This window comes from Neptunitalea lumnitzerae, assembly GCF_027924185.1.
In the GTDB taxonomy this organism is placed as follows: Bacteria; Bacteroidota; Bacteroidia; order Flavobacteriales; family Flavobacteriaceae; genus Neptunitalea; species Neptunitalea lumnitzerae.
In genome coordinates this window covers 57672-173014 of the sequence record NZ_BRVO01000002.1, presented here as the reverse complement: position 1 = coordinate 173014, position 115343 = coordinate 57672, and the positions used below count along the sequence as shown (strand labels likewise).

101 protein-coding genes, 3 tRNA genes, 1 other RNA gene and 1 pseudogene (1 of these 106 only partly in view) are annotated in these 115343 nt (G+C 33.4%); 71 read left to right on the top strand and 35 right to left on the bottom strand.

The window, feature by feature from the left end; all coding sequences use genetic code 11:
* Nucleotides 1-85: 85 nt before the first annotated feature.
* Entirely contained in the window at nucleotides 86-931 is an 846-nt protein-coding gene (locus Y10_RS08330) for an aminotransferase class IV (protein ID WP_281764924.1), read from the bottom strand.
* Nucleotides 932-992: 61 nt separating this feature from the next.
* Nucleotides 993-1376: an START-like domain-containing protein gene (locus tag Y10_RS08325; RefSeq protein WP_281764923.1), complete on the bottom strand. Its 384-nt coding sequence runs from the start codon at nucleotides 1374-1376 to the stop codon at nucleotides 993-995.
* Nucleotides 1377-1534: 158 nt separating this feature from the next.
* Between Y10_RS08325 and Y10_RS08320 the strand changes: the two genes are divergently transcribed.
* From Y10_RS08320 to Y10_RS16965, 12 genes and pseudogenes are all read left to right on the top strand, one after another.
* A tRNA-Met gene (locus Y10_RS08320) sits at nucleotides 1535-1611 on the top strand.
* 824 nt (nucleotides 1612-2435) lie between these two features.
* Nucleotides 2436-2837, top strand: coding sequence for a DoxX family membrane protein (locus Y10_RS08315; protein ID WP_281764922.1), 402 nt, complete (start codon nucleotides 2436-2438; stop codon nucleotides 2835-2837).
* Nucleotides 2838-2907: 70 nt separating this feature from the next.
* Entirely contained in the window at nucleotides 2908-3735 is an 828-nt protein-coding gene (locus Y10_RS08310) for an MBL fold metallo-hydrolase (RefSeq protein WP_281764921.1), read from the top strand.
* A 31-nt stretch (nucleotides 3736-3766) separates the two neighbouring features.
* A complete protein-coding gene (locus Y10_RS08305; protein WP_281764920.1) occupies nucleotides 3767-4834 on the top strand; it encodes a Gfo/Idh/MocA family oxidoreductase in 1068 nt (355 codons plus the stop codon).
* A gap of 85 nt (nucleotides 4835-4919) precedes the next feature.
* Entirely contained in the window at nucleotides 4920-5738 is an 819-nt protein-coding gene (locus tag Y10_RS08300) for an MBL fold metallo-hydrolase (protein ID WP_281764919.1), read from the top strand.
* A 6-nt stretch (nucleotides 5739-5744) separates the two neighbouring features.
* Nucleotides 5745-6692 carry an aldo/keto reductase gene (locus Y10_RS08295; RefSeq protein WP_281764918.1) on the top strand — a complete coding sequence of 316 codons (948 nt, stop codon included), beginning with the start codon at nucleotides 5745-5747 and terminating at the stop codon, nucleotides 6690-6692.
* 67 nt (nucleotides 6693-6759) lie between these two features.
* Nucleotides 6760-8151, top strand: a complete 1392-nt coding sequence (locus tag Y10_RS08290; RefSeq protein WP_281764917.1) for a DHA2 family efflux MFS transporter permease subunit — start codon at nucleotides 6760-6762, stop codon at nucleotides 8149-8151.
* Nucleotide 8152: 1 nt separating this feature from the next.
* Nucleotides 8153-9223 (top strand): SDR family oxidoreductase, encoded by a 1071-nt coding sequence (locus Y10_RS08285; RefSeq protein ID WP_281764916.1) that lies wholly within the window; start codon nucleotides 8153-8155, stop codon nucleotides 9221-9223.
* Entirely contained in the window at nucleotides 9224-9991 is a 768-nt protein-coding gene (locus Y10_RS08280; protein ID WP_281764915.1) for an alpha/beta hydrolase, read from the top strand.
* A 13-nt stretch (nucleotides 9992-10004) separates the two neighbouring features.
* On the top strand, nucleotides 10005-10961 hold the full coding sequence (locus Y10_RS08275; RefSeq protein ID WP_281764914.1) for a sugar phosphate isomerase/epimerase family protein: 957 nt from the start codon (nucleotides 10005-10007) through the stop codon (nucleotides 10959-10961).
* Nucleotides 10962-11183: 222 nt separating this feature from the next.
* Nucleotides 11184-11333 (top strand): annotated as a pseudogene (locus tag Y10_RS08270) (NAD(P)/FAD-dependent oxidoreductase); the annotation flags it as partial.
* A 144-nt stretch (nucleotides 11334-11477) separates the two neighbouring features.
* On the top strand, nucleotides 11478-11615 hold the full coding sequence (locus tag Y10_RS16965; RefSeq protein ID WP_408733613.1) for a helix-turn-helix domain-containing protein: 138 nt from the start codon (nucleotides 11478-11480) through the stop codon (nucleotides 11613-11615).
* A 628-nt stretch (nucleotides 11616-12243) separates the two neighbouring features.
* Here the strand turns inward: Y10_RS16965 and Y10_RS08265 are convergent.
* From Y10_RS08265 to Y10_RS08240, 6 genes are all read right to left on the bottom strand, one after another.
* Entirely contained in the window at nucleotides 12244-12486 is a 243-nt protein-coding gene (locus Y10_RS08265) for a hypothetical protein (RefSeq protein WP_281764913.1), read from the bottom strand.
* Between the two features lie 25 nt (nucleotides 12487-12511).
* Nucleotides 12512-13432, bottom strand: a complete 921-nt coding sequence (locus tag Y10_RS08260) for an RHS repeat-associated core domain-containing protein (RefSeq protein ID WP_281765692.1) — start codon at nucleotides 13430-13432, stop codon at nucleotides 12512-12514.
* A 623-nt stretch (nucleotides 13433-14055) separates the two neighbouring features.
* Nucleotides 14056-14838: an RHS repeat-associated core domain-containing protein gene (locus Y10_RS08255; protein ID WP_281764912.1), complete on the bottom strand. Its 783-nt coding sequence runs from the start codon at nucleotides 14836-14838 to the stop codon at nucleotides 14056-14058.
* 259 nt (nucleotides 14839-15097) lie between these two features.
* Nucleotides 15098-15523: a hypothetical protein gene (locus Y10_RS08250; RefSeq protein ID WP_281764911.1), complete on the bottom strand. Its 426-nt coding sequence runs from the start codon at nucleotides 15521-15523 to the stop codon at nucleotides 15098-15100.
* A gap of 230 nt (nucleotides 15524-15753) precedes the next feature.
* Nucleotides 15754-16506, bottom strand: coding sequence for a hypothetical protein (locus tag Y10_RS08245; RefSeq protein ID WP_281764910.1), 753 nt, complete (start codon nucleotides 16504-16506; stop codon nucleotides 15754-15756).
* Nucleotides 16507-16745: 239 nt separating this feature from the next.
* On the bottom strand, nucleotides 16746-17990 hold the full coding sequence (locus Y10_RS08240) for a DUF2264 domain-containing protein (protein ID WP_281764909.1): 1245 nt from the start codon (nucleotides 17988-17990) through the stop codon (nucleotides 16746-16748).
* Nucleotides 17991-18242: 252 nt separating this feature from the next.
* Between Y10_RS08240 and Y10_RS08235 the strand changes: the two genes are divergently transcribed.
* Nucleotides 18243-18527: a hypothetical protein gene (locus Y10_RS08235; protein WP_281764908.1), complete on the top strand. Its 285-nt coding sequence runs from the start codon at nucleotides 18243-18245 to the stop codon at nucleotides 18525-18527.
* A 115-nt stretch (nucleotides 18528-18642) separates the two neighbouring features.
* Here Y10_RS08235 and Y10_RS08230 read toward each other — a convergent pair whose 3' ends face one another.
* Nucleotides 18643-18804 carry a hypothetical protein gene (locus tag Y10_RS08230; RefSeq protein ID WP_281764907.1) on the bottom strand — a complete coding sequence of 54 codons (162 nt, stop codon included), beginning with the start codon at nucleotides 18802-18804 and terminating at the stop codon, nucleotides 18643-18645.
* A gap of 270 nt (nucleotides 18805-19074) precedes the next feature.
* On the opposite strand from Y10_RS08230, the gene Y10_RS08225 reads away from it, so the two are divergent.
* From Y10_RS08225 to Y10_RS08210, 4 genes are all read left to right on the top strand, one after another.
* Entirely contained in the window at nucleotides 19075-20454 is a 1380-nt protein-coding gene (locus tag Y10_RS08225; RefSeq protein WP_281764906.1) for an MBL fold metallo-hydrolase, read from the top strand.
* Nucleotides 20455-20673: 219 nt separating this feature from the next.
* On the top strand, nucleotides 20674-21564 hold the full coding sequence (locus Y10_RS08220; RefSeq protein WP_281764905.1) for an esterase-like activity of phytase family protein: 891 nt from the start codon (nucleotides 20674-20676) through the stop codon (nucleotides 21562-21564).
* 152 nt (nucleotides 21565-21716) lie between these two features.
* Nucleotides 21717-21802 (top strand) — tRNA-Tyr (locus Y10_RS08215).
* Between the two features lie 11 nt (nucleotides 21803-21813).
* A tRNA-Gly gene (locus Y10_RS08210) sits at nucleotides 21814-21886 on the top strand.
* A 60-nt stretch (nucleotides 21887-21946) separates the two neighbouring features.
* On the opposite strand, the gene bcp is transcribed toward Y10_RS08210, so the two are convergent.
* The gene (bcp, locus tag Y10_RS08205; RefSeq protein ID WP_281764904.1) at nucleotides 21947-22402 is read right to left on the bottom strand and encodes a thioredoxin-dependent thiol peroxidase; all 456 of its coding nucleotides are present in this window, start codon (nucleotides 22400-22402) and stop codon (nucleotides 21947-21949) included.
* Nucleotides 22403-22585: 183 nt separating this feature from the next.
* On the opposite strand from bcp, the gene Y10_RS08200 reads away from it, so the two are divergent.
* The 8 genes from Y10_RS08200 (at nucleotide 22586) to Y10_RS08165 (ending at nucleotide 35497) form a co-directional block, all read left to right on the top strand.
* Nucleotides 22586-23944 carry a hydroxymethylglutaryl-CoA synthase family protein gene (locus Y10_RS08200; protein WP_281764903.1) on the top strand — a complete coding sequence of 453 codons (1359 nt, stop codon included), beginning with the start codon at nucleotides 22586-22588 and terminating at the stop codon, nucleotides 23942-23944.
* 17 nt (nucleotides 23945-23961) lie between these two features.
* Nucleotides 23962-24621, top strand: a complete 660-nt coding sequence (nth, locus tag Y10_RS08195) for an endonuclease III (RefSeq protein WP_281764902.1) — start codon at nucleotides 23962-23964, stop codon at nucleotides 24619-24621.
* An 87-nt stretch (nucleotides 24622-24708) separates the two neighbouring features.
* Entirely contained in the window at nucleotides 24709-25500 is a 792-nt protein-coding gene (locus Y10_RS08190; RefSeq protein WP_281764901.1) for an N-formylglutamate amidohydrolase, read from the top strand.
* On the top strand, nucleotides 25500-26882 hold the full coding sequence (gene hutF / locus Y10_RS08185) for a formimidoylglutamate deiminase (protein WP_281764900.1): 1383 nt from the start codon (nucleotides 25500-25502) through the stop codon (nucleotides 26880-26882). Before Y10_RS08190 ends, hutF begins: the two co-directional genes overlap by 1 nt.
* Before the next feature lie 109 nt (nucleotides 26883-26991).
* Entirely contained in the window at nucleotides 26992-32031 is a 5040-nt protein-coding gene (locus Y10_RS08180) for a translocation/assembly module TamB domain-containing protein (protein WP_281764899.1), read from the top strand.
* Nucleotides 32009-34312: a translocation and assembly module lipoprotein TamL gene (tamL, locus tag Y10_RS08175; RefSeq protein WP_281764898.1), complete on the top strand. Its 2304-nt coding sequence runs from the start codon at nucleotides 32009-32011 to the stop codon at nucleotides 34310-34312. The genes Y10_RS08180 and tamL overlap by 23 nt, the downstream gene beginning before the upstream one ends.
* Nucleotides 34313-34331: 19 nt before the next feature.
* On the top strand, nucleotides 34332-35183 hold the full coding sequence (locus Y10_RS08170; RefSeq protein WP_281764897.1) for a substrate-binding domain-containing protein: 852 nt from the start codon (nucleotides 34332-34334) through the stop codon (nucleotides 35181-35183).
* Between the two features lie 131 nt (nucleotides 35184-35314).
* Nucleotides 35315-35497: a hypothetical protein gene (locus Y10_RS08165; protein WP_281764896.1), complete on the top strand. Its 183-nt coding sequence runs from the start codon at nucleotides 35315-35317 to the stop codon at nucleotides 35495-35497.
* 4 nt (nucleotides 35498-35501) lie between these two features.
* Here Y10_RS08165 and Y10_RS08160 read toward each other — a convergent pair whose 3' ends face one another.
* Complete coding sequence (locus Y10_RS08160; protein WP_281764895.1) at nucleotides 35502-36167, bottom strand: uracil-DNA glycosylase; 666 nt, start codon at nucleotides 36165-36167, stop codon at nucleotides 35502-35504.
* Nucleotides 36168-36217: 50 nt separating this feature from the next.
* Between Y10_RS08160 and Y10_RS08155 the strand changes: the two genes are divergently transcribed.
* Together Y10_RS08155 and Y10_RS08150 are read left to right on the top strand one after the other, a co-directional pair.
* The gene (locus tag Y10_RS08155) at nucleotides 36218-38389 is read left to right on the top strand and encodes an endonuclease MutS2 (protein WP_281764894.1); all 2172 of its coding nucleotides are present in this window, start codon (nucleotides 36218-36220) and stop codon (nucleotides 38387-38389) included.
* On the top strand, nucleotides 38389-38808 hold the full coding sequence (locus tag Y10_RS08150; RefSeq protein WP_281764893.1) for a thiol-disulfide oxidoreductase DCC family protein: 420 nt from the start codon (nucleotides 38389-38391) through the stop codon (nucleotides 38806-38808). The genes Y10_RS08155 and Y10_RS08150 overlap by 1 nt, the downstream gene beginning before the upstream one ends.
* On the opposite strand, the gene Y10_RS08145 is transcribed toward Y10_RS08150, so the two are convergent.
* Nucleotides 38805-39938, bottom strand: a complete 1134-nt coding sequence (locus Y10_RS08145; protein WP_281764892.1) for a Pycsar system effector family protein — start codon at nucleotides 39936-39938, stop codon at nucleotides 38805-38807. The two genes, Y10_RS08150 and Y10_RS08145, sit on opposite strands and share 4 nt — an antisense overlap.
* A gap of 255 nt (nucleotides 39939-40193) precedes the next feature.
* Here Y10_RS08145 and uvrA point away from each other — a divergent pair, with 255 nt between their 5' ends.
* The 7 genes from uvrA to Y10_RS08110 all read left to right on the top strand — a co-directional run bounded on the left by uvrA (nucleotide 40194) and on the right by Y10_RS08110 (nucleotide 51360).
* On the top strand, nucleotides 40194-43028 hold the full coding sequence (gene uvrA, locus Y10_RS08140; protein WP_281764891.1) for an excinuclease ABC subunit UvrA: 2835 nt from the start codon (nucleotides 40194-40196) through the stop codon (nucleotides 43026-43028).
* 1 nt (nucleotide 43029) lies between these two features.
* Nucleotides 43030-43722: an LOG family protein gene (locus Y10_RS08135; protein ID WP_281764890.1), complete on the top strand. Its 693-nt coding sequence runs from the start codon at nucleotides 43030-43032 to the stop codon at nucleotides 43720-43722.
* 113 nt (nucleotides 43723-43835) lie between these two features.
* Nucleotides 43836-44390: a ClpP family protease gene (locus Y10_RS08130; RefSeq protein WP_281764889.1), complete on the top strand. Its 555-nt coding sequence runs from the start codon at nucleotides 43836-43838 to the stop codon at nucleotides 44388-44390.
* A 31-nt stretch (nucleotides 44391-44421) separates the two neighbouring features.
* Complete coding sequence (locus tag Y10_RS08125; protein ID WP_281764888.1) at nucleotides 44422-47247, top strand: gluzincin family metallopeptidase; 2826 nt, start codon at nucleotides 44422-44424, stop codon at nucleotides 47245-47247.
* A gap of 172 nt (nucleotides 47248-47419) precedes the next feature.
* The gene (locus Y10_RS08120; protein WP_281764887.1) at nucleotides 47420-49828 is read left to right on the top strand and encodes an alpha-ketoacid dehydrogenase subunit alpha/beta; all 2409 of its coding nucleotides are present in this window, start codon (nucleotides 47420-47422) and stop codon (nucleotides 49826-49828) included.
* A gap of 78 nt (nucleotides 49829-49906) precedes the next feature.
* Nucleotides 49907-50944, top strand: a complete 1038-nt coding sequence (locus tag Y10_RS08115; RefSeq protein WP_281764886.1) for a GMP reductase — start codon at nucleotides 49907-49909, stop codon at nucleotides 50942-50944.
* Between the two features lie 44 nt (nucleotides 50945-50988).
* Complete coding sequence (locus Y10_RS08110) at nucleotides 50989-51360, top strand: DoxX family protein (protein WP_281764885.1); 372 nt, start codon at nucleotides 50989-50991, stop codon at nucleotides 51358-51360.
* A 2-nt stretch (nucleotides 51361-51362) separates the two neighbouring features.
* On the opposite strand, the gene Y10_RS08105 is transcribed toward Y10_RS08110, so the two are convergent.
* A complete protein-coding gene (locus tag Y10_RS08105; RefSeq protein ID WP_281764884.1) occupies nucleotides 51363-51557 on the bottom strand; it encodes a hypothetical protein in 195 nt (64 codons plus the stop codon).
* Between the two features lie 75 nt (nucleotides 51558-51632).
* Nucleotides 51633-52634 (bottom strand): DNA polymerase III subunit delta, encoded by a 1002-nt coding sequence (gene holA, locus Y10_RS08100; RefSeq protein ID WP_281764883.1) that lies wholly within the window; start codon nucleotides 52632-52634, stop codon nucleotides 51633-51635.
* A gap of 59 nt (nucleotides 52635-52693) precedes the next feature.
* Between holA and Y10_RS08095 the strand changes: the two genes are divergently transcribed.
* The 3 genes from Y10_RS08095 (at nucleotide 52694) to Y10_RS08085 (ending at nucleotide 55088) form a co-directional block, all read left to right on the top strand.
* Nucleotides 52694-53143 (top strand): type I restriction enzyme HsdR N-terminal domain-containing protein, encoded by a 450-nt coding sequence (locus Y10_RS08095; protein WP_281765691.1) that lies wholly within the window; start codon nucleotides 52694-52696, stop codon nucleotides 53141-53143.
* Nucleotides 53143-54144, top strand: a complete 1002-nt coding sequence (locus tag Y10_RS08090; protein WP_281764882.1) for a glycosyltransferase family 2 protein — start codon at nucleotides 53143-53145, stop codon at nucleotides 54142-54144. The genes Y10_RS08095 and Y10_RS08090 overlap by 1 nt, the downstream gene beginning before the upstream one ends.
* Nucleotides 54145-54221: 77 nt before the next feature.
* A complete protein-coding gene (locus tag Y10_RS08085) occupies nucleotides 54222-55088 on the top strand; it encodes an OmpA/MotB family protein (protein WP_281764881.1) in 867 nt (288 codons plus the stop codon).
* Nucleotides 55089-55171: 83 nt separating this feature from the next.
* Here Y10_RS08085 and Y10_RS08080 read toward each other — a convergent pair whose 3' ends face one another.
* Together Y10_RS08080 and Y10_RS08075 are read right to left on the bottom strand one after the other, a co-directional pair.
* Nucleotides 55172-55789: an L-threonylcarbamoyladenylate synthase gene (locus Y10_RS08080; RefSeq protein ID WP_281764880.1), complete on the bottom strand. Its 618-nt coding sequence runs from the start codon at nucleotides 55787-55789 to the stop codon at nucleotides 55172-55174.
* 14 nt (nucleotides 55790-55803) lie between these two features.
* Nucleotides 55804-58137: an ATP-dependent helicase gene (locus tag Y10_RS08075; RefSeq protein WP_281764879.1), complete on the bottom strand. Its 2334-nt coding sequence runs from the start codon at nucleotides 58135-58137 to the stop codon at nucleotides 55804-55806.
* 128 nt (nucleotides 58138-58265) lie between these two features.
* Here Y10_RS08075 and Y10_RS08070 point away from each other — a divergent pair, with 128 nt between their 5' ends.
* Together Y10_RS08070 and Y10_RS08065 are read left to right on the top strand one after the other, a co-directional pair.
* Complete coding sequence (locus tag Y10_RS08070) at nucleotides 58266-59813, top strand: FMN-binding glutamate synthase family protein (RefSeq protein ID WP_281764878.1); 1548 nt, start codon at nucleotides 58266-58268, stop codon at nucleotides 59811-59813.
* Nucleotides 59814-59863: 50 nt separating this feature from the next.
* Nucleotides 59864-60385, top strand: a complete 522-nt coding sequence (locus tag Y10_RS08065) for a DUF7935 family protein (RefSeq protein ID WP_281764877.1) — start codon at nucleotides 59864-59866, stop codon at nucleotides 60383-60385.
* Here Y10_RS08065 and Y10_RS08060 read toward each other — a convergent pair.
* Together Y10_RS08060 and Y10_RS08055 are read right to left on the bottom strand one after the other, a co-directional pair.
* Complete coding sequence (locus tag Y10_RS08060; protein WP_281764876.1) at nucleotides 60382-61293, bottom strand: patatin-like phospholipase family protein; 912 nt, start codon at nucleotides 61291-61293, stop codon at nucleotides 60382-60384. The genes Y10_RS08065 and Y10_RS08060 overlap by 4 nt on opposite strands.
* On the bottom strand, nucleotides 61290-63371 hold the full coding sequence (locus tag Y10_RS08055; RefSeq protein ID WP_281764875.1) for a M1 family metallopeptidase: 2082 nt from the start codon (nucleotides 63369-63371) through the stop codon (nucleotides 61290-61292). The genes Y10_RS08060 and Y10_RS08055 overlap by 4 nt, the downstream gene beginning before the upstream one ends.
* A 99-nt stretch (nucleotides 63372-63470) precedes the next feature.
* On the opposite strand from Y10_RS08055, the gene recG reads away from it, so the two are divergent.
* The 6 genes from recG to Y10_RS08025 all read left to right on the top strand — a co-directional run bounded on the left by recG (nucleotide 63471) and on the right by Y10_RS08025 (nucleotide 70508).
* Entirely contained in the window at nucleotides 63471-65576 is a 2106-nt protein-coding gene (gene recG, locus Y10_RS08050; protein WP_281764874.1) for an ATP-dependent DNA helicase RecG, read from the top strand.
* Between the two features lie 4 nt (nucleotides 65577-65580).
* Complete coding sequence (locus Y10_RS08045; RefSeq protein WP_281764873.1) at nucleotides 65581-66471, top strand: AEC family transporter; 891 nt, start codon at nucleotides 65581-65583, stop codon at nucleotides 66469-66471.
* 78 nt (nucleotides 66472-66549) lie between these two features.
* Complete coding sequence (gene pheT / locus Y10_RS08040) at nucleotides 66550-68976, top strand: phenylalanine--tRNA ligase subunit beta (protein ID WP_281764872.1); 2427 nt, start codon at nucleotides 66550-66552, stop codon at nucleotides 68974-68976.
* Nucleotides 68977-69234: 258 nt separating this feature from the next.
* On the top strand, nucleotides 69235-69942 hold the full coding sequence (locus Y10_RS08035) for a hypothetical protein (RefSeq protein ID WP_281764871.1): 708 nt from the start codon (nucleotides 69235-69237) through the stop codon (nucleotides 69940-69942).
* Nucleotides 69943-69944: 2 nt separating this feature from the next.
* Nucleotides 69945-70172 carry a putative signal transducing protein gene (locus Y10_RS08030; RefSeq protein WP_281764870.1) on the top strand — a complete coding sequence of 76 codons (228 nt, stop codon included), beginning with the start codon at nucleotides 69945-69947 and terminating at the stop codon, nucleotides 70170-70172.
* A gap of 96 nt (nucleotides 70173-70268) precedes the next feature.
* A complete protein-coding gene (locus Y10_RS08025; RefSeq protein ID WP_281764869.1) occupies nucleotides 70269-70508 on the top strand; it encodes a hypothetical protein in 240 nt (79 codons plus the stop codon).
* A 77-nt stretch (nucleotides 70509-70585) separates the two neighbouring features.
* Here the strand turns inward: Y10_RS08025 and Y10_RS08020 are convergent, their stop codons facing one another.
* Nucleotides 70586-72211, bottom strand: a complete 1626-nt coding sequence (locus Y10_RS08020) for an ABC-F family ATP-binding cassette domain-containing protein (RefSeq protein ID WP_281764868.1) — start codon at nucleotides 72209-72211, stop codon at nucleotides 70586-70588.
* Nucleotides 72212-72391: 180 nt separating this feature from the next.
* On the opposite strand from Y10_RS08020, the gene Y10_RS08015 reads away from it, so the two are divergent.
* Nucleotides 72392-73846: a thioredoxin family protein gene (locus Y10_RS08015; RefSeq protein ID WP_281764867.1), complete on the top strand. Its 1455-nt coding sequence runs from the start codon at nucleotides 72392-72394 to the stop codon at nucleotides 73844-73846.
* Between the two features lie 148 nt (nucleotides 73847-73994).
* Here the strand turns inward: Y10_RS08015 and fsa are convergent, their stop codons facing one another.
* The 3 genes from fsa to ffs form a co-directional block, all read right to left on the bottom strand.
* Nucleotides 73995-74648 (bottom strand): fructose-6-phosphate aldolase, encoded by a 654-nt coding sequence (gene fsa, locus Y10_RS08010; RefSeq protein ID WP_281764866.1) that lies wholly within the window; start codon nucleotides 74646-74648, stop codon nucleotides 73995-73997.
* Between the two features lie 106 nt (nucleotides 74649-74754).
* Complete coding sequence (locus Y10_RS08005) at nucleotides 74755-75561, bottom strand: SDR family oxidoreductase (protein ID WP_281764865.1); 807 nt, start codon at nucleotides 75559-75561, stop codon at nucleotides 74755-74757.
* A 78-nt stretch (nucleotides 75562-75639) separates the two neighbouring features.
* An RNA gene (ffs, locus tag Y10_RS08000) (signal recognition particle sRNA small type) lies at nucleotides 75640-75738 on the bottom strand.
* Nucleotides 75739-75827: 89 nt separating this feature from the next.
* Here ffs and Y10_RS07995 point away from each other — a divergent pair.
* The 5 genes from Y10_RS07995 to Y10_RS07975 all read left to right on the top strand — a co-directional run bounded on the left by Y10_RS07995 (nucleotide 75828) and on the right by Y10_RS07975 (nucleotide 80784).
* Nucleotides 75828-76871 carry a glutaminyl-peptide cyclotransferase gene (locus Y10_RS07995; protein ID WP_281764864.1) on the top strand — a complete coding sequence of 348 codons (1044 nt, stop codon included), beginning with the start codon at nucleotides 75828-75830 and terminating at the stop codon, nucleotides 76869-76871.
* A gap of 1 nt (nucleotide 76872) precedes the next feature.
* Entirely contained in the window at nucleotides 76873-77259 is a 387-nt protein-coding gene (locus Y10_RS07990) for an acyl-CoA thioesterase (protein WP_281764863.1), read from the top strand.
* Between the two features lie 89 nt (nucleotides 77260-77348).
* Nucleotides 77349-78890 (top strand): hypothetical protein, encoded by a 1542-nt coding sequence (locus tag Y10_RS07985; protein ID WP_281764862.1) that lies wholly within the window; start codon nucleotides 77349-77351, stop codon nucleotides 78888-78890.
* 117 nt (nucleotides 78891-79007) lie between these two features.
* Nucleotides 79008-79760 carry an SDR family NAD(P)-dependent oxidoreductase gene (locus Y10_RS07980; RefSeq protein WP_281764861.1) on the top strand — a complete coding sequence of 251 codons (753 nt, stop codon included), beginning with the start codon at nucleotides 79008-79010 and terminating at the stop codon, nucleotides 79758-79760.
* A 121-nt stretch (nucleotides 79761-79881) separates the two neighbouring features.
* The gene (locus Y10_RS07975; protein WP_281764860.1) at nucleotides 79882-80784 is read left to right on the top strand and encodes an alpha/beta hydrolase family protein; all 903 of its coding nucleotides are present in this window, start codon (nucleotides 79882-79884) and stop codon (nucleotides 80782-80784) included.
* Between the two features lie 153 nt (nucleotides 80785-80937).
* On the opposite strand, the gene glyA is transcribed toward Y10_RS07975, so the two are convergent.
* The gene (glyA, locus tag Y10_RS07970; protein ID WP_281764859.1) at nucleotides 80938-82212 is read right to left on the bottom strand and encodes a serine hydroxymethyltransferase; all 1275 of its coding nucleotides are present in this window, start codon (nucleotides 82210-82212) and stop codon (nucleotides 80938-80940) included.
* A 112-nt stretch (nucleotides 82213-82324) separates the two neighbouring features.
* Here glyA and fahA point away from each other — a divergent pair, with 112 nt between their 5' ends.
* Nucleotides 82325-83608, top strand: coding sequence for a fumarylacetoacetase (gene fahA, locus Y10_RS07965; protein ID WP_281764858.1), 1284 nt, complete (start codon nucleotides 82325-82327; stop codon nucleotides 83606-83608).
* Nucleotides 83609-83718: 110 nt separating this feature from the next.
* A complete protein-coding gene (locus Y10_RS07960; RefSeq protein WP_281764857.1) occupies nucleotides 83719-84900 on the top strand; it encodes a hypothetical protein in 1182 nt (393 codons plus the stop codon).
* A 72-nt stretch (nucleotides 84901-84972) separates the two neighbouring features.
* Here Y10_RS07960 and ytxJ read toward each other — a convergent pair whose 3' ends face one another.
* A complete protein-coding gene (gene ytxJ, locus Y10_RS07955) occupies nucleotides 84973-85353 on the bottom strand; it encodes a bacillithiol system redox-active protein YtxJ (protein ID WP_281764856.1) in 381 nt (126 codons plus the stop codon).
* A gap of 157 nt (nucleotides 85354-85510) precedes the next feature.
* On the opposite strand from ytxJ, the gene clpB reads away from it, so the two are divergent.
* Nucleotides 85511-88108: an ATP-dependent chaperone ClpB gene (gene clpB, locus Y10_RS07950; RefSeq protein WP_281764855.1), complete on the top strand. Its 2598-nt coding sequence runs from the start codon at nucleotides 85511-85513 to the stop codon at nucleotides 88106-88108.
* Nucleotides 88109-88202: 94 nt separating this feature from the next.
* On the opposite strand, the gene Y10_RS07945 is transcribed toward clpB, so the two are convergent.
* Nucleotides 88203-89156 (bottom strand): DUF4062 domain-containing protein, encoded by a 954-nt coding sequence (locus Y10_RS07945; RefSeq protein WP_281764854.1) that lies wholly within the window; start codon nucleotides 89154-89156, stop codon nucleotides 88203-88205.
* A gap of 295 nt (nucleotides 89157-89451) precedes the next feature.
* On the opposite strand from Y10_RS07945, the gene Y10_RS07940 reads away from it, so the two are divergent.
* Complete coding sequence (locus tag Y10_RS07940; RefSeq protein ID WP_281764853.1) at nucleotides 89452-89982, top strand: hypothetical protein; 531 nt, start codon at nucleotides 89452-89454, stop codon at nucleotides 89980-89982.
* A gap of 262 nt (nucleotides 89983-90244) precedes the next feature.
* Here Y10_RS07940 and Y10_RS07935 read toward each other — a convergent pair whose 3' ends face one another.
* On the bottom strand, nucleotides 90245-91003 hold the full coding sequence (locus Y10_RS07935) for a GDSL-type esterase/lipase family protein (protein ID WP_281764852.1): 759 nt from the start codon (nucleotides 91001-91003) through the stop codon (nucleotides 90245-90247).
* A gap of 178 nt (nucleotides 91004-91181) precedes the next feature.
* On the opposite strand from Y10_RS07935, the gene Y10_RS07930 reads away from it, so the two are divergent.
* Entirely contained in the window at nucleotides 91182-91796 is a 615-nt protein-coding gene (locus tag Y10_RS07930) for a toxin-antitoxin system YwqK family antitoxin (RefSeq protein WP_281764851.1), read from the top strand.
* A gap of 50 nt (nucleotides 91797-91846) precedes the next feature.
* Here Y10_RS07930 and Y10_RS07925 read toward each other — a convergent pair whose 3' ends face one another.
* Both Y10_RS07925 and Y10_RS07920 read right to left on the bottom strand, forming a co-directional pair.
* Entirely contained in the window at nucleotides 91847-92794 is a 948-nt protein-coding gene (locus Y10_RS07925) for a phosphoribosylaminoimidazolesuccinocarboxamide synthase (RefSeq protein WP_281764850.1), read from the bottom strand.
* Between the two features lie 47 nt (nucleotides 92795-92841).
* Nucleotides 92842-93798 carry a PhoH family protein gene (locus Y10_RS07920; protein ID WP_281764849.1) on the bottom strand — a complete coding sequence of 319 codons (957 nt, stop codon included), beginning with the start codon at nucleotides 93796-93798 and terminating at the stop codon, nucleotides 92842-92844.
* 175 nt (nucleotides 93799-93973) lie between these two features.
* Between Y10_RS07920 and Y10_RS07915 the strand changes: the two genes are divergently transcribed.
* From Y10_RS07915 to dnaN, 5 genes are all read left to right on the top strand, one after another.
* Nucleotides 93974-94795, top strand: a complete 822-nt coding sequence (locus Y10_RS07915; RefSeq protein ID WP_281764848.1) for an SAM hydrolase/SAM-dependent halogenase family protein — start codon at nucleotides 93974-93976, stop codon at nucleotides 94793-94795.
* A gap of 5 nt (nucleotides 94796-94800) precedes the next feature.
* A complete protein-coding gene (locus Y10_RS07910) occupies nucleotides 94801-95097 on the top strand; it encodes a putative quinol monooxygenase (protein WP_281764847.1) in 297 nt (98 codons plus the stop codon).
* 10 nt (nucleotides 95098-95107) lie between these two features.
* Nucleotides 95108-95836, top strand: coding sequence for a gliding motility-associated ABC transporter permease subunit GldF (gene gldF, locus Y10_RS07905; RefSeq protein ID WP_281764846.1), 729 nt, complete (start codon nucleotides 95108-95110; stop codon nucleotides 95834-95836).
* Nucleotides 95836-97491 (top strand): gliding motility-associated ABC transporter substrate-binding protein GldG, encoded by a 1656-nt coding sequence (gene gldG, locus Y10_RS07900; RefSeq protein ID WP_281764845.1) that lies wholly within the window; start codon nucleotides 95836-95838, stop codon nucleotides 97489-97491. The genes gldF and gldG overlap by 1 nt, the downstream gene beginning before the upstream one ends.
* Before the next feature lie 74 nt (nucleotides 97492-97565).
* Entirely contained in the window at nucleotides 97566-98684 is a 1119-nt protein-coding gene (dnaN, locus tag Y10_RS07895; RefSeq protein ID WP_281764844.1) for a DNA polymerase III subunit beta, read from the top strand.
* Nucleotides 98685-98765: 81 nt separating this feature from the next.
* Here dnaN and Y10_RS07890 read toward each other — a convergent pair whose 3' ends face one another.
* Complete coding sequence (locus Y10_RS07890; RefSeq protein WP_281764843.1) at nucleotides 98766-99599, bottom strand: universal stress protein; 834 nt, start codon at nucleotides 99597-99599, stop codon at nucleotides 98766-98768.
* A gap of 177 nt (nucleotides 99600-99776) precedes the next feature.
* Nucleotides 99777-100691, bottom strand: coding sequence for a sialate O-acetylesterase (locus tag Y10_RS07885; protein ID WP_281764842.1), 915 nt, complete (start codon nucleotides 100689-100691; stop codon nucleotides 99777-99779).
* 79 nt (nucleotides 100692-100770) lie between these two features.
* Here Y10_RS07885 and Y10_RS07880 point away from each other — a divergent pair, with 79 nt between their 5' ends.
* The 9 genes from Y10_RS07880 to Y10_RS07840 all read left to right on the top strand — a co-directional run bounded on the left by Y10_RS07880 (nucleotide 100771) and on the right by Y10_RS07840 (nucleotide 109022).
* Entirely contained in the window at nucleotides 100771-101850 is a 1080-nt protein-coding gene (locus tag Y10_RS07880) for a DUF748 domain-containing protein (RefSeq protein ID WP_281764841.1), read from the top strand.
* Between the two features lie 85 nt (nucleotides 101851-101935).
* Nucleotides 101936-102457 carry a hypothetical protein gene (locus Y10_RS07875; protein WP_281764840.1) on the top strand — a complete coding sequence of 174 codons (522 nt, stop codon included), beginning with the start codon at nucleotides 101936-101938 and terminating at the stop codon, nucleotides 102455-102457.
* Nucleotides 102458-102459: 2 nt separating this feature from the next.
* Nucleotides 102460-103203, top strand: coding sequence for an LVIVD repeat-containing protein (locus Y10_RS07870; protein ID WP_281764839.1), 744 nt, complete (start codon nucleotides 102460-102462; stop codon nucleotides 103201-103203).
* Between the two features lie 54 nt (nucleotides 103204-103257).
* Nucleotides 103258-103935, top strand: a complete 678-nt coding sequence (gene trmD, locus Y10_RS07865) for a tRNA (guanosine(37)-N1)-methyltransferase TrmD (RefSeq protein ID WP_281765690.1) — start codon at nucleotides 103258-103260, stop codon at nucleotides 103933-103935.
* Nucleotides 103936-104107: 172 nt separating this feature from the next.
* Nucleotides 104108-104458 (top strand): 50S ribosomal protein L19, encoded by a 351-nt coding sequence (rplS, locus tag Y10_RS07860; RefSeq protein ID WP_281764838.1) that lies wholly within the window; start codon nucleotides 104108-104110, stop codon nucleotides 104456-104458.
* A gap of 306 nt (nucleotides 104459-104764) precedes the next feature.
* Complete coding sequence (locus Y10_RS07855) at nucleotides 104765-105409, top strand: hypothetical protein (RefSeq protein ID WP_281764837.1); 645 nt, start codon at nucleotides 104765-104767, stop codon at nucleotides 105407-105409.
* A gap of 247 nt (nucleotides 105410-105656) precedes the next feature.
* Nucleotides 105657-107873, top strand: coding sequence for an NADP-dependent isocitrate dehydrogenase (locus Y10_RS07850; protein ID WP_281764836.1), 2217 nt, complete (start codon nucleotides 105657-105659; stop codon nucleotides 107871-107873).
* An 89-nt stretch (nucleotides 107874-107962) separates the two neighbouring features.
* Complete coding sequence (gene murQ, locus Y10_RS07845) at nucleotides 107963-108778, top strand: N-acetylmuramic acid 6-phosphate etherase (protein ID WP_281764835.1); 816 nt, start codon at nucleotides 107963-107965, stop codon at nucleotides 108776-108778.
* Nucleotides 108765-109022 (top strand): DUF6095 family protein, encoded by a 258-nt coding sequence (locus Y10_RS07840; protein WP_281764834.1) that lies wholly within the window; start codon nucleotides 108765-108767, stop codon nucleotides 109020-109022. Before murQ ends, Y10_RS07840 begins: the two co-directional genes overlap by 14 nt.
* Here Y10_RS07840 and Y10_RS07835 read toward each other — a convergent pair.
* Nucleotides 109012-110031, bottom strand: a complete 1020-nt coding sequence (locus tag Y10_RS07835) for an arginase family protein (protein ID WP_281764833.1) — start codon at nucleotides 110029-110031, stop codon at nucleotides 109012-109014. The genes Y10_RS07840 and Y10_RS07835 overlap by 11 nt on opposite strands.
* A gap of 168 nt (nucleotides 110032-110199) precedes the next feature.
* On the opposite strand from Y10_RS07835, the gene Y10_RS07830 reads away from it, so the two are divergent.
* Nucleotides 110200-111111: a hypothetical protein gene (locus Y10_RS07830; protein WP_281764832.1), complete on the top strand. Its 912-nt coding sequence runs from the start codon at nucleotides 110200-110202 to the stop codon at nucleotides 111109-111111.
* Between the two features lie 57 nt (nucleotides 111112-111168).
* Here Y10_RS07830 and hutI read toward each other — a convergent pair whose 3' ends face one another.
* The 4 genes from hutI to Y10_RS07810 form a co-directional block, all read right to left on the bottom strand.
* On the bottom strand, nucleotides 111169-112404 hold the full coding sequence (gene hutI / locus Y10_RS07825) for an imidazolonepropionase (RefSeq protein ID WP_281764831.1): 1236 nt from the start codon (nucleotides 112402-112404) through the stop codon (nucleotides 111169-111171).
* Between the two features lie 69 nt (nucleotides 112405-112473).
* Nucleotides 112474-113880, bottom strand: coding sequence for a dihydrolipoyl dehydrogenase (gene lpdA, locus Y10_RS07820; protein WP_281764830.1), 1407 nt, complete (start codon nucleotides 113878-113880; stop codon nucleotides 112474-112476).
* A gap of 135 nt (nucleotides 113881-114015) precedes the next feature.
* Entirely contained in the window at nucleotides 114016-115326 is a 1311-nt protein-coding gene (locus tag Y10_RS07815; RefSeq protein ID WP_281764829.1) for a TolC family protein, read from the bottom strand.
* Nucleotides 115316-115343: the end of an efflux RND transporter permease subunit gene (locus tag Y10_RS07810; RefSeq protein ID WP_281764828.1), read on the bottom strand. The gene runs 3074 nt beyond the window's last position; only the last 28 of its 3102 coding nucleotides appear in the window; its start codon lies off the right edge, out of view; its stop codon occupies nucleotides 115316-115318. The genes Y10_RS07815 and Y10_RS07810 overlap by 11 nt, the downstream gene beginning before the upstream one ends.

Sequence of the window (115343 nt, the reverse complement as noted above, 5' to 3'; positions counted from 1 at the left end):
AAATAAAAACTATAGCTAACAAAGTTACTTTATCTAAAGAATAAGCATTAAATAATACGCTTAGCCCCTCTAAGCGCTTATAACCCTACCCCAAACGCACTACTGCATTTAATTTACCCAATAAACCTTTAGAAAAACTATTGGTATATGTCTTTTTACGATATTTAGTAATAGGCTGAATACCCACTACCGTATTGGTTATAAAAAGCTCATCTGCCTTTTGAAGTTCAAACGGAGAAATAGATGTTTCTTCAATAGTATACCCTTCAATCTTTTTTAAAATTGCTAGCACCTGTTTTCTAATTATACCATTTAAACAACCATCTTTTAAAGGTGGCGTTTTCACGGTAGTACCTTTTACCAAAAACAAATTACCATTTAAAGCTTCTACCACACTTTTATCGGTGTTTAATATCAAACAGTTATGAAGGTCGTTTTCTTTAGCATAAACACTCCCTACTACTTGTAATGCTTTATTATTTGTTTTAATAGAAGATAATAAACCAGGAGCCTGATAAAAATCTTTATACAAATCTACCTCATAAGGCGCATCATCCATTATATAAAACGGATTGGTAAGTAAATTTGCCTGAATATAAAACGTAACATCATTGGTGGTTGGTGCATACAAACCACCATCGTTTCTAAAAACGTTAAACCTAATTTTCAGTGGTTTATTCTTAAACCCGGTAGCCTCTACCAACTTTAATATCTCACTTTCAAAAAACTCCAAGGTATATTCCATAGGTATTTCCATACGCATAATACGCATAGAAGCCATTAAACGTAAGTAATGTTCCTCTGCAAAAATAACCTTACCATCTATAACTCTGATAGTTTCAAACAAGGCATCACCAAATTTAAAACCTCTGTTATTAAAAGTAAGTTGTTTAGTATCTGTTGGTTGTATAGTTCCGTTATAATTAATCATAAAAAAAGCCCTGAAAAATTCAGGGCAAAGATACTTAATTCATATATTTTAGAAGTATATTTTAAGCAGAACCTAATACTTGTTTTAAATCAGAGATTTGATTTTCCCAAAGCATTTTAGCTTCATCAACCTCATCCTCTTCAGCAAAGTCAGTAATAAGTAACGATACATCTTTAGTAATTTCGTCAACAACAATTTTCATTTCAAAAAATGAACTATCTTCATTAGCTGCCCAACGGAATTTTACTAATTCACCATTTTTCTTTTTAACCAATTTAGCTTCTTCTTCAGCTCCATCCCAAATAAAGGTGAAACGTTCTCCTCTAGAGTTTACATTATCTGCAAACCATTCAGACAAGCCTGAAGGCGTAGAAATATATTGATATAACAAAGATGGTGATGATTGTACCACAAATTCTAACTCATACTTTACCTTTTCTTCCATAGAAATGTTCGTTAATTGTAAAAAAATATCAGATTGACAATATAGGTATTTAATTAAAAAATCAAAATAAAAAGATATATAATTATTTTTGCGAAAGTATTTGGAGTATTTAAATTAAGTTATATATTTGCACCCGCATTGAGAGATGCAATACAAATGGCGAGGTAGCTCAGTTGGTTAGAGCGCAGGATTCATAACCCTGAGGTCACGGGTTCAACTCCCGTCTTCGCTACCAGTAAAATCAAGGCTTTCGAGAGATCGGAGGCCTTTTTTTATGGACTTTATTTTCTTGGGTACAACATAGGTACAACACACTGTTAAAGTATAAACTTTAACATTTTTCAGACTCATTTGGTGGCATTTAAATCTATTGAAAAGCTCCTAAACGGAGTTCTTCAATAGATTTAATAGTATATAATATTCTTTATAGGTTAACACCTATAGTTATTTCATTGTCTATGAATCGGAGGATGATTACAACTCTTCCTTTGATTTTATTTTAAAAAATTAATACTAGCGTAAGCACTTGTAGAGCAGATTCCTAAATCTACAAATTCAATATAGACAGCATCCTAAGAAATTCTTCCACGATATTTTATGAACCAGTAAAAATGCTGCTTACTATAACCGAGTAACCGTTTGTGCGTTTGAACCTATCTTGAATCATCTTGCTAATATTCAGTATTTTGGATAAAAAAAATAAATTCGTTGTTGATAGATTCCTTACTTCAACTCGTTTCTTTTCAGCAAAATATTCATTTTTAACAAAAAACATCAGTAGTCACTGCCTTTTTCAAACCTCTACTTGCCGTCTCCAAAGAAATATCCTTATTGTACCAAAGGTAGCCTTGTCGCAAGGCTCGCATCCACATTATAACATGATAAATTACGTTTGCAAACTTCTTTAAACCAATAGCATTCAACACTTGTTTGCTGTATAAATCTAATTATTCTTCAATATAATGTAGCATATACTTTTCGTAATTTTTTACAAAACATTAGTTGTTTTTTACAATAAAAGCCATAGAAGTCTTTGTTTCTTTGATTAAAATTGAAGCTATGAAAGAAAATGTAACTGCATACACACTAGCCAGGCTCCCTATTGGTTTTAGTTTTTTAGGACATGGATTTATCCGAATCCCTAAATTACAACAATTTACAGAAGGAATGACGAAAGGTTTTTCGGAAACTGCATTTCCATTAGCCATAGTACAACCATTCGCATATCTACTTCCTTTTTTAGAACTTCTCTTAGGAATAGCATTAATTGTTGGTTTTAAAATGAAGGCTTCTGCCACCATTGGAGTAATGCTTATTTGTATACTCATTTTTGGAATGTCTTTTCAAGAAAACTGGAATGCCATTTATATTGAAATGGTATACGGCCTTTATTTTGCTATATTGTATCTATTTGCTGACTATAACAAAGGCTTGTTTTCATCAAAATTGAAAAATAATTGAGGTTTATTTTCTGAAAAGAGTCCCCTACTATAAAGCCAAATCTTATAACCAAAACCCAATTTAAATTTACATGAAACAACTCATCTTTTTTTTAACTCTTTTTGCTGTAACGCTTGTAAAGGCGAAAGATATAGAAATCATCAAGGTTAAAGACAATTTGTATATGGTTGGCGACCGCACCTATTCGCTATTTTACATCACAGATACTGGTGTTGTAGTAATTGACCCCTTAGATGAAATACATGCCAAAGCCACGATGAAAGCTATCAAGAAAGTGACTGATTTACCGGTAACCCATCTTTTTTATAGCCACAATCATTGGGATCATATCAGTGGCGGACAATTGTTTAAAGATCAAGGCGCAACCATCATCAGTCATATAAAAGCAAAAGAAACCATTGCACCAAATCCAAAAGTTATCATGCCAGATGAAACTTGGGAAGGCGAGTTCACTACATACACAATTGGTGGAAAAACAATAGAATTATATTTCTACGGAAGAAATCATGGCGATGGAATGACCACCTTTCGATTCCCCGAACACAACACCGTCTTCTCAATAGATCTGGTAGTACCCGATAGAGTTTTGTATGCTTATCTACCCGATGCTGACCCTTCCAACTGGGTTACTTCTTTAAAGAAAATAGATCAGTTAGAATTTGATACACTACTTATGTCACACGTGAGAGCTGTAGGAAGTCGCAAAGATCTACACCTAATTCAAAATTACTTTAATGAATTATATGCTGCTGTTCAGGCAGAATTAGATAAAGGAACCAATCTTTTCGAAATTCCAAATAAAGTAGAATTGCCCAACTACAAACATTGGATGAATTATGAAGAATGGTTGCCCATGAATGTTTGGAGAATTCTTATGGAAAAATCCATAGGACAATAATAAAAATACATTTCCCCTAAAAACACAAAAAATGACAATAAACACAATTCGCACCGTATTACTAGGTTACGGTTTTTCTGGCAAGACTTTTTTTGCTCCATTTCTTGACGTTTCAGAAGGTTACCTTTTGAAAGGTGCTTGGGAACGCTCAAAAAAGAAAATTCAAAATGATTATGACTATACGGAAAGTTATCCTTCGCTAGAAGCTGTTTTAGCAGATGATCAAGTAGATTTAGTTGTGGTAAACACCCCCATTGATACACATTTTGAATACGCAAAAAAAGTGTTAGAAGCCGGGAAACATGCTATTGTAGAAAAAGCTTTCACCAATACTGCTGAAGAAGCTAAAGAATTGCATTTGCTTGCGAAAAGCAGAGGAGTTTATCTATTTGTTTTCCAAAACAGAAGATACGATTCTGATTTTAAAACAACCCAAAAAGTACTGGAAATGGATAAACTTGGAGAATTGGTAGAAGCTACCATTTCGTATGACTTTTTTGTCCCAAACGTACGTGGCGATGTGCATACCGAACATCCTAAAAGTGGTGGAGAATACAATAATCGTGGTTCACACATCACAGATCAGGCAGTGAAATTATTTGGAATTCCAGATGCGGTTCTGGCAGATTTTACAGCATTGCGTAAAGATTCTCCTGTAGAAGATTACTTTTTAGCTACGCTGATTTATCCAGATAAAAGAGTCAAATTAAGAGCCACAGATATTTCTTTGGAACACGAATACGGCTACGTTTTTCATGGCCGCAACGGATCTTATTTGCAAGACCGAACAGATATCCAAGAGGACAGACTTATTGCAGGTGCAATTCCAAGTAGAGAAGATTGGGTGAACCATAAAGATCACAAAGACGGAAAATTAAGTTATTTAGAAGATGGTGATAAAATCACGGAATTTATCAAAAGTGAAGAAGGAAATTACTTTGAATATTTTGATGCTGTTTATCAAACCATCATCAATAATGCACCTTCCCCAGTATCCGGCTGGGACGGTTATAGAACCATGACTGTTATGGACGCCGTGAGAAGAAGTGCCGAAGAAGGAAAAATCATTCACATAAGTTATGAAGATATTGAAAAGTAACTTTTTCATAGCCCAGATACTATGTTTAGTGAGTTTTGTGTCCCACGCACAAGAACTCACTAACATTACCTATAATGAATCGCTATTGAAAAAAATCAGAATTGCAGCGAACTCAGTTCCAGGAGAAAAAGCTGAAAGTTTACATTATATAAAGTTTGCGGAAAGTCCAAGAACGTTTAGTGCTACCGTTGAAGGCGGAGATGAAACCCCATACATACAAGCACGAACGGCGTATCAGCTTGTTTTCAAAGATGGCTATATCATGATCGATGCTGGAATGGATAAAGAAGTGCATCAATTTTTTGGTCATGGAAAGCAACAACCCTATTTCGCTAAGAAAAATGACAGCATTCAACTCGCTTTAAAAGGTGCAAAAAAAATCATTATCACTCATGAACACGGTGACCATGTAGCAGGTGTTTTACGATCTGAATTTTACAGTGATATAGCTCCCAAAACTATGCTCACCAAGCAAATGATAACAACGCTTTTGAACAAGCCTCAAATGCCCGAGCTACAAATGAAATCTTCTCAACTTACCGATTTTACATTGGTAGATTTTGAAGACATTTTACCCGTAGCACCAGGAGTTGTTTTAATCAAAGCGCCTGGTCATACACCGGGAGAAATCATGATATACATTCAATTTAAAGACGGGAAAGAATATATAGTAACCGGTGATGTTAGCTGGAGTTATACTGGAATTCTAGAGAAAAAACAAAAACCAAAAAGTCAGCGTGATCGCATTGGAGAAGACGCCACTATGATTCAGTTTGAACTGGATTGGCTCAACCAACTTCCAAGTAAGGAAGGAATTCAACTCATTGTGAATCACGATGATATTATTCAACCACAATTGGTAAAAAAAGGAATTTTAAAAGAAGGATTAATTATCACTAAATAAAAAATCATGAAAAAAATAAAAATTGGAAATACCGATCTAGAAGTAGCTCCTATCAACTTGGGAGGAAATGTTTTTGGATGGACCTTAGACGAAAAAAAATCATTTCAAATCTTAGATGCATTTGTAGCAAAGGGCTTCAATTTTATTGATACTGCCGATATGTATTCGTACTGGATAGACGGAGGCGAAGGCGGACAGTCTGAAACCATTCTAGGAAAATGGATGAAAGAGCGTGGCAATCGTAAAGATATTGTTTTGGCTACCAAAGTAGGTGGAGAAACAGGAACTCACCCTGTGGACACTAGCAAAAAACATATTTTAGAAGCGGTTGACAAATCATTACAGCGCCTTCAAACAGATTATATTGATTTGTACTACACCCATTTTGATGACGAAAAAACACCTGTTGAAGAAACGCTAGAAGCGTATGACGAAATCATCAAAGCAGGTAAAGTACGCTACATTGCTGCCTCTAATATTTCTCCGGAACGTTTAGAAGCTTCTTTTGCTGCTTCAGAAAAAAATGGTTTACCAAAATACGAAGCATTGCAACCGCATTATAATTTAATGGAACGTGAGGGTTACGAAAGTAATTATGCGGCCTTAGCAAAGAAATACAATCTAACAGTGTTCCCTTATTGGTCTTTAGCAGCCGGATTTTTAACAGGTAAGTACCGTTCCAAAGAAGATTTAAACAAAAGTGTACGTGGTGGAAGCGTAGAAAAATACTTAACAGATAAAGGTTTGGGTGTTATAACTGCTTTGGATAAGGTAGCTGAAAAACATAATACTTCTCAAGCAACTGTTTCTTTGGCTTGGCTTTTAGCACAACCACAAATTGGAGCACCAATTGCAAGTGCTACCAGCGAAAGTCAATTACAAACATTATTCAATGCGCCAGCATTACAATTAGACGCTGAAGATTTAGCATTGCTAAACAACGCTAGTAACTAATTAATTTCAAAAACTGTGATACTTAATCTGTATCGCAGTTTTATTTTTTAACTAAATCATACACTTTTTGAATAGAAAATCGCTCATTATAGCACTCATTGTTGGTGGTACGTTCTTCATGGAAAATTTAGACAGTACCGCCATTACAACCGCAATACCTAAAATGGCACAGGATTTTAGTGTAGATCCGGTAACCATGAGTATGGGGATTACTTCTTATGTGATTATGTTGGCGGTTTTCATTCCTATAAGCGGATGGTTTGCAGAACGGTTTGGAACCCGAAATATTTTCAGTATCGCCATTGCAGGTTTTACCATAAGCTCAGCACTTTGTGGATTATCCTATTCCTTACCAATATTCATTGGAGCCAGAATTCTTCAGGGAATTTTTGGAGCCTTAATGGTTCCGGTAGGTCGATTAGCAGTATTAAGCAATACCGAAAAGAAAGATTTGGTAACAACCATCGCTTATTTAAGTTGGCCCGGATTGGCAGGGCCTATTTGTGGTCCTTTTCTAGGTGGATTTTTTACTACCTATTTCACTTGGCATTGGATATTTTTTGTGAATGTCCCCTTAGGTATTATTGCTATTTTGCTAACCTTTAAGTACATCCCAAAAAGTACACAGCATTTCAAAAAGAAATTAGACTGGGTAGGATTTTTACTCAGCGGTATTGGTTTATTAGCATTTATGATAGGAATTGAACTAGCCAGTGAAACGCATATCAATCTTGCATTGGTTATTTCATTATTTGTAGGTGCTCTTATATTATTGGGAATTTCGGTATGGCATTCCTTCAAAATTGAACATCCTTTGATCGACTATTCCGTGATGAAGATAAGAACCTTTAAAGTTACATTCACTTCAGGAACTATTACTCAAATTGTAATTAATACAGCTCCTTATGTGCTGCCTTTATTCTTTCAGATTGGTTTTGGAATGTCGGCTTTCAATGCTGGCCTTTTGTATATGTTTAGTATGATAGGAAATTTAGCCATGAAACCCGCTACCATCTGGATTACTCGCAAATTCAACTTTAAAGCGGTTTTAGTGGTAAATGGTTTGCTCCTTGCATTGGCTGTCTTTTTACAATCGTACTTACAACCAGAAACACCTTATTGGTTAATGGCAGCATTATTATTTTGTAGTGGCCTCACGCGGTCTATGCAATACAGTAGTATGAATACGTTGGCTTTTGCAGATATAAATGATAAGGAAATGAACAATGCCAACACATTAAACAGTACACTTCGCCAAATTGCGTTAGCCACAGGGATTTCTATAGGCGCTTTACTTTTGCATCTTTCAGCTAATTACCACGGAAATGGCTCCAATTATCAAGTGGAAGACTTTCAGTTAACGCTACAAATTATTGCCATTATTGGGGTGCTCGCCATCTACGACTTCTTCACCATCAAAAAAACAGACGCACTAAATGTGCGCAACAAAAAAGCATAACATGAAAAATACCAAGCATACCGCCTTAATTGTTGGCGGAAACGGAATTATAGGCAAAAATCTAGGTCAATATCTTCAGGAACAGGAAGAATGGAATGTCGTCATCACGTCGCGTTCAACATTAACTTATGAAACGAAAGCTGCATTTGTTGCGATGGATCTTAGTAAAAGCAATGCGGTAAAAAAACATGCAAAAAAGCTTAAAGAAGTTACCCATATTTTCTATGCAGCCTATAGCGAAAAACAAGACCCGTACGAGCAAACGGAAGCCAATCTTTCCTTGTTAACTAATTTGGTCGATAAAGTAGAAGATTATTTACCAAAGCTAGAGCGCATTCTATTCATTCAAGGAGGAAAAGCGTATGGCGCACATTTAGGTTTTTATAAAACACCCGCTTATGAAACGGATCTTAGAAGTATCACTCCTAACTTTTATTATGATCAAGAAGATTATCTAAGGACTATTTCCAAAGGAAAATCATGGAATTGGACAGCCATCAGACCCGATATTGTAATGGGCTTCACTATTAAAAATCCAATGAATATGGCAAACCTATTATCAGTATACGCAAGTCTTTGTAAAGAAGAAGGTATTCCCATGCGTTTTCCAGGTTCGGCAAAAGCTTATGAAATTTTAGCCAATGTAACCCATGTAGATGTTTTATCGAAAGCAATGCAATGGGCTGCAGAAAACAAAGAGACTGAAAATGAAATTTTCAATATTACCAATGGCGATGTTTTTAGATGGAGTCAACTTTGGCCAAAAATTGGAGAATTTTTTGGGGTTTCGGTAGCAGAACCACAAACTTTCGCTCTAAATGAATATATGCCCGGCAAGAAAGACCTTTGGAAAAAAATGGTTAAAAAATACGGTTTGAAAGCTTATGAACTTGATGAATTGGTTCAGTGGGGATTTGGTGATTTTATCTTTAATGTAGAAACCGATGCTTTTCAGGATGTAAACAAAGCCAGAAGGTTTGGTTTTCACGAAATGAATGGCGACACCGAAACTAAATTGATCAATACATTCAAAGAACTTCAAACTGAAAAGATAATTCCAACATTTGAATAGATGATAAAATATATTTCCATACTCATCATAGGTTTCCTGTATAGCATTCCTTGCAATGCAACCCCTGAAAGTGCTTTTCCCGTAAAAAATCAAATTAAAATTACAGAAACGACACCTGTAACTGACACGTTATTTTACAAAATGAAACGTGCTACCAATAAGGAAAATGAAGTTTTATTAGTGTTACTTCATGGTTATGGTTCAAATGAAAATGACTTACTTGGACTCGCCCGATTTTTTCCTAAAAACTACACCATAATCTCAGCAAGAGCACCATTTACGTTAAGAAACGGGGCTTACCAATGGTACCAAAGTACTTCCAAAGGAACCAATTTTGGAGGAAAAGCTTCTGATCTTTCTACAAGTCAAGAATTAATTCAAAAACTGGTTCAAAAAACACAGCAACAATTCCATATCAATGCTGATCATACTTTTATTTCAGGTTTTAGCCAAGGTGCCAATATGAGTTATCAAATGGGTTTATTATATCCAAAACTTTGTAAAGGTATCGGTGTGTTTAGTGGTGTTTTGTTCAATTCAGAAAAAGAAAAAGTGATCAAAGAAAATAATATCGCTGTCGCTATTTTTATAGGACACGGAACTGCTGACAACAGGATTCCTGAAAGTAGTGCAACTGCATCTAATACATGGTTAACAGCGCACAATTTTCAAACAGATTTTCATACGTATGAAGGAATGAGTCATTCTATTTCCCCAAAAGAAATGCAAGACTTTATACAGTTTGTAAGTAGGAATATTTCAAATTAAAAAACACAATGCTATGAATACAAGAAGAAAATTTTTTAAACAATCGGCTTTGGCCTCTGCAGCAATAGTCGGCGGAACTTTATCCGGATTTGCCAATGAGCATCCACTTGCAGCAACAGCAAAAACTATTGAAAACCCAAAAAAGAAAGAGATGAAATTAGCAACTATTAGCTGGACGTTTGGTCTGGATGATTTAGACGAATTATTTAGTAAAGTAAAAGAAATTGGTTATACAGGATTACAGTTTTGTGGTGACTTTAAAAAATACGATGCCAAGGATGTAGTAGCAAAATCAAAAGCATATGACATAGCATTAACCAGTTATGATCCGCTTAGTTGTAAACCTGATACCGATGAAGATGCTACTCTAAAAAACTCAGTAGCTTTCTATAAAAAAGTAATTGACTATGCTATTGAGTTGGGCGTTCCTATGAGCACATTACAAGGTTTATCTTTCTGGACAAAAAATCAACCTAGCTACGAGGCTGCTATGCAACAAATTGGCGAAGCTGTAAAACAGTTAAGTGATTATGCCAAAGGAAAAGATATTCTACTTTCTTACGAAGCTTGTTGCCATTACGAAGTACCACAAGGACAAACCGCTGCAGAACTGCTACAAATTTATGAGGCTGCAGGAAGTCCTAGCAATGTAAAACTTGTCTTAGACAGTTTTCATATGAACATTACAGAGAAAGATATGATATCGCCTATTCACAAAATTGGTGGTGATTTATTGTATAGCTACCACGTTTCAGATTCTGGAAGAGGTGGAATTGGTACTGGACATATTGATTATTTAGCTCAATTCAATGCCCTAAAAGAAGTTGGTTTTGATGATTTACTATGTTTTGAAATTGTAATTGCTGAATGTCGCCCTTATAAATTACCCATGACAGCTGCTCAAATGGAAGAATTTGTAAAACAATCCAAGTACAGCTTAAACCTTTGGAAAACTATGATGGGTGTGTAATACACAAACTACACTACATGCCATTTATAAGGATAATCCTTATAGTTTACCATTATAAATCATATTAGATTTCACATACCTTTTAGATAAAACTGCTCGTAGGTAGTTGATATTCCCCACATGGGCTTTCTACTGAACTGCTAAATAAAGGTAGGGATCTATTTAACGTAACGAAAGTGCTTTTAAAAAAAATAAGTTAACACACTCTAAAAAGATCATAATATGAATACAACAACAGATTATGAAGTGATTATTATAGGAGGAAGTTTTGCTGGGTTATCTGCAGCTATGGCTTTGGGTAGATCTTTACGTAAAACGTTGATCATAGACAGCGGAAAACCTTGTAACCAACCTACACCACATTCTCATAACCCTGAGGTCACGGGTTCAACTCCCGTCTACGCTAAGAAAACAGACCTCAGAAACCTCTTGATTCTCAAGAGGTTTTTTTTATTTTCTATAGATTTGTAATTATCTTTCTCTATCTTACCGCCACTAGCGTGACGCTAGTGGGAGTTGGCGTGTTCACCGTGCTGTGATTGTCGTTATGAAAGGCTCGAAGTAAAACCCTCTATTGAGATTGCTCGCAAGATTGCGGATGCCCTTGATGTGTCTTTGGATTATTTAGTAGGGAACACAGACACGGCTCTGTAAAAAGACCTACTGAAGAAAATTACGGATATTCAAAAACTGCCAGAAGATAAAAGGAATGTCGTGATGGAACTGCTGGACTCTTTCCTAAAACAGACCAAGCTCCAGAGCATTATGTAACTTAAAAAACCGCCCGAAGGCGGTTGTTATTTTTACTGACCATCACAATTTAAGTTTGGCGGGGCGTAACTATTGAAAGCTCTATTGGTAAAAACCTAAATCTTAATTATTTTCCTAACATAATAGAAGCTATAATTACAATAGTTTTACACCACTACCCTACCCAAACACTGTTAAAATAAGGGGAAGTTAACTTATGTATTGGCAAATAACGTTACTAGATTACTACTATTTATACACAAAAGTTCATTTGAATATGCTTATATAAAAAATCACGCTTCTAGTAGAAGCGTGATTTATGTTTAACATTATTTGATTACTTACTCATGAATTCCACTAGCGCGACGCTAGCGGGAGCTGGGGAACTTACCACAGGAAGAAAAAAATAGGATTTTTCACTTTATAGACCTCATTATCAGAGACCACAAAGCTGGACAGGCTTACGCCAATAAATAAAAAAGCCCCACATCTCTGTGAGGCTTTTAATTTCCTTAATGATACAAGAGCTTACTTAATTGACATAACTCTTCAACACGTTTGAAAGAGCATCTTTTAAGTCATCACTATCAGCTCTTATCATTGATTTATTCTCATTTTGAGGGAAAGAAATGAAAACGGTATACTGATTTTCTACCCTTTCTCCGTCAAATTTAATCACTGCTACATCCCCGTTTTCCTTAACTTGCTCAAAACAGGCTAACAAATCATCAAAGGACACAGATTGCTTTTCTAATATTTTCGTTATTTCAACCATCTTATTTTATGAGCATTTTGGCTATTTATGACACATCTGTTACTTGTCCTGTTGAGACCTTTGTAGCAACATTCATCATTTGTTGTAGACTTACTGTCTTTAATCCGTTCTGACGTGCAAATGCTTGAAAAGCTGCTACTGCCGTTCTTTTATTACCATTCATAAACATGTGTCCGTGAGAGATTGACCTAAAAATTGATGCCCCTTGTTCGGCTGCAGTCTCATAATACATTGCTGAATTGATAGCTGAAGCTGGATTTCCATTTAATAAAACACCACCTCCATCAGTAGCTTTATTAAACTTAAATATATCATCAGCAAAAGCTTTTGGGCTAAATGCCCCCTTAGCAGCAGCAGCAGTACCCCACTCTGAGACTGCAGCATAACCTAACACACCAACTTCAACCAGTTGCACTGTAGAAACAATACAATACATCAATTCTAATACACCCAAACTCATTTCTTGACGACCTGCGTAAAAGTCCTGAATACGTGCTTCTCTTCGTGCTGCTTCTATCTGATTATCATACCAAGCCTTTGCCCCATGATAGTCATCATCATCAAAATTTGTACCATAATAGTCGTTAAATTGAGACATACTTGTCAAAGGCGACGACCAAGTTGCACAACCACTAATTCCTACTTGACTACTCCATTGACCTGGTTTTTTTCTGCCAGTAATTTCAACAGCGGCTAGTGAATTTGCATAATCTGAATATATTTTCCTATCCTCATCATAAGTTTCTTCATTATCTTTCTCTCCATCTCCTGGTCCTCCAGTAACATACATCCCATTTGGATCCACCAACCGCACCGGATTCAACATACAATAATTATAAGGAGACCACCCCGGGTATTTATCAGCCAATGGGTCAACACTTAACCAAATACTCGTTTTTGGGTTGTAATACCTTGCACCGTAATAATAATTACTAGTCCATGGTATTCCAAAGAATAAACCATTTTACCAATTTAAATATAGTAAGAAGTTTCTTAAATAAAACTATTACAAATAAAAAGCCCACCTCTTTTTTTAAAAAAGGTGTCTGTTTACTATTTTATTCATATCCTAATTTGAAAACTTACTACCATCTTCTAATTTCTTTAGTATTGACATTAATGCTTTTTTTTGTTTATATTTAAATAGATAATGAGATATAACAGACATGAATGAAAAATAAAGAAAAATAAGAATTGCTATGTTCCAAATAAAAATAAGAACAAATGAAATTATGCATAAATATAAAGGAAATTTAAAATAATTATAATTGTAAATTAATTCATCATATGTCTTTGTATTACTAATATAAATGACTCCTTTTTTGGTATATGCAAATGGATTCAAATTACTTTGTAAATTATTAAAAAAATTATTTTTTAATAAAAGTTTATCACCTTCTAAAATGACCTTACTAATTTGATATTTTATAAGTTCTTCCTTTATATGATTTAATAATAAAACCTTATTTAAATTCGTGAAATCTAATCTAATTTTCATTATTAGTCAATAATTTAAAATTTTTAAATTGAGTCATGCGTTAAAATCTATATGTTTTTTTACAGATTATTCTAATTCTTACTAGAATAAATTTTCCCTTTATCTCCAGCCCATTCTGCATAAGAATAATCAGAAACGCTCCATTTACCTCCTGCACGTGCACTCAAACCCGCAGGGACAGACACACCTTGCCAATCAACATCTCCTAATAAGCCTGGAAATATATCAGCGCTTCCATCTGTATTAGTCCAAAAGTATGAAAACCCTAATGTTTCATAACCAACACTAAAAGAGTTAGATTTTCCAACCCAACTATCAGCTGTAACATTATTATCTCCTTTTACTGCTACAAATCCATATGCACCTACAGAACCTTCATAACCTACATTACCTCCTATTTTATCATATAAAAAAGCTTCATCTTGGTTTTTTCCGCTTAAAAAATATACAGCCTCAAAACCAGCATTAAGTCCTCCTCCTACAGTTGCACTATATTCTACACCTATACCTATAGCATCTAATTTATCAACTCCTAACTCTTTCTTAAGATCGTTAACGTTTACTATAACAGGATTATCAACTGAAATGTCTGTATCTATTTTAATATTTATATCATCTCCTTCCATTACAACTCTCCCTAACTCCTCTCCATTATTATTGCTAAAAATAATATCATCAGGATTTTGTACGGATTCATCCAGAGCTCCTGTGGGATCTATCCTATTTAGAGGGTTATTCTGGACATAATTGTACGGTGAGATGCCAAGACGCTGCTCCGTCAACGGGTCAACACTTAACCAAATACTGGTTTTTGGGTTGTAATAGCGGGCACCGTAATAATAATTGTTAATCATTGGCAAATCAAATAATAAACTTTTATCAATTTAAATATAGTAAGAAGTTTCTTATTTTAAAACTATTACAAATAAAAAGCCCACCTTTTTTAAAGTTGGGCTCTGTATATCTTTCTAACTCACACCGCAACTAGCGCGACACTTGCGGGAGCTAGAGCAGCTCCTCTCCAATGCATTCCTTTCATTAATTGGGTAGTTTTGTATTGTTATCATATGCAGTGCTAGGGAAACATTCATTTCAAGATCTAATTCTTTTCTGTTATTGTGAATTTTGTTTTAATAAAATGTCTTTTAAAACATTTTCCTCATAAATATTATCACGTTCATTGATTACTTTATTAAATAAATACACTACTGAATTATTTTCCACTTTATAATAATATAAATCCAATGAATAAGTATCATCATCATTTAGTGTAGGTAAATGTGGAATAATTAATCTATTTTTATTTGAATTAAACATTACGAGAGGTAAAGAGGTGGTTAAAAACTTATGATCTCTAATTTTAAGTAATTCTCTAGTCTCTAAATTAAAAATTAAAATATTAGACATAGTATTAATCTCTTTAACTGACAATAATAATATGTTCTTATCTAAAAAAGAACCTTGTATAGAACTATCATTTAATAATATACTTTTCCAATTTAAAATTTCATCATCAAAGGATGAATACTCGATTTTCATTAAGTATTTATTCGTTTCTTTATTTAAAAAATTAATAAATCCATTTAAATATGTAATTTCTATTTTTTCATTCCCATATACAACATCAACTTATTTTTTACAATCTTGACCTTTTAAATTAGTTACATTAAATAATTCTAAAATTAAAATTATAGCTAATATTTTTATAACTTTCATAATACTTACTTAGTATAACATTTAAAATATTTTGTATTCTAGAGTTTTTATTTTCATTTTTTTAGTTCAATAGGTATTCTATTAGACTCCAACTCACCATGAAAAATTTTAAAATTATTCTCTTCTATTGTTTTAACTAAACTTTCTGGTAAATATTTCTTTATGTGAGTGGTATCCGCTTTAAAAAATAATGACGATGCATAGTTTGTATATACTTCGACCTCATAAAATTCGGAGGTTATTTCTTCATTCATCGAATGATACTTTATTTCTATTGGTATTTCAAAATATAATTTTGAATGAGCAGGTATTATAAGATATGCCGCAGCATTCATATGTTTTAATATTTCAGAATATCCATCCTCCTTATAAAGGTCTATAGTTTTATTTCCTAATTTTACAAATCGTTCATTCAAAATATTCACTTGACTGTCTGGATATCTGTGTAATATTGGTATCTTTAGTTCGAGTGATTTATTCATATCTTCCATGTATATCTTTAGATTTGTTAAACTCAAACCCTTATTCGATTCTGGAAAACAATTATATCTTATACTGCCTTGACTCATATTATTAGTAAAAGGTAAAAAGAAATAATTATATTTACTTTTATTTATGAATTCAAAATTAATAACCTGACCAGAAAAACTATCCCCAGTTAAAAAATTATCTTTAATTAAAGAATCTGATATTTTGATTGATTCATTTAATATTCTTACTTTTAAATCATTATTATTATTCTCACTACTACAACCAAATGAGAATAAAACAACTATTAAATATAAAATCATAAACTTTCTATACATCTTCTAATTAGTTTTTTATTTAATCCTGCCAATTTTTTATAGTGGTTAACCATTACCATACTCCATGAATCTGTATCCCCTAAAATGTTAACTTGATAATTCCTCCTCCAGCTCCATAACTTAAACTATCAGAAAAAACAGTCCAATGATCCCCTTTTACGTATGTTAAAGAGCCTATTAAACAAATACTCACCCCGAATCTTTCCCCAAAGTCATCCACCATTTTACAAACTCAGCTACTAATGTGCATGATCTATAGGTACTATGCCGCCCTCCCAAATTTGTTTTTGAGTCCAAGGTTTTGGAGCATCTTGCCAAAACGGAGCATCTTCCGGTAAACCAAGCACCAAAAATGCAGTAGTACATAAATACAAACTACCGGTAGTAATATAAGGCTCAGCTACCGATGGCTGATGCCCATAAAAACCAATAGTTAACCAACCGTTTGCGTCAAATGTTCCTGGAGCATTTATTTGATTTTCTACCACAGTAAATAGCGCTTCTCTCACCTGTGCAGGTTCTAAGGGTTCTGGTAATTGCTGAAACAGGGCTATTTGTGCTAATGCCTGAAACACTCCAAATCTATATGCTAACGAGCGGCCTATAGGTGGGTAGGTTCCAGTGGTACTTATGAAACGTTCTTGTACAGCAGCATACCGTTGCGCTCTCTCATAAAAAACACTTGCGTTGGTTATAAACTTATCTTTATACCTATAGCTTTCTAATGCTGTTTCCTTTTCTTTTAGAACAGCTAGTATATCTAACAACATGGGTTGAATAACAAAGCTATTGTAATAATCCCAATGAAAATTAGGTCCGTCTCCGTAAGTACCATCTCCTAAATACCATTCATCATGTTTTAGTAATGCATACTCAATACGCATCATATCTGCTTTACCTTCAAACTTAAGCAAAGTAGCTTCTATCATAGCACTAAACAACAACCAGTTCATATAAGGTGGTGAGGTAGCTCTGGTTTTCTTAAGCTCTAACAACACCCGCTGTTGGGTAGTAGTATCTAAATTATCCCATAATTGATGCGGAGCCCTCAACAAAGCCTGTGCAAAAAAGGCAGCATCTACCAAAGGTTGTCCTTCACCAGAAAAGTTTAAATAATCGTTTGCTTCGGGGTTAACCGCATTGGTAATTCCGCTTACCGCCCAGTCAATATATTTTTTGCGCAGTTTTCCTTCTTTAGTAGCGTCAACACCAAGTGCCAACCATGGGGCAATACCGGCTAAAGTTCTGCCTACAGCCTCTAAGTGCACTACCTCTTCTCTACCTCCATAGGGGTTGGCCGCCTTTTCTACTGGCATTGTAGCCTTGAGTTTATCGTTAGCCAGATTTTTTAATATGGGTTCTGCTATTTTAGTAAGGTTTTCTACAAATACTTTTCTTTCTTCTAACCCTTGGTTACGTTGTGCTTGTAGTTTACAGGTAATCAATAATATGCTTAAAAATGCATATGTATATAAATTCTTCATTCTCTTTGTTTATTTTCACTAACAAATGTTAGCACTACTGGTTGGTGTAAAATACAATTTTTTTATAGCATAAAAGGTAAATTAAGTGTAGATTTTCACCCTTATACTAGGTATAATTTATTCGTAAGAACTCCGTTCCTTTATTTCCTTTCTATTTCTAATTAAAAACCAACTATCTTTACCTAAGAAGTATTTCATAATAAATTATGAAACTTTTATTTAAAATTAATTAGCAAGTAAAAGAAAATAAGTATGTTACAAATTATTGCAGACGTAAAGCCAAAAGAAGGTTCTGAGTGGTTTGGTAAAGCACTTGGTGCTTATGCCACTATATTTATAGATTATAAAGATGTTGATGGAGCCTACGCCTTATTCAAATTTTACCTTGAAGATGAAGAATGGGAAATTACAGAAATGGAAGAAGATTATGAAATTTTAGATAGCATAGAAAATGTAGAAGAAGACTACAAAGAACTTTATGAAGAGGCTGAAGAGTATGGCTATGCTATTATGTTCAACGTATATGAAGAAGAATAAGAGCTTTTAAAGGAACTAACGGTTTCTATTATTACAAAATACTAAAAGAGCTTATTAATTAGTAAATTCATAAGCTCTTTTTCATAAACAGGATTATCTTTTTCTTTAAAGCTGCTTACTCTACACCTGGTAATATATCCATTTCACAAAGCTTAGTCTCATAATTATAAGAATAACCTGCAGGACAATCTGTATCTTCTACATCTACACACCCACTAGTAGTTACAAAACAACATGCTACCGCCATAAGCAGTAACGCTTTCTTTAAGTTTTTCATAATGCTATATTTAATTATTGATTTTTCCTCTCAAACTAAATACACAAGCTTGGGGCTAACTGCTGCTATTTAGGATATGCCAAATATGACCAAATCTGGTGAGTCATCTATTAGGGATACCCCTAAAAATCTATAGGTTAATCACTACCTTTTAAGGTTATTCTCAATCAATTACCTTAGTGTTTTTATAATAAATTAACCAATTCTTAAGTAACCATTGTTACTGTTTTATTGTAAATATTTAGTATCTTAAAAAGAAAAAATTAAACTATGTTTTTTCAAAATATTTATGATAAAAGCTTGGCTCAGGCTAGTTATATAGTTGCTTGTCAGGCTAAAAAAGAAGCTATTGTTATTGATGCTAAAAGAGATATAGACACCTATTTAGAGGTGGCTGAACAAAATAATTTGAAAATTACCCACATTGCTGAAACTCATATTCATGCCGATTTTTTAAGTGGTTCAAGAGAATTAGCAGCAGTTACCGGTGCCAAAATGTATCTTTCTGATGAAGGAGACACCGATTGGCAATATGAATTTGAGCACGAAGGTCTTAGACATGGCGATGTAATTAAGGTTGGTAATTTAAGTTTAGAGGTACTACACACACCCGGACACACTCCTGAAAGTATTAGTTTTTTACTAACCGATCATCCTGCATCAGATGAACCTGTAATGATATTTACGGGAGACTTTGTTTTTGTGGGGGATGTTGGTAGACCCGACCTACTGGAAAAAGCTGCTGGTATTGTTGACACAAAAGAAAAAGGAGCGGTACAAATGTATGAGTCTATTCAAAAATTTGCCGATTTACCCGATTTTATACAAGTATGGCCAGGGCATGGAGCAGGTTCTGCTTGTGGTAAATCATTAGGCGCTGTACCAAGTTCAACCATTGGGTACGAAAAAATTAGAAATTGGGCTTTTCAGTTTAAAAATAACCAAAAAGAATTTGTAGCAGAACTACTTGATGGACAACCAGAACCACCGAAGTACTTTGCCATGATGAAGCACCTTAATAAGGTAAGCAGACCGCTACTTATTGAAGTACCTAAACACCCTACACTTTCAATAGAAGAATTTTTACAAGCCTATAACCGAGGGGTAAAGATTATAGATGCCAGACATAAATCAGAATTTGCCGATGGTTTTATTCCTGGTAGTATTAATATTCAAGGAAATAACTCTTTTGCAACATGGGCTGGCTGGGTGCTTAACTACCAAGAGCAATTTATAATTGTTGCTAAACAAGAACAAATAGAAGATCTTACCAGAAAATTAATGCGCATTGGTTTAGATAATATTTATGGCTTTATTACTGATGTGCATACTTTAAACCTTGAACTACAAAAAGCTGATATTATCAACTATGAAGAGTTTGTAGATTACATAAATAACAAAAATACTCAAATTGTTGATGTTAGAAATGAAAGTGAATACAATGAGTATCATGTAAAAAATGCCGACAATGTTTTTGTTGGTACCTTAGAAGATAACTTAGAAAAAATAAGTACAGATAAAGAAGTTGTAATTCACTGCCAATCTGGAGACCGAGCTGCCATAGCATATTCCCTACTGAGAAAAAATGGGTTTAACAATATAAAAAACTATGCTGGCGGAATGAAAGAATATAGAGAGAAACAAAAATAAAATTTTGAACATCAGATTACTAAAAAGACATACGTAGGTATGTCTTTTTTTATACATTAAAAGTAACCCGTTATAAACATACCTCACCCTAACCAAAAGATAATTTGCCAAAATAAAAAACACACTTCATTATTATTTAACATATTAATTTTCAGTTAATTAAAATTAATATTTAAATTCATGTTTATATTTCTCACAAAGTAAGTTATTCTAAAAGCTATGAAAAAAATTATTGTTATCACCACAATGCTGTTATCCGGTATAGGATTACGTGCACAAGATATCCAACTTCACGTGTTGGATAGTATTTTGAACAAGCCCTACGAGTTTTCAGCCTTAGACATAAGAAATGATACCATCTTCTTAGTGACAGAAAATTGTAATACTATTTTCTATGTAAATCAAAAAACAAAAAAAGTAATACAAAAAGATTATTATCAAGATCTAGGAGAAGATAGCGATTTGGAAGGAATTTCGATTTACAAGCATTATATATTTCTAGCAGATGAACATGATAATAGCATTAAATACATTGACATGAATACCAAAACGGTTACCAACCTTTTATTAAGTCATGTAAATGAGGTGCAAAACAAAAACCACGATTTTGGATTGGAAGGTATCTGTGTTAGTAAAACGGGAGAACAGCTCTATATCTTGAAAGAACTCAACAAAAAATTTGAGAGCGAAATTTATTGTTATAACCTTATTCTAGCAGATAATCACTTCTTTTTAGCATATGATAAAACCATTACCGTACAATTAGACCGCCAACATAGGTATACAGACTTACAGGTAAGTGAAGACGGTAAAAAGATTTATCTTTTAAGAAGCAAAATAGGTAATTACAATATAGACACAGTAACCTTACAGGATAATAAACTATCATATAATTTTGTAAACCTTCCTACTATTGATATTACTAAAGCAGTTGACACCTATAAAAAATTAGGATATAGTAGCAATATGGAAGGATTAACTATTAATGGGAACTCTTTTTTTGTGATTAGTGATAATTTTAGTGGAAGAAATAACCACTGTGACGACCCCGTAAACTTCAAATCTAAAACTTTGTTGTTAGAGGTAAAAGATGCTTTAACCACCAAATAGAAAAAAACATCAAAAAAAGTTTATTTGTAAATATTCTCATTTACAACGACTTGTAAAATATTTTAAAATTATTTTGCAGAAACGCTTGTAAACACCAAAAACAGTCCTATATTTGCATCCGCTTTCAACAAGGAAGTGTTCTTTAAAATATCGGGGAGATACTCAAGCGGCCAACGAGGACAGACTGTAAATCTGTTGGTTTTTACCTTCGCAGGTTCGAATCCTGCTCTCCCCACCAGTTTATTTTTTGCGGGAGTAGCTCAGTTGGTAGAGCGTCAGCCTTCCAAGCTGAATGTCGCGAGTTCGAACCTCGTCTCCCGCTCTACAAAAAAAGCCTGAATGTTTCCATTCAGGCTTTTTTGTTTTATATGATTACTTAAAACTATACTACAAGAATTTGAGCTGCATGATCTTTGGTTTTTACTTTTTCAATAACCTTCTCCACCTCTCCAAGTTCATTAATTATAAAGGTCATTCTATGAATTCCATCATACTCTTTCCCCATAAACTTTTTTAATCCCCAAACACCAAAGGCATTTATCACTTCTCTGTTTTCATCTGCTAATAACGGAAACGGTAAACTATTTTTATCTCTAAAATTAGCCTGTCTTTTAACCGAATCTGCACTTACACCCAATAATCGGTAACCACTAGCTTTTAGATCTTCGTAATGGTCACGTAAGTTGCAAGCTTCCGCCGTACAACCAGGCGTACTAGCCTTTGGGTAAAAGAACACAACTACTCTATGTCCTAGGTAATCATTCCAATCAATGGTATTACCACTATCATCTATTGCTGTAAAATGAGGAACCTTATCCCCTACTTTTAATGTATTCATAATTTAATTTTTTATTAAAAATATCTATTAAAAAGGATAATAGTAAATCTGTTAAGAAGATTTACCAAAACTTTAATAGAGTTATTAACATATTACAGTTAATGCCTTGTTATATCTCGAAAAACTGAAATTTAACAACAGTTTTATTTGGAAAAAAACGGGGGTGGTTTTACTTTCGCTGTTATGAAAATAGGAATTGACGCAATTAGTTTTGATATACCAAAACTACAACTGCCAATTAAAGAGTTGGCAGTAGCAAGAAATATAGAACCCGTTAAATTAGAAAAAGGATTAGGCTTACTTCAAATGGCTATGCCAGATGTACACCAAGATGTGATAACATTTGCAGCAAACGCTATAACCAAGTTAGTAAAACAAGAAAATTTAACTCCTACAGATATTGATAGAATTTATGTAGGTACAGAAAGTGGATTAGACGCTTCTAAACCTATAGCTTCATACTTATTAGCAATATTAGAGTCTATTTTTGGAGACAATACCATGACGCATTGTGATGCGGTAGATTTAACTTTTGCATGTATTGGTGGTGTTGATGCATTACAGAACTGCGTAGATTTTGTAACATTAAATCCTGATAAAAAAGCAATCGTTATTTGTACAGATATTGCTAAGTATGATCTTAACTCTACAGGAGAATATACACAAGGGGCAGGCGCTATTGCTATGTTAGTAGCTAAAAACCCTCGTATTATTAGCTTTAACCGCACAGTAGCTACCAGTGCCAAAGGCGTGTTCGACTTCTTTAAACCACACAGAATTGTTAAAAAAGAAGAACTTGGCATAACAGATAACCAACCGTGGCAAGGAGTTTTAGAAGCTGAGATTGAAATTTTTAAAGAACAACCTGTTTTTGATGGTCAATACTCTAATGACTGCTATGTAGAGCGTACTGTTGAAGCCTATTACAGATTTAAAGAATTAAACAAAACAGAGGGAACTTTATATGAAAATTGGAAAGCTATTGTAATGCACTTACCTTACAGTTTTCAGGCACGTAGAATGTTCCCAGAAATATACATATCAGACAGCCCTGAATTAAGTAAGGAAATTAGCAAAACAGATGCTGAGTATTTTACCAAGTTAAAAGCATTCAGTAAATCTGAAACTTATAAAGCTTTTATTGCTGAAAAATTTATGCCAGCAGAAAAAGCATCTTCCCTAATTGGAAACATGTACACAGGGTCTATTTTTATGGGATTACTTTCTACCTTATGCTACTATGCAGAAAGTAATGAAGATTTAACAGGTACAACCCTTGGTTTCCTTGCATACGGAAGTGGCGCTAAATCTAAGGTTTTTGAAGGTGAAGTGTCACCTAGTTGGAAAGAAGCCATTGCTAAAACAGGTCTTTTTGAAACATTAGAAGTAACTACAGCAATTGATATTGATACCTACCATAGCTTACACAAAAAAGAACTATCTACAAGCGTTCTTACCCCTTCTAACGAATGGATTTTGGAAGGTATTGAAGAAACGAACGTAAACAAATTAGGTGCTCGCTATTACAAGTGGGTTGACTAACTATTGACATAAGAAGCATGACGAAAGCTGAAAAAGTAAACTTTGTAATAGATACGTTAGAAAATATATATCCAGAGGTTCCCATACCTCTGGATCATAAAGACCCATACACACTATTAATTGCAGTTTTACTTTCGGCTCAATGCACTGATGTTCGTGTAAACCAAATTACCCCCTTGCTATTTGCTAAAGCAGATAACCCGTATGACATGATAAAATTAACGCAAGAAGAAATAAAAGAAATTATTAGACCTTGCGGATTATCACCAATGAAATCAAAAGGTATATACGAGCTTTCGCATATTTTAATTGATAAGCATCAAGGAGAGGTACCTGCTAACTTTGTAGATCTTGAAGAATTGCCTGCTGTAGGGCACAAAACAGCTAGTGTAGTGATGAGTCAAGCATTTAACATACCTGCATTTCCTGTAGATACACATATTCATAGACTTATGTACAGATGGGGACTTTCTAACGGTACTACTGTACAACAAACAGAAAAAGATGCTAAGCGTTTGTTCCCTGAAGAAAAATGGAACAAGCTACACTTACAAATTATTTGGTATGGAAGAGAATATTGTCAGGCACGTGGGTGGAAACTTGACAATGATATCATTACCAAAACTATTGGTAGAAAAGCAGCTATTAATGAGTATTTAAAAAATCAGAAAAAGTAATTTTCTCATACTACTTTTAGCACTACATCTAAGACGATAAGTTTCAGCACTCGTGAATATTTCCTAACTTTCAGAAAAATTAAGCACATGGTGTATTCTATCATAGAGCCTACGGCTCCCAAAGTACCAATTTTAATTAGTTCACCTCATTCAGGTACTGAATTTCCTGAGGAAGTAAAAAAACAATTAGACCCTAGCGCTATCGCTAATCCTGATGACACCGATTGGTTTATAGATACCTTATACAATTTTGCTCCTAGCATGGGTATTACCATGATTACGGCAAACTACAATAGATGGGTTATAGACCTCAACCGAGATCCAAACAGCAAACCCTTATATGATGATGGTAGGGTTATTACAGGATTAGTACCTGAAACCGATTTTAATGGAAACGCTATTTACGCTAATAAAACGCCGGACGAAGCTGAAATACAAAGAAGAGTTAAAAATTACTATCAACCATACCATTCAAAAGTTGGCGAGTTGTTAGAAGCCTTAAAAAATGAGTTTGGATATGCCATTCTATTTGATGCCCACTCTATAAGAAAAATGGTACCTGGAATTAGAAAAGTACCTTTCCCTGATTTGATTTTAGGTGATAACGATGAAACATCTGCCTCTCCAAATATTATCAAAGCAGCTTTAAATCCATTGGTAAATTCAGAATATGAGGCTACTCATAACTACCCGTTCAAAGGAGGCCACATTACTCGATTTTTTGGTAAACCAGAGAACAATATTCACGCTTTACAATTAGAAATGGCCAAAACCAACTATATGAATGAGAGTGAAACTGCTTTTAGTGAAGAGAATGCTGAAGAATTACTACCGGTACTAAAACAAGTTTTTGCTAATTTAATTGCAACCAAACCTTAATGGAAAAACATATTTTTTTTAAAGGACTCTTAACCGAACACGGATGGTTATCTAACACATTAATAACCACTGAAAACGGTATCATTAAAAACATTGAAGCAAATACTTCACCTGTGCACGATACAGAGGTAGTAGAGGGTTATGCCTTACCAGGATTTCAGAATGCGCATTCACATGCATTTCAATACGCCATGGCAGGTTTGGCAGAGTTACATGAAGGCACTGGTATACCAGACGATTTTTGGAGCTGGCGTACTGCAATGTATGAGCTAGCATTAACTATTTCACCTGAACAACTAGAGGCAATAGCTACACAGTTATATACTGAGATGGTTCGCCATGGATATACAGCAGTTACAGAATTTCATTATCTACACCATCAACCTGATGGTACCCCTTATGATAATCTAGCTGAAATGGGACTACGCCTTGTGAATGCCGCAAAAAAGGCTGGGTTACACATTACCTTAGTTCCTATGTTCTATCAAAAAGGAGGTTTTGGAATGGAACCTTCTAAAAATCAAGCTAGATTTATTAGCGATACAATAGAAGATTATTATAATTTATTAGAGGCTACCAAAAAAGCTTGTCAAACCTACGAGCATGCCATTTGTGGTATTGGTATTCACTCTTTACGTGCTGTATGTGCAGAAGATATTATTCAATTAACTGAAGAATACAAAGGAGACACTCCTTTTCATTTACACATAGCAGAACAACTCAAAGAAATTGATGACTGCATTGCCTTTTACGGAAAACGCCCCGTTCAATGGTTATTAGACAATGTGAATTTAGATAATAACTTCCATTTGGTACACGCTACTCATTTAGATGATGCTGAAGTACAAGGGATCGCTTCTTCTGGAGCACACGTTGTACTATGCCCTTCTACCGAAGGAAATCTTGGGGATGGTATTTTTAGACTTCATGATTTTAAAAACCTTAATGGTAGCTGGAGCATTGGTACAGATAGCCATATTGGCTTAAATCCGTTAGAAGAATTAAGAATATTAGATTACGGTCAGCGATTAACCACGCACAAAAGAACATCTTTTTATACACAGGGTTATGGTGACAGCGGTTTTAACGCCATAAATATGATGTGGAAATCAGGAAGAAAAGCTATGGGACTACAATCGGAAGCATTCTTTAAAATTGGAGAACCTCTAAACGCGGCAGTAATAAATGCCACACACCCTTTAATTGCTACCTCATCAACAAAGCATTTAAGCAATACTATTGTATATACGCAAGATGCTTCTAACATGTTAGGAACATTATTTAATGGTAAGTGGATGGTAAAAGACGGAAAACATATACACAAAAACACAGTAGAAATTGACTTTGTTAAAACATTACTTACTTTAAAGTCGAGATTATAAGTTTTACGCCTACATTTAACCTTATTAAAACAGCATTTTAAGATAAGTTTAAATGCATAGTGATAGGAATATTCGTAATTTCATCTTCAATAGAAATACATATTCCTTTTTGAAAAAAATTAAGCTTAAAAAGAAGTTAATTAAGCTGCTAAAGGTTATTGGCAGCATTGTTTTAGTATTACTTTTCCTAGTTATCTCCCTACTCCTATTTGTTAGAAGTGAATGGGGGCAAAAGATTATTGTTCAAAAATTAACCAATTACGTATCTGATAAAACGCATACAACTGTTAATGTTGATAGAGTTTTTATCACATTTTCTGGAAATGTATTTGTGGAAGGTTTGTACTTAGAAGACACACAAAAAGACACACTTATCTATTCTAAAGAATTAGAAGCCAACATAGCTTTAATGCCTCTTATTAAAGGATCTGGTTTCACCTTAAACCGTTTAGACTGGAAAGGAGTTAAAGCCAATATAAAACAACAAGACACCCTTAATGGATTTAACTACCAATTTCTTATAGATGCCTTTGCTTCTGACACTACCAACCAAGCAACAACATCATCACAAAGTAGTTTTGATATAAATATTGGCAAGGTAAATCTAGAAGATTTTCAACTACAGTTTGATGATCAAGCTACAGGTATGTATGCCCAAGGAGAAATAGGCAACATATTGGTTGAAATGGATTCGTTTGATTTAGACAACATGAAATTTATAATAGACCAATTATCTATTTCTAACTCAAACATTGTCTATCAACAAAATAAAGAACTTCCAACAACAGAACCAGAAAGTGATTCTCCACTTCCCTATCTTGGACTTCATAACATCACGCTAAAAAATGTTTCTGCTAACTATAAATCTGTGCCAGACCACATAGAATTAGCAGCTACAATTTCAGAAAGTACTATTAACATCCCTGAATTAGATTTAACCAATCAAAAAATAAAGGCTGAAAATATTCTGTTAGCCAATTCACAAGTAACTGTTCATACCTCTGACATTAATGCTGATGCTACTACTAATACAACTACTAGTAGTGATTTTACTTGGCCAGCATGGGATGTTACATTACAAACGCTTACACTGCAAAACAATTACATTAGCTATACTAATAATAATGCCAAACCACAGTATGGTAAGCTAAACCCTGATGCTATTGAATTAAGCAACGCAACCATTAAGGTTAAAAATGTATATTTACAAAATGAATCTGCCGGAATTGAAGTAACCGAAGGAGCTATAACTGAAGCAAGTGGTATTCATTTAAAACATCTAGAATTTAAAACTGAAATTACCAATAAAGGTGTTACCTTGGAAAATATGCTGGTTGGACTCAACCAAAACATCATTTCTGGAGGAGCCAATGTTTCCTATAATTCCTTATCAACTTTTATTTCAACCCCTGATAATGCTACCCTAAACATTTCACTTCCTAAATTTCAGTTAAATGTTAGTGACGCCTTTATATTTCAACCTCAACTAGCAAAAAACGAGTATGTAAAATCACTAAGTAGAAAGAAATTAAATGGTTCATTATATGCATCTGGTAAACTCTCTAATTTAAACATAAGAAACACAAAAGTAAATTGGGGTAAGAATACCTATGTAGCTACTACTGCATCTTTACAAAACATTCAATCACCAAAAAACTTAAGCTTTGATATTCAAAAATTCAAAGCAGTATCACTTAGCACCGATATTAATCAATTTTATAATACAGACTCTTTAAGTATTGAAATACCAAAAAATATAGAAATAAATGCCAAGGCAAAAGGAAATTTAAACAACCTTTTTGCAGATGCTTCCCTAAAAACATCTGAAGGATCTGTTTTTGCTAGGGGTACTTATAAAAACACAGACTCTATAGCCTTTGATGCAACTATTAAATTAGAAGATATAAACCTTAAGCGCATTGTTAAAAATGAAGCATTGGATACTGTAAATCTTTCTATAAGAGCTTCGGGACATGGTACTTCAGTTAACACCCTAGACGCTACATTAGAAACTGATATTAAGCAATTAAGTTATAACAATTACGACCTTACTCCTTTACAACTTTCGGGAGAACTTACAAACGGAAAAGGTAATGTAAACGCACGTTTTAAAGACACTAATTTAAATGGTTCTATCAATACCCAAATAGAGCTAGACTCTATAAATCCAAAAATTGTAGCAGATATAGATATTATTGGAGCTGACTTAAGAAGATTGAACCTAACCGCTAAAAACTTACGCACACAATTTAAAACTAAAATCAATTTTACAGGAAATATACAAACGTTTAAAACCAAGGCTAACGTAACCGATATGGTTGTAGTTTATGAAAGCGACCCGTATTATCCTGGAGATATTACTTTAGACGCTTCTGTAGAAAAAGACAGTAGCGCTGTAACCATTAAGAATAGCATTTTAAATATGAAATTGCAAGCAAACGCATCCATTGATAAAATTGCTGCTTCTTTAAACAGTTATTATAAAGGCCTTGTAAGTACCGATAGTATTGTGAGCGATACCATTTCTAAACCTGTTATCTTACATTTAAGATCACAAATAAATAAAACACCATTTTTAGAAGATGTTTTATTAGCTGGTTTAGAAAAAATAGATACCACTACAATTGATATTGACTTTAACGAAAAAAAACAATCTCTTTACACCAATATACACCTGCCCTATGCAGAATATAATGGAATAACCATTGATAGTTTAGAGCTACAAATTGATGCGCAAACCAATGCACCAAGATTTACTTTTGGTGTTAGAAGAATAGAGAGCGGACCTATTGCTATTAAAAAAATCACTTTCAAAGGAAAAACTGAAAATGAAAAAATGAATATGCTCTTTACAGCTTTTGACGATGCTGAAAAACTTATTAATGTAGCTTCTACCCTGTACAGAAAAAATGACTCACTTCTTTTTAATATTAAAACCGATACTGTAATTTTTAATAAGAAGCTATGGGAAGTACCAAACACTAACCAGATTGCATTATCAGAGAAAAGTATTCAATTCACCGATTTCAATTTTAGTAATCAAAATCAAAAAGTAGTGTTTGGCAATAATATGACCAAAATTAAGAAAGATCATATTGGCGTTGAATTTCAAAAATTTAACCTAGCTAATTTTCTCAACATATTAAATCCGGATGAATCTATAGCCAAAGGAACCTTAAACGGGAACCTTATTGTGGTTGAGCCCTATGGAAGAACAGGTTTATTAGCAGGTTTAACTATAGACAATTTAGAGGTATTAAATGCTCCTCTAGGAAATCTTTCTCTAAAAGGAGCCGCTATTGGTAATGAGAAATACGGCATTGATTTATCTGTAAAAGATGGCGACCTTGATTTAGACATGAAAGGGAAGTACACTGCCAGTAATGAAGCTGCACAATTAAACTTAGATTTTGATTTGAACAAATTAAACCTTTCAGTGATTGAACATTTCTCCAAAGGTGAAATTCATAAAACATCAGGTTTTCTGAGTGGTAAATTTAACATTACAGGAAATACTAAAGAACCCGAATTCAATGGTAATATTGGTTTTAACAATACCAACTTCACCATTAAAATGTTAGACACTCCTTTTAAAATAGATAATGAAGAAATATCCTTTAACAATGATGGTATTAATTTTGACACTTTCACAATTAAAGATGTTGCTAACAATACTTTTCAAATAAAAGGTGACATTCTAACAGAAGATCCTTTAAACCCTTCTTTCAACTTAAATGTTAATGCAGAGAAATTTCAGCTACTAGATGCAACTAGAGAAGACAATGATTTGTTTTACGGAAAAGCAAATATTAGCATCGCTGCTGAAATAAAAGGAGATTTAGAAATACCCGATGTAAATGTAATGCTTTCTGCAAATGAAGGTACCAACATTTATTATATACTTCCTGAAGAACAGTTGGATATTGTTGAACAAGATGGGGTGGTTGTATTTGTTAATAGACAAAATCCGGATGCTATTATTACCAGAAATGATGAAGAAAATAATGCTATTCTAAATGGCTTTAGATTTAACGCATTGTTAGCATTAAATAAAAATGCTGCTTTTAACGTAATTATAAATGAAAAAACTGGTGATAACTTACGCATTGTAGGTAAAGGTGATCTAAATTTTTCAATAGCAGAAAACGGACGAACCTCACTAAGCGGTAGGTACGAAGTAACCGAAGGTCATTATAAAATGAACCTATACAATCTAGTGAGTAGAGAATTTCAAATAGCATCGGGTAGTACCGTAACTTGGTCTGGAGATCCCATGGATGCCGACCTAGACATCAAGGCTATTTACGAAATTAAAACGGCACCATCATCACTAATGTCCCTACAATCATCCGGAGAATCTGCAGCTATAAGAAACAGCTACCAACAGCGTCTACCCTTCTTTGTATACCTTAATGTAAACGGAGATTTAATGCATCCTAAATTGAGCTTTGCATTAGATATGCCAGAAGATGAAAGAGGTATGAGTGGTGGATCTGTCTATAGCAGAATTCAACAACTAAACCAACAAGATGATGAACTTAACAAACAAGTATTCTCATTACTTGTGCTTAACCGCTTCTTTCCCGAAACTGGTAGTGACGGTAGCAACGGAGGAACGGCCACTATTGCAAGAGATAATTTAAACCAAGCATTATCTGACCAGTTAAATATGTTTTCTAATCAGCTTCTAGGTAACTCTGGTTTTGAATTAAGTTTTGATGTAGATAGCTATACAGATTATCAAGGAAGTACCGCTGACCAACGTACCGATGTTGACATCACCGCACAGAAAAAATTATTTAATGATAGGGTAATTGTAAAAGTGGGTAGCGAAGTAAATATTCAAGGGGAAAACAGACCAGGACAAACCAACCAAATGATGGGGAATGTAAGTATAGAATACTTACTTACTGAAGACGGCAGATTTAGCATTAGAGGTTTTAGAAAAAACACGTACGAAAACATTATTGATGGTCAGTTAATTGTGAATGGTATTTCTTTAATTTTTACAAAACAGTTTAATGAGTTTAAAGAACTATGGAAAGCCAATTTGAAAGAAGAGGATGAATTAACACCTGAAGAAAAAAATAAGGAACCTGAAAATACCGAAACGAAGAAATCAGAAGATGAAGAGCAACCTGAAAAATAACAAACCATACATTTTTCTTATCACAATTAATTTATTATTGGTAACACTCCTTAATTCGTGTGCTGTAGATAAATATATTCCTGAAGAAAAACAATTATACACAGGTGCAGAAGTTACCATTAAAAAAGATTCGATATCTGATAAAATAGAAGATATTGAATCTATTAAACAAGAGTTAATAACCGTTTTAAAACCTGAACCAAATTCTACCATTTTAGGTTTACGACCCGGATTACATTACTATTATGTAGCCCAAAAGGAAAAACCAGGTTTCATTAATAGATTTTTAAATAAAAAAATAGGTAAAGAACCCGTATATACTTCTGATGTAGATTTATCTATTACCGAAGACTTAATTATAAATCGTTTAGAAAATAGAGGCTTTTTCCATTCTCAAGTAATTTCAGATTTAATAGTTGACGATACTATTAAACGTTCTCATGCTACTTATACGGTTAAATTAGATAAACCTTATATAGTAGAAACCTATCAAATAGACCCAGATAGTTTCCCTGTCTACAATGCTATAAAAAGCACTATGGAAAGAAGCTTTATTAAAAAAGGGGATCGATTTGATTTAGATAGATTTAAAGCTGAAAGAGAACGAATCAATTTTGAATTAAAAAGAAAAGGATACTATAATTTTAATCCTGATTTCTTGATATTTGAATCGGATACTAACCAATATAAAAACAAAAGGTTCGATTTATATCTAGGATTTAAAGAAAATGTACCTGCCAAAGCTAAGACTCCTTATAAAATTAGAAACATTACTGTATACCCAAATTATTCCTTAACCGATAACGAAAAAGCTTATGATACAGTAACTATCAACAATATAGATTTTGTTCAAGGAGATTTATACTTTAAACCTAAACGTCTGGCACCTTATATACTTTTTAAAGATGGTCAATATTACAATCCTGAAAATTCAAGTAACACCAGTAGAAGATTAGGATCTATTGGTAATTACCGATTCGTGAACATTCAATACGAAGAAGTAGATAGTTTAGCTACCGATAGCTTAGCCTATTTAGACGCCAAGGTATATTTATCTCCCTTAAATAAGCGTGCACTTAGAGCCGAGCTTCAAGCCGTTTCTAAATCGAATAATTTTGCAGGACCTGCACTAGCGCTTACATATACCAACAGAAACTTATTTAAAGGTGGTGAAACCTTAAATATTTCAACTAATTTAGGTTATGAATCACAAATAGCAGGAGGTTCCAATACAGGATTACGAAGTACTCAAGTAGGTTTAAAAGGTGAACTTATTTTCCCTAGAATGCTTTTCCCGTGGAATTTAGACGCTAAATTCAGCTACTCAATACCCCAAACCAAGGTTATTTTAAGTGGCGACCATTTAAACAGAAGCGAATTATACTCGCTTATTTCTTCTTCTGCTTCCTTCGGATACCTATGGAATGCCAATAAATATGTAACTCATGAAATCTATCCGGTATCTTTAAACTATTTACGATTAGGGCAAACCTCTGATGAATTTGAACAAATATTAACCGAAAACCCCTATTTAAGAAGAAGTTTTGAGCAAGAATTTATAGCTGGACTTACCTACCAATTTACCTATAACGAATTAATTAACCCTAGTAAGAGCGGTGCCTTTTTCGCAAGTTTAGGTTTAGATACTGCAGGAAATGGTTTAGGACTCCTAGGATCTGGAACTAGCGATAACCCTGATACTGTTTTGGGGTTAGAATATGCTCAATATGTAAGATTTGAAGCCGATTTACGCTATCATTTTAGATTTGACCATGAAAAAACATTGGCCTTTAGATTGTATGGTGGTTACGGTTTGCCCTACGGAAATTCGGATATTCTACCTTTCTCCAAACAATTCTTTTCTGGAGGGCCATACAGTGTAAGAGCCTTTAGAATTAGATCGTTAGGACCTGGAACATACAGACCTGATGACTCAGATACCAATTCTTATTTTGATCAGTCAGGGGATATTAAACTAGAAGCCAATGCTGAATATAGATTCCCACTGTTTTCCTTTTTTAAAGGTGCATTTTTTGCAGATGCGGGTAATGTTTGGCTTAAAAATAATAATGAAGCGCTCCCTGGCGGACAATTTACTTCCTCTTTTATAGATGAATTGGGTATTGGTGTAGGGACAGGTTTACGTATTGAAATTCAAACTTTTGTGATACGATTTGATTTAGCAACTCCTATTAGAAAACCATATATGCCAAAAGGAAATAGATGGGATTTAAATTCTGGACAATATATTTTTAATTTTGCAATAGGATATCCTTTTTAAAAAGGTTCAAAATAAAATTATGAAGAAAGTAACCATAGCAGGAGTACCTGAACATTTTAATTTACCTTGGCATTTAGCAATTGAAGATGGTGCCTTTGAAAATAGAGGAATTGATTTAGAATTTACAGAAGTACCAGAAGGAACCGGCAAAATGTGCCAGATGCTTCGCAATAATGAAACTGATTTAGCCATTATCTTAACCGAAGGTATTGTAAAAGATATAGCCGCTGGTAATACTTCTAAAATAGTACAGGGTTATGTAGATTCTCCTCTTTTATGGGGTATTCATGTTGCTTACAACAGTACATATAGCTCTATTGAAGACTTAAAGGGAACTAAGGCTGCCATATCTCGTTTTGGTAGCGGTAGTCACCTAATGGCATATGTAAATGCTTCTAACCAACATTGGAACTTACAACAAGACTTAAATTTTGAAGTTGTTAATACGCTAGATGGTGCCATTGAAGCTTTAACTAATGACACTGCCCAATATTTTATGTGGGAACGCTTTACTACAAAACCTGTTGTAGACAAGGGAATTTTTAGAAGAATTACAGATTGCCCAACGCCATGGCCATGTTTTGTAATAGCTGCTTCAGAAGAATTTATTACTACGAATGCTGCTATACTGAAACACATATTAGAAGTAATTAATACTTATACCGAAGAGTTTAAAATAATACCAAGTATAGACAGAACAATTGCCAACCGATACGGAATTCAGCTAGAAGATGTACAAGATTGGTTACCTATTACACGATGGGGACAACAACAGTTAAGTGATACTACAATTACTAAGGTTATTGAACAATTAACTGCTTTAAATCTTCTTGAAAACAATGTTAGTAGTACAGATATTCTGTGGAGATAACGTAATTGTCAATTAGCAAGATCTTACAACTAAAAATTCCTAACAATAAACATCTTATAATTTTATTGTTAGGAATCAACTATGTATTCGACTAAAGAGTAGCAAACAGAATTTAAACTATATAAACTCTTATGAAAAGATTAATGATTGGTTGTTTAGCAATAATTGCATTAAGTTGTTTTTCTTGTAAATCTTATTGTGGTAAAAGCTGCGTAAACAGATACAGCTCCGTTACCCCAAAAGAGGATAAAACAGCTACAGATACAAATGACATTTCAGAAACGGAAACGTTTTTTAACCAAAATACTTACTAAAGTATTACCAAGCTATAATATCTAAACCTTTAGAGCTTAAAAATTCATTACACAAAGAAAAGTGTTTGTTACCAAACCAATAACCTCGGTTAGCACTTAACGGAGACGGATGCCCTGAAGTAAGGACATGATGTTTTTTACTATCAATAAGTTTTACTTTCTTTTTTGCAAAACCACCCCATAACAAGAAAACTACGTCTTGCTTTTCTTGAGATATGGTTTTAATAACAGCATCGGTAAAGGTTTCCCAACCTTTGTTTTGGTGGCTCCCTGCCTCATGGGCTCTAACGGTTAAAGTTGCATTGAGTAATAAAACACCTTGGTCTGCCCAACGTTCTAAATTACCACTTTGTGGATAGGGTTTACCCAAATCGGTTTCTATTTCTTTAAAAATATTAATTAACGAAGGAGGATGCGAAATACCATCATGAACAGAAAAACATAAACCATTAGCTTGGTTAGACCCATGATAAGGGTCTTGCCCAATAATTACTACCTTTAAATCTTGAAATGAACAATGGTCAAAAGCTGCAAAAATCTCCTTACCGGTAGGATAGCACGTATGTTGCTCATACTCTGTCTTAACAAAATCAGTTAATGCTGTAAAATAAGGTTGATCAAATTCTTTTTCCAAATAGGGTTTCCAGCTTTCGTGTACCTTTACGTTCATTAGATTTTATTTATTTTTGTATCGCTATAAAATTAGCATAAAATTAGACAATGCTCAGAATACATAAAAAAACATTACAAGACCTTGAGTTTTCAAAGGTTCTAAATCAAATATCAGATTATTGCAACACCGACCTTGGTAAAGATGCGGCTTTAAAAATTGTACCTTATGCTACCGAGGAAGAATTATATTCTGGCCTGTATAAAACACATGAGTACGTAGCCTCATTTGATAATAATAATGCCATACCAAATCATTATTTTGAAGCTATTAACCAAGAGTTACAATTATTAGGTATTGAAAATTCCTTGATTGAAATTAACGGTTTCAGAAAAATTAATGCGCTTTCTAATACGGTAAACCTGCACTTAAGTTTCTTTAAAAAATTCAAAGAGTACTACCCTACTCTTTTTGAATTATCGGACACCATAGAGTTTACTACTGCTATTATAGAAAAAATAGAAAGTGTTATAGACCGTTTTGGAGAAATTAAAGACAATGCCTCTCCTTCCCTATTAAACATCCGTAGAGAGATGAATAGCGTGAAAGCTAAAATTAACCAAAGTTTTGGTGCCGCACTAAGCATGTATAATGGTGGTGGTTTTCTGGATGATATTAGAGAAACCGTTGTAGAAAACAGACGTGTTTTAGCAGTAAAAGCTATGTACCGCAAGCGTGTAAAAGGTACCGCCTTGGGTACATCTAAAACGGGCAGTATTATTTATATAGAACCACAAGCTACAGAACAGTTTTCCAGACAATTGGTAAACCTACAGTTTGATGAACGTGAAGAGATAAATAAAATATTAAAAGATTTAACCAATTTCCTTAGACCGTTTTATGGACTATTAAATGCCTACCAATCTTTCCTAACCACTATAGACGTGGTTGCTGCTAAAGCTAAGTATGCACAAAGTATGAATGGTATTCTTCCTAAAATTAATAAGGAAAGAACCTTAAATCTTATAGATGCTTACCACCCTTTATTATTGTTATCTAATAAAGCTAAAAGAGCAGTAACTTACCCTCAAACAATCACTTTAAATGACGATAATAGAATTATTGTTATTTCTGGGCCAAATGCAGGTGGTAAAAGTATTACCTTAAAAACCATTGGGTTGTTACAAGTAATGCTGCAAAGCGGTATGTTATTACCAGTGCACGAACGTAGCGAAGTTTGTTTGTTTGAGCGTGTGTTAACAGACATTGGAGACAACCAATCTATAGAAAATCATTTAAGTACGTATAGTTACCGCTTAAAAAACATGAATTTCTTTTTACGAAAGTGCAATGCCAAAACTTTATTTTTAATAGATGAGTTCGGTACCGGATCTGACCCTGAATTGGGTGGGGCTTTGGCAGAAACGTTCCTAGAAGAATTTTACCATCGTAAGGCATTTGGGGTGATTACTACCCACTATGCTAATTTAAAAATGTTAGCCAATGAATTGCCGAATGCTACTAATGCTAATATGTTGTTTGACCGTAAATCTTTAGAACCAGAATTTAAACTTATTATTGGTGAAGCTGGTAGTTCATTTACATTTGAAGTGGCTCAGAAAAATGGTATTCCTTACGGATTAATTAACAGGGCTAAAAAGAAAATTGAACGTGGTAAGGTTAGGTTTGATGCTACCATTGCTAAACTACAAAAGCAACGTAGTAAAATGGAGAAAACTTCTACCCAGTTAGCAGAAGAAGAAGTAAAAGCCCGTGAAGAAGCTAAAAAACTTGAAAACTTAAATGAACGTATTCAAACCAAGTTAGAGAGTTACCAACAGTTATACGACCATAACCAACGTATGATATACTTAGGTAACAAGGTGAACGAAGCTGCGGAACGCTACTTTTATGGGAAAAAGAAAAGAGCTCTTATATCTGAACTTTTACACATTATTGAAACGGAGAATAGCAAACGAAAAGTAAAAACGAAAGAAGAGAAAAAAGAAGCTAAAAAACTTACTACTGTTGTTGCTAAAGAAGTAGAGAAAAAAGTTGAAGTAATAAGAGAAAAGAAAAAAGAAGAAAAGAAACAGGTAGAACAAAAAGAAAAGCTAAAACCAAAACATATTTTTAAAGTTGGTGATCGAGTACGTTTACCTGACGGTAAAGCTGTAGGTACTATAGATATTATTGAGAAAAAGAAAGCTGTTATTAATTATGGTTTCTTTACAACCAATGTAGCTATTGATCAGTTAGAACTTGTAGAGGCTAAAAAATAATGGAATTACCTAAACATAAACATATCGTACTTTTTGACGGCGTTTGTAACCTATGTGACAACGCCGTTCAACGTATTATTAAAAATGATAAAAAAGATCTGTATCGCTTCGCCTCTTTACAAAGTGATTTAGGACAAAAACTAACCAAAGAAAGAGGTATTGATACTGACAAGTTAGATTCCATTATACTAATAATACCCGGTAAGGCATACTACATTAAAGCAGATGCTGCACTTGAAATAGCCAAAAATCTAAGAGGCTGGTATGCTATTTTAGGTATCTTTAAAAGTATTTTACCATCTTCCATCACTAATAAAGTATATGATTATATTGCTAAAAACAGATACAAATGGTATGGTAAAAAAGATACCTGCATGATACCAACACCCGAATTGAAAGCTAAGTTTTTAGACACCTAATTGTACATATTAAAATAGATAACATACATCATGGTAGAAATTACAATTCCTATCATAAAAACTACATAGGTATATTGTAATATTCTGTACTTCTTAGCTACTACCTTCCCTAAATAATAAAGGTCTTTGGTGAGTGAACTATATATTAAATCTCCATCTTGTAACAGTTTATCCATAGCTCTCTCATAGTCTTGTAGCTTTACTCTATAAAAATTACCAAAAAATAAAATGTTCACCTTTTTATGGGTAAGCTCTTCATAAGAGAATTTTCCTTTTGTAACTCTTGGCCTTGTGGCAATAACCGAAAGTATAATAGACAATACGGTAAAAACAATAAACACTAAGGTAGGAACATATAAAAAGTGGTTAGACGGATTATCTAACTTCGGAAATATTCTAGAAAAAATAATAGATATAACAATGGCATTAACCGAGAGCAAAATATGTGCCTTTCTATCTGCATTATCACTCAAAGAAATATGATTTCTAAGGGTTATTCTAAACACCGTATCCTTCCCCTTTTCTATCAACTTTTCATTTTGCTTTTCTTCTCTAGAAAGTACTTTTAAATAATTAAATCGCACCTTAGTTTCCCAATTTCTAATAGCATAGTAGGTATAAAACTGCACATGATTTAAATATCCTTTTACATGAGCTCCCCATTCATCATTGCTTAGTTTTCTATTTTTAATAGACTCCTCTTGCACTCGCCATAACTGATATAATTCATTAAAATTCTTAGCAAAAAAGAAATGAAAAGAAACATCATTCATAATTTCCTCTAACAAATTAGAAGGTCCGTTTTTATAATTTGTAACAGCTACTAAAGCTAATACTTCATTAATAAACGCAGCCTCATAACCAGCATCTACCATGTATTCTTTGGCTAAATGTACACTAGTCTCTCCCCCTACTTCTAAATCTTTATAGTACCCCACTGCATGCAACCATACCGCTAACTTAAGTTTTAAAATTTGTTGTTCATCTTTAATTTTTTCGGCTTCAATTAACGTATCAAGTGCTTCTGCGGCAAACACTGTATAGGTATAATTATGAAATATAAAAGATGATTCATAATATCTTTTATACATTTCAAAAACTGCAGTTTTACATTTTTTAATTTCTTTCATAATTAAGTTGCTTAAAAGAGTACTAAATTAGTCTTAGGCAAGTCCACGATAAAATGTTCTTGTAATGTTTTAGAAATACATACGAGTGATACCCATATCAAAAGTAAAAATAACTTCACTAAGGACTTCCATTTATCTTAAATATTTTCATTTTACTGTTAAGAATCTTAAATGCTTGTTAACGTTACGCATTATCCGCCAAAGCAAAATAAAGTTTGTATTCAAATTTGTATTTTTGCGGTTTGCAGTATTACTATGAAGACATTTGACGATTATATAGAAGTTCAAGGAGCGAGAGTTCATAATTTAAAGAATATAGATGTATCTATTCCCCGAGAAAAGTTAGTAGTTATTACAGGACTTTCTGGGAGTGGTAAATCTTCCTTAGCATTTGATACTATCTATGCCGAAGGACAAAGAAGATATATAGAAACCTTTTCTGCTTATGCTCGTCAGTTTTTAGGAGGATTAGAACGCCCGGATGTTGATAAAATAGATGGGTTGTCTCCTGTTATTGCAATTGAACAAAAAACCACCTCTAAGTCACCACGTTCTACTGTTGGTACCATTACTGAAATTTATGACTTTCTAAGGCTACTTTATGCAAGAGCCAGTGATGCCTATAGTTATAAAACAGGTGAGCAAATGGTTAGCTACTCTGATGAGCAAATAAAAGATTTAATTATAAATGATTTTAAAGGGGAACGTATTAATATATTGGCTCCGGTAATTAGATCTAGAAAAGGTCATTACAGAGAGCTTTTTGAACAAATTTCTAAACAAGGTTTCTTAAAGGTAAGAGTAGACGGAGAAATTCAAGACCTAGAACATGGTATGAAGGTAGACCGTTACAAAACACATGACATTGAAATTGTTATTGATAGACTACAAGTTACCGAGGGTGAAGAGTTTGAAAAGCGTTTAATGGAAAGCATTAACACAGCCATGTACCATGGAGATGATGTAATGATGGTGATTGCTCATGGTGCAAAAGAAGCTCGCTTTTTTAGTAGAAGCCTAATGTGTCCAAGTTCGGGTATATCATATCCTACTCCAGAACCTAACACTTTTTCCTTTAACTCTCCAAAAGGAATGTGCCCTAACTGTAAAGGGCTAGGATTGGTACATGAAGTAAACATTGATAAGATTATTCCTAACAAGAAAATATCTATAAAAAACGGAGGATTAGCTCCTGTTGGTGAATATAAAAAGAGTTGGATTTTTAAGCAGTTAGAACTAATTGCAGAACGTTTTGAATTTAAACTTACCGATCCTATAAGTGACATCCCGGAAGAAGCTATGCAAATGATTTTGCACGGGGGTAAAGAAAAATTCTCTGTAGTTTCTAAAGTAATGGGTATTACCCGAGATTATAAAATTGATTTTGAAGGTATCATCAACTTTATAACTACTCAGTATGAAGAAAGTAATACTTCTTCAATAAAGAGATGGGCTAAAGAGTTTATGGACAAAAACGATTGTCCGGAATGTAATGGTAGCAGACTTAGAAAAGAATCGTTATACTTTAAGGTAAATGGTCTAAACATTTCTGAGCTAGCACACATGGATGTGGTAGACCTTGCTAATTGGTTTGAAAAACTTCCTAAAAAACTATCTAAAAAACAATTTGCCATTGCCGAAGAAATCTTAAAAGAAATTAAGGCCCGTATAAGTTTCTTGTTAGATGTAGGTTTAGACTACTTAACGTTAGACAGAAGTTCTAAATCATTATCAGGTGGTGAAGCACAACGTATACGTTTGGCTACTCAAATTGGTTCGCAACTAGTAGGGGTATTATATATTTTAGATGAGCCAAGTATTGGGTTACACCAAAGAGATAACGAAAGACTTATCAAATCGTTGGTTTCTCTACGTGATATTGGTAACTCTGTGTTAGTGGTTGAGCATGATAAAGATATGATTGAACAGGCCGATTATGTGATAGATATTGGCCCTAAAGCTGGTAAACATGGTGGAGAAATAATATCTCAAGGTACTCCTAAAGAGATTATGAAACACCATACCTTAACCTCTGACTATATAAGTGGCGAAAGAGAAATTGCTATACCTGAAGAGCGTAGAAAAGGAAATGGAAACGAAATAAAACTTAATGGATGTACGGGTAATAACCTTAAAAACATAAGTGTTACTTTTCCATTAGGTAAAATGATTGGGGTTACTGGTGTTTCTGGAAGTGGTAAATCTACTCTAATTAATGAAACCCTATTCCCTATTTTAAATGCTCACTTTTTTAATGCATTAAAAAAACCAAAACCTTATAAAAGTATAAAAGGTTTAGAGCATATAGATAAGGTTATTGATATTAACCAGTCTCCTATTGGTAGAACTCCACGTTCTAACCCTGCTACGTACACAGGTGTTTTTAGTGAAATAAGAACTTTATTCACCAAAACCCCTGAAGCTATGATTAGAGGTTACAAACCTGGCAGATTTAGTTTTAATGTTGCTGGCGGACGCTGTGAAACTTGTAAAGGTGGAGGTTTAAAAGTTATTGAAATGAACTTTTTGCCAGATGTATATGTAGAATGTGAAACCTGTAATGGAAAACGATTTAACAGAGAAACCCTAGAAATTAGATACAAGGGAAAATCTATTGCAGATGTTTTAGAAATGACCATTGATGAAGCTGTAGACTTTTTTGAAAACATTCCGAAAATATATCGTAAATTAAAAACTATTAAAGATGTTGGTTTAGGGTATATTACCCTAGGGCAGCAATCTACTACCCTATCTGGTGGAGAGGCACAACGTATTAAATTAGCCACTGAACTTTCTAAAAAAGATACCGGTAATACTTTCTATATACTAGATGAGCCTACCACAGGTTTACATTTTGAAGATATTAGAATATTAATGGATGTTTTAAACTCTTTGGTTGATAAAGGAAATACCGTTTTAATTATAGAGCATAATCTAGACGTTATAAAAATGGTAGATTACATTATTGACATAGGTAAAGAAGGCGGAAAAGGCGGTGGAGAGTTACTGGCTACAGGAACACCCGAAGAAATAATTAAAAATAAGGAAAGCTACACAGCTACTTTCCTAAAAAAAGAATTGAAATTATAATATGAAAAGTAACGAAAAACATTCTAAAAGCTGGAATGAAATAAAAACGAACGACTCATGGGCATTGTTCAAAATTATGAGTGAGTTTGTAAACGGATTTGAAAAAATGAGTCAGATTGGTCCATGTGTATCTATATTTGGTAGTGCACGTATTAAACCAGACCATCCTACCTATGAATTAACAGAACGAATTGCAAAAAAAATAGTAGAAGCTGGCTATGGCGTAATTACCGGAGGAGGCCCTGGTTTAATGGAGGCAGGTAACAAAGGTGCTCATTTAGCTAACGGAACCTCTGTAGGTTTAAATATTGAACTTCCGTTTGAACAACATTACAACCCTTACATAGACAGCGATAAAATGATGGACTTTGATTACTTTTTTGTTAGAAAAGTAATGTTTGTAAAATATTCACAAGGTTTTGTTGTAATGCCAGGTGGCTTTGGAACCATGGATGAATTATTTGAGGCTATTACCTTAATACAAACAGGAAAAATAGATAAATTCCCTATTATACTTGTAGGTACTAAATTTTGGGGTGGTTTATTTGAGTGGATTAAAGAAACTTTATTCAACCAATACAAAAATATAAGTGAAAAAGATTTAGACCTTGTAAAGATTGTAGACCATGAAGATGAGGTAGTTGAAATACTGGACGATTTTTACAAAGAATATAATTTGAGTCCTAACTTTTAATTTCAAAAAATTAAAAGTAATTTACTAAAGTTTTATTTTTATTTACATAATAAAAAACATTAGAAAACTTAGTACACTATTATAAAAGGTATATTGTCGTAATATAAAAAACAATGAGTAAAAAGAAAATACAAGAAGCAATTGATGAAAAATTGCTAGAACAAAGAAAAGTATTTCTTTGGGGACAAGTAGATGATAATTCTGCAAAACATGTTATTGACAGGTTAATGTATTTAGAATTAACCGCTCCTGGTACAGAAATTCAATTAATAATTAATAGCCCTGGTGGGTACGTAACTTCAGGTTTTGCTATTTATGATACCATGAAAGGTATTAGCAGTCCGGTTTCTACTATTTGTACAGGATTTGCAGCCTCTATGGGGTCTATCCTTTTATCAGCTGGTGAAAAAGGAAAAAGATTTATAATGCCAAACGCAAGAGTTATGATTCACCAACCTAGTGGTGGAGCAAGAGGTCAGGCCTCTGACATAGCTATTCAGATGGAAGAAATTGTTAAAACAAGAAAATTAAGTGCCGAAATATTAGCAGAAAATTGTGGCCAAACCATAGAAAAAGTAATGAAAGACTTTAACAGAGATTATTGGATGTCTGCAGAAGAATCATTAGAATATGGTATTGTAGATCAACCGCTAGACAAATTAGTCTAATTACATTTTTGTTAATTCAGCACTCAATTGAATGACATACGCACTAAAAACTAACGTTTATATACATATAGTACTTCTGTCCTTTTGCTGTTTTTTGAGCAAAAGCGGTTTTGCTCAGGAAGAACAATCCATTACGGCAACTTTACATGAAGATTTAAAGGCTATAAATATTCAGCAAACATTAGTTTTTACCAATCATACAAATGATACCTTAAACCAGATTTATTTGTATGATTGGAACAATGCGTACCAAAATAAAAACACGGCGCTGGCCAAAAGGTTTGCAGAAGAATTTGATAAAAGTCTTCATTTTGCAAATGAGGAACAAAGGGGTAGCACCCAAATTATATCTATTATAGATAAAACCTACAAAACGCTTTCTTGGAAAAGATTAGAAGCAGATGATTTAATTAAAGTGCAATTAAAATCTCCTGTGTACCCTAATGAAAGCTACACCTTAAACTTAACCTATACTACCAAATTACCTTCTGCTGAATTTACAGGATATGGCTACGATAAGTTTGGCAATATTAAGCTAGAATATTGGTACCTAGCCCCTATTCCTTACAAGGATGATTGGAAACTCTACAGTAACATGAACTTAAACGACATGTACGTAGAAAAAAGTAAGTACAAGGTTAACTTCAACTATCCAAACACATTATTTCTTACATCTAATGCTGCTGTTACTTCTAAAGAAACTGTTGGTACTTACAGGCATGTTCAACTAGAATATGATGAAGTAAAAAATATAAAACTATACTTTGAACCGTTTAAAACGTTCACTGAAATTGAAACAGATAATATTGTTTTTACTAGTAATATAGAACCCGAAAACATTTCAGAACCTGTTTCTTACCTATCTATAGATAAGGTGAGCCGTTTTTTACAAGAGTACATACCGCAAAAAAAGAAAATAAGAGTTCTCATCTCTGAAAGTGATTACCGTAAAAACCCTATTTATGGTTTAAATCAGTTACCCTCATTTTTAGCTCCTTTTCAAGATCAGTTTTTATATGAATTAAAACTTTTAAAAACTACGCTGAGTAGCTATTTAGCAGAAAGTATAGATGCCGACCCTAGAAAAGATAAATGGGTTTACGATGCAATAGAAACGTATTTGATGATGCAATTTATAGAGGATTACTATCCTGACATGAAACTTGCTGGGAATTTTTCTAATGTATGGGGATTAAAAAGCTTTCACTTTACTCAAATGGATTTTAATGAGCAATATCAAATGTACTATATGCTCATGGCTAGAAAGCACATTGATCAACCGCTAGATACCTCAAGAGATTCCTTATTAAAATTTAATAATAACATTGCTAACAAATATAAAGCTGGTATAGGCTTAAAATATTTAGATGATTACTTAGAACAGCAAATGTCTGTTTCTTTAATCAAAGACTTTTTACTAAGCAACCAAAAAACAAAAGAACACTTTAAAAACCTAATCATTAGTAAGTCTGATAAAAATGTTGATTGGTTTTTCAATGATTATCTTAGCACAAATCATAAGATTGATTATACCATAAAATCAGTTAAAGAAAAAGGAGATTCATTAGAGGTTAAAATTAAAAATAAGCAAAAAGCAGAAGTGCCTATTTCCATCTATACCTTTAAAAACAAAAAGCTTTTACATAAATATTGGTTAACTGATATTAAGAACAACAAAACCTTTACAATTCCTAATAATGGAGAAGATAAGTTTGCTTTAAATTATGAAAAAGTAATTCCTGAATACAATCAACGAAATAATTACAAGTCTACTAAAGGCTTATTCAATCATAAACCTTTACAATTTAGATTATTTCAAGATGCAGAAGATCCTAATTACAACCAAGTATTTTTTATGCCAGAGTTTGGCTTTAACCTTTACGATGGTTTTATTTTAGGAGCTAAAATGTATAATAAAACACTTTTAACTAAGCCCCTGCTCTACTCTATTAAACCTCAATACGGTTTTAACTCCAATGATTTAGTTGGAGGAGCTTCTATACAATACAGACAATTTATAGACAATTCTAATTTATTTCTTGTCAATTATGGCTTATCAGGTAGCTACTATCATTATGCAGAGGGTCTAGTATACAAATCCTTTACCCCTTCTGTAAGTTTTACGTTTAGACCTAAAGACCTAAGGTCTAATAAAAGACAAATTTTAAATTTTAGAGCGGTAAATATTGAACGTGAAAAAGATACCTTAGTTGAACTAGAAAACCCAAGCTATACTGTTTTTAATGCTAGGTACCTTAACTATAATAACAATATATTAAATTATCATTCTTGGTTTGTAGATGCGCAAGCTGGTTCTAAATTTTCTAAACTTTCTTTTAATTACGAGTACCGAAAATTATTTGATAATAACAGACAAATTAACATTCGGTTCTTTGGAGGAAAATTTCTTCATAATAATACTAATACCAATTATTTTGATTTTGCTCTAGATAGGCCAACAGATTATTTATTTGATTATAACTATTTAGGTCGTTCAGAAAGTACAGGTATTTTTAGTCAACAATTAATAGTTGCTGAGGGTGGTTTTAAATCAAAACTTACACCACAATATAGCAATGATTGGATGCTAACAAGCAATTTTAGTACAAGTATTTATAGATGGATTGAAGCCTATGGAGATCTGGGGTTGGTTAAAAATAAAAACATTCCTACCAAGTTTGTTTATGATTCTGGTATTCGTTTAAATTTGGTTACCGACTATTTTGAATTGTACTTACCTGTATATTCTAACAACGGATGGGAAATAGCACAACCACATTATGCTAATAACATTCGTTTTATTGTTACCCTTTCCCCTAAAGCCCTTACAGGTCTATTCACCAGAAAATGGTTCTAAGCCCTATAGATTTCAAAAACCTCAATAAATCACAATAATTTAAAACATTTTTAAGAAAAATTTATTTTTACAAGGGTTAAATTATATAATTAACAAATTGTAAAGAAAAGTAAAATTGCAAATCATCTTTCGATTTGGTATATTTGCACCATCAATCTAATTTTTCTAAACTATGCAAGAAAATCCTGAAACTAAGAACATCACCTTCCAAGATTTCAAACAAGAAATATTATCAGACTATAAAATTGCCGTTACAAGTAGAGAATGTAGTTTATTAGGAAGAAGAGAAGTACTTACAGGAAAAGCTAAATTTGGAATTTTCGGAGACGGAAAAGAAGTTCCTCAATTAGCCATGGCAAAAGCTTTTAGAGATGGTGATTTTAGAAGTGGGTACTATAGAGACCAAACTTTTATGATGGCGCTTGATTTATATAGCATTGAAAACTTTTTTGCCGGATTGTATGCACATACCGATTTAGAAGCTGACCCAATGAGTGGTGGTAGACAAATGGGTGGACACTTTGCTACACACAGTTTTGATGAAAATGATGATTGGAAGAACTTACTTCAACAAAAAAACTCTAGTTCAGATATATCTCCTACCGCTGGTCAAATGCCTCGTTTAGTTGGTTTAGCACAAGCATCTAAAATATACCGTCATGTTAAAGGTATAGATGCTAGTAAATTTTCTGATAATGGAAACGAAGTAGCTTGGGGTACAATAGGTAATGCTTCTACATCTGAAGGTATCTTTTTTGAAGCCATTAATGCTGCCGGGGTTATGCAAATACCTATGGTAATGTGTGTATGGGACGATGATTATGGAATTTCTGTACCAGCTAAGTACCAAACCACTAAAGAAAGTATTTCTGAGATTTTAAAAGGTTTTCAAAGAACTGAAACAGAAGCAGGATTTGAAATATTAACTGTAAAAGGTTGGGACTACCCTACTCTTGTAGAAGTTTTTGAAAAGGCTTCTGAAATTGCCAGAACAGAACATGTACCTGTTTTAATTCATGTACAAGAATTAACACAACCACAAGGACACTCTACCTCTGGTTCTCATGAGAGATATAAAAGCAAAGAGCGTTTAGCTTGGGAAAGAGCACATGATTGTAACGCAAAAATGCGCCAATGGATGATTGAAAACGGTATTAGTACCGATGAGGAATTAGAAGCCATTGAAAAAGATATAAAAAGATTAGTTAGAGAAGGTAAAAAACGTGCATGGGCTAATTTTATTAACCCAATAAAAAACGAAAAGAAAGAGCTTACCGCTATCTTAAACAAAATAGCGAACTCTAGCCCTAATAAAGCCTTTGTTAATAAGCTTAAAAATGATCTTATTTCAATTGACGAACCTAGTAGAAAAGATACCTTCTCTACGGCTCGTAAAACATTGAGATATATTAGCAATGAACAAACAGCTGAGGCTAACGAACTAAGAAATTGGATAAAAAATATAACAGCAGAAATTCAACCTAAGTATAGCTCTCTTTTATATAGTGAAAGTAAATATTCGCCATTACACGTAAAAGAAGTAAAACCTACTTATTCTGAAGATTCTGAAACGGTAGATGCTCGTATTATCTTAAGAGAAAATTTTGATACTATTTTTTCTACCTATCCAGAAGCTCTTGTTTTTGGTGAAGATAGTGGAAACATAGGAGATGTAAACCAAGGGCTTGAAGGCTTACAGGAAAAATATGGGGAATACAGAATTTCTGATACAGGAATTAGAGAAGCAACTATTTTAGGGCAAGGTATTGGTTTAGCAATGCGTGGACTACGCCCAATTGCTGAAATTCAATACTTAGATTATCTAATGTACGCATTACAAATTATTAGTGATGACTTAGCTACACTTAGCTACCGAACATTAGGTAAACAAAAAGCTCCATTAATTATTAGAACCAGAGGACACAGATTAGAAGGTATATGGCATGCAGGATCTCAAATGGGTGGTATAATTAACCTTACCAGAGGTATGTACACTTTAGTACCTAGAAATATGACCAAAGCCGCTGGTTTTTATAATACGCTTTTAGAAGGAGATCAGCCTGCTTTAATTATAGAATGTTTAAATGGGTACCGTTTAAAAGAACAAATGCCAGATAACCTTTCTGAAATAAGAACCCCAATTGGAGTTGTAGAAACGGTTAAAGAAGGTACTAATATTACCGTTGTAACGTACGGTTCTACGCTTAGAGTAGTTGAGCAAGCAGCCAAAGAATTACAAACTGTAGACATTAATATTGAAATAATTGATTGTCAATCGTTAATTCCTTTTGACCTTAACCACGATGTAGTTAAGAGCGTAGAAAAAACAAACAGACTTTTAGTGGTAGATGAAGATGTGCCAGGTGGTGCTTCTGCATATCTATTACAAGAAATAGTTGAAAAACAAGGCGCCTACCAATATTTAGATAGCGCACCGCAAACATTAGCAGCGCAAGAGCATCGTCCTGCATATGGTACAGACGGAGATTACTTCTCAAAACCGAATGTTGAAGATATTTTTGAAAAAATTTATGCTATAATGCATGAAAGTAATCCTACAAAATATCCAAAACTTTTGTAACTTGTATTCAACTTAAAATAAAATATTAAAATCTCGTCTCTACGAGATTTTTTTATGTCAATATATAAAGATTGAAACATGAGAATAGAAAATGAATTAAAATTAGGGTTTAAAGATGTAATGATTCGCCCTAAAAGATCTACTTTAAAGTCTAGAAGTCAGGTTACTTTAGAAAGAGAGTTTAAATTTTTACATAGTCCAAAAACTTGGACAGGAGTTCCTATTATTGCTGCAAATATGGACACCGTGGGTACTTTTGAAATGTCAAAAGAATTGGCTAAACAAAATTTAATTACAGCCGTACATAAACACTATTCACTGGAAGATTGGAAAAACTTTATGAGTAACGCCAATGAAAATGAATATAAAAATATTGCCGTTAGTACTGGTACTGGTGAAGCCGATGGTGAAAAACTGAAAAAAATTATAGAGACACACCCTGAGCTATCCTTTATATGTATTGATGTAGCAAACGGATATTCTGAGCATTTTACAGAATTTCTTAAAAGAACAAGAGATCTCTATCCTGATAAAATTATTATGGCAGGTAATGTGGTTACTGGCGAAATGGTTGAAGAACTTTTACTTTCTGGAGCAGATATTGTAAAAGTTGGTATAGGCCCAGGAAGCGTATGTACTACCCGTATTAAAACCGGAGTTGGTTATCCGCAACTATCAGCTATTATAGAATGTGCAGACGCTGCACATGGATTAGGCGGACAAATTATCTCTGATGGTGGATGTAAAATACCAGGAGATGTTGCCAAAGCATTTGGTGGTGGAGCAGATTTTGTGATGCTTGGTGGTATGTTAGCAGGACACACAGAAAGTGGAGGTGAAATTATTGAAGAAGATGGTGTGAAATACAAAAAATTCTACGGTATGAGCTCTGAGACAGCCATGGAAAAACATGCAGGTGGTGTAGCAGAATACAGAGCTAGCGAAGGTAAAACAGTACAAATACCATACAGAGGAGATGTTGCACATACCTTACAAGACATACTTGGCGGTTTAAGATCTACATGTACTTATGTAGGCGCAGCAAGACTTAAGGAATTAACTAAAAGAACTACATTCATTAGAGTTCAAGAGCAACACAACGAAGTTTTTAGTTAAATTCTGTATATTAAGCATATTACTAATTAACACTCTCATACATTATGAAAAATTTAACTGACATTGGCCTACTCATTTTAAGAGTAGCAGCATCGTGCTTAATGATGGTGCATGGATACCAAAAATTACAACTTTTATTAGATGGTGGCGGAAAAGAATTTCCGGCACTAATAGGTAGCGGTTCTGTATCATTGGTATTAGCTGTTATAGGAGAATTTTTAGCTCCTCTATTTATCATTGTTGGCTTTAAAACAAGATTTGCCGCTATACCAGCAGCAATAACAATGGCGGTGGCTGCATTTTATGTACATGCATCAGACCCATTACAACAAAAAGAATTAGCATTAATTTACTTCTTTATCTTTTTAGGACTGGCATTTACAGGTGCTGGTAAAATAAGCATTGATAAAAAGTAAGCTTAAAACTTTTCTTTTAATTTTTTAAATCCTGTAATACTAAGTACAATGAGCGCTATGGCCAATACAACAAGTAGAACTGCTATAGCACCAGAAATTACACTTGTAAAGAAGAATACAAGAATTCCTAAGGCTACTAGAACCATTAAAATTCTTATGCTATAATCAAAAACGGTTAATTTTGTATTTCTATTCATAATCTCTATTTTCTTTTACACTAAGGTACATACCTAAGAAAAGAAAATAGAGATTTTTTTATTTCTGTAACACACTTATAACATCACTTTAACCAATAGCTCTTTAAGTAAGTCTGCCATATCTGCATTAGAGCCTACACCCTTTGTTTTAACATCTATATCTCTTAAGACAGCAACAGCATAACTAACTTTTTTCATTGGATAATTTCTTGCAGCCGCTTGATAATCACTCACAAAATATGGATTGATTTTTAAAGCTGAAGCTACATTTTTAGGAGAATGATTGTTTAACCCATGATATTTTAAAAGTTGGGAAAAAAACATAAAAAGCATAGTAACCGTTACTATAATAGGATTGTCTTTTGGATTTTGCGCAAAGTGAGTAATAATTTTAGTAGCCTTCACAACATCTCTATCCCCTATTGCTTTTCTCAGCTCAAAATTGTTAAACTCTTTACTTATACCAATATTCTCTTCTATTATTTCTGGGGTAATTTGACTTTCTTTAGGTAGTATTAATTGTAGCTTTTCTAACTCCTTTGCTATTCTACCTAAATCATTACCTAAAAATTCTACTAACATTTGAGAAGCTTTTGGAGTAATTGCATATTTCTGGCCTGCCAACACCTTACGTATCCAATCGGCTACCTTATCTTCATACATCTTCTTACTCTCAAAAATAACTCCGTTTTTCTTTACTGCCTTGTATAGTTTTTTACGCTTATCAATAGTTTTGTATTTATAACACATAACCAGTACGGTAGACTCTAACGGCTTTTCAGCGTAAGCTACCAAATTCTCAATGGTTCTAGATAACTCCTGTGCTTCCTTTACAATAACAACTTGTCTATCAGCCATCATAGGATATCTCTTAGCATTCCCTACAATATCATCTACAGTTACATCTCTACCATATAGTACCATTTGGTTAAATCCACGGTCGGCTTCATCTAAAACATTATTGGCTATATAATCAGAAATTCTATCTATATAATAAGGTTCATCACCCATTAAAAAATAAATAGGAGCCAATTGTTTATTCTTTATATCAGTAACTATTTGTTTTACTTCATCCATTAAACGTACACATTGTTATATTTGCATCTATAAATGCCAGTAAGTATAGTCACATGTCCATGCAACTTTTAAACTTTCCAAAATATTCCTTTAGGTTCAAAAATAGGGAAAATAAAATCTACATCTTTGATGAAATTCGCAAAAAGTTTGTGGTATTACAACCCGAAGAATGGGTACGGCAACATGTGGTTAAATACCTTATGGAAGAGAAACTATACCCCAAATCATTAATTAATGTAGAGAAAAAGTTGACTATAAACAACTTAGTAAAAAGATACGATGTGGTGGTATACAATTCTGATGGTTCAATTTTATTAATGGTAGAATGTAAAGCCCCGGAAGTAACCATTAGTCAGCATACATTTGATCAAATAGCAAGATACAATCTGGCCTTAAATGCCGAACATTTGATGGTTACTAATGGAAAGTCTCATTACTTTTGTAAAATGGATTATGAACAAGAGTGCTATCACTTTTTAAGAGAACTACCTAACTATACCAATAAATAATGAGCATAGCTGTTGTTATATTAAACTGGAATGGTAAAGCATTACTAGAAAAGTTTTTACCTTCGGTAATTGAAAACTCTAAAGATGCCACTATATATGTGGCTGATAATGCCTCTACCGATGATTCTGTGCTATTTCTAGAAACCAACTATCCAAATGATGTAACTATTATAAAAAATAAAGAAAATGGTGGTTATGCAAAAGGATATAATGATGCACTAAAACATGTACAGGAAGATATATTTTGCCTTTTAAATTCTGATGTTGAAGTAACCCCTGATTGGTTAACTCCTATTGAGCAACTATTCAAGAATGAATCTATTGCCGTTGTACAACCTAAAATAAAATGGTATACCAACAAAGACTATTTTGAATATGCAGGGGCCGCTGGTGGTTTTATTGATAAATATGGGTATCCTTTTTGTAAAGGAAGAATATTTACCGAACTAGAAAAAGATACTGGCCAATATAATAAGGAAGAAGAGATTTTTTGGGCATCAGGAGCCTGCTTCTTTATCAGAAAAACTGTTTTTGAAGAACAACAAGGTTTTGACGAGCAATTTTTTGCTCACATGGAAGAAATAGATTTATGTTGGAGAATTATTAATACCTCCAAAAAGATATTTTACACACCAGAATCTACCGTATACCATGTAGGTGGTGGTACCTTAGACACACTAAACCCGAAGAAAACTTACTATAACTTCAGAAATTCGCTTTTTACATTACTAAAAAACTTACCAGAAAATCAGATAAAAAAGATTGTTTTCACTAGAATGGTTTTAGACGGACTAGCTTTTGTTAGATTTTGTTTAAAATTTCAATTGAAACATGCTTTTGCCATTCTAAAAGCTCACGCTTCTTACTATAAGCTTAAGAAACAATACCTTAGAAACAGGGTTAAAAATGTTAAAACCACTAATTACTTTAAGATAACCTCAATTGTGCGTGAATACTATATTAACAAGAAAAAAACTTATAAAATTTTAATAAAACATTAACTAAAATACCTGTTAAATACATTTGTTAAAATTTAGGTTTTTTTACCTTTGGTATGCTATTAATTAAATTTATAAACATGAAGAAAATTGGTCTTATTGCTTCACTTTTCGCTGTTTTTTTAGCTACTACATCTTGTGGTACCAAAAAAATTGCTGAGTTAGAAGAAAAAAACAAAGAAACTCAAGAATTATTAGATTCAGCTACAGTTAAGCTGAATAGTTGTTTAGAAGAAAAAGCTTCTTTAACTGCAACTACTAATGCACTTAGAGATCAAAACGATATGTTGAGAGCTAACAACCAAGAGCTTATCAACAATATGGGTAACTTAACTACCTTAACTACTAAAGGAGCTGAAAACCTTGAAAAATCTTTAGAATCTTTACGTGAGAAAGATTTAACTATTAGAAAATTACAAGATGCTGTAACAAGAAGAGATTCTGTTAACCTTGCATTAGTACAAAGCTTAAAAGGTGTTTTAGGAGATCTTAATGATGATGACATTAACATTAGTGTTGAAAAAGGAGTTGTTTACGTAAACATTTCTGACAAATTATTATTCTCTAGTGGTAGTACTAGAGTAACTGCTAAAGCTAAAGAGGTTTTAGGTAAAGTTGCTACTGTTGTTAAAAACAAGCCAGACTTTGAATTTATGGTAGAAGGTCACACTGATGATGATGGTGTTAAAACTGGTGCTAGCTTTAAAGATAACTGGGATTTAAGTGTTTTAAGAGCTACTGCTGTTGTTAGATTACTACAAGATGAGTTTGGAGTAGATCCTAAGAGAATGACTGCTGCTGGTCGTGGTGAGTATGTTCCTGTTGCTAGTAACGAAACTAACGACGGAAAAGCTAAAAACAGAAGAACTAGAATTGTTGTTCTTCCTAAAATTGATCAGTTCTACAGCATGATTGAAGAAGGAATGAAAGATCCTAACATCAACTAATTTAGATTAGAAGACAGATCACAAAAAATAAAGCCCGGTTTACACCGGGCTTTTATATTTTACATACTTAAGGGAATATTAGATTAGATATCAATACTTCCTTTACCTTCTCTAATTACATTAAACTCTCCTTCAGACAAATCTATTATTGTGGAAGCTACATTATCTCCATAGCCACCGTCAATAACAATATCAACCAAATTATCCCATTTCTCATAAATCAATTCAGGATCTGTAGTATACTCTAATACTTCATCTTCATCATGAATAGATGTAGAAATAATAGGATTCCCCAATTGTTTTACAATTTCTACAGCAATAGAATTATCGGGTACACGTATACCCACTGTCTTTTTCTTTTTAAAATCTTTAGGCAAACTATTATTACCAGGTAAAATAAACGTATAAGGGCCTGGTAAGGCTTTCTTCAAAATTTTAAAGGTAGGCGTATCTATTTGCTTTACGTAATCAGATAAATTACTAAGGTCTGCACAAATAAAAGAAAAATTAGCTTTTTCTAATTTAATCCCTTTAATTCTTGCAATTTTTTGTAAGGCCTTAGAGTTTGTAATATCACATCCTAAACCATATACCGTATCTGTAGGGTATATAATTAGGCCTCCGTTTCTTAGTACTTCAACAACTTTGCTGATTTCTCTAGGATTTGGATTCTCTTCATAAATTCTTATCAACTCTGCCATAATAATCCTTTTTTTTAACTTAAAATATCAAGCTTAGCAAAACGGAGCAGCAGTTTCTTTACTTCTCCATTCTGAAATTTAATTTCAGCTTTTTTATCATTCCCAACACCTTCAAGACCTATTACCTCTCCTCTACCAAAACGACTATGTTCTATTTTTGTTCCCACATTTAAGGCAGAAGTATCTGGAGCAGAAGCATTCCCCACAGGAGTTCCTAAATTTGGTTTTAACTTACGTAATTTACGCAGTTTCTCTTGCGATGGTTGCTTGTGAACAGGTGGTGTACTTGCTACTGGTTTATTCTGCCTAAACTTACTTTTATCTACTTCTCCAAATATATCAGTATCTAAAAGAGGTTTAAATCGGTAACCTGATTTCGCTGGGGGAGTTAAATATTCTATATACTTATCTTCAATTTCCTCAATAAATCTACTTGGCTCACTATCTACTAATTTACCCCACCTATACCTGCTCTCTGCATAGGTAAGATAAGCTTGCTTTTCAGCACGTGTAAGTGCTACATAAAACAAACGTCTTTCTTCTTCTAATTCACTTCGTGTATTCATACTCATAGCAGAAGGGAATAAATCTTCCTCCATACCTACTATGTATACATACGGAAATTCTAATCCTTTTGCTAAGTGAATGGTCATCATAGCTACACGATCATCTTCTCCCGTATCTTTATCTAAATCTGTAGCCAAGGCAACATCCTCTAAAAACTCAGATAAAGACCCCGTTGCATCCGCCACTTCTTGTTGTCCCTCTACAAAATCTTTAATACCATTTAAAAGCTCTTCCACATTTTCCATACGGGCTATACCCTCTGGAGTACCATCTTTTTTAAACATTTGTAAAATACCTGTTTTCTTAGCAACATGCTCAGAAAGCGTAAAGGCATCCGAGTTTTCATTCATAATCTGAAAACTCTTTATCATGTTTACAAAATCATCTAATTTTCTTCTTGTTCCAGAATTAATCTTTAGATCTATCTTATCAAGGTTTTGCATTACCTCAAAAATAGAACGCTTATAATGGTTGGCCACTACGGTTAACTTATCAACCGTTGTTTGCCCAATACCTCTTGCGGGAAAGTTTATAATTCTAACTAAAGCTTCCTCATCTTTAGGGTTTAACACCAATCGTAAATAGGCAAGAATATCTTTAATCTCTTTACGTTGGTAAAAAGAAAGTCCACCGTAAATACGATACGGAATATCTCTTTTTCTCAACGCATCTTCAATAGCCCTCGATTGTGAGTTGGTTCTGTACAATACGGCAAAATTACCATGCCCTAACTGATGATTCATTTCTGTATCAAAAATAGAACTTGCTACAAAACGTCCTTCTTCAGCATCGGTTAATGATCTATGTACTTTAATCTTACCTCCATCATCATTGGCTGTCCAAACAACCTTATCTAATCTGGTTTTATTTTTTTCAATCACCGAATTAGCCGCCTCCACAATATTCCTAGTAGAACGGTAGTTCTGCTCTAACCTATATACTACAACTCCATCATAATCTTTCTGAAAGTTCATAATGTTATTAATGTTAGCACCACGAAACGCATATATACTTTGGGCATCGTCCCCTACTACACATATATTCTGAAACTTATCTGAAAGTGCTTTTACAATTAAGTACTGTGAGTGGTTGGTATCTTGGTACTCATCTACCAATATATATCTAAACCTATTTTGGTATTTCTGTAATACTTCCGGGAATCTATTTAAAAGCTCATTGGTTTTTAATAATAAATCATCAAAATCCATGGCACCCGCCTTAAAACAACGGTCACAATACTCCTGATAAATATCTCCCATTCTAGGACGCTTAGCCATTGCATCAGCCTCCATTAATTCAGCATCCTTAAAATAAGCTCTAACAGTAATTAAGCTATTTTTATAAGAAGATATTCTAGATTGAATTTGTTTGTATTTGTATACATCTTTATCCAATCCTTTTTCTTTAATAATAGCATTTATTAAGCGCTGCGAATCTTGTGTATCATAGATTGTAAAGTTAGAAGGGTACCCTAACTTATCTGCTTCCATTCGTAAAATTTTGGCAAAAACAGAGTGAAAGGTTCCCATCCAAAGATTTTTTGCTTCACTATTTCCAACAATAGAAGCAATCCTTCCTTTCATTTCACGTGCCGCTTTATTGGTAAAGGTGAGCGATAAAATATTAAACGCATCTACCCCTTTACTCATCAAATAAGCAATTCTATAAGTCAATACACGGGTTTTACCAGATCCTGCCCCGGCAATAACCATTAACGGACCATCTACATGTAGTACAGGAGCTCGCTGAGCCTCATTAAGTTCTGCTAAATATTTTTCCATTAATCATCAATCATTAAAACGGTACAAGTTAACTATAAATTGGGGCACAAATCAAGCAAGTTTTAATTTTTTATAAACACTTTTATACTTTAGAATGCTTAATTTTGACACCCAAAATTAAAGTAAACATGTTAGAAACTCTAAGTTCAATACCATGGTGGGGCTGGATTTTAATTGCCCTAGCCATTGTAGCTATAAGAGATATATTTATTCAAAGAAGACACTCTATTAGTCATAACTTCCCAATTGTTGGGCATATTAGATATATGCTAGAAAGTATTGGTCCAGAATTAAGACAATACCTAGTAGCTAACAACCGAGAAGAACTTCCGTTTAACCGTATTGAAAGAAGTTGGGTATATGCCTCTTCAAAAAATGAGAACAACTACAAAGGTTTTGGTACCGATAGAGATATTTTTTCTCAAAACTATGTATTTATAAACAACACTATGTTGCCTTATAAAATGCCGGTAGGACACCCGAACTTAGAGCAAAACGACTTTATACCCTGTGCTAAAATTATAGGAGCCTATCACAACCGTTTAAAACCTTACAGACCTGCTTCTATTATTAATATTTCTGCAATGAGTTTTGGTTCTCTGTCTGCAAAAGCAGTAGAGTCTTTAAACATCGGAGCAAAAAAAGCAAATGCATTTCATAATACAGGTGAAGGTGGTTTATCTCCGTACCATAAAAATGGTGCTGACGTAGTTTTTCAAATAGGAACAGCCTACTTTGGTATTAGAGATGAACATGGAAACTTTGAAATAGCTAAACTTAAAAAGCTAGTGGAAGAAAATCCATGTATTAAAGCAATTGAAATAAAACTATCTCAAGGAGCTAAACCTGGTAAAGGTGGTGTTTTACCTGGCAAAAAAATAACCAAAGAAATTGCTGATATCAGACACGTACCTATGGGGAAAGATATTATATCTCCACCATACCATAGCGCATTCTCAACAGTGAAAGAAATGGTTGAATTTATTGAAACCATTGCTAAAGAAACAGGATTACCAGTAGGAATTAAAGCTGCTATAGGAAAACTAGACCATTGGAAAGAGTTGATAGATATTATGAAAGCGACCAATAAAGGCCCTGATTTTATCTCTATTGATGGTGGTGAAGGTGGTACTGGTGCTGCACCTCCGAGTTTTGCCGACCACGTTTCGTTACCATGGATATATGGTTTTACAGATGTCTACAGACTATTTAAAGAAAATGATATTGCAGACCGTGTGGTATTTATTGCCAGCGGTAAATTAGGTTTCCCTGCTCAGGCAGCTAAAGCTTTTGCTATGGGTGCAGACCTTATTAATGTAGCAAGAGAAGCTATGATGAGTATTGGATGTATACAAGCACAAGTATGCCATACCAACCGATGCCCGGCAGGTATTGCTACCCAAAATAAATGGTTGCAAAACGGTATTGACATTCCGCTGAAATCTGACAGGCTAGCACAATATTTCCATAACTTTAAAAAAGAATTTTTAGAGCTTACACATGCCTGTGGATATGAGCATCCATGCCAATTTACAATGGATGATGTTGAAATGAACCTAGGCGACAAAAACTTAACCCAAACATTAGCAGCAATTTATAAATACCACAAAACTAAAGTTGATTTTGATGGGGTACAAAAATTAAAAGATTGTGAATACCTTGGAGGTAAGAATTGATTTTAATAGTTTAAAAAATATAGTAAATTCGTCACGCTAAAAACATACTCATGGAAAACCAGATTGTTCAACTTCTTTTTTATTGTTTACCTGCTGTAATAACAGGTTTAATTGCTTTTTATTTTTTTAATACGCACACCAAAAACGAAGAAGGAAGAAGAAGATATTTATTACATAAAGAAGCTCAAAAAGACATTTTACCATTGCGCTTACAAGCTTATGAGCGAATGACTTTATTTGTAGAGCGTATTAGACCTGCAAACCTGATTATTAATGTGGTACCACAATCTGACGATAAAGATGCTTACGAGAACTTATTGATTCAACAAATTGAAAGTGAGTTTGTACACAATATATCACAACAGATTTATGTAACTGATGAATGTTGGAACATTATTAGAGCAGCAAAAAATGCCACTATTCAGGTAATAAGAAAAATTGCTATGAGTGATAAAATAGAAACCTCTGGTAAATTAAGAGAAGCTATTTTAAATGAGTTTTTAGATAAAAACTCTCCTTCTGCTACCGCTATTTCTTATATTAGAAAAGAAGTACAAGAATTATATAGTTAAGAGTCTAAAATATTTAATTGGCTAGTCTCTTTATTTTTCAATTTAGCATATTCAAAACCACTTTTCCACCACTTTTGCATACTTTGTTCATCAAATATTAAAGAGTTGGTGGTTAATACTATAGGTGTATAATAGAAGTTTAAAATAGCGTTGCTATGATTAGCAGAAAACTTACCTATTTTAATATTCTGGTGAGATATTCTATCTAACATAAAACCAAACATATTTGTTAGTAGAGAAAAGGGATTTTTTGAAGGTAGTTTATTAAACTGTGTTACCTCTGTTTGTAATACAATTACATCTATTACCTTAGCCCCTCTCCTTACCGCCTCTTCAATAGGTACAATAACCCCAAGACCTCCATCTGCATACTCACAATTGTTTTTAACTACTAAACTCATAAATGGCGTATAGTTGCAAGAAATCCACATCCACTCTATAAATTCTTCATATTCAAAATCTTTTATAGACTTATATTCTATAGAATTTAAAGATAAATTAGAAACCGTAACTACAATATCTTTTTCAGAATTTTTCAATTCTAAAAACTCTTCCTTTAAAAGAGAATTATTTAAAAGCACTTTTAAATTTACACTTTCTCCAAAGGTTTTTTTACCTCTTAAAAAGTTAAGCAATACATTAAAGTGATTAATCCCTACATTAGTAAGACCGTGCTTTTTAGTAATGGTAAATGGATTGTGACTAAAAATACTTTTTTGATTTACAGAAGTATATATTTTTTTAATCTTATCTACTTTCTTTAGCGCCAAATGACTCACAAGTAAACTACCGGTAGAAGTACCAATGTACAAATCGTAATCTCTATGCATTTCCTCTATAAGGTATTGTGCTACCCCACCAGCAAATGCTCCTTTACTACCTCCACCCGATATTACAAGTGCTCTCATAGTTTCTTTTTTAAATAGTTTTGTTCTTTATCAGACAATTTTTCTAATAAGTTTTGAAATCTTTCTTTATACACAGGGTCATCTAAAAGTTTATCTAAAATAGTTCTGCAACGGCTAGCAAAACTCCAAGAGTGGTGCAAGCAACCATCTACTAAATCTTTTAAATTAGCATTCGTAAAAGCATCCATTTGCAACAGAAAACCAAATGCCTTTTCTCTAACATTATAATCATATTTAGGAGATGTATACCCTGAAAGCTCATCAAAATATGCTTTGGTTTCTAAAGCGCTATAATCTGGTGTAGCCAAAGCTAATGCCAACCATAGCACACGTATATTCAAATCGTTAAATCCTTTTACAGTTTTTGTTTTATCTAAATACTCTCCTCTTTTTTCAGGGAAATTAATCCATAGTTTATAAAGTACATTTTCAATGGTATTGTAACTACTGTCTACTAAAAAACCTTCAAATGTTTCCTGTAAGTAAGATGGCACTTCTTGTGTTTGTACTATGTAAGCCTGTCTTACCAAAACATTTTTATCTGCCAAGGCAGACTTAATAAAAAAGGAATCTTTTAAAACATTATATCTATACGAAATAACCCTTTGTTTATATTCTGACGGCATGGTATTCCAAAGCTCTTTATAGGCATCAGTAGCTTTAACACTACTGGTATCTTTAAACTTTTCATTCACCAGATTAGGCAAAGAATAAGGTTTATCCTCTAGTAACTGCATAGCTTCTTCATACAAGAAATGCGTATTCTCCAACCATCTTTCTTTAAAATCTGTTAGATTTTTACCTGATACACTCTCTATTTCAAACAAAAATTCATCGGTAGTTACATTTTTGTATTGATATTTTTGCAAATACTTTTTAATACCTTTTCTAAAGTTATCGTGTCCTACTTCATGTGCTAAAGCCACAAGCGCCCAAGCTCCTTTTTGATAAAAAGTAAGGCTCCCAGCTTTCGGGTTTAAAATACTTTCGCCATTACCACTATCATCTTGGTATTTTAATTGTGCTGCATTATCAAATAATGAAGCCTTAAAATAAGCATCTCCAAATATTTTTTTCTCTGCCAACAAAGCGTAATACGTTGCAAAACCTTCTTGCAACCAATGATCTTCAGGTGTGGCCTCTGTTATTAAATCACCAAACCATTGATGTGCTAATTCATGGCCATTTACGTTTACATAATTTCTATCTACAAAAGATAAAGAATCTATATAATAACTATCATTAAAAATGGTAGCCGTAGTATTTTCCATACCACCGTACATAAAGTCTTTTACCGGTATTTGTTTGTAATTACTCCACCCAAACGGAACGCCAATTTCTTTCTCAAAAAAATCAAATATTTCTTTAGAGTATCTGTAAGTAGGCTCATATCTATTTTCCAAATTCGGGTAGTAATACAATAGTAATTCTTTTCCGCTAGCTGCCATTACAGTTTTATACTTGTACTTACCTGCAGCTATTGCCAATAAATAGCTACTCATGGGATACTGCATTTCATAATTCCATTTCTTCAAAGTATCATTCACCATACTACTACTAACCAGTGCTCCATTAGCTATTACCTCATAATCTTTTAAGAAAGCAACTGATAGATTAAAAATCACTTTTTCATTAACATCGTCAAAGCTAGGTAACCAATTACTGGTATATTTTCCTTGTCCTTGGGTCCAAACTTGTTTTCTGGCATCTTCAAAATCCCAGCCTACAAAGTACATTGCCTTTTTTGGAGTAGTTTCATAAGTAAACTCAAGTGTATTCCCCTCTTTAACTTTTAACTTTTTTCGAAGAATTAAATACTTATCAGTAACTTCATATGTTACCTTTTTCCCATTCCATCTAACATCAGAAAAATTGGTATGCTGAGCATCTAAGTATAAAGAATCTGTTTTGTCTAGTATGTCTACCAAATAAGTAACGGTACCACTAACACGCTGTTTATATGGGTCAATTGTTACATCTACATCGGCCTTAATAAAATCTGCCACTTTGGTTTGCTGTGCAATAGCGACAGAAGAAACAAAAACGGTTATTAAAAAAAGAATATGCTTAAAATTCATTATAGGTATTTATAATTTGCACTAAAATACAATAAATAGCTAGTTTTATTAAAATAAATTCAGACTTTGCAAAAGCTATAATTTAGCTAAATTAGCGCTATGAATCCTAATTTCTTAAATACACCAATTGATTATTTGAAACGAGTTGGCCCTCAGCGTGCTACTCTTTTAAAACAAGAATTAGGCATCCATTATTATAAAGATCTCATCAATTTTTTTCCGAATAAATACATTGATAAAACCAACTATTACAAAATCAATCAGCTACACAGAAATTCTGCTGAAGTACAAATAGTAGGTAAAATTGTGCATCTAAAAATGGTAGAGCAAAAACGCGGGAAACGTTTAGTAGCTACCTTTATAGATGATACAGGGGAAATGGAATTGGTGTGGTTTAAGGGCCATAAATGGATTAAGGATAGCATAAAACTAAACACCCCATATGTAGTTTATGGAAAGTGTAATTGGTTTAATGGTACGTTTAGTCTTCCGCATCCTGAAATGGAGTTATTGGAAGATCATAAAGCTAGTTTAAAAACAGCCATGCAACCGGTATATCCTTCTACCGAAAAGCTTACTAAAATGGGAATTACCAATAGGGTAATGAACCAGTTAATACAAGAGTTATTTAGAGAATCTGGCGGTAAATTTTACGATACCTTGCCTAAATACCTATTGGAAGAACTGAAGCTAATGAATAAAGCTGAATCGCTTTTTAATATTCATTTTCCTAGAACAACCCAAAAATTAGCTCAAGCACAATACCGATTAAAATTTGAAGAACTCTTTTATATTCAGCTTCAACTAATTTTAAAAAACCTGATTAGAAAGCAAAAAATTAAAGGATACACCTTTGATCAAGTGGGGGTTTTATTTAATGATTTCTATGCCAACCACCTGCCATTTGATTTAACCAATGCGCAAAAGCGGGTTATTAAAGAAATTAGAAAAGATTTAGGTAGCAATGCCCAAATGAACCGATTACTGCAAGGAGACGTAGGTAGTGGAAAAACTATTGTGGCACTTTTAAGTGCGCTATTAGCAATAGATAACGGTTTTCAGGCTTGTATTATGGCGCCTACCGAAATTTTAGCTACACAACATTATAATGGGTTATTAGAGCTAGTTGAAAAACTACCTATTAATATCAGACTTTTAACAGGTTCTACTAAAACTGCTGAACGTAAAGAAATACATGAAGCCTTGCTAGACGGCTCATTACATATTTTAATTGGTACACACGCTATCCTAGAAGACAAGGTTCAGTTTAATAATTTGGGATTAGCTATTATAGATGAACAGCACAGGTTTGGTGTGGCACAAAGAGCTAAACTTTGGCATAAGAATGATATACCACCCCATGTATTAGTAATGACTGCTACCCCCATCCCTCGTACCCTAGCAATGAGCTTATATGGAGATTTAGACATTTCTGTAATAGATGAATTACCACCAGGAAGAAAACCCATTAAGACAGTTCACAGGTACGACAGTAACAGATTAAAGGTATTCCAATTTATAAGAGATGAAATAGCTTTGGGCAGACAAGTATATATTGTATACCCACTTATTCAGGAATCTGAAACCTTAGATTATAAAGATTTAATGGATGGTTATGAAAGCATAGCCAGAGATTTTCCTGCTCCTAAATATCAAATATCCATTGTACACGGACAAATGAAACCTGCCGATAAAGATGTTGAAATGGAACGCTTTGTAAGAGGTGAAACTCAAATTATGGTGGCTACAACGGTTATTGAAGTAGGTGTAAATGTACCCAATGCTTCGGTTATGATTATAGAGAGTGCAGAACGCTTTGGCTTATCACAATTACACCAGTTAAGAGGCCGTGTAGGTAGAGGCGCAGAACAGAGTTACTGTATTTTAATGACCAGTCATAAACTGTCTGACGATTCTAAAACCCGATTAGAAACTATGGTACGTACCAATGATGGTTTTGAAATAGCAGAAGTAGACCTTAAGCTAAGAGGTCCGGGAGATATTATGGGCACCCAACAAAGTGGTGTACTTAATTTACGTATTGCAGATATTGTAAAGGATAACGACATTTTAAAAGCTGCTAGGTATTACGCTATGAAACTTTTGAAAAATGACCCTAACCTAAGACTTGAAGAAAATAAAGTGGTACTAAACACTTATAAAAAAATTCAAGCCAACAAGACTATTTGGAATTATATAAGCTAAAACCATGATTAATTTTATAATTATCTTTTTCTGTATTGTAAGTGGTGTTTTACTTAAAAAATACAAATACCTTCCTCAAGATTCTCATAAATCGGTTAATGCTTGGCTTATCAATATAGCACTGCCAGCATTTGCTTTAAAATACATACCAAAAATTGAATGGAGTACCGAGCTCATCTTACCGTTATCTATGCCTTTAGTGGTTTGGATTGGATCGTACCTTTTTATCAATTTAATAGCTAAGAAATATGCCATGACACGCGCTACCAAAACTGCTCTTATTTTGGTATCTGGGCTAGGAAACACATCTTTTTTAGGTTTTCCATTAACGCAAGCTTATTTTGAAAATGGTTTACAAGTGGCAGTACTTTGTGATCAAGCATGTTTTATCATCACCTCTACTTTTGGAATTATCATAGCGCTAAAAGCATCACAAGAAACAAAGGTGAAGCCGCTATTTTTGGTAAGAAAGGTTTTTAGCTTTCCTCCTTTTGTAGTATCATTAATTGCACTAATTACGGCTCCTTTTATTGATTATAGTCCCATGGAAGAGTTTTTAAATATCATAGGAGCTACCTTAGTCCCGTTAGCTTTATTTTCTGTAGGATTGCAACTAAATATTAAAAACTGGAGAACCGATATTAGACTTATAAGTTTAAGCCTACTGTATAAATTAATGATAGCGCCAAGTGTTATATTATTATTGAGTTTATTGATGCAAAGTAGTGGGCTTATAAAACAAGTAACTATTTTTGAAGCCGCCATGGCGCCTATGGTAACGGCTGCGATTATAGCAGCAGACTATAACCTGAATCCTAAATTAGCCAATATGATTCTAGGCTTAGGGATTCCTATTTCATTAATTACAACGTTTATTTGGTCTTTAATAATATAGTTTAAAGATAATCTTTCAGTAAAATTCCCTTTAAAATAGCATTTCTATTATTATCTTTGGCATCTCAAAAATTGTACAATGAAAATTTCTTACAACTGGTTAAAACAATTTATTAAAGTAGACTGGAATTCTGATCAAACATCTGAACTACTAACCGATTTAGGTTTAGAAGTAGAAGGTGTTGAAACTTTTGAATCTGTAAAAGGAGGACTTAAAGGTATTGTTGTTGGTCACGTTTTAGAATGTGAGCAGCACCCTAATGCAGACCGCCTAAGAGTTACAAAAGTAGATTTAGGAAACGGCGAAGTTGTACAAATTGTTTGTGGAGCTCCTAATGTTGCAAAAGGTCAAAAAGTTCCTGTAGCCACTATTGGAACCGTTCTTTATGATGACAAGGGTGAAGAATGGACCATTAAAAAAGGTAAAATTAGAGGTGAAGAAAGCTTTGGTATGATTTGCGCCGAAGATGAATTAGGCTTAGGAAAAAGTCATGAAGGTATTATGGTTTTAGCTGAAGATTTAGAACCTGGTACACCTTGTGCTTCTATATTTGAGGTAGAATCTGATGAAGTTTTTGAAATAGGCCTTACTCCTAACCGTGCAGATGCTATGAGTCATTACGGGGTGGCAAGAGATTTAAAAGCGGGTCTTTTACAAAAAGAAATTCACGCCGAATTAATTTCTCCTTCTGTTAGTAGTTTCCATGTAGACAACAGAACTTTAAAAATTGATGTAGAGGTTGAGAACACAGACCTTGCACCAAGATACTGTGGGGTAACCATAAGCGATATTGAAATTAAAGAATCTCCTGCTTGGTTACAAAACAGATTAAAAGCTATTGGTTTAGCTCCTAAAAATAATGTAGTAGATATTACTAATTATGTAATGCACGAATTAGGGCAACCATTACATGCTTTTGATGCTAATAAAATTACAGGTAACAAAATAGTAGTTAAAACTGCTGAAGCAGGTACTAAATTCACTACGCTTGATGAAGTTGAACGTACTTTAGATGCTGACGACCTAATGATTTATGATAACGAAAAACCATTGTGTATTGCTGGTGTTTTTGGTGGTCTTAAATCTGGGGTTACAGAGCATACTAAATCTATCTTTTTAGAGAGCGCTTACTTCAATCCTGTTTCGGTTAGAAAAACAGCTAAACGCCATGGTTTAAACACAGATGCTTCTTTCCGTTTTGAAAGAGGTATTGATGTAAACTTTACAAAATACGCTTTGTTACGTGCTGCATTATTAATTAAACAAATTGCAGGTGGTAATATTACCTCTGAAGTTATTGACTTCTACCCTAAGAAGTTTGAAGACTTCCAAGTATTCTTAACATTTGAGAAAGTAAATAAGTTAGTAGGACAAAATCTTTCTACAGAAACCATTAAATCTATTCTATCATCGTTAGAGATTAAGGTAAACAGTGTTACTGAGGCTGGTATTGGTTTAACCATTCCATCATACCGTGTAGATGTGCAGAGAGAAGCAGATGTGATTGAAGAAATCTTACGTGTATATGGTTACAACAACATTGAATTTTCTGAAAAATTAAATGCCTCAATGGCACATTCATCTAAGTTTGATGATTATAAAATTCAGAACATTATTGCCAATCAACTAGTAGCTCAAGGATTTAATGAAATCATGTCTAATAGTTTAACAACAGGTTCTTATGTTTCACTTAGCGAACAATTAAGTGAAGAACACAATGTAACCATGTTAAACCCATTGAGTAATGATTTGGCTGTAATGCGCCAATCTATCTTATTCTCTGGCTTAGAAGCAGTAGCATATAACATTAACCGTAGGAGAACCGATCTTAAATTATATGAGTTTGGTAAGTCATACCACAAATATGACGCCTATTCTGAGCAAAAACATTTGGGCATTTTTGTAACAGGAAACAGAAACAAAGAAAGCTGGAATACAACCAACCAAACAAGTGATTTCTTTTACTTAAAAGGTACTCTTTTATCTATTTTAGAAAGACTGGGTATTAACAAAATTAAAACTACTCCTGTAAAAAGTGATGTTTTCTCAGAAGGACTTACACTTACGTTTGCTAAAAACACAAAATTAGTTGAGTTTGGTAAAGTTAAAAAGCAAGTTTTAAAGGCTCTAGATATTAAACAAGAAGTACTATTTGCAGACTTTAACTGGGATAATATTTTAGAAGTAGCTAAATTTAATAAAGTACAATATACTGATATTCCTAAGCATCCTGAAGTACGTAGAGATTTAGCGCTATTATTAGATACTACAGTTACTTTTGAAGACATATACAAAGTAGCTAAGCAAAGCGAAAAGGCTTTATTAAAAGAAGTTAGCTTATTTGATGTATATGAAGGTGATAAGTTACCTGAAGGCAAAAAAAGCTACGCTATAAGCTTTATTTTACAAGATGAAAATAAAACTTTAACGGATAAGCAAATAGATAAAGTGATGACTAAACTACAGAGTAGTTTTGAAAAACAATTTGCTGCTACCCTAAGATAAATTCAATATTCTTATATAAAGAAAAAGCCTTTGTAAAATTTTACAAAGGCTTTTTTTTTCAGGTATTCTACATTTCAAACATCACCTACTGTACCTGAAATATGTAACTTGGGAAATAACATATACTTAACTAACTTTAAAGCGTATTAGTATCTAAAAATATATATTTAAGTATATATTAACACTCTCCCATTCTTCTAAATACTTGATATAGTGTACTTATTTGGTTATTTTTAAAATACCAAAACCCAAATAAGAATGGCATTAAAGAAAACAAACATCGAGGAAAAACTGTGTTTGCTTAGAAATAAACAAGCAAACGAAACAGTTGTTATGGAGGAAGTAAAGGCTATATTAAGTCAAAAAACTACGTTAGAAAAAATAAAGACTAAAGGAACAACAGAAATAAATTACTTTAATTTTGACTTATTAGATACCTCAAAGATATATCATGTAGATCAAATAAAGGAAATTTGCATTACCTACCGACTTCGTTTTCTATGCGCCTCCATTTTTAAAGCCCCCTTACCTACAGAAGCTTTAGATAAAGTAAAAGCATTAGAGTTAGAACACGGAGTCTCAATAAAGAACCTATCCCTTATGGCTCCTGCTAAATTCTTTCAACTAAAAAGTGCAGACGACCCTTTATTATTTGCACCTATGGGTAATGGCTATTACTATTTAATTCATAAATGGGGAAATGATTTAAGTTCTTTTAGGAAAATAGCCATGCTACCTTTTAAAAATTTCTTAAATCTATTAATCTTCCTTTCAATAGTAAGCATAATTATTACAAAAGCACTACCTTTAAGTATGTTTACCAAGAAGCCAGAACCCTATATGTTTTGGGTTTTATTATTATTTGTAATGAAGGGTTTCATTGGTTTATCACTCTACTTTAGTTTTGCTCAAGGCAAAAGTGTAAGTAATAGAGTTTGGAATAAAAAATATTTTAATGCGTGGTAATTATGAAAGATTTTGAAAAAGTTTTTGAAGGTTCAAGCATTGCTGCAAAACAAATTATTGCAGCACTTGAAGAAAAAGGAATTGAGCCTATAGTTAAAGATGAAACTGAGTCTGGCAGACTAGCCGGTTTTGCTCCAAAAATTATTAATAATGTTCAGCTTTTTGTTCATAAAGATGAATTAACACTTTCCAAAGAGGTTGTAGCTTCTCTTGAGAACGAAAATGTTTAAAATACGTTAACACAAATATTAAAACTTGTTAATCAGTTACATACTCTCTATAAAACCTCTTATTTTTGAATAAAAATTAAAATTCTTTATTGAGATATGAGGCTAGAAAATGGAATTAAAGTATTTACAGGCACAGAAATTACTGCCACAATGATTAAAGAACGTTTAATAGAAAATGGCATTAAAGCTTCTCTAGAAGATGATGACTTTTACAAAGATGTTGTTACTAACGAGCAAAAGGTACCTGAAAAACTAAATGTTTATGTCCCAAGAGAAAACGTAATACAAGCACAAGAAGTTATTGAAGAAGCTTATGTAGATTTAATGGATAACTAATTAAATCTTGTAGACTGAATTAAAAAAGGAGCATTTATATAAATGCTCCTTTTTTAATTATCTATGGTAATTGAAGTTTAAACTTCATACATTTTAGCACGTTGCTCTTTAATATTTTTATCATCCATATAATCATCAAATGATAAATATCTATCAATACATCCGTTAGGTGTTAATTCAATAACTCTGGTTGCCACCGTTTGCGCAAACTCGTGGTCATGAGTTGTAAACATAACAGTACCTTTAAAATTCTTTAATGAATTATTGAACGCTGTAATACTCTCTAAGTCTAAGTGATTGGTAGGCTCATCTAACATTAAAACATTTGCACGTATCATCATCATTCTACTTAGCATACAACGTACTTTTTCTCCACCAGAAAGTACATTACACTTTTTCAATGCTTCTTCTCCACTAAATAACATTTTCCCAAGAAAACCACGTACAAATACTTCTTCGCGCTCTTCTTCTGTTTTAGCCCATTGTCTTAACCAGTCTACCAAATTTAAATCTACCTCAAAATACGCTGAGTTATCTACAGGTAAATAAGACTGTGTAGTGGTAACTCCCCAGTTAAATTCACCAGAATCAGCTTCCATTTTTCCATTAATAATTTCATAGAAAGCAGAAGTAGCTCTAGAGTCTTTAGATATAACTGCTACCTTATCTCCTTTTGCAAGGTTAATATCTACATTTTTAAATAACACCTCTCCATCTATAGAAGCAGCTAAATTCTCTACATTCAAAATTTGATCTCCAGCTTCACGCTCACGCTCAAAAATAATAGCAGGATATCTTCTACTTGAAGGCTTAATATCATCTACTTTAAGCTTCTCTAACATTTTCTTACGAGATGTAGCTTGCTTAGATTTTGCTACGTTCGCACTAAAACGCTGAATAAACTCTTGTAACTCTTTCGCCTTTTCTTCAGACTTTTTGTTTTGCTGTGCTCTTTGGCGAGCCGCTAACTGACTACTTTCATACCAGAAGGTGTAGTTACCAGAATAATGGTTAATTTTTCCAAAGTCAATATCAGAAATATGAGTACACACAGCATCTAAAAAGTGACGGTCGTGAGATACTACAATTACAGTATTATCATAATTAGCTAAGAAATTCTCTAACCAACCAATAGTTTCAAAATCCAAGTCGTTGGTAGGCTCATCCATAATCAACACATCTGGGTTACCAAATAATGCTTGCGCCAACAAAACACGTACCTTTAACTTATTATCTAAGTCGGCCATTGGTGTATAATGTAAGTCTTCTGAGATCCCTAAACTAGACAGTAACGCGGCAGCATCACTATCAGCATTCCATCCATTCATTTCTTCAAAAATAATTTGAAGCTCACCTACTCTATCAGAATCTGCATCACCAAAGTCTGGTTTCGCATATAAGTCATCCATTTCCTTTTTAATGGCAAACAATTCCTTATTACCTCTAATTACAGTTTCTAATGCTGTATATTCATCGTACGCATAGTGGTCCTGTTCTAAAACCGACATACGCTTACCTGGCTCTAAATGAACATGTCCGCTTGTTGGTTCTATCTTTTTAGATAGTATTTTAAGAAAGGTAGATTTACCGGCACCATTAGCACCAATAATACCATAACAGTTACCTTGTGTAAAAGTTACATTTACTTCATCAAAAAGTACTCTTTTACCAAATTGAACTGATAAATTTGAAACTGATAACATATATTAGTTATTATGTGTTTTACAATAATTTGCAAAATTAAGAAATATAATTACAAACACTAGAATTACCTGTCTAAAGTGTTAAGAATCTTTATTTTTAACTACGTATTAACACCTTAGATAAGTACACTTCATTAGATTTGCAGACAATAATTTTCCCTTTTGGACGCAACAAACTTTATGAATAAGATATTCTATTTACTTTTCATATGTACCTTAGTGAGCTGTGGAAATGATGACGAGGTGTATACGTATTTCGGAGGACAAATAGTGAACCCGAAACACGATTATGTTGTACTCTACAAAAATGATAATGCTTTTGACTCTGTAAAGCTTGATGCTCATAATAGGTTTTCATTTCGGTTTGATAAACTTGAAGGCGGAATTTATAAATTCTCAAATCAGCCTGAACACCAATACATTATATTAGAACAAGGTGATAGTTTACTACTACGCTTAAACACAATGGATTTTGATGAATCCTTGGTATTTTCAGGAAAAGGCGCGAAAAAAAACAACATCTTAATAAGTCAATTTTTACAAGATGAAGAAGACAAAAAACTAATTAAAGAAAAGTTTTTTAAGTTACCCCCTATAGCTTTTAAGAATAAAATTGATTCTATTCATGATGTTAGATCTAACAAATTAGGCATCTTTTATACAAACCAACACCCTAGTTTACTTACACAAGAATTACTAGAAACCAATTTAGATTTAACATTATACAGATATGTTGAAATATACCCGTATGTACACCACAAATTATATGATGAAAAAGTAGATGAAACTGAATTAACGGATGCATATTACAACTTTAGAGATCATATAAATTTCAATGAAGAAAAACTTGGTGGATTTTATCCATATCAAAAATACTTAAAGTTATACGCTTCCGGAAAATCTTACATTAATGTTTCGGATGCACAACCAGAATTAACCGCAAAAGAAGTGGTAAAAACGTATCCATTCCATATCAATAAATTAAAGTACTTAGAGGAGGCTATTACCGATAAAAGCGTTAAAGATATTGTATTAAGAAATGCAGCCTATATGTTTTTCTTAGATGAAGAAAGAGACCTTTCTTTAGATCAAGAGTATTTAGAAGAGTTTAAAAAATATGCGGGCAACAATCAATACCTTCCAGAAATAACTGAAATATACAATACCATTAGTGCATTACAAGCTGGTAATAAAATTACAGATGTTCACTTTATCAATGAAGAAGGAAACCAAGAGGATATCTACGATATCACCAATAACACCTTAACGGTTTATTACTTTTGGTCTTTAAAACAAAAGAATCATTTTCATAATATCTTAAAAAGAGTACACGAACTTCACAAAGACTTTCCTAAAGTAAATTTTGTAGGTGTTAATTTAGACTTACCTCAGAATGAATGGAGAAATACCTTAAAAAAATTCAATCTTAATACCGAAAATCAATATCGCGTTACAGACTTTAATAAAACAAATAAAAAGCTTTTACTCAACAAAATGAACAAAGTGATTGTTCTTGATCATGAAGGTATTATTGTAAATGCGTTTGCAGATATCTACGATATCGATTTTACGTCTTTATTATCTACAACACAGAAAAGTAAAAATCTAGCGCATCACTATATGCCTAATAAATAATATTTAAAGTTATATATTAATATAACGTATTAAAAAAGAGGAAATAGCAATCAATTCTATTTTATTAACAACATAAAAAAACGCATTGAATAATCAATGCGTTTTTACTTATCCAAATATAAACTTCTTACATCAAAAGTTTATGCTTTTAGTTTCCTTTCTTGTAATCAGCAAGGAATTTCTCTAAACCTATATCAGTTAAAGGGTGACTTAATAAGCCGGTAATAGATGATAACGGACCAGTCATTACATCAGCACCAATTTTAGCACAATTAAGAACGTGCATTGTGTGACGAATAGAAGCAGCTAAAATTTCTGTTTCAAATCCGTAGTTATCATATATTAATCTAATTTCTTCAATAAGACCTAAACCATCTGTAGAAATATCATCTAAACGTCCTAAGAAAGGAGATACATAAGTAGCACCTGCTTTAGCAGCTAATAACGCTTGCCCAGCACTAAACACCAAAGTAACGTTTGTTCTAATACCTTTGTCTGTAAAATATTTACAAGCTTTTACACCATCTTTAATCATTGGTAACTTAACAACAATTTGTGGGTGTAAAGCGGCAAGTTCTTCACCTTCTTTAACCATTTCGTCAAATTCTGTAGCAATTACCTCTGCAGATACATCACCATCAACAATATTACAAATGTCTACGTAATGTTTTAAAATATTTTCTTTTCCTGTAATACCTTCTTTAGCCATTAAAGATGGGTTTGTTGTAACTCCATCTAAAACTCCTAAATCTTGAGCTTCCTTAATTTGATCTAGGTTAGCAGTGTCAATAAAAAATTTCATCTAATTCTATTTTTAGTATTATTTTTTCGTAACTATTTAAATATAAATTAATTAAACTTAATAGTCAATAAAATTATTAATAAGTGTAAAATTCACATTTACAAATTTATAATTTATAATGATTCATAAGCATTTTTTCGTAAATTTTATCTGGTAAAATTCGTTTTAGCACAATACTGAACTTTTGTAAAGGCGCACCTACCTTATAATGCACTTTCGGATTTGGTGTATTTATAACCTTATAAATGGCGGCCGCCATCTCTTTAGGGTCACTTCCGCCGTCTACATGCTCATCCATTGTTTTTAAAGAATACCCATAGGTATCTTCGTAGGCCGATCCTTTTAACAAAGGTGCATGATACCTACCCGATGCAATATTGGTAGAAAAATCTCCTGGTGCCACATTTGTAATATGTACATTAAAAGGCTTTACCTCCATTCTCAAAGCTTCCGTAACTAACTCTAAAGCTCCTTTAGACGCCGAATAAACACTTCTAAAAGGTAACCCCATGTAACCAGCAATAGAAGTAACATTAATAATAAGTCCTCCCTTTTGAGCTCGCATAGCAGGTAAAACCGCTTTCATAACCTCAATAGGTCCAAATAAATTGGTATTAAAATTATTTAAAATTTCTTCTGCTGGTATTTCCTCTAACGGCCCCGTAATACCCACTCCCGCATTATTAATTAAAACATCAATACGTTTTTCTTTTTCAAGAAGTGTTTCAACAGCACTTTTAATACTTTCTGTATTTCTTACATCAAGTGCTAATAAAGGAAAAGGAGAATCGGTTATTCTATCAGGATTTCTGCTAGTTCCATATACTTTATAATTCTTGGTATTTAAAAACATACCAATAGCTTTTCCTATTCCCGAAGAAGCTCCGGTAATTAAAATTACCTTTTCAGACATACAAACAAATTTAGCGTTTACAAAGAAACGAAATTAAAGATAAAAGAGTTGTGAAATTTATGTTAGGAAAAGAAATAAAAAAGGCAAGCTACCTACATCGCACCGCTACAACCACATACCCTTGCTGCGTTCCCACCCTGGGGGATTCTGCAGGAGCTGGTCGTGTAGGACTTGCCGGGTGCAAATATACAATCTTTTTATTTTTTAGCAACCATTTTAGCGTCTTAATTAAATTATCTAACTTGCCATAAACATTAGAAAAAACAATGAAACCTCTTAATTTTCTGTCTGCCATATTATTAGCTACTTCTCTCCTTTCTTGTGGAGAGGAAAAAAATGAAGAAAAAAATCATTTTTCAATAGAATTAAATAGCGAAAACAACAAATTTAAGCCTAATGACGAGCTAAAAGTAAGCTTAAAAAATCCTGATCAGAAACAAATAGCCGCTACTAATTACTATATAGGAGACACTCCTATTACCCTAACTAACGGATCTTATACGCTTACAGATATTCCTTATGGTAAACAAACCCTAAAGGCTGTGGTTAGTTATGGTGAGAGTAGCGAAACAGTTACAAAGCAAATAGAAGTATTAGCAGCTACTGCTCCTAAAATTTACTCCTACACTATAGTAAATACCTATCCGCACGATATTAAGGCGTATACTCAAGGATTAGAATTTCATAAAGATACCCTATATGAAAGTACTGGGCTCAGAGGACAATCTTCACTTAGAAAAGTAGATTTCAAAACTGGGGAAGTATTAAAGAAAATAGCTTTAGACAACAAAATATTTGGTGAAGGTTTAACCATTTTAAATGATAAAATTTATCAATTAACCTGGCAAAGCATGATTGGTTATGTATACAACTTAACCACCTTTGAAAAAGAAAAGACCTTTAGTTATGTAGATAGCAAACAAGGCTGGGGATTGTGTAACGACGGTGAACATATTTATAAAAGCGATGGCTCTGAAAGAATTTATACCTTAGACAAAGAAACGTTAGCTGAACAAGGATTCATACAATTAGTTACTAATAAGTCGGTTTACGAAAAGGCGAATGAACTAGAATACGTAGATGGTACTATTTATGCCAATGCCTACCAAAAAGATGGTATTATGATTATTGATGCTGAAACCGGTATTATTACAGGAGTTATTGACTGTAGAGGGTTAAAAGAAAAAGTAACCCAACACCAACAGCTAGATGTACTTAACGGCATAGCCTACAACCCAAAAACAAAAACGTTTTTTATTACTGGTAAAAACTGGGATAAAATGTTTGAAGTAACTTTTTCTGAAAAATAATATGAAAATCTACGAGCAACTGAAAATTGTATCTACTGATGATATTGACGAACTTAACCATGTAAACAATGTTAGGTACGTACAATGGATTCAAGATATGGCGCAAGGCCATTGGGAAGCAGTTGCTCCAAAAGATTTTTCAGAAAATTACATTTGGGTGGTAGCAGCTCACCATATCTATTATAAAGGTGAATGTTTTGCCGGCGACACCTTACTACTTAAAACGTATATAGAAAGTAATAAAGGTGTTATTTCTCATAGAAAAGTGGATATATACAAAGATGAGAAACTGATTTTAACCGCCACAACCGAATGGTGCCTGCTTACTATTGCTACAAAAAGACCTACTAGAATACCCAAAGAAATTGATGAGCTATTCTTGTTGTAAAGATTCCATAGAATAATCTCATATATTACTGTACCACATACACCATAATTAGTATTTTTACGTTCTATTCTTTCAGAACCATTTTATTTATGAAACGTTATCTATTTATCATTTCCATAGTAGTACTAGCTATAAGCACATTTTCTTGTAGAGAAGACTTTGAATTTTCTCCAAGTACTGGCTCTTTAGAGTTTTCTAGAGATACCATATACCTTGATACCGTTTTTACCAATATTGGTTCTAGTACCTATAACTTAAAAGTATACAACCATAGTGATTCTGACATTTCTATACCTGTAATACAATTAGCTAACGGACAAAACTCTAAGTTTAGATTAAATGTAGATGGTATGCCTGGCAAACAATTTTATGATGTAGAACTGCTAGCCAAAGACAGTATGTACATATTTATTGAAACTACAGTAGATATAACAGATCTCACTACTTCTGAAACGCAATTTTTGTACTCAGATGCAATTGAATTTGATACGGATGTAAATCAACAAAAAGTTGAATTGATAACTTTAGTACAAGATGCAGTATTTCTATACCCTGAACGTGCAGACAATGGCTCTACAGAATATATTACATTAGGTTCTGGTGAAAATGCAACCGAAATATACGGATTTGGGTTAGATGATAATGAGCTTAACTTTACCAATGAGAAACCTTACGTTATCTATGGATATGCCGCAGTACCTGAAAACAAAACATTGACTATTGATGCAGGAGCACGTATCTATTTTCATGCAGACTCTGGAATTATTGTAGCTAATGATGCTAGTATTCAAGTAAATGGTGATGTAAGTAATGATACTGAACTGCAAGAGAATGAAGTTATTTTTGAAGGTGACCGCTTAGAAACCGATTATTCAGATGTTCCAGGACAATGGGGTACTATTTGGCTTACACAAGGTAGTACCAACAATATGTTTAATCATGCTACCATTAAAAACGCTACAGTAGGAATTAAAATGGATAGTAACGATGGAAGTAGCACACCTACACTAACCATTACAAACTCTCAAATTCATAATTCAGCTAACTATGGTTTGTGGGCACAAACAGCGCACATACTTTCTGAAAATAGCGTATACGGTAATGCAGGGTTAACCTCAGCGTATTGTAGCTTAGGTGGTATTTATAACTTCAACCACTGTACTTTTGCTAATTATTGGGGTAATGGTTACAGAAGTTACCCAACAGTTTTATTAGATAATTATTTACAATTAGAAGACGGCACTATTGTAGCTGCCGATTTACAAGAAGCAACTTTTAATAATTGTATTATATACGGTAATAACAATTTAGAATTTTTAGTTTCTTTTATTGATGATGTAGCTTATAACTACGCGTTAAATAACTCCCTAGTGAGATTTAATCCTTTTGGAAATGTTGATGAAGACTTTTACGATTTCACCAACACGCAATATTACAATAATGTGGTATTGAATGAAGACCCTGATTTTGAAGACACCAATAATAGCAAATATGCTATTGGAGATGGTTCTGCTGCTAACGGTTTAGCAAGCACTACACAAGGCGCTACAGTACAAGACATTACAGGAGCAACACGTTCTTCTTCTCCAGATGCAGGCGCCTATGAATCGCAAGTGTTTGAAGAAGATTAGTACTAAAGAAAATACAATTACCAAAACATTAAGAGTACCACTAAACATTTATCATTGCCCTATTCGTAACTTTAAGTATTGAAATTTTAATTATAAAAATTACATAAAATAAAAGTTATGAAAATACTAGATAATAAGGTAGCCATTATTACCGGAGCAGGTTCTGGAATAGGAAAAGCTACCGCTACCCTTTTTGCTGAAAATGGTGCAAAAGTGGTAGTAACTGATGTAAACGAAGAACATGGTAAACAAGTAGTAGAAGACATTAAAACAAAAGGTGGTGAAGCCATTTTTGTAAAAGCAGATACCTCTAAACCAGAAGATTCTGAACGTACCGTAAACGAAGCAGTAAAAACCTTTGGTAAATTAGACATTGCTGTTAACAATGCTGGTATTAGTGGTGCTCAAGCACCTATTGGAGACTATCCTATTGATTCATGGGATAAGGTAATAGCTGTTAACTTAAACGGTGTATTTTACGGAATGCGCTATCAATTACCAGCAATGGAAAAAAACGGTAAAGGCTCTATTATTAATGTAGCCTCTATATTAGGTGCTGTAGGTTTTGCTCATTCTGCAGCTTATGTTGCTGCAAAACATGGTGTAGTTGGGTTAACCCAAAACGCAGGAATTGAATATGCTGCTAAAGGTATTAGAGTAAATGCAGTTGGCCCAGGTTTTATTAAAACCCCTTTAGTGGAAAGTTCTCTTTCTAAAGAAGAATATGACGGTTTAGCCTCCTTACACCCTATAGGACGTTTAGGTGAACCAGAAGAAGTTGCTGAGCTGTTTGTATGGTTAGCAAGTGATAAGGCTTCTTTTGCTACAGGAGCTTACTACCCTGTAGATGGTGGTTATTTGGCTAAGTAAAAAATACAACAACACAAAATATAGCCTCTAGTACGTATGGTCCTAGAGGCTTTTTTTAATCCTTATAATTAGAAAATAAATAAAATGTTATGCGTATTTTTATACCAATACACGTAACTATATGCTTTTACACACCACCCTCCTAAAAAAGATTATAAAAGGAACGCTCTCCATAACTATTATACTACTTTTTATAACTACCCAACAACTAACAGCACAAGCTAACAACACTATTAAAACGGAAGAAGTAGTATTTAGTAGTAACGGTATTAAGCTTTCAGGCACCTTATACACACCAAGGCAACCTCATGCAGCTTTAGTAGTTGTACATGGGTCTGGACAAGAGCTACGAATGGGTACCTTTGCAGAACTACTAGCCTCTAACGGAATACTGGTACTTACTTACGACAAGCGAGGTGTAGGAGCATCAGAAGGAATATATGCTGGGCCGGAAGTGGGTACTAATAACATAGACTCTCTTAACCTCAACCTATTGGCAGACGATGCCAGCGCAGCTGTCAACACTCTTAAAAAGAAACATAAAAATATACCTGTAGGCCTTATAGGGTTTAGTCAAGCTGGTTGGGTAATGCCTTTAGCGGCTACTAAAAATAAATCGGTAACATATATGGTTTTATTCAGTTGCCCTACGATTACAACCTTAGAACAATTACGATTTCAATTTTATACCAACGGCAACCCTAATTTTTGGGAACAACATACAGAAGCAGAAGCTAGAGAACATTTAAAAAATGATCCTGACCGATATGAATTTGCGCCAACAGATCCAAAAGCATCACTTCGTAATCTTGAAATTCCTGCACTGTATCTATTTGGAGAAAAAGATATTCAAATACCCGTAAAGGTATGTTTAGAGCAAATTAATGATTTAAAAGCAAAGGGAAAACCATTTGAATATACCCTATTCCCTACTCTAGGACATAATACAGCTTTTGCAAATACAACTTTACCCGTAACCATAGCACTTTCTTGGATTGCAGAGAAAATGAACCTAGATGATTAATAATTAAGGTGTCAATAACCTATACGTATCTTTTTCTTTTAATTGATAAATAAAATCTTTCCCAATTAAACACACTCTGTATAAATTTATAAACAAAAAAAGTCCGGCTTATAAAAACCGGACTTTTCATCTATATGTAAAAACTTCTATTTCTTAGAAAGTAAACAAAGGCTTTTCGCTCATTAAAGCATTTACTTTAATAGCTACAGCTTCTAACACTTCTTCGTTATCAGCATTCATTAAAGCCTCATCAATATAACCAACAATAACAGCCATATCATCTTCTTTTAAACCTCTACTTGTAACAGCAGCCGTACCTACACGAATACCACTAGTTACAAACGGACTCTTATCATCAAATGGTACCATGTTTTTGTTTACTGTAATATCTGCTACTCCTAAAGCTTCTTCAGCAGCCTTACCAGTAATATCTTTATTTCTAAGGTCAATTAACATCATGTGGTTATCTGTACCTCCAGAAATAATATTATACCCTTTTGCTACTAATGCTTCTGCCATAGCGGCTGCATTTTTCTTTACTTGTAGAATGTACGATAAAAACTCATCGGTTAAGGCTTCACCAAAAGCAATTGCTTTAGCAGCAATAATATGCTCTAATGGTCCACCTTGGTTCCCTGGGAATACAGCACTGTCAAATAAAGAAGACATCATACGTACAACCCCTTTAGGAGTTTTTAATCCGAATGGGTTTTCAAAATCTTCTCCCATTAAAATCATACCTCCACGTGGCCCACGTAACGTTTTGTGAGTAGTAGTAGTTACTACATGACAATGAGGAATTGGATCATTTAAAATACCCTTAGCAATTAAACCTGCTGGGTGAGATATATCTGCCATTAAAATAGCACCAACGCTATCTGCAATAGCTCTAAAACGCTTAAAATCGATATCTCTAGAGTATGCAGAAGCACCCGCAATAATTAATTGTGGCTTTTCAGCTTTTGCAATTTCTTCAATCTTATCGTAGTTAAGCATTCCTGTTTCTTGCTCTACACCGTAAAATACAGGATTGTATAACTTACCAGAAAAATTTACAGGAGAACCATGAGTTAAATGCCCTCCGTGAGAAAGGTCAAACCCTAAAATTTTATCCCCTGGCTTTAAGCAGGCAGCAAAAACCGCCGTATTTGCCTGTGAACCACTGTGTGGTTGTACATTGGCATAAGCAGCACCAAAAAGAGCCTTTGCTCTTTCAATAGCAATAGTTTCAATTTCATCTACTACTTCACAACCCCCATAATAACGCTTTCCTGGATATCCCTCAGCGTATTTGTTGGTAAGAATAGAACCCGCAGCTTCCATTACTTGTTCGCTCACAAAGTTTTCAGAAGCTATCAATTCCAAACCGTGAATTTGTCTGTCTTTCTCAGCCTCTATTAGTTCAAAAATCTGTTCGTCCCGTTGCATTATATTTGATTTCGTTAAATAAAAAGCAAAAATACTAAATCCTGCTTGCCAATTGTAATATTCTTATATATTTGAATAATATTTATTAAAAAAGTAATTAACAATTATAAAAATGCCAAATAAAGTTAACGACCCAAATAAGACTTCTTGGATACCTGTAGCAGAAGGCTCTGACTTCCCTATACAGAATATTCCGTTTGGAGTGTTTTTAACTAGAGACGATGTTATTACCATAGGAACTAGAATTGGCGATACTGCTATAGACCTTGGTGCTTTACATCAGTTAGGGTATTTTGAAGGTATTCCTTTAACAGACGATATATTTTTACAAGATACCCTGAACGATTTTATATCAGACGGACAACAAACTTGGAGAGCGGTTAGAAGCCGTATCAGCAAAATTTTTGATGCTAATACTCCAGGTTTGAGAGATAATGATGCACACAAAGATGTTGTATTATTTACCCTAGACGAAATTGAAATGCAAATGCCTGTGCTTATAGGAGACTATACTGACTTCTACTCTAGCAAGCAACATGCAAAAAACATTGAAGAACTTTTAAACGAAGGCGAATCTGACTTACTACCAAACTGGGTACACATTCCTATAGGGTACCATGGTAGAAGCTCTTCTATAGTAACTTCTGGGATACCCGTAAAAAGACCACACGGACAAATGTTTCCGGCAGAGTCTCACACTCCTATTTTTGGTACTTCTCAAAAAGTAGATTTTGAAATGGAGGTTGCATTTATTACTACCGATGCTAATGTATTAGGAGATCCGGTGGCTGTAGATGAAGCTGAAGATTACATTTTTGGGATGGTACTACTAAACGATTGGAGCGCCAGAGATATACAGAAATGGGAACAAGAACCTCTTGGAGCATTTCTTGCTAAAAACTTTGCATGCTCTATCTCTCCATGGATTGTAACGATGGATGCATTAGCTCCTTTTAGAACGGAAGGACCTAAACAAGAGCCTAAACCATTTGAATACTTGCAATCTGAAGGTGCTAAAAATTTTGATATTAATTTAGAAGCCTCTTTAATTACCCAAGAAGGCAGCACTACCCTATTATCAAAGTCTAATGCAAAATATATGTATTGGAATATGGCGCAACAATTAGCACACCACACCATAAATGGTTGTAAGGTTAATAGTGGAGATATGATGGCGAGTGGGGCATTATCAGGAGATACTCCAGATTCTTACAGTTCCTTATTAGAGCTAACCAAATGCGGTAAAGAACCTGTTACATTAGAAGATGGAGAACCTAGGTATTTTGTTAATGATAACGATACCATTAGCATAAAAGGATATTGCCAAAACGATAAGGTACGTATTGGTTTTGGGGAAGTAGCTAACAAATTACTCCCTGCAATTACAATTAAATAACCCATACAAAATATTAAAAATCAAAGCCTTGAATACTTCAGGGCTTTTTTATTTTCTTTTTGGCACAGTAGTTGAGTATCCATAAGTATACGAACCAAAAATCGTGGCTTATGAAAAAAATTACTTTAGTTTTAGTTATGGTGTTTCTTGCTTCCTGTAGCGGAGTAAAACAAACCGAAAAGGCATTACACGCTGGTAATTATAATACTGCCATTGAAAAAGCTGTACAGAAATTACAACACAATGCCGACAGAAAAAATAGCGATGAATATGTAGTGCTATTAGAAGAAGCGTATGCGAAAGCAAACAGCAAAGATGTAGATAGAATTACCTACTTAAAAGCCGATGGTAACAAAGCTCACTTAGAAGAGATATACAATATTTATGTAGCTTTAAATTACAGACAGAACTACATAAAGCCATTATTACCCCTTGCGGTAAACGCTGAAAGAAGATCGGCACAATTTAATATAGTTGATTATTCAGCTACCATTGCAGAGGCTAAAACAGCTTTATCTGAATATTTATATACAGAAGCTGTGGCTAGTTTACAACAAGAACAGCCTAAGTATGTATACAGAAACGTATATGAAAATTTAGCTTACTTAAACAACTTGAATCCTAATTACAAAGATGTTGCTAGTTTATTGCAAACAACTTTAGAAAAAGGTACTGAGTATATTGCTGTGTACATACAGAATACGAGCAACGTAATGATACCTTATCAATTAGAGCAAGACTTATTAGATTTTAATAGTTATGGTTTAAGCTCTAACTGGACTGTTTTTCATAGTAACCCATTACCAAATAAGGTATATGACTATGAAGTTACTATGAACTTTGAAGCCATTGAGGTAAGTCCTGAATTTGTTAATGAAAAAGAATATGTAAAAGAGAAACAAATAGTAGACGGTAAAACCAATTTATATGATGAAGAAGGCAATGTAGTAAAAGACAGTTTGGGTAACGAAATATTGGTTGATAAGTATACTACTGTGGTATGTTCTTTCTATCAATTTACACAGAACAAAACAGCTCAGGTAATGGCAACCGTTTCGTTATTTGATACTAAAGAACAACAATTGGTAGATACTTTTCCTATGAACAGTCAATTTGTATTTAACAATAGTTATGCAAAACACAGAGGTGATACAAGAGCCTTAGAAAATAATCAGTTAGATTTATTAGAGGTAGCAGCATTACAATTTCCATCAGATGAACAAATGGTATATGATGCCGGCGAAAACTTGAAAGATAAAATGAAATCTATCTTAAAGAAATATACGTTATAATTTTCAGTTCCCGTTTAGGTTTTAAGTATTTTGAAGAAAGCTCCGTTGTAATGTTACAACGGAGCTTTTGTTTTATAAACTAGCCAAATCAACCTCGTTGATAGCTCCGTGAGAAGCTGTAGTAATAACTTCTTTATTTTTCAATACAATTAATTGCGGACTCTCATGCACTACTCCAAAGCGCTCTGCTATCTCATTAGAGATAGGTCGGTAATTAATTAAATCTAAATAATACAATTTCACATCTACATTGCTATTCTCTTCGTTTTCAAACCCACGTTTTACCATAGCACTAATGCCGCAACGTACACTGTGTTTAAAAATAGCTACTGTTTGTGTTTCACTCTCATTCTCTATAGCATCTAGCTGTGCTATATCCTCTAGCGGAACCCATGGAAATGTGCTTGTTTCTCCGTCCGATCCCTTTCCAAAAATGCTGTTAAATATTCCCATATGGTTATTATCTTATGTAACTTTATAAATGATTTAAAAAGACAACTTGTCTTGCTTAACAACTGTTGTTTCTGCCTTTTTGTCCGTTTTAACAATTGGAACAACAATTGCTATTCTCCTAGCAAAAGTAAAAATATTTAAGGAAAAGATAAAAGCTATGAATTTTAATAATTTCACAATTAAATCACAAGAAGCCATACAACAGGCGCAACAAATTGCGCATGGGTATGGACATCAACAAATAGAAAATGAGCATATTTTTAAAGCTATTTCTGAAGTTGATGAAAACGTTTTACCATTTCTTTTAAAGAAATTGAATGTAAACGTAGACCTATTACAACAGATACTAGAAAGTACCTTACAAAGCTTTGCCAAAGTTTCTGGTGCAGAAGTAATGCTTTCTCGTGAGGCAAGTATTGCCCTTACAGAAGCAGTAAGCATTGCTAAAAAGATGGAAGATGAGTATGTGTCTATTGAGCATATGCTTATTGCCATATTCAGATCTAAAAGTAAAATAGCTCAGATTTTAAAAGATCAAGGAGTAACGGAAAAAGACCTTACAGCAGCAATTAAGCAATTGCGTAACGGAGAAAAAGTAACTTCACAAAGTGCTGAAGAAACATATAACTCTCTAAACAAGTATGCTAAAAATTTAAACGATTTAGCAGAATCTGGTAAGCTAGACCCAGTTATTGGTCGTGATGAAGAGATTCGTAGAATCTTACAGATTCTTTCACGTAGAACCAAAAACAACCCAATGCTTATTGGTGAACCAGGTGTGGGTAAAACAGCCATTGCAGAAGGTTTAGCTCACCGTATAGTACAAGGAGACGTACCTGAAAACCTAAAGAATAAAATTATATTCTCTTTAGATATGGGAGCTCTTATTGCAGGTGCTAAGTATAAAGGAGAATTTGAAGAGCGTTTAAAAGCAGTGGTGAAAGAAGTAACCTCAGCCGAAGGCGATATTGTATTATTCATTGACGAGATACATACCCTTGTAGGTGCTGGTGGCGGACAAGGAGCCATGGATGCGGCTAACATTTTAAAACCTGCTTTAGCACGTGGAGAGTTAAGAGCTATTGGTGCCACTACCCTAGATGAATACCAAAAGTATTTTGAGAAAGACAAAGCCTTAGAGCGTCGTTTCCAAAAGGTAACTGTAGATGAGCCTGATACTGAAAGTGCTATTTCTATTTTACGTGGTATTAAAGAGAAGTATGAAACCCACCATAAAGTACGTATTAAAGACGAAGCTATTATTGCAGCTGTAGAATTATCACAACGCTACATTACCAATCGTTTTTTACCAGACAAGGCTATTGACTTAATGGATGAGGCTGCTTCTAAATTACGTATGGAAATCAACTCTAAACCAGAAGAGCTAGATGTATTAGATAGAAAAATAATGCAGCTTGAAATTGAGATTGAAGCCATTAAACGTGAGAAGGACGAATTAAAACTGAAATCGTTAAATGCAGACCTTGCTAACTTAAAAGAAGACCGCAATACCATCTATGCAAAATGGCAGTCTGAAAAAGACGTAGTAGATAAAGTACAAGCTACCAAAGAGGCTATTGAAAACTATAAAATGGAAGCCGAAAGGGCCGAAAGAGAAGGTGACTATGGTAAGGTAGCAGAATTGCGTTATGGAAAGATTAAAGATGCTCAAGAAGAACTTAATAAACTTCAAGAAACACTTGAAGAAAAAGAAGATAACTCCTTGATTAAAGAGGAAGTAACTAATGATGATATTGCTGAAGTAGTAGCTAAATGGACAGGTATCCCTATTACGAAAATGCTACAGAGCGAACGCGAAAAATTGTTGCGCCTTGAGGATGAGCTACATAAACGTGTAGTGGGACAAGAAGAAGCTATTCAAGCAGTGTCTGATGCTATCAGAAGAAGTCGTGCAGGGTTACAAGATGCTAACAGACCCATTGGTTCATTCCTATTTTTAGGTACTACTGGGGTTGGTAAAACAGAACTTGCGAAGGCCCTTGCTGAGTACTTATTTGACGATGATAGCGCAATGACCCGAATTGATATGAGTGAGTACCAAGAGCGTCATAGTGTAAGTAGATTGGTAGGTGCGCCTCCGGGATATGTTGGTTATGATGAAGGTGGACAGTTAACAGAAGCTGTACGCAGAAAACCATACTCTGTAGTATTGTTAGATGAAATTGAAAAAGCACACCCTGATACCTTCAACATTTTATTACAGGTATTAGATGAAGGTAGACTTACCGATAACAAAGGTAGAATTGCCGACTTTAAGAATACCATTATTATTATGACTAGTAACATGGGTAGCCATATTATTCAGGAAAAATTTGAAGCTACCAAAGATGTAGATGCAGCTATAGAAATAGCTAAAGTGGAAGTGCTTGGTTTATTAAAACAAACGGTACGACCAGAGTTTATAAACCGTATTGATGACATTGTAATGTTTACACCTTTAACCGCTAATAACATTTCTGAAATTGTTGCTTTACAATTGAAAGGAGTTTCTAAAATGTTGGCGAAACAAAACATTACTTTAGACGCCACCAACGAAGCTATTATGCATTTAGCCAAAGCAGGTTTTGATCCGCAATTTGGAGCCCGACCTGTAAAACGTGTAATACAACGTGAGGTACTGAATGCCCTTTCTAAAGAAATTTTAAAAGGAACCATTACTACCGAAAGTATTATACTACTAGATGCTTTTGATGATGAATTGGTATTTAGAAATCAATCTGAGTTAGTGAATTGAACTTCACTATTACAAGTATAAATTAAAAATTGCTATGAAGAACCGCCTCTTATGAGCCGGTTCTTCATAGTAAATAAAAAACATTATAGTTTATTTAAAAAGGTAAATCCCCAAATTCATCTTCATCTTCTTTCTCCTCTATCTGGATATATTCTGTCTTCCACTCTTCTTTTGTGTAGACTTTTAACTTACCATCTCCATTAAATATAGATTCATCAACAGTTAAAGTAATTTTAGATGATTTCTTCTGCTGAACAAATACATGATTTTCGAAAGTAAGCTCCTTTTTAAAACCTCTTGCGATTATCAAATCCGTGAACTCTTCTAAATTCATAAAAAACACCCTATACGGAATACTTAGTAAAACTTTTATCTGTTCCATTGCTGGGTGATTACTTAAAAGAATCTCATTAATAGCTTCATTTGTTCCTCTTTTCTCTTCTGTTAAAAAAGTTACTAGTTGATTTAATGTTTTTGAAGTAGCTTCAATACCCTTTATTACGTTCAACTCCTTTAACCTAGTTTGTTCTTGTAAAAATCTTTGAAACAATCCTGCCCATTGTACCTTTAAAAATTGTGTTATATCTGATGAAGTTTCAAACCCATGTATGGTATTATTATTTGGTAAAGCTTTTACCATATCGATAAACTCATGAATTTTTATATTATCAGCATAATACAATTTAACACTATCATTGCCCTTATTTTTTAAATAAAAATAGTATTCACTATAAATGCTCTTTTCAATAAAAATATATACTTGCTTATTCAATTCAAATGCAGTTTTTAATTCCATTTGAGAAATGGAATTTTTTTCCTTATTACTTTCCGTTCCATATCTACCACCAATAATTGAAACAAGGATATCTACATTATTTATTTCTTTATAACAATAATCCTCAAGTTTATCTTCACTACCATATGGAATATCTCCATGTTCGTTAAGTACAGGGTCGTAACCTAAATCTTTTATAAATCTTTCTATATCCGCTCTTACTTGACGTAAATCATAATAAGTAGAACTAATAAATATCCTTGGTTTAGCCATTTTACTACTAGATTATTAATATTGAATCTCCACAAATCTCTATCCTAAAGAAGTTACTCAAATTTAAAGTTTTTATTGAAAAGGGAAATTTGAAAAAAATTATTTTGTCAATACAATTAATTTTATCGTTAAACTAACTCTGATGAGACCCTGAACTAAATTCAGGGTGACGGAAGTTTCATCATCACAACACCAATAAACGTCATTCTGAACTTGATTCAGAATCTCACAAGTAGCTTACAAAAAATTACATTTTAACATCCCTATTTTTTATATATATTTAAAAAAAATTAATATGAGACATCTGAAACAATTAGTCTTTATAGGAATAATTTGCTCATTAATTTGTTGCAACCAAAAAGTAGAGAATGATAGCATCAAATCTACGAGCACATCAAAAGTGAAGCTTGAAAAAACCAACTATATTTCTAATGATTCCTTAACAGAAACTTTTTTGAATGATTTGTATGTTCTTACTTCAAAACACTTATTAAAAACAAAAAAAGAAACTATAAAAAATAAACATATCAAAGACACTTTAATCATTGATACACTTGTTAAGAAAAGCTTCAAAAAAAGCTACTTTGAAATATATAAATCAAGTTTTAAAGAAACCTTGTATAAAGCAAAAATAACAGATAATAACTTTTTTATAGGCAACTATATAACTGTAGGTATTCCCAAAAGTAAATTTGAAAAAATTATAAAACAAAAAGTAAACAATGATACCATAGAGGTTGGTAATTTAGAAAATACATACGTTTTTAAGTTTATGTTTAAAAATAATATTCTCTCTGAAATTTTTTTTTCAGCACACCTAGATTAGGCTATCAATAAGATTAGACCCTGAAATAAATTCAGGGTAACGGAAGTTTCTCCAACACAATACCAATACACGTCATTCTGAACTTGATTCAGAATCCTACAACTAGCTCATAAATACAAAATAGACTTTCTAACTTACTTATCTAAGTGATGAAAAATTCACTCCAATGAGACCCTGAACTAAATTCAGGGTGACGGGAAGTTTCATCATCACAACATCAATAAACGTCATTCTGAACTTGATTCAGAATTATCATGTTCACCTACTGTCGATACTGTCTTACAATATCCTTTTCAAAAGCAACCCAATGTTTATATCCTTCAGAGCTCAAATGCAAACCATCTCTGGTATACGCATCTATTATTAAATTATTAGGCGCTGCAAAGGCACTGTATAAATCTATTACCGTATACCCTCCTTCAGTTGCATTCTTCTTAATTTTTGAATTAATCTTAATAATATGATCTACCAGAACCGGTCTGTCCGTAGGCAACACTGTTCTTACATACACATCTGTTTCTGGTGTAGATTCTTTAATTTTCTGAGTGATTTTTAAAATTGTTCGGGGAATATAACCAACAGAAGGTACTGCTTTCTTATACTTCTTCTTATTCCCTTGATGGGTTTCATAATAGTTATTTAAATCATTAATCCCGATAAGTATAAACACTGCTTTAGGTTTGTAATAAGCTATTTCATTTAGCCTATGCAAAACACCATCTGTCATATCTCCAGAAATTCCCCTATTTCTAACTTTGCGTATCCCAAATTTTTTATCCCAATGTATACCTTGTTCCGTAATGCTATCCCCTATAAAAACAACATCATTCCTACGTAAGGGCGTTGCTATAAAATGGTGTAGGCGCTTGCAATAATGTGGCTTCATCCACTTACTATGGTACGGACTACTAAAGCTTTTAGTAGGATACATTTTAACAAAAGACGTAGTTCCAGAACTTTTCTTAAAACGATAATAATAAAGTTGAGAATAAGCAATTAAATACTTAACTAAAAAACGCATACAATAGGTTGTTTGTTAACACTTTAAAAATAACACTTATATCATAAAAACACATACAATAGTTTAAGAAATATTTTAAAACAAACATATATTTAGACAAATTTAATATATACAAAACATTTTTTAGTAGTACTTTAAAACAATAATTTTAGGCTTTCATGTATATTTTAAAAAAAACATGAAAAAATTATTTCTTATATGCTTATTAATAACCTCTTGTATAACATTTGCCCAAAACAATAGTAAAAGAAAAAAATGCAACTGTGATAGATTAACCGAAGTAGAAAATACTTGGTTTTTAAAAGATGAAGCTTTTAATGGTACTTGTACTGCCAAATACCCAAATGGCAAATTACTATGTAAAATAAAATTTAGAAAAGGACTTATAGTAGGTAAGGTTAAAAAGTACTATAACAACGGAAATTTAAGAGAAGCTACAGTTTATAAGAACGGAGTACCTAACGGTAGTGTGAAATACTATTTTGATAACGGTAAACCTTCTCAAATAGGACAGGTAGCAAACGATATTAAAATTGGAACTTGGAAAACCTTTCACCTAAACGGTAAGGTAAAAGCTGTTGAGTATTTTAAAAATGGTGTATTAGAAGGTAAGGTTGTAAACTATGCTCCAAATGGTAAGATACAACTAAAAGGACGCTTTAAAAATGGAAAAGAAGAAGGAAAATGGGTTTTCTATAACACCTACAACGGAGACATACAGAAAGTGCTTTACTATAGAAATGGTGATATAGTTGAAACGCAACAAATGACCCCAAAGTTTACTACACTATAAAAAAATCCCCCTGATAACTCAGAGGGATTCGTATATGTTTTAAAAACAGATTATTTACTTAAATAAGCTAATACGTTTTTCTCTATACGCTCTTCAATATTAGTGATGTCTGCTTTTACAAACTTCTCTCCCATAATGTTTTCGTATAGTTCAATATAACGCTCAGAAACAGTTTCTATATAAGCATCTGTCATTTCAGGAATCTGTTGTCCTTCTTTGCCTTGAAAACCATTGCTAATAAGCCATTGACGTACAAACTCTTTAGACAATTGTTTTTGAGGCTCTTCTTTTGCTTGCAACTCTTCATATCCTTCTGCATAGAAATAACGAGATGAGTCTGGAGTGTGTATCTCGTCAATCAAAACAATTTTACCATCTTTAGTTTTACCAAATTCGTATTTGGTATCCACTAAAATAAGTCCGCGTTCTGCAGCTATTTCCGTACCTCTTTGGAATAATGCACGGGTATATTTTTCTAATTGAACATAATCTGCTTCACTAACAATACCTTTAGCTAAAATATCTTCACGAGAAATATCCTCATCATGCTCTCCATTATCCGCCTTAGTAGAAGGTGTTATAATAGGTTCTGGAAACTTATCGTTTTCTTTTAAACCATCTGGCATAGCAACACCACAAAGCAAACGCTTACCAGCCTTGTATTCTCTAGCTGCGTGCCCGCTTAGGTAACCACGTATTACCATTTCAACTTTAAAAGGCTCACATAAATGCCCTACTGCAACATTTGGGTCAGGCGTAGCCATTAACCAATTAGGAACAATATCTTTAGTTTGCTCCATAAATTTAGTAGCAATTTGGTTTAATATTTGCCCTTTGAAAGGAATACCCTTAGGCATCACTACATCAAAAGCAGAAAGACGGTCAGTGGCAATCATTACCAACAACTCATCGTTTATATTATACACTTCTCTCACTTTCCCTTTATATACCGACTTTTGTCCGGGAAATGTAAAGTTAGAGCTAGTAATTGTATTCATGTGTTTTTAAGTTTTAAAGCTGCAAAGATACACAGCTTTATCAGTTGTTAATTATCGTGCTCTATTTTTTTATAAGCTTCTATAATTTCTTTTACCAAACGGTGACGAATTACATCTTTATCATCTAGATACACAATTCCAATTCCTGAGGTATCTTTTAATACCAACAAGGCTTCTTTTAACCCAGAAATTACGCGTCTTGGTAAATCTATTTGCCCAGGATCTCCTGTAATCATAAACTTAGCATTTTTTCCCATACGCGTTAAAAACATTTTCATTTGAGCATGGGTAGTATTCTGAGCTTCATCTAATATTACAAAAGCATTATCTAAGGTTCTACCCCTCATAAATGCCAAAGGAGCTATTTGAATAATATCCTTTTCAATATAACTCGCCAGTTTTTCAGCAGGAATCATATCTCTTAAGGCATCATACAGTGGTTGCATGTAGGGGTCTAACTTTTCTTTTAAATCTCCAGGTAAAAAACCAAGGTTCTCCCCTGCTTCTACTGCTGGCCTGGTAATTATAATTCTTTTCACCTGCTTTTCCTTCAATGCCTTTACAGCCAATGCCACCCCGGTATACGTTTTACCTGTACCCGCTGGCCCAATAGCAAAAAGCATATCATTCTTTTTCATCAGGTTTACAATCTTCCGTTGGTTTACTGTTTGTGCTTTTATAATTTTACCACTTACCCCATGAAGCAGAATCTCCCCCATATCTGTACTTGCACCTTCATATGCCTCTCTAGAATCGTACGTTAAAATACGTTCAATAGTATTCTCATCTAAATTATTATACTTTCCAAAATGGGTAACAAGCATATCTAGCCGTTTATCAAACTCTTCCAAAATACCTTCTTCCCCAAAGGCTTTAATTTTATTCCCTCTAGCAACAATCCTTAGCTTAGGAAAATATTTCTTTAAAATTTCAATATTCTGGTTTCTCTCTCCAAAAAAATCTCTTGGATTCACCTCGGTAAGTTCAATTATGATTTCGTTCAAAAGCTAGAATAATTTTAGTTATCAATTGTTAATATATTTAAATATTAATCTACTACAAAGTACTAAAATTTTAGCTAGTTTTTGTACGTTTGTGATTGATTTATGAACAACTTATTGTTGAATATTAAAAACTGAATTTCACCTTACTATTTAGGCATTCGGCACTGTAACTTTTATGGCTATTATTACTCTTACATCAGACTTTGGTCTTAAAGACCCTTACGTAGCCGTTTTAAAAGGAGGCATATACTCTGAGTTAGAAAATGCTACTATAGTAGATATATCACATCTTGTAAGTCCTTTTAATATTCATGAAGGTGCTTATATTTTAAAAACCTCTTATAAAAAGTTTCCTAAAGGGAGTATTCATATTATTGGAATTGATGATGAGCAAACACCAGAGCAAAAACATATTGTTGCTGCTTATGATGGTCACTATTTTATTGGAGCCGACAATGGTATCTTATCACTTATAGCTCCTGCAGAAAATTTTGAACAAGTTATTGCCATTAGCTTACCTGATAAAGACCTTTGTGCTACGGATGTTTTTGTAAAAGCTGCCTGCCACATAGCACGCGGAGGAAGATTAGAATTGTTAGGCAGACAAGTTGGAGGGGTGAAAGAAGTAAAAGACCTTACCCCTATTTTAAATGCAAAAGAAGACCTAATTACAGGTAATGTAATTTATATTGACAACTACGGAAACGTAATTACCAACATTACCAAAAATTGGTTTGACCTTATTAGAAAGGGTAGAAACTTTGAAATAAGTGTAAGAAACTATAAGTTTAGCAAAATTTACAATAGGTATAGTGAGAGTATTAACTTTACCATTCCTAAAGAAACCCGTGATGAAGATGGAAAGCGTTTAGCTCTATTTAACGAGTTAGGGTATCTTGAATTGGCTATATATAAAAGTAATTTGCAAACTGTAGGAGGTGCTTCTTCTTTATTAGGACTAAGATACCGAGATACTGTTTTTATAAATTTCAAGTAATACGTATGTTTATTAGAATTGTAAAACTTACATTTCAACCTGAAAAAATAGAAGACTTTAAAGCTTTTTTTGAAGAAAAGAAAAGCTTTATAAGAAGCTTTGAAGGTTGTGAGTACTTAGAACTTTACCAAGATAAAAACAATCCACAAATATTTTTTACTTACAGCTATTGGACAGAAGAAGCTGCTTTGGAAAATTACCGCAACTCTGATTTATTTAAAGGGGTTTGGAAAATAACCAAATCATGGTTTAGCAATAAAGCTGAAGCCTGGAGCGTTGATAAACTTGTTTCATTAGCTTAATTTTGCACATATGTACGCGATATTAAAAAAAGAAATTAATTCCTTTTTTGCCTCTCCTATTGGCTATTTAGTCATCGGAGTATTTTTAACCGCTTGCGGTTTATTCCTATGGGTATTTAAGGGTGAATATAATATTTTAGATAACGGCTTTGCCGAAATTAACGGCTTCTTCTTTTTAGCTCCATGGTTGTTACTTTTTTTAATTCCGGCAGTAACTATGAAGGGATTTTCTGAGGAGAAAAAACAAGGGATGCTAGAAATTTTATTCACTAAACCTATTGGACTACCATCGTTAGTCTGGGGTAAATTTTTAGGGGCTTTTATTTTAACGCTTATAGCTATTATACCTACTCTTTTATATGTATACACTGTCTACAATTTAGGAGCTCCTATTGGTAATTTAGACTTAGGAAGTATCTTAGGTTCTTATTTAGGTCTTATTTTTTTAATGAGCGCTTATACTGCTATTGGTCTTTTTGCATCTACCCTTTCTGAAAACCAGATTGTAGCTTTTATAATTAGCATTTGCATTTGTTTTCTGTTACTATACGGACCTGAATTACTGAGTTCTACAGGTGTTAGCGACAACCCTATTTTAATAAGCAGCTTTGGTATGAAGGCTCATTACGAAAATATAAGTAGAGGTATTATTGATACAAGAGATATGATTTATTTTCTATCGTTCACTTTTTTCTTCTTGTACTTAACTAATGTAAAACTTAAAAACTTACACCAGTAATGCTTAAAAAAACCGCCGTTCAAATATGTGTTGTTGCCCTTTTACTGGTTGTTGTAAATTGGGGATTATCTGATTATTATCTACGTTTTGATGTAACCAAAGACAAGCGCTACACACTTTCTGACACCACTAAGGAAACGCTGGAAAATGTAAACAGCCCTTTATATATAGATGTTTTACTACAAGGAGATTTCCCAAATCAGTTTAAAAAGTTACAGTATGAGCTACAACAATTACTGGAACAATATGAGAATGAAAATGACAATATTATTTTTTCATTCACTAACCCATTAGAAGGTGAAGAAAACCCAGATGAAGTGGTTAACTACCTAACTAGCCTAGGAATGTTACCTACCAATATTCCCGTAAGCGAAAATGGTAAAAAATCGGTTACTCAAATTTTCCCTTGGGCAGTGGCCAATTATGGTCAAAAGACCGTTAGGGTACCTTTACTTATAAACAACCTTGGAAGCGACGGAGAAGAAAATATTAATAAATCGGTACAACAATTAGAATATAACCTAACCGATGCAATTACAAAACTTACGCTTGAGAACAAGAAAAAAATTGCAATTTTCAAAGGGAATGGGGAGTTAAAAGACAAGTATATGTCTGACTACCTATTAAATTTAAAAGACTATTATAGATTAGGATTGTTCAATTTAGATTCACTGAAAGATCAGCCTAACCAAATTCTTAAAAACCTACAACAATTTGATGCTGCTATAATAGCAAAACCAACAGAGGCATTTACAGATGTTGAAAAGCAAATAATAGACCAGTACATTATGTATGGTGGCAAAACCTTGTGGTGTATAGATAAGGTTGCTGTAGATTTAGACAGTTTGCAAAATGAAACACAAAGTACTGTTGCATTCCCTAGACAGTTAAACTTAGACGATTTATTATTTAAATACGGGGTACGTATTAATTACAACTTAATAGAAGACTTAATTTCTACCCCTATTACAGTACAAGGACCTAATGGTAACATGCCATTAGAATGGTTGTTTAGCCCTATTACCATGTCTCCAGAGAATCATCCTATAAATAAAAATATTAACGTAGTTAAACTTGAGTTTGCTAATCAGATTGATACTTTAGAAAACGGAATTAAAAAAACTGTTTTATTAGAAAGCTCACCGCAATCTAGAGTTGTAGGTGCACCAATAGAAATACATCTGAATGAGTTTTCAGGTAATTTACAGCCAGAGAAATTCACGAATGGTTCTCAAATAGCTGGGGTACTTTTAGAGGGTTCTTTTACCAGCGTGTACAAAAATAGAGTGAAGCCAGTTGAGTTACCCAATAACTTAAATGAAAGTGCCGATAATAAAATGATTATTATTAGCGATGGAGACGTTATTAACTATTCATATGCTAATAAAAAACCATTAACCAACGGTATTGATCCATGGACACAACAGATCTATGGAAACAAAGATTTCTTGATTAATTGCATGAATTACCTGTTAGATGATACTGGACTTATAAACATTCGAGGAAAAGAAATAAAATTAGCTTTCTTAAATCATGAAAAAATAGAGGAAGACGAAATCTCTATAAAATTAATAAACATAGGGGTTCCCATAGTTTTATTAATTATATTTGGGGTACTATTTGTCTTTTTACGTAAAAGAAAGTATTCAAAATAAGTGTTAATAAGTTTGTTTCTCATTAACTTGCAATTAAAATATATTTGTAATTCTGAATATAAACCGAACAATTAATGAAATTTATAGTCTCAAGTTCGTACTTATTAAAGCAACTTCAAGTATTAGGAGGTGTTATTAATAATAGCAATACATTGCCGATTCTGGACAATTTTCTATTTGAAATTTCCAGCAATCAATTAACAGTTTCCGCATCGGATTTGGAAACCACCATGACCACTACTTTAGAAGTAGAATCGGAATCTGAAGGAAGTATTGCAGTACCTGCAAAACTATTACTAGATACGTTAAAAACTTTTCCTGAGCAACCACTTACTTTTGTAGTGGAAGGAAACAACACTGTAGAAATTAGCTCTAACCATGGTAAATATGCATTAGCATATGCTGATGGTGAGGAATTCCCTAAAACGGTGAATTTATCAGACCCTAGTTCTACAACTATTATGGGTGATATCTTAGCTACTGCTATTAGCAAAACTATTTTTGCTACCGGTAACGATGATTTAAGACCTGTAATGAGTGGTGTATTTTTCCAATTCTCTCAAGAGAATTTAACGTTTGTAGCGACAGATGCTCACAAACTTGTAAAATATCAACGTACAGATGTTACGGCAAGTCAAGTAGCTGAATTTATTATGCCTAAAAAACCTTTAAACTTATTAAAAGGTATTTTAGCAGGTAGCGAAAGTGATGTACTTATTGAGTACAACGAAAGCAACGCTAAATTTACATTTGATAATGTAGAGTTGGTATGTAGATTAATAGATGGTAAATACCCTAACTACGAAGCGGTAATACCAAAAGAGAATCCTAATAAACTTACTATTGACCGTACGCAGTTTCTTAGCTCGGTAAAAAGGGTTTCTATTTTCTCTAATAAAACTACACATCAAATACGCTTGAAAATTGCTGGTGCTGAGTTAAATATTTCTGCAGAAGATATTGACTACAGTAACAAAGCAGAAGAAAGACTTACATGTGACTACAGAGGAGACGATATGCAAATTGGCTTTAACTCTCGTTTTTTAACAGAGATGTTAAACAACTTAGGTGCAGATGAAGTAACGCTGGAAATGTCATTACCAAATAGAGCAGGTATTTTAAACCCTGTAGACGGATTGGATGAAGGTGAAACAATTACCATGCTTGTAATGCCGGTAATGTTAAACTCGTAACTAACCAACCTTAATATATCTAAAAACCGCCATTTAGTTTCACTAATGGCGGTTTTTTATTTTATCAAAGTTGAGTTTTCTTTATTTTATACTCATCAAAGGAATTCTTGTTTGAGACTCCATACGCTTAACTAAATCTTTATGAAATAATTCACGTAACTTACTTTGTACCTTACGCTCTTTCATAATAATTAGATCTGCTTTTTGAGCATCAATAAAATTGAAAAGCCCTCGTAAAATATCTTCGTTATATACTACATCAAAAGTTTTAGTTGCATAGTCAACATCGTCATTTAACAGCTCCATAAAAGCAGCTATAGACTTTAACTTTTCATCTGTTTTCTTTTCTGCAATGTGTACCACTTTAAGGGTAGCCCCTACTTCTTTTAAAAACGGAACTACTTTTTTAATGGTAGATACATCTGTAGTGTCTAATGAAGTTGCAAAAACAGCTGTTTTAAAATCTTTTAAGGCTGCAGTTTCTGGTACTGCTATCACAGGAATATCAATGCTAGAAATTAACGATTGTGTAGTACTACCCATAAAAAATTCTTGTACAGGATTCATACCATGCACCCCTAATAATATTGCATCAAAATCATTTTTTAACACATACGCTTTAAGGGTTTCCTCTATATCGTCTCCCTTTTCAGTATCAAAGATAATTTTGTCAGCCTTTTCTTTTCCAAGGTGCTGTTCGCAAAATTCAGAAAGTAATTTTTTATAGGCTCCTGTTGGTCCTTTTTCGAAATCTTCAAAAGCTGGTTTTGGCACATCACTATTCCAAATAGTTGGGTATTCCAATATATTCAAAACAGTTAAAGAAGCTCCTGTTACTTCACTCAAGTAATTAGCGTATTTAAGTGCCGAAACAGAATTTTTCGAATAATCTGTTGCATATAGAATTTTGTTCATGACGTTTTCTTTTACTTTTAAATTATATATAAACTTACAATAATTATAACGGTTTAAAAATAATATTAATCAATAAAATCTATTAAAAAGTATTTTTTATCTAATATTTAAACTAGACCTCTTGAGCTACCAAAACACTGAAATCAAAAAATTACGTTTACACTAGCCCATTAATAACTATTTCATAAGTTCTAACATTTTAAATGCAAATTGTTTCCCAAAATCAATATAACCTTCTGTATCGTAGTGCCAAGTATCAGAATATTTGTAATATCTAGTGGTTCTTACTATAGCAGCGTTGCCATCAGTTCTTGCAAACTTTTCTTGAGCATACTGAACCAACTCTCCATATGTCCATACTTTACCAGTATCACTATTCCATGAGTCTGAAATTTTACCTATCACTACAGGTAAGTCATTACTAAGCATTGAAGCTCTTAGTAACCCCATTAAATTTTTAAGATTACCATAATACCCCATAGCCACCTTCTCATCATAAGTAGCATCTTGCTCCCCTTGCATCCATAAAATACCAGCAGGTATCAACCTATCTTCTTTTCCATCTCCGTCAATATCTTTAACACTCATGGCGTTTTGCATAGTATTTAAAAAATAATCGTATTGGTTCAATCCTTTTTTCCCTTTCATATCAGGTTCCCAACAACCTGCCCAATCATTAGAAGCAAGACTATCTATAGAGGTACCTCCCCTAGCATATTTTATAATGGCAATTTTTTTATCAGGATATTTTTGTTTTAAGGTATATGCAAAGCTTAATTCTACACCAAATCGTTCCGAATAATTATTCTTCTTACCGTCAGATGTAAATTTACTACCATGCCCTGGCTGTAAAGGCGCCCAAATACCCAAACCTCCACCAGTTTCTGTACCATCATTTACAGAATTGCCGTCAAAAATATAAATGTCTTTCATTTTTTTACTAAGAGAATCAGGTAATTCCTTTACATAACCATATCCTACCATATTAGATTGCCCTCCTAAGTAGAACAATAAATAATCATTTCCTTTTTTCTGTGCGGAACCAATAAAGGCAAATAACCCAAGAGCTAGGGTTAAAATCAATTTTTTCATTTTAAGATAGATTTATAAACCGTTTTCAAAAAGTTTAACTAGTTAAACAGTAATTTCATACAATTAAAGAAAAAATAGGATGTCTAAAAAGAAAAAAACACGAAATATATTTTTGATAATTGTAGCACTTTTGCTGGTGTTTAGACTACTATTACCCACTATAGTAAAAAACTATGTAAATAACACTTTAGCCGATTTACCTGGGTATTATGGGCACGTAGAAGATATTGACATTGCTCTTATTAGAGGAGCCTATGTTATACATGAGCTAAACCTAGATAAGGTTAATGGCAACAACAACATACCATTTCTAAATTTTAAAAAAACGGATATTTCCATTCAATGGAAATCCCTTTTTAAAGGAAAAATTGTTAGTGAAATAGAAATGTATAAACCTACTGTAAATTACATATTAGAAGAGCAGCAACAAGACACCATAGCTCCTTCTAACGAAGATTGGACAAAAGCGCTAACTGATTTAGTTCCTATAGACATTAACACACTAATGGTAAATAATGGCTCATTCTCCTTCATGCAATTAAATAAAGAACCAGATATAGATTTAATCTTACAGAATATAAACTTAACAGCCACCAATCTGAAAAATGTAACAGACCAACAAAAAAAACTTCCCTCTACCATTAAAGGTACAGCTGTTAGTTTTGGCGAAGGAAACGTAAGCCTCAATGGCAGGTTGAATTTATTAAAAGAAATACCTGATTTAGATTTGGATTTTAAATTAGAAGAGGCAGATGTAACCGCCTTAAATGATCTTACACTAGCTTATGCTGGTATTGATTTTGAAAAAGGTTCATTTGACCTTTATAGTGAAATGGTTATAAACGATGGATATTTAAAAGGATACTTTAAACCCATTTTTACAAAGGTCAAAATACTAGACTCCTTTAAAAAAGAAGATAGTAGTATATTTAAAAAACTATGGGAAGGTTTTGTAGGTGTTTTTAAATTCTTATTTAAAAATCACAAAGAAGATACCCTTGCAACTAATATTAATGTAGAGGGAGACTTAAATAACGTAGACTCATCGGGTATTTTTCATACCATAGGAGGTATTTTAAAGAATGCCTTTATTGAAGCTTATAAAAAAGATATTGACAGAGATATTGAATTTGAAAATGTATCTATTAAGGAGAATTAAAACACCACTGTTATTTAATTTTCTAATTTCCAATTAAGTAAGCAACCTTTTTATGATTAGAGCATCTTGTAGAAAACTCTATTTCATGAAAAAAACATTCATTCTTTTAAGCACACTAATACTATTAGTAAGTGCACAAAGTTGTTGGTATGAACCCAATGACGAAGTTGATATTGTAAATGTTGATTCTTTTGAATTATCTATGTACAACCCTGTTTACATGACACGAGATGCGCTACAGGAGAGTGTTGCAATTACTCCAAGCAAATCAATTGAAAATAGCGGAAAAATTTATGTAAAAGACAACTTCTTATTTATAGGTGAAAAGTATGAAGGTTTTCACGTTTTCAACAACGCAAATCCTGCCAACCCAAATCAGATAGCTTTTATTCAAGTACCTGGAGCTACAGATATTGCCATTAAAAACGATGTCATTTACATTAATAATGCAATAGATTTAGTAGCACTACAAATGGATTATGCTTCAGAAACTATTCAAATAACAAAGCGTATTGAAAATGCCTTTCCTCAAATGCTATCTCCAGATGGATATCAATTTTATGAAGGAAACGATCAAATTATAGTAAACTGGACCTTAAAAGAATAATCATGAAAAAACTTTACATCTCTTTTTTTACCATTATGCTATTAATGGCTTGTAGTCAAGATAGTGATTCCTTCAGTTCTTCTAATTTAAGTAGTGATACCGGTAAAGCAGGTTCTTTAGCTAGGTTTATTGTTGTAGGAGACTACATGTACACAGTAGATCACAGTAACCTAAAAGTATTTAGCGTAACTAATAACACCAATCCGGTTTTAGTAAATACCGTAAACATAGGTTTTAATATTGAAACTATTTTTAACTACCGTAACTACTTATACATTGGCTCTAATAACGGTATGTACATTTATGCTATAGACAATGCAGAAATGCCAAGTTATTTAAGTGAAGCATGGCATTTTACTTCGTGTGACCCCGTTGTTGCTAACCTAACACACGCTTTTGTAACGCTACATTCTGAAACCTGGTGCGGTAACAATATTAATAGCCTAGAAATATATGATGTAACCGATGTAACCAATCCTATATTAATTTCTAGTAGAAATTTAACATACCCAAAAGGTTTAGGATTATACCATAACTATTTAATAGTTTGTGATGACGAAGTAAAAATATTTGATGTCTCAGATCCCGAAGCTTCCGTACTAGTTACAAGTATTAACAAAGAAGCATTTGATGTTATTATAAATGGAAATCAACTGATACTGGTGGGAGACACAGGAGTATATCAATATCTATTAGACAGCAATAACATAGAAAATATAACAGAGCTAAGTACTATTGCTATTTAAATAATAATTCGCATGGTAGCTTAAAAAATTGCACCTTTGCAAAAATATTGCACCATGCGAATTGATATTATCACCGTTTTACCAGAACTTTTAAAAAGTCCGTTTGAAGCTTCTATTTTAAAGAGAGCTATTGAAAAAGGATTAGTAGAGGTACATTTTCATAATCTTAGAGATTACGTTACTGACAATTATAAACAAATAGACGATTACCAATTTGGTGGTGGTGCAGGCATGGTTATGATGATAGAGCCTATTGATAAATGTATTTCTAAGCTAAAAGCAGAACGCACTTACGACGAGATTATTTATATGACTCCTGATGGAGAAACTCTAAACCAAGGCATTGCTAACACAATGTCTTTAAAAGAAAATGTAATTATTCTTTGCGGCCATTATAAAGGAGTAGATCAACGCGTTAGAGATCATTTCATCACCAAAGAAATTTCTATAGGAGATTATGTATTATCAGGAGGTGAGTTAGGTGCGGCAGTATTTTGTGATGCCGTAATACGTTTATTACCGGGAGTTTTAAATGATGAAACCTCTGCCCTAACCGATTCGTTTCAGGATAATTTATTAGCTCCACCAGTATATACAAGACCTTCTGATTATAAAGGATGGAAAGTACCAGAAATATTATTAAGTGGTAATTTTCCAAAGATTGAAGAATGGAGAGAGAAAGAAGCTTACGAGCGCACCAAAACCAGAAGACCTGACCTTTTAGACAAATAAAAGTTAACTTTCTGATTTACAAACAGAAAAAAGTTTCAACTTTCTTTAAAATTTTGATAATAAACTGTTGCACAAATTGATTTAATTACTAATTTTGCAACCACTTTTGGAGTAACCTCTGGCGAGGTACGTGAATGTTGCTTTGAAATAACTTTTTTTAAATGATCTAAAAATGGAATCGTTAATTAAATTTGTACAAGACGAGTTTGTAGCAAAAAAAGAATTTCCTGAGTTTTCTGCAGGTGACACAATTACTGTGTATTACGAAATTAAAGAAGGTGAAAAAACACGTACTCAGTTCTTTAGAGGTGTTGTTATTCAAAAAAGAGGTGCTGGAGCTTCTGAAACTTTCACTATTAGAAAAATGTCTGGTACTGTTGGTGTAGAGCGTATCTTCCCAGTGAACATGCCTGCATTACAAAAAGTTGAAATCAACAAGAGAGGTAAAGTTAGAAGAGCTCGTATTTTCTACTTTAGAGGTCTTACTGGTAAAAAAGCAAGAATTAAAGAAGCTAGACGCTAATTTAAACACGCTGAAAAATATTAAAGCACTGCCAATAGGCGGTGCTTTTTGTTTTAAAATATTACGCAAAAAAATTTAACAATTTAGTAACATATTGAAAAATAATTAGTATCTTTAGAATACTAAAGTGAAAAACATTCAAAGTTCATTTTTAAATTGAGAACAAACCGGAAGTAATCAAGGGTTACAGTTTAAGCTTAAAAAGTTTAAACGCTGGTTTCGGGAGTTTTCAGAAAAACCCGTACTAATGAAGATTTAGTACGGGTTTTTTTATACCTTAGTCCTACCAACCAATAACTAAAATCAATGACTACAAATGAACAGTACCAATTTTGTAAAAGATGTACAAATCGTAAACTAGATACTAAACAAGGTATCGTTTGTACCCTAACTCATGCAAAACCTACATTCACAGATAATTGTGAACAATTTAATCCGGATCCACAAGTAGAAGCACTCTTAGCTTCAAATGGTAACGTAAACCACGAGCAAATTCTAGCCACAACATATAAAGGCATGTCAATTGCTGAACTAAAACAACATGAGAATTATTCTTTAGCATGCATTGCCGGAGGTATTACTGGTATTATAGGTGCTATCTTGTGGGGACTCATCTCGGTGGCTCTTATGATTCAATTTGGTTATATGGCAATTGCTATAGGAGCTGGTGTGGGATATGTCATGAGAATAACAGGTAAGGGCGTATCACAAAAATTTGCTATTACAGGAGCTTTTATAGCTATTGTTAGTTGTTTCTTGGGTAACGTGTTTAGCTTATTTTTATTAATAGCTAAGTTTGAAGACGTAACATTATTAGAAGTTATTACATACTTAGACTATTCACAACTACCCGATTTACTCACTGAAAACTTTAGCTTTTTTGATGTGCTATTTCCATTAATCGCAGCTTTAGAAGGCTATAAATTTGCAACTATTCCCATCTCAGAATAAAGAGAAAATTCTAGATAGCATAAGAAATTCAATTTTAACATAATACAACGTTTTACACTCTGCATCTCAACCACCATTAAACCATTAAAAATTATGGTTTTGCCAGTATCTTAACATAATTTAATGCATAGTGATAATTTTGTATAGTACTTACCAAAACTATACATAGCTAAATTTTAAAAACGCCTATTAAATTGTATATTTGTTTCCATTTCAAATAAATATAGAGTTATTATAATTAATCCCTATGTCAAATTCAAAAATAATGTATACGATAACGGATGAAGCTCCTATGCTAGCTACTCATTCGTTTCTTCCTATTGTACAGGCATTCACTAAATCATCAGGCATAACATTTGAAACTAAAGATATTTCATTAGCTGGTAGAATTCTAGCTAACTTTTCAGATATGTTACCTGCAGATCAACAAATACCTGATGCACTTGCTGAGCTTGGTGCTTTAGCAACAACACCTGAAGCTAATATTATTAAATTACCTAATATTTCGGCTTCAGTTCCTCAATTAACTGCGGCTATTAAAGAATTACAAGCAAAAGGTTTTGCTTTACCAGATTATCCTTCTGAACCAAAAACAGAAGAAGAAAAAGCTATTAAAGCTACATACGCTAAAGTTTTAGGTTCTGCTGTAAACCCAGTTTTAAGAGAAGGTAACTCTGACCGTAGAGCTCCTAAAGCTGTTAAAAATTATGCAAAAGCACACCCACATAGTATGGGAGCTTGGACATCAGATTCTCAATCGCATGTTGCTTCTATGTCTGAGGGTGATTTTTACGGCAGTGAAAAATCAGTGACTATTGCTGAGCCTACTACTTTTACGATTTCGTTTGAAGGTAAAGATGGTGCTACGAAAGTATTAAAAGATGCTAGCCCATTAGAAGCTGGTGAAATTATAGACAGCTCAGTGATGAGCATGAGCAAACTTAAAGCATTTATTGCTAAAGAGGTTGCCGATGCTAAAGCTTCTGGTGTATTGTTTTCTGTACACTTAAAAGCTACTATGATGAAAGTTTCGGATCCGTTAATTTTTGGTGCTTTTGTTGAAGTATTCTTCAAAGATGTTTTTGAAAAATACGCTGATACGTTTAGTACTCTTGGAGTTGATACTAAAAATGGATTAGGTGATGTATATGCTAAAATAGATGGTACTGAAAAACAAGCTGAGATTGAAGCTGCTTTGGAAGCTGCTATTGCAGCCGGTCCAGATTTAGCAATGGTAAATTCTGATAAAGGAATTACAAACTTACACGTACCTTCTGATGTTATTATTGATGCATCTATGCCAGCTATGATTAGAACTTCTGGTCAAATGTGGAATAAAGAAGGTAAAAGTCAAGATACAAAAGCAGTTATACCAGACCGTTCATACGCAGGTGTATACCAATCTACTATAGATTTTTGTAAAGCAAACGGTGCATTAGACCCAACTACTATGGGAAGCGTTTCTAACGTTGGTTTAATGGCTAAAAAAGCTGAGGAATATGGTTCACATGATAAAACATTCCAAATGGATGCTGAAGGTACTGTAAAAGTAACCGATGGTAACGGAACTGTTTTAATGGAACAAGCAGTTGCTCCTGGTGATATTTTTAGAATGTGCCAAGTAAAAGATGCTCCTATCCAAGACTGGGTTAAATTAGCAGTTAATAGAGCTAGAGCAACAGATAATCCTGCTGTTTTTTGGTTAGACAAAGAAAGAGCGCACGATGCACAATTAATTACCAAAGTTGAAACATATTTAAAAGACCATGATACAACGGGTCTTGATATTAAAATATTAGCTCCTATTGAAGCTACCACTTTTTCTTTAGAAAGAATTGTAAAAGGGTTAGATACTATTTCTGTTACAGGAAACGTACTTAGAGATTATTTAACTGACCTTTTCCCTATTTTAGAAGTAGGTACTTCAGCAAAAATGTTATCTATTGTTCCTTTAATGAATGGTGGAGGTTTATTTGAAACTGGTGCCGGAGGTTCTGCTCCTAAACACGTAGATCAGTTTACTACAGAAAACCACTTACGTTGGGATTCTTTAGGAGAATTCTTAGCACTAGGAGTTTCTTTAGAGCATTTAAGTGAAACTTACGGAAATGCAAAAGCTAAAGTATTAGCTGAAGCATTAGATGTAGCTACAGAGAAATTCTTAGAGAATGACAAGTCTCCTTCTAGGAAGGTAAATGAGTTAGATAACAGAGGAAGCCACTTCTACCTATCATTATACTGGGCAGAGGCATTAGCAAATCAAACAGCTGATGCAGAGCTTGCAGCTACTTTTGCTCCTGTATATGAAAAAATGCTTGCAGAAGAAACTGTTATTGTTGAGGAGCTTAACAAAGTACAAGGAAAAGCTATGGATATTGGAGGATATTACAAGCCAGATGTTGAGGCTACGTATGCTGCGATGCGTCCAAGTTCAACTTTCAATGCTATTATTGATGCTTTATAGTTTATAAAACGATCCATTATAAAAAAAAGCAACCGTAATACGGTTGCTTTTTTTTATGTTATCACTTCATGAAATTGTAATTTTGTACCATGCAATACGAAAGAACTACCGAAAAAGATTCTAACTACAACAACCTGGAAGAAATGAGTATTTCAGCGTTGTTAAGCGCTATTAATAAAGAAGACCAAACAGTACCTTTAGCAGTAGAAAAAGCAATACGACAAATTGAAAAACTTACCGAACAGATAGTTTTAAAATTAAGACAAGGTGGACGCTTATTCTATATGGGAGCTGGTACTAGCGGACGATTAGGTATTGTTGATGCCTCTGAATGCCCGCCTACCTTTGGTGTTTCTTATGATTTAGTAGTAGGTATTATAGCTGGTGGTGATACTGCTATTAGAAAAGCCGTAGAATTTGCAGAAGATAGCACTACTCAAGGCTGGGAAGACTTACAATCATACAGCATAAGTTCAAACGATGTGGTTGTTGGTATAGCTGCCTCTGGTACCACACCTTATGTAATTGCTGCTCTTGAAAAATGTAATAAAAACGGCATTGTTACCGGATGCATTACTTGTAATGCAGGCAGTCCCTTAGCTAATACTGCACAATACCCTATAGAGGTGGTTGTAGGACCAGAATTTGTAACAGGAAGCTCACGTATGAAGGCAGGTACAGCACAAAAATTAGTGCTTAATATGTTATCTACCACTACCATGATACAACTAGGACGTGTAAAAGGCAATAAAATGGTAGACATGCAATTGAGCAATGATAAATTGGTAGATAGAGGTATTAGAATGATTATGCAGGCCTTACCCATATCTAAAGAAGAAGCTGCTACCCTATTAAATGAACATAAAAATGTACGTAAAGCAATAGAAGCTTATGGCAACAAATAGAGAACTTATAAAAAAAGGTATCACTAGACTATCATTAACATTACTTCCTATATTCATAGGACCTGTAGTGATACATTCTAGTTTCAAAAATCAAGATAAACCCCTTTTCTACCCTATATTAATAATTGGCGTAGCGCTTTGCTTTTTCGGGGTTTATATGGCTTTTAGAGGTTTACAAACTATTGTTAGTGGTTTGTTTAATGATGAGACTCCTCAAAAAATAAAAAAAAAGACTAACGAATAAAATCTGTAATAAGGCAAGATATAAAACTTCCCACTTGTTGCGCTTCATATTTACTACCACTATCTGGTGTTGCTTCAGATATGTGCAAATACGTAGTATTACTACTACTACTAAATTGTGTAACCGAGCGTCTTAACTCCCTAGGTGTAAAACCACTAAAACTTATAGCATCAGAAGGGAAATTAGTCATTACATCACAATCTACTTCTACCCCAAAGGCACTACTCTTTACAAATTCATACGCCCTGTTAAGTTCAAAATCAATTCCTTTTTCTCTTCTAATAAAAAGCTCTTCTAAGGTGGTAAATCTTATAAAGTCTTTATTCTTTTTAATGGTATTTAAAACATACTTTGGTACGTGATTTTCCTGAATACCAAAAATATAATACTTTTTCATAAAGCCTTCTTTTAAAACATACGAAAAAGCATTACCACTATGTCTCCCATTCATTTTTAATAAATCGGCATGGGCATCAAAGTTAATCACGTTTAAAGGTTTATTAAGTGCTAAAGCACATCCTTTAATAATACCGTAGGCATTATTTTGTCCGCCACCAATTATAATTGGTGTTTTACCAGATGCTACTATTTTTTGTACCCAGTAGGTTACTTCTTTATCAATGGTATCAACAATTTTCTTTAACTGTTTAATTCCCTCGGCAGATTCGGTGTTCAGTCCGGCAGCTTCATTTTCCTCATCTACAAAATCAAGATGCCCTAATATTAATAATTTTTTTCCTTTATTAAATCTGTTATGTTGTACATTTAACAAAGCACGTAAAGCTGCTTCCCAAGTATAGGCTGCGTCTCTTACTCCCAATCCGGCTTTAATACCAAGATTTTCAGGTATTCCTAAAACAACATACTTTGCCTTAGATAATTCAAGCTGACTTTCTACAGGATCATTGTCATTTATATAGTCAACCTTTTCGCCTAGTTTAATTTCCCCTTCTCGATGATTGATATATGAATCTATTTTAGGAAAATTATAAGTTTTCAGTTTATTCATCAGAATATTATATTAGCTTTACAAACTTAATGGATTTTATGTTTGAATGATGCCCTTAAATCTATTATCATTTTGTTAAAGATTAAAATTTTGTTTATTAAATTGTGTTAATTTATTTATTATACCAAACATATTTAACTTACTTAGTTTCACTCTAAAAAATTTATTATGACTGACAACAAAACCGACAAGAAGAATAACAGTGTAGCACTGGCTGCCATTATTGTTTTAGCCATTGCTTTAATTGGGCTTAGTATTTTCACATACTCTCAGTACAGCGAAGGAAAAGAAGTAGAAATGGCACTTCAAGCTGATAAAGACTCCTTAAAAGCTGATCTAACTAGAATGAGTAAAGATTATGAAACTCGCTTAGAGGAAAAAGACTCTTTATATGCTGACTTATATGATGATTGGACAGTAGCTAAAAATGAAGTAGACCAATACTTAGATTCTATAAACGGTTTAAAAGTAGATATCAATTCTTTAAGAAGATATAGATATGATGTAAGTCGTCTTAAAAAAGAATACGCTTTATTACAACAAAAATATGATTCTGTTTTAGTACAAAATCAAAGACTAGATAGTTTAAATGTTGCGTTAGATACCAACTTAGGAAAACAAATTAAAATTAGTGATTCCCTAGTAGTTCAAACTACGCAACTTTCGGATAAAGTAGCGTTAGGTTCTGCTTTACAACTATCAGACCTAAAAGTAGATGCTGTTAAAGTTAAAAACAGTGGTAAAATGAAATCTACTCAAAAAGCAAGAAGAGCAGACCGCGTAAAAGTTTGTTTTACAGTAGCTCCTAACAAATTAGCAGAATCAGAAGACAAAAAATTCTATATTAAAGTAGTTGCTCCTGGAGAAAAGATTTTAGGAGAAAACGCTGCTGTAATGGTAGAGGGTAAAGATGCAGTTACCTATACTTCTGTTTCAGAATTCTACTATGAAAATGATGCTTTAGATGTATGTGAATACATTAAAAAACCAGCAGGAGATTTTTCTGAGGGTAAATATTTAATTACGCTATACGATGCTGAATTAAATGAACTAGGAAGCACTAGCTTTACTATGGATTAATTAGTAAAAAAGTACAAAATAAAACAAAAGGGTGTTCATTAGAACACCCTTTTGTCTTTATATAAATTCTCCATGTATCATTACCTTGTCTATTAGCTGCTCACCAAAAGAATAAGGCAAATAATAATAAGAAGGTACAGGTTTTGTAACCATTATATTTGCTTTTTTACCTTTGGTTATGCTACCATACTCTTTTGAAAGATTCATAGCATATGCACCGTTTAGTGTAGCCGCATTAATAGCTTCTTCAGGTGTCATTTTCATTTTAATGCAAGCTGTTGCCACTACAAAGTTCATATTACCACTTGGGGTTGTACCTGGGTTATAATCTGAAGCTAACGCTACAGGTAACCCAGCTTCCATTAATTTCCTAGCAGGCGTATATGGTATGGAAATAAAATAAGAACAACTTGGCAATGCTACAGGCATTGTTTCAGACTCTTTTAATGCTTCAATATCTTTATCTTCCAACACCTCTAAATGATCTACAGATAAAGCATTACACTCCACAGCCATTTGTATACCATCTATTACTGTAAACTGATTTACGTGAATTTTAGGTACCATACCATACTTTTGTGCTGCTTCTATAATACGCTTGGTTTGGTCTACAGAAAAATAACCGGTTTCGCAAAATGCATCAATAAACTCAGCTAAATTTTCTGCTGCCACCTTAGGTAACATGTCATTAATAATTATATCAATGTAGGCTTCCTGATTTTCTTTATACTCAGCCGGAAAAGCATGTGCCCCTAAAAAAGTAGCCTTTATAGGTAATGAAAATTCTTCGCCTAAACGCTTAATCACGCGCAGCATTTTTAATTCTGCTTCAAGGGTAAGTCCGTAACCCGATTTAATTTCAATACCCCCGGTTCCCATTTTCATAACCTCAACCAACCTATGTTTAGATTGCTCATACAATTCTTCTTCAGGTGTTTCCTGTAATTTTTTTGCAGAATTTAAAATACCTCCTCCTCTATTGGCAATCTCCTCATAACTTAAACCGTTTATTCTATCTACAAACTCTTGTTCTCTGTTTCCTGCATAAACTAAGTGTGTATGGCTATCATACCATGTAGGTAACACGATTCTATCGCTACAATCTTCAGTCACATCAAAATCTACCAAAGGCAGTTCTTCCATTTTCCCAAAATCTACTATCACGCCATCACTTACCAACAGGTAAGCATTTTCTATAGACGGTAGTACCTTCATAGCTGCACCTGCTACCCATTTTTCGTCAGGCTCTCTAATTTGAAGTAGTTCCTTAATATTTACAAATAAAGTAGTCATAAATCTTATGGCTTTTATAAGACAAAAGGCTGCATAAGCAGCCTTTTTATCTATCTATTGAATATCTTTTTATGTATGTAATGGTCTGTTTTCAGTAGCCGCCAATGCCGCTTCTTTCACAGCCTCTGCATACGTAGGGTGCGCATGGCTCATTCTAGAAATATCTTCTGCAGACGCTCTAAATTCCATAGCAGTAACAGCTTCTGAAATTAAATCTGCTACACGAGCACCAATCATGTGTATACCCAATACCTCATCAGTAGCTTCATCTGCAAGTATTTTTACAAATCCGTCAATATCCATACTCGCTCTAGCTCTACCTAAGGCTCTCATAGGAAACTGACCCGACTTATACTTAACGCCAGCCTCTTTTAATTGCTCTTCTGTTTTACCAACAGCAGCAACTTCTGGCCATGTATATACAACCCCTGGAATTAAGTTATAATCAATATGAGGTTTTTGTCCTGCTAAAATTTCAGCAACCATAACACCTTCTTCTTCTGCTTTATGCGCAAGCATTGCACCTTTTACAACATCTCCAATAGCGTAGATGTTAGCAGCAGAAGTTTGTAAATGATCGTTTACTTCTATCTGACCTCTATCAGTAAGTTTTACACCTGCAGCTTCCGCATTTAATCCTTCCGTGTACGGACGACGACCTACAGATACTAAACAATAATCTCCTTCAAAAGTAACTTCATTACCTTTTTTGTCATCTGCTTTCACAGTAACAGTATCTCCATCTCTGGTAACTTCTTTTACTTTATGAGAGGTATAGAATTTAAAGCCTTGCTTTTTAAGAACTTTAGTTAACTCTTTAGATAAAGCGCCATCCATTCCTGGAATAATTCTATCCATAAACTCAACTACAGATACCTGTGCACCTAAACGGCTATATACCTGTCCTAATTCTAAACCTATTACCCCACCACCAATAATTACTAAGTGCTTAGGTACTTCTTTCAACTTCAAGGCTTCTGTAGAAGTAATTACTCGTTCTTTATCAACAGAAATAAACGGTAATGACGATGGTTTAGAACCTGTTGCTATAATCGTATTTTTAGCTTCTATTTTTTCTGTACTACCATCTGCTTTAGTAATTTCAACGTGCGTTGCATCTGCAAAACTACCTACACCTTCGTACACATCAATCTTGTTTTTATCCATTAAAAACTGAATTCCTTTGGTAGTTTGGTCTACAACCCCTTGCTTACGAGAAATCATTTTTTCAAGATTTGCTTTTACTTCTCCTGAAATTTCAATTCCGTGCTCATCAAAATGCTTTAAAGCATCATGAAAATGGTGTGTAGAATCTAATAACGCTTTAGAAGGAATACAACCTACATTTAAGCAAGTACCTCCTAATGTTGAATATTTTTCTATTATTGCGGTTTTCATTCCTAGCTGAGCGCAACGAATTGCTGCTACATATCCTCCAGGACCTGAGCCTATAACGGCTACATCATATTGAGTCATAATAAGTTTATTATTTGAAGTCTTTTTTTCTTACCAATTATAACAAAAATACAAATGTTTTCATATTAATGGTAAACAAGACTGTATGTTTTCTGCTAAAAAGTTGTAGATATAACAATAAAATAAATCTTTCTATTAATCTTCTCCTAGCAAATTGTTGGTTCTAAATAAATAAACTACTTCCATTTTTTTATAATTAGCATACGCATTTACTAAATCTGCAGCCGCTTGTTGCTGTAACCGCTGTGCATCTAACAAATCGGTTAAACCAGCTAAACCTGCATTATAATTGTCTGTACTTACCTCTAAATTCTCGGTAGCTTGCTCATTATTAATTTCTGCAAAACGAATTTGTTCATAAGCGTCGGTAAGGTTATACCAGCTTTGTAAAACAGCAACATGCAATTTATCTTTTACATCCTCTAAATTATTTTTAGCTATCTCAATAGCTAATTTATCTTGTTTCACTTTTTGCCTACCTGCTCCCCACCAGTCGGATATAGGGATACTAATTACGCCCATAGCCACAGGTACAAAACGACTATCTATAGCATTATCAAAACTACCAAACTGTGTACCTGATATTCCTACACTTATACTTGGTAACAATTCTGCATTACTTATTTGCACTTGCAACTCCTTAGCTTCAACAGATTTTTGCATTAGTTGGTAGCTACTATTATTAGTAACTACTGTATCTGCAGTTTGGTACGTCAATTTAGGATTATCTACATCTTCAAATTCTGCTAGGGCAACCATTGTGGTATCATACTTCATCCCGGTGTAAAGTGCAAAATCTAACAATGCTAATTTTCGCCCATTGTTTAATTTACTCTTATTAAGCAACAAACGGTTTTTTTCTGCTTTTACCTTTAGTTGGTCATTTCTGGCTATTAAGCCCGCATCTAACAAATCTTGCTGCTGTTCTAACAGCTTATTCAAATATTGTTCGGTACTTTCCAGCACTTTCATTTGTTCTTGTAACTCAATTATATTCCAAAACTTCTGCGAAGTCATTAATACCACAGAGTCCTTAGACTGTGTAGCTTGTATCTTATAAACATCTGATTGTAGTACTGCCATCTCGTTAGCATGTTGTACTTTACCTCCGGCATACAACACCTCATTAGCAGTTACGCTTGCAAAATAAATATTATCTATTCCGGTAGGTACTAATCCTTGTATGGGAGATATAATATCATCAAAACCATACAACCCAATACCCGTGGCACTTATAGAGGGAAAATAATGAGACAGCGCCTCTTTCTTAGCTGCAGCTGCTTGCTCCAATCGTATGTCTCCATTCTTAATAGCCTTACTATAATTTAAGGCTGCTTCTTTACTGTCTTTTAGGGTAAAAGTTTCTTGTGCAGTTAGCATACTACTCAACAAAACAACTAGTATGAATGCAATATATTTACAGTGTACCATTTTATTAGTTTTCATGATTTACGGTTTTATGC

Bases quoted from the DNA above. Each gene is read 5' to 3' on its own strand.
- Y10_RS08330 (WP_281764924.1), bottom strand. From the start codon at position 931: ATGATTAATTATAACGGAACTATACAACCAACAGATACTAAACAACTT.
- Y10_RS08325 (WP_281764923.1), bottom strand. From the start codon at position 1,376: ATGGAAGAAAAGGTAAAGTATGAGTTAGAATTTGTGGTACAATCATCA.
- Y10_RS08315 (WP_281764922.1), top strand. From the start codon at position 2,436: ATGAAAGAAAATGTAACTGCATACACACTAGCCAGGCTCCCTATTGGT.
- Y10_RS08310 (WP_281764921.1), top strand. From the start codon at position 2,908: ATGAAACAACTCATCTTTTTTTTAACTCTTTTTGCTGTAACGCTTGTA.
- Y10_RS08305 (WP_281764920.1), top strand. From the start codon at position 3,767: ATGACAATAAACACAATTCGCACCGTATTACTAGGTTACGGTTTTTCT.
- Y10_RS08295 (WP_281764918.1), top strand. From the start codon at position 5,745: ATGAAAAAAATAAAAATTGGAAATACCGATCTAGAAGTAGCTCCTATC.
- Y10_RS08285 (WP_281764916.1), top strand. From the start codon at position 8,153: ATGAAAAATACCAAGCATACCGCCTTAATTGTTGGCGGAAACGGAATT.
- Y10_RS08280 (WP_281764915.1), top strand. From the start codon at position 9,224: ATGATAAAATATATTTCCATACTCATCATAGGTTTCCTGTATAGCATT.
- Y10_RS08275 (WP_281764914.1), top strand. From the start codon at position 10,005: ATGAATACAAGAAGAAAATTTTTTAAACAATCGGCTTTGGCCTCTGCA.
- Y10_RS08265 (WP_281764913.1), bottom strand. From the start codon at position 12,486: ATGGTTGAAATAACGAAAATATTAGAAAAGCAATCTGTGTCCTTTGAT.
- Y10_RS08255 (WP_281764912.1), bottom strand. From the start codon at position 14,838: ATGATTAACAATTATTATTACGGTGCCCGCTATTACAACCCAAAAACC.
- Y10_RS08250 (WP_281764911.1), bottom strand. From the start codon at position 15,523: ATGAAAATCGAGTATTCATCCTTTGATGATGAAATTTTAAATTGGAAA.
- Y10_RS08245 (WP_281764910.1), bottom strand. From the start codon at position 16,506: ATGTATAGAAAGTTTATGATTTTATATTTAATAGTTGTTTTATTCTCA.
- Y10_RS08240 (WP_281764909.1), bottom strand. From the start codon at position 17,990: ATGAAGAATTTATATACATATGCATTTTTAAGCATATTATTGATTACC.
- Y10_RS08235 (WP_281764908.1), top strand. From the start codon at position 18,243: ATGTTACAAATTATTGCAGACGTAAAGCCAAAAGAAGGTTCTGAGTGG.
- Y10_RS08230 (WP_281764907.1), bottom strand. From the start codon at position 18,804: ATGAAAAACTTAAAGAAAGCGTTACTGCTTATGGCGGTAGCATGTTGT.
- Y10_RS08225 (WP_281764906.1), top strand. From the start codon at position 19,075: ATGTTTTTTCAAAATATTTATGATAAAAGCTTGGCTCAGGCTAGTTAT.
- Y10_RS08220 (WP_281764905.1), top strand. From the start codon at position 20,674: ATGAAAAAAATTATTGTTATCACCACAATGCTGTTATCCGGTATAGGA.
- bcp (WP_281764904.1), bottom strand. From the start codon at position 22,402: ATGAATACATTAAAAGTAGGGGATAAGGTTCCTCATTTTACAGCAATA.
- Y10_RS08200 (WP_281764903.1), top strand. From the start codon at position 22,586: ATGAAAATAGGAATTGACGCAATTAGTTTTGATATACCAAAACTACAA.
- nth (WP_281764902.1), top strand. From the start codon at position 23,962: ATGACGAAAGCTGAAAAAGTAAACTTTGTAATAGATACGTTAGAAAAT.
- Y10_RS08190 (WP_281764901.1), top strand. From the start codon at position 24,709: ATGGTGTATTCTATCATAGAGCCTACGGCTCCCAAAGTACCAATTTTA.
- hutF (WP_281764900.1), top strand. From the start codon at position 25,500: ATGGAAAAACATATTTTTTTTAAAGGACTCTTAACCGAACACGGATGG.
- tamL (WP_281764898.1), top strand. From the start codon at position 32,009: ATGAAGAGCAACCTGAAAAATAACAAACCATACATTTTTCTTATCACA.
- Y10_RS08170 (WP_281764897.1), top strand. From the start codon at position 34,332: ATGAAGAAAGTAACCATAGCAGGAGTACCTGAACATTTTAATTTACCT.
- Y10_RS08165 (WP_281764896.1), top strand. From the start codon at position 35,315: ATGAAAAGATTAATGATTGGTTGTTTAGCAATAATTGCATTAAGTTGT.
- Y10_RS08160 (WP_281764895.1), bottom strand. From the start codon at position 36,167: ATGAACGTAAAGGTACACGAAAGCTGGAAACCCTATTTGGAAAAAGAA.
- Y10_RS08155 (WP_281764894.1), top strand. From the start codon at position 36,218: ATGCTCAGAATACATAAAAAAACATTACAAGACCTTGAGTTTTCAAAG.
- Y10_RS08150 (WP_281764893.1), top strand. From the start codon at position 38,389: ATGGAATTACCTAAACATAAACATATCGTACTTTTTGACGGCGTTTGT.
- Y10_RS08145 (WP_281764892.1), bottom strand. From the start codon at position 39,938: ATGAAAGAAATTAAAAAATGTAAAACTGCAGTTTTTGAAATGTATAAA.
- uvrA (WP_281764891.1), top strand. From the start codon at position 40,194: ATGAAGACATTTGACGATTATATAGAAGTTCAAGGAGCGAGAGTTCAT.
- Y10_RS08135 (WP_281764890.1), top strand. From the start codon at position 43,030: ATGAAAAGTAACGAAAAACATTCTAAAAGCTGGAATGAAATAAAAACG.
- Y10_RS08130 (WP_281764889.1), top strand. From the start codon at position 43,836: ATGAGTAAAAAGAAAATACAAGAAGCAATTGATGAAAAATTGCTAGAA.
- Y10_RS08125 (WP_281764888.1), top strand. From the start codon at position 44,422: ATGACATACGCACTAAAAACTAACGTTTATATACATATAGTACTTCTG.
- Y10_RS08120 (WP_281764887.1), top strand. From the start codon at position 47,420: ATGCAAGAAAATCCTGAAACTAAGAACATCACCTTCCAAGATTTCAAA.
- Y10_RS08115 (WP_281764886.1), top strand. From the start codon at position 49,907: ATGAGAATAGAAAATGAATTAAAATTAGGGTTTAAAGATGTAATGATT.
- Y10_RS08110 (WP_281764885.1), top strand. From the start codon at position 50,989: ATGAAAAATTTAACTGACATTGGCCTACTCATTTTAAGAGTAGCAGCA.
- Y10_RS08105 (WP_281764884.1), bottom strand. From the start codon at position 51,557: ATGAATAGAAATACAAAATTAACCGTTTTTGATTATAGCATAAGAATT.
- holA (WP_281764883.1), bottom strand. From the start codon at position 52,634: ATGGATGAAGTAAAACAAATAGTTACTGATATAAAGAATAAACAATTG.
- Y10_RS08095 (WP_281765691.1), top strand. From the start codon at position 52,694: ATGCAACTTTTAAACTTTCCAAAATATTCCTTTAGGTTCAAAAATAGG.
- Y10_RS08090 (WP_281764882.1), top strand. From the start codon at position 53,143: ATGAGCATAGCTGTTGTTATATTAAACTGGAATGGTAAAGCATTACTA.
- Y10_RS08085 (WP_281764881.1), top strand. From the start codon at position 54,222: ATGAAGAAAATTGGTCTTATTGCTTCACTTTTCGCTGTTTTTTTAGCT.
- Y10_RS08080 (WP_281764880.1), bottom strand. From the start codon at position 55,789: ATGGCAGAGTTGATAAGAATTTATGAAGAGAATCCAAATCCTAGAGAA.
- Y10_RS08075 (WP_281764879.1), bottom strand. From the start codon at position 58,137: ATGGAAAAATATTTAGCAGAACTTAATGAGGCTCAGCGAGCTCCTGTA.
- Y10_RS08070 (WP_281764878.1), top strand. From the start codon at position 58,266: ATGTTAGAAACTCTAAGTTCAATACCATGGTGGGGCTGGATTTTAATT.
- Y10_RS08065 (WP_281764877.1), top strand. From the start codon at position 59,864: ATGGAAAACCAGATTGTTCAACTTCTTTTTTATTGTTTACCTGCTGTA.
- Y10_RS08060 (WP_281764876.1), bottom strand. From the start codon at position 61,293: ATGAGAGCACTTGTAATATCGGGTGGAGGTAGTAAAGGAGCATTTGCT.
- Y10_RS08055 (WP_281764875.1), bottom strand. From the start codon at position 63,371: ATGAATTTTAAGCATATTCTTTTTTTAATAACCGTTTTTGTTTCTTCT.
- recG (WP_281764874.1), top strand. From the start codon at position 63,471: ATGAATCCTAATTTCTTAAATACACCAATTGATTATTTGAAACGAGTT.
- Y10_RS08045 (WP_281764873.1), top strand. From the start codon at position 65,581: ATGATTAATTTTATAATTATCTTTTTCTGTATTGTAAGTGGTGTTTTA.
- pheT (WP_281764872.1), top strand. From the start codon at position 66,550: ATGAAAATTTCTTACAACTGGTTAAAACAATTTATTAAAGTAGACTGG.
- Y10_RS08035 (WP_281764871.1), top strand. From the start codon at position 69,235: ATGGCATTAAAGAAAACAAACATCGAGGAAAAACTGTGTTTGCTTAGA.
- Y10_RS08030 (WP_281764870.1), top strand. From the start codon at position 69,945: ATGAAAGATTTTGAAAAAGTTTTTGAAGGTTCAAGCATTGCTGCAAAA.
- Y10_RS08025 (WP_281764869.1), top strand. From the start codon at position 70,269: ATGAGGCTAGAAAATGGAATTAAAGTATTTACAGGCACAGAAATTACT.
- Y10_RS08020 (WP_281764868.1), bottom strand. From the start codon at position 72,211: ATGTTATCAGTTTCAAATTTATCAGTTCAATTTGGTAAAAGAGTACTT.
- Y10_RS08015 (WP_281764867.1), top strand. From the start codon at position 72,392: ATGAATAAGATATTCTATTTACTTTTCATATGTACCTTAGTGAGCTGT.
- fsa (WP_281764866.1), bottom strand. From the start codon at position 74,648: ATGAAATTTTTTATTGACACTGCTAACCTAGATCAAATTAAGGAAGCT.
- Y10_RS08005 (WP_281764865.1), bottom strand. From the start codon at position 75,561: ATGTCTGAAAAGGTAATTTTAATTACCGGAGCTTCTTCGGGAATAGGA.
- Y10_RS07995 (WP_281764864.1), top strand. From the start codon at position 75,828: ATGAAACCTCTTAATTTTCTGTCTGCCATATTATTAGCTACTTCTCTC.
- Y10_RS07990 (WP_281764863.1), top strand. From the start codon at position 76,873: ATGAAAATCTACGAGCAACTGAAAATTGTATCTACTGATGATATTGAC.
- Y10_RS07985 (WP_281764862.1), top strand. From the start codon at position 77,349: ATGAAACGTTATCTATTTATCATTTCCATAGTAGTACTAGCTATAAGC.
- Y10_RS07980 (WP_281764861.1), top strand. From the start codon at position 79,008: ATGAAAATACTAGATAATAAGGTAGCCATTATTACCGGAGCAGGTTCT.
- Y10_RS07975 (WP_281764860.1), top strand. From the start codon at position 79,882: ATGCTTTTACACACCACCCTCCTAAAAAAGATTATAAAAGGAACGCTC.
- glyA (WP_281764859.1), bottom strand. From the start codon at position 82,212: ATGCAACGGGACGAACAGATTTTTGAACTAATAGAGGCTGAGAAAGAC.
- fahA (WP_281764858.1), top strand. From the start codon at position 82,325: ATGCCAAATAAAGTTAACGACCCAAATAAGACTTCTTGGATACCTGTA.
- Y10_RS07960 (WP_281764857.1), top strand. From the start codon at position 83,719: ATGAAAAAAATTACTTTAGTTTTAGTTATGGTGTTTCTTGCTTCCTGT.
- ytxJ (WP_281764856.1), bottom strand. From the start codon at position 85,353: ATGGGAATATTTAACAGCATTTTTGGAAAGGGATCGGACGGAGAAACA.
- clpB (WP_281764855.1), top strand. From the start codon at position 85,511: ATGAATTTTAATAATTTCACAATTAAATCACAAGAAGCCATACAACAG.
- Y10_RS07945 (WP_281764854.1), bottom strand. From the start codon at position 89,156: ATGGCTAAACCAAGGATATTTATTAGTTCTACTTATTATGATTTACGT.
- Y10_RS07940 (WP_281764853.1), top strand. From the start codon at position 89,452: ATGAGACATCTGAAACAATTAGTCTTTATAGGAATAATTTGCTCATTA.
- Y10_RS07935 (WP_281764852.1), bottom strand. From the start codon at position 91,003: ATGCGTTTTTTAGTTAAGTATTTAATTGCTTATTCTCAACTTTATTAT.
- Y10_RS07930 (WP_281764851.1), top strand. From the start codon at position 91,182: ATGAAAAAATTATTTCTTATATGCTTATTAATAACCTCTTGTATAACA.
- Y10_RS07925 (WP_281764850.1), bottom strand. From the start codon at position 92,794: ATGAATACAATTACTAGCTCTAACTTTACATTTCCCGGACAAAAGTCG.
- Y10_RS07915 (WP_281764848.1), top strand. From the start codon at position 93,974: ATGGCTATTATTACTCTTACATCAGACTTTGGTCTTAAAGACCCTTAC.
- Y10_RS07910 (WP_281764847.1), top strand. From the start codon at position 94,801: ATGTTTATTAGAATTGTAAAACTTACATTTCAACCTGAAAAAATAGAA.
- gldF (WP_281764846.1), top strand. From the start codon at position 95,108: ATGTACGCGATATTAAAAAAAGAAATTAATTCCTTTTTTGCCTCTCCT.
- gldG (WP_281764845.1), top strand. From the start codon at position 95,836: ATGCTTAAAAAAACCGCCGTTCAAATATGTGTTGTTGCCCTTTTACTG.
- dnaN (WP_281764844.1), top strand. From the start codon at position 97,566: ATGAAATTTATAGTCTCAAGTTCGTACTTATTAAAGCAACTTCAAGTA.
- Y10_RS07890 (WP_281764843.1), bottom strand. From the start codon at position 99,599: ATGAACAAAATTCTATATGCAACAGATTATTCGAAAAATTCTGTTTCG.
- Y10_RS07885 (WP_281764842.1), bottom strand. From the start codon at position 100,691: ATGAAAAAATTGATTTTAACCCTAGCTCTTGGGTTATTTGCCTTTATT.
- Y10_RS07880 (WP_281764841.1), top strand. From the start codon at position 100,771: ATGTCTAAAAAGAAAAAAACACGAAATATATTTTTGATAATTGTAGCA.
- Y10_RS07875 (WP_281764840.1), top strand. From the start codon at position 101,936: ATGAAAAAAACATTCATTCTTTTAAGCACACTAATACTATTAGTAAGT.
- Y10_RS07870 (WP_281764839.1), top strand. From the start codon at position 102,460: ATGAAAAAACTTTACATCTCTTTTTTTACCATTATGCTATTAATGGCT.
- trmD (WP_281765690.1), top strand. From the start codon at position 103,258: ATGCGAATTGATATTATCACCGTTTTACCAGAACTTTTAAAAAGTCCG.
- rplS (WP_281764838.1), top strand. From the start codon at position 104,108: ATGGAATCGTTAATTAAATTTGTACAAGACGAGTTTGTAGCAAAAAAA.
- Y10_RS07855 (WP_281764837.1), top strand. From the start codon at position 104,765: ATGACTACAAATGAACAGTACCAATTTTGTAAAAGATGTACAAATCGT.
- Y10_RS07850 (WP_281764836.1), top strand. From the start codon at position 105,657: ATGTCAAATTCAAAAATAATGTATACGATAACGGATGAAGCTCCTATG.
- murQ (WP_281764835.1), top strand. From the start codon at position 107,963: ATGCAATACGAAAGAACTACCGAAAAAGATTCTAACTACAACAACCTG.
- Y10_RS07840 (WP_281764834.1), top strand. From the start codon at position 108,765: ATGGCAACAAATAGAGAACTTATAAAAAAAGGTATCACTAGACTATCA.
- Y10_RS07835 (WP_281764833.1), bottom strand. From the start codon at position 110,031: ATGAATAAACTGAAAACTTATAATTTTCCTAAAATAGATTCATATATC.
- Y10_RS07830 (WP_281764832.1), top strand. From the start codon at position 110,200: ATGACTGACAACAAAACCGACAAGAAGAATAACAGTGTAGCACTGGCT.
- hutI (WP_281764831.1), bottom strand. From the start codon at position 112,404: ATGACTACTTTATTTGTAAATATTAAGGAACTACTTCAAATTAGAGAG.
- lpdA (WP_281764830.1), bottom strand. From the start codon at position 113,880: ATGACTCAATATGATGTAGCCGTTATAGGCTCAGGTCCTGGAGGATAT.
- Y10_RS07815 (WP_281764829.1), bottom strand. From the start codon at position 115,326: ATGAAAACTAATAAAATGGTACACTGTAAATATATTGCATTCATACTA.